Here is a 115343-nt window from a genome sequence, read left to right on the forward strand (position 1 = left end):
AACGACGCGATTTGTATCAGTCTACTTTTACAACGTCGCGTCGTTGTCTGCCGCGTATTATAGACATCTACGAAATCTTTGCAACTCCTTTTTGCAAAAAATTTCGTTTTTTTTAGTAATGGCCTAAAAAACCCACCAGCAAGTCTATTTTAACAGCAGAAATTAGCGAATTTTCAGCCTACCAATAGATCTTTCCACCTCTCTGCTTGAGATTTCTCGCATTCCTTGTATCTTCAACGCCTTATTTAACTTAATAATAGCAGCCTTTCTTTCCGTATCATTAAGTAGCAGCACATTTTTATTCAGTAGTGCTGCCGTTATATTCCAAAAAAATGACAAGTTTACTGAATAGCCCAACTTTCTTAGTTCTATGTAGCAATAATCTGCGCCAAAACGAACTAACGTATCAACATCAAATATGTTGATTTTGCTGAGTAGTTTTTCATGTTTTACCGAAAGATTAGGAAGCTCCTTTATACGATTTTTCTTTAATAGTGCCTGCTCAATTTGCTTATCTCTAACTTGCTTGATAGCACAAATTACTAAAAAGCGATATTCTATTTTATTAGAGATCACCGAGTTAGGTAGGCGATAATATTGGGACACTCTAAGATCAGGATTTTCGGCATCTGTAGCGTAAGGTGCTGCGCCCAGTTTGATTAAATGTTCAGCTAATGAACCAACTGCCCTTAAATAAAATCGAGCGTTTTGATATAAACCGAACATTATATTTCTATAAAAAATGCCATAGCCGGTAAATAAGCTTTTTGCTGTCACCTCTCCAACTAAACCTGAAAGCTCATTTCTGATTTCCAATGTAGCGTCATCTGTAATACTCATATCAATCTCCTTATTATTATTGGTAACAAAAAATAATGGGAAGCTTGAACGATCTTATACCTAGATTTTTTATACCATACTCAAACTGAAATATTTATAAAAATTTATAGTTTATTTTAGTTTTTGTGATTCAGATCGTAAAAAACAATTATTTTTAATTGAAAAATTAAAAAATAACGTCATATTTTTATAAAATATTCAATTTCATATAAATAACTCTATAAAAAAATCTATTTATTGCATAAAAACGTTTGCAATCCTATCTTTTTTTGTTGCATATTAATACCGAACCTATTAACAAAAGGTTCAGTTACTAAAAGAGGTTAAAAAACACTCAAATTTAGTAATAACATAACAATTTATTCATAAAGGAAACACACTATGCAAACATTTACATCATTAGAAGAATTCTTAGCTAAAGTTGAACAACGTGATGGACACCAACCAGAGTTTTTACAAGCTGTACGTGAAGTGTTCACATCAATTTGGCCATTTTTAGAAAAAAATCCACAATATCGCTCGCAAGCACTTTTAGAACGTCTTGTTGAACCTGAGCGTTTAATCCAATTCCGCGTAGCCTGGACTGATGACAAAGGGCAAGTGCAAGTAAACCGTGCTTTCCGTGTGCAATTCAGCAGTGCAATTGGACCATTTAAAGGTGGTATGCGTTTTCACCCTTCAGTAAACCAATCAATTTTAAAATTCTTAGGTTTTGAACAAATTTTCAAAAACGCCTTAACCACTCTACCTATGGGGGGCGGTAAAGGTGGTTCAGACTTCGATCCTAAAGGTAAATCAGACGGTGAAGTAATGCGTTTCTGCCAAGCCTTAGTTAGTGAGCTTTATCGCCACATTGGTCCAGATACGGATGTGCCAGCAGGCGATATTGGTGTAGGTGGTCGTGAAGTCGGCTATCTTGCTGGTATGATGAAAAAATTATCTAACCAAGCAGGTTGTGTGTTTACTGGTCGTGGCTTGTCATTCGGTGGTAGCTTAATTCGCCCAGAAGCAACTGGTTACGGCTTAGTTTATTTCGCACAAGCAATGCTTGAAGAAAAAGGCCAATCTTTCCAAGGTAAAACTGTAGTAGTTTCAGGTTCAGGCAACGTAGCACAATATGCAATTGAAAAAGCATTACAACTTGGTGCTAAAGTGGTAACCTGCTCTGATAGCTCTGGTTATGTTTATGATGAAGCTGGTTTTACGCCAGAAAAATTAGCGGCATTAATGGAAATCAAAAATGTGCAACGTGGTCGAGTAAAAGACTACGCAGAAAAATTTGGCTTACAATATGTTGCTGGCGAACGTCCGTGGAGCGTGAAAGCAGACATCGCCTTACCTTGTGCAACACAAAATGAATTAGACCTTTCTGATGCACAAAAATTAATTGCAAACGGCGTACAACTTGTGGCTGAAGGTGCAAATATGCCTACCACAATTGAGGCAACAGACGCATTACTTGAAGCGGGCGTATTATTCGGCCCAGGTAAAGCTGCGAACGCAGGTGGCGTAGCAACATCCGGTTTAGAAATGGCGCAAAGCTCACAACGTTTATACTGGACAGCAGAAGAAGTGGACGCGAAATTAAAACAAATTATGCTCGACATCCACGCAAACTGTAAAAAATACGGTACAGTAGAAGGGCAAGCGAACATCAATTATGTAACAGGTGCAAACATCGCAGGTTTCGTAAAAGTTGCAGATGCTATGTTAGCTCAAGGTGTTTACTAACAGCATTATTTTTCTAAGCACAAAAGCTATCCTAAAGTGGATAGCTTTTTTATTATACAAAACATTCGTTACTTTTAAGATTCTAGCACTCTCCAAGCACGATAACCATAAATCGCAATGGCAACAAAACAGATAAGTGGTAACACGAAAGATACATTTACCGCTGGCATTCCAAAAAGCTCTCCTCGATCAATGATAATGCCTTGTAATGGTGGCATTAAAGCACCACCAACAATAGCCATTACTAACCCTGCTGCTCCTAACGTGGCTTCTTCTTTTAAACCATAAAGGGCGATACCATAAATCGTTGGGAACATTAGAGACATAAAGGCTGAAGTGAGAATTAAGCAATACAAACCACCCACACCATCAATAAAGATTACGCCAAGGATACTGAAGAAACCACCTAATGCGAAAAGATACAACATTAATTCAGCTTTGAGATATTTCATAATGCTGGTGCTAATAAAGCGGCTCACGATAAAAATTCCCATTGCAATAATGTTGTAATTTTGTGCTTCTGCTTTGGTAAAACCCAAACGTTCTGCGTATTGAATGATGAAAGTCCAACACATAATTTGTACACCGACATAGAACACTTGTGCAATCACACCTTCACGATATTTTGCTTTTACAATTAATCGGTTAAAGGCCTCGCGAAAAGAAAGTTTGCCGCCTTGCTCAATTTTGGTTGTAGGCATTTTGTATAAGCCAATCATCAACATAATGACCACAACTACAAGCCCCACTACTAAATAAGGGTTGCGGATAATTTCCAAATCGTGGGTGCGCACCACAGCTTTTTCTGCTGCGGATAAGGTGTTAAAAATGAGATTACCTGCAGCATCACGTTTGTCAGACTCCAAATTCACTAACACGATTTGTGAGGCAACAAACATCCCTGTAATAGAACCGAGCGGATTAAAAGATTGTGCTAAATTTAAACGGCGGGTTGCAGTTTGTGGATCACCCATTGAAAGAATATAAGGGTTAGCTGTGGTTTCCAAAAATGCCAAACCAAAGGTCAAAATGTAAAGCGAGAATAAAAAGAAGGTAAATTGTTCATAGCGTGCCGCAGGATAGAACAAAAATGCCCCCACAGCATAGAGAGCCAAACCAAGTAATACCCCCGATTTATAGTTATAACGGCTAACAAATAATGCGGCAGGAATCGCCATTGTGCCGTAGCCACCGTAGAAAGCAAATTGCACTAATGCTGCTTCTGAGGCGGGAATTTCCATCACAGTTTGAAATACTGCAACCATTGGATTAGTAATATCATTGGCAAATCCCCATAGTGCAAATAGCGTGGTAATGAGGATAAATGGAACAACAAATTGCTTTTCAAGAATTTTTGCACTCATAATATTTCTCCTTGTTTGAGGGCAAACTCACCACGATTTCTCTTTGCAGTTATGAAATGAGTTTGCTTGGTCATCAACTTTTTTGAAGCAACTGCGCGATAAACTCGCTACTCCTCAATGCGTAATCCATAAGATTTGAATTTTTCTAACACCACTGCCATATCTTGTTCTGATAACAATGGGATAGGTTGTTGGGTTGAGAGTAATTGGATATACCATTTCGCTAGCACCTCCACTTCCTGTGCTAACCATAAGGCTTTATCTAAATTTTCTTCAGCTGCGATTAAACCGTGGTGAGCAAGTAAAATCGCCTTGCTTTGCTTAATGCCCTCACCTACATATTCGGCTAATTTTGCCGTGCCGAAAGTGGCATAAGGGACACAAGGAATATGATCGGTGCCGCCCACTGCAATCATATAGTGAATGGGCGGAATAGGTTTTTCCAAGATTGACACCGCAGCACAATAAGTTGCGTGGTTATGCACCACTGCATTCACATCGGGACGAGCCTGATAAACGGCTAAATGGAAATGCCACTCACTAGAAGGCAATTTACCTTCTTCGTGTTGCCCTTCTTGACTTACAAAAACAATGTCTTGCTCTGTCATTTTTTCATAAGGCATTCCTGTTGGGGTAATCAACATTCCATCTTGATAACGCACACTGATATTGCCTGCAGTGCCTTGATTTAAACCTAATCTTGTCATTTCGAGGCAAGTATCAATGATCTTGCGAGAAAGTTGTTGTCTGTTCATTTTAATCTTCTCCTTACTACAATTTTTTAGGGAACGACTGGGGTTACACCCTTTTTCAAAATAATGTTGCCGTATTTTGCACATTCGCCCGTTACCACCACGGCATAAGCTTTTTTCGCGCGATCATAAAAATCAAAACGGTCAATACGGGCTAATTTCGGTAAATTTTGCACCGCACTTTGGTTTTGTGCGGATTTATGTAATGCCGTTTCAATCGCTTTGAGATAACGCACTTCCACACTAAGGTCAAGGCTATCGCCTTGAACGGCTTTCATCATAATGAGTGGTGCTTCCACATAAGCATCAAATTCAAATAACGGCACAATTCCAGTAAGTAAGGTATCAACGCTAATTCCATCAGATCGAATAACACGATTATTCAATTGATGAGCTGGAAAATGAGCATCAGCTAATATAATCTCATCGCCGTGTCCCATTTCCGCAAGTACCTTCAATAATTCAGGGGAAAGTGCAGGATGAATTCCTTTTAACATTGTTTGTTCTCCATCAGTTGTTGATAAAGTGCGGTGTGATTAGAAGGGAAAATGCGCTGTTTAGCTGGCTGCATTTCACCTTGTGCTTGTTGTACATTGTCATAAACGCCAACGCCCGCAAAGGTAAACATTGCCGCACCTAACACGGTGCTTTCCGCCACATCCACAATATCTATAGGTAAATTGAGCACATCAGCACGAATTTGATTCCATAAGCTATTTTTAGAACCGCCGCCCACGCAAATTAAGCTCTCCGCTTTGAAATGGCTGACTTGTTGCAGAATATCTAAGCCTGCTTTAAGTTGATAAGCCATATATTCCAATGCTGCACGGTAAATTTGCCCACGAGAACTATGCATTGAAAGCCCAACAATTTGCCCGAAACCTTGTCCGTTATCTGCTGGATTAAACTTGCCACGGAAGCGAATACCCTGTGAACCCACAGGTGCTGCGGCACCTTCTGCGATCATTGTGGGGTAATACTGATCAGTGCCTTTTACATCGGCAAAGAAAGTTTTGCCCACCCATTCCATCACGCCCGAGCCAATCCATTGCACTGCAGGATTAAAGCAACGAGATTGTGCATCAAACTCAGTGGTTAAGCCTTGTGGCACAAACTCAATGTGTGGCTCAGCTTTTTCAGTGCGTGCCATTAAAATCTCCCAAGTGCCAGAACTTAGCACCGGTTGATTTAATCCTGCGCCTGAGCCAAAAACCGCAAATTGGGTATCGTGTCCGCAAGAAATCACAGGAATTGGGTTTAACCCTAGCTGCAGACAAAGTGCAGTAGATAAAACGCCAATTTTTTCACCCGCACTTACCATTGGTGGGAAATGCGTTTCTTGCAGCCCTAACACATTTAACACCGCCGTATCCCAAGTTTGACTTTGCAAATCGGTCATCATTGAGGTACCAGCCATTGTGCGATCGGTGCTAAAAACGCCCGTTAAACGTTGATTAAGCATTGATGAAATGAACACAAATTTATCCATTTTTTGCAAAATTTCAGGTTCATTTTCTTTTAGCCATAACAGTTTAAATAGGGTGTTAAAACTGTATTGCCCGATCCCGTTACGTTGATAAAGCGCATTCACATCAAGGTATTGCGCAAGATTTTCCATAATGGAAATGGTGCGAGGACATTGCCAAGAAATAATCGGGTAAAGCTGATTTCCAGCTTCATCGAAAGGTGCGCCATCCACCCCGAAGGTGGTTACGCCGATCCCCACAATGTCTTGCAATGAATGGGATTGTTTGAGCTGGGTTAAGGTTTTTTCGGCACAAATTAACAGCTTCTGCCAAATTTCTTCAATATCCCAAATATAAAAATGCGGATACTGCGTATCAGCTTGCGCACGGTTTGGCTGATGATGAGAGGCCAAAATCTTGCCCTTTTGATCAATAGCAATCGTGCGTAAATTGGTTGCGCCACAATCAAAAATCAGTGCAATTGCCATAAAACCTCCGAGAGTTCTATTTCAAAAGTGCGGTTAAAAAACACCGCACTTTTCCTTTAGCGATTATTTATAAAGTGGCCCAAAGTTTGCGCAAGCACGGTAATCTTGCCCTTCTTTGTCTTGACCAAAGCCATTCCACGCACTTGGGCGGAAAATGTCTTGTTCAGCCACATTGTGCATACACACAGGAATACGCAACATTGAAGCAAGGGTGATAAGATCCGCACCAATATGACCATAAGTGGCAACGCAGTGATTTGCTCCCCAGTTCGCCATAACAGAATACACATCAGTGAATGCACCTGTTCCTGTTAAGCGCGGTACGAACCAAGTGCAAGGCCAGGTTTCGTTAGTGCGTTTCATTAGCGTGTCGTGAACTTCAGCAGGTAAATCAATTGACCAACCTTCCGCAATTTGTAGTACAGGGCCAATGCCTCGAATAATATTTAAACGGTGCATCGTAAATGGCATTCCGCCTTTAGTGAGATATTGTGATGAGTAACCGCCGCCACGGAAATATTCATACACCGCAGGACACCAACGGGTGTTTTCCACACAACGTTTGCCATCTTCTTCCGTCACTTCCCAAGCAGGCTTAATGACAGGATTGCCTTTTTCATCCGTATGCTGACCTGTGCCGTCTAAGGCAGCAGAACCTGAGTTAATCAAATGGATAAAGCCGCTTTCTGGGCGGAAGCCAGTGGCACGTTCCACCGCATCAGGACTCCAATAGGTACGCACATCGGCAAAGATTTGCGCTTGCCCAGTAAGCTGATTACCAAACAACATACATACGCCATTGAGGGAGTCATTTTCCGTAGCAAGAATGTAAGGTGGTCGAACACCGCTCCAGTCGTAGGTGGAGTTAAGAATGGCTTCCATAAAATCGCCATTTGGCATATGGTCTGTCCAATGACGTTGTCCTTGAAAACCTGCTGCAATAGCATTATGTCCAAGGGCTTCTTCACCATAATTGAGCTGCGCTAATTTTTCATTACCCGCCATCAGGTCACGAGTGATGATTGCCATTTTCACCACATTTTCCCAAAGCTGCGCTTTTTGTTCTGGGCTATCTTGATGATCTGGGTGATTGACATCAACGCCTTCTTTGCAATAGGTTTTCACCCATTGAAGTGCCAATTCCACTTCTTCCTCATCATAAATTTTGCGGTCAAGACGGCGTTTAATTTCGCTCATATCCACATATTCATTGCGCATACCTAAATATTCTTGGAAGAATTTTTGATCCACGATAGATCCTGCAATTCCCATAGAAACAGAACCGATAGAAAGATAGGATTTGCCTCGAATGGTCGCCACAGTCAGGGCAGCACGAGCAAAGCGTAGGAGTTTTTCTTTGACATCTTCAGGAATACTGGTATCAGAAGCTTCTTGCACTTCTGTGCCATAAATAGAAAAGGCAGGTAAGCCCATTTGTGAATGGCCAGCTAATGCTGCTGCTAAATAAACTGCACCCGGGCGTTCTGTGCCATTGAATCCCCAAATGGCTTTTGGCATATGCGGATCCATATCAATGGTTTCTGAACCATAGCACCAGCAAGGGGTGACGGTAATCACTGCACCAACATTGGCAAGTTTAAATTTTTCTGCACAAGCAGCGGCTTCTGCCACACCACCAATACAAGTATCTGCGATAACACATTCCACAAATGAACCGTCCGTATGGCGAATATGGCTTTCTAATAAATTGGCAACAGATTTTGCCATATTCATCGTTTGATCTTCGAGCGATTCACGCACGCCCATACGGCGACCATCAATGGTTGGACGAATACCAATTCTAATTGGCGCTGATTTTAATACTGTCATTGTGTTTTCCCTCTATACTAAGCTGAGCTTTATTCCGAAATGGATATTATGTTGAATAAAACCAGCAAGATTTATTGAAAAAGTACGACTTGGGTAAAAATGAATTGCTTTCATCGTGCATACGGCAAGAATGGAACGGTGGAGCAATATCGTTATGCAATGTGTTGCATCAACTTTATTGTTCAATAAATCAAAAAAAGGGAATAGTTTTTTAGCAAATTTGTGTAATTTTTGCGGAATAGATCACAAAAAATGACCGTTTACAGCAAAACAAAATGCCCGATTTAACGCTTAATTATTAAATCGGGCATTTTTTCTCTAAAGAGCGGTCAAAAAGTGAGATGAATTTCTTGTTCTTTACAATAATTTTGTAAACTTTCATTCGGCGCTTGATCGGTGAATAAAATGTCTAACTGAGAAAGTTCTCCCAGTTTTATAAGATTTTTACGCTCAAATTTAGAGCTATCCAATAATAAGAATTTCTGCGCGGACGCATCAATTAATTTGCGTTTGATGGACGCATTCAGTTCATTAGATTCCCAAATTGCACCACTGCTATCCACCCCAGTACAAGAAAAAACACATAAATCAATATGCAAACGAAGCAAAAGCTGTTCAGAAAGCGGGCCATAAAAAGCGGCATATTTTGCCGAATAAACACCGCCGGTGGCAATGGTTGTAACATTAGGTTTATTAACTAATGCATTGATATTATGCATAGAATTGGTGACAACAGTGCAAGGAATATCAGGAATCAACTGCGCAAAATGCCAGCTACTGGAACTCGCATCTAAGCCGATTACCGCCCCCTCAAAGATATAATCCACCACCTGCTGTGCAATGTATTTTTTTGCTTCAGAATTTAAACGTTGTCTTGCTTGAAATGAGCGGCCAATATCCTTTGATTGGCTGCTCATTGCACCTCCATGTACACGATGTAACAAGCCTTTTTGATTTAGTGCTCGCAAATCTCGGCGAATGGTTTCCACTGACACACTAAACTGCTGAGCAAGCTCATTAACATTCACTTTCCCTACTGAATTGACAAGCTGTAAAATTTGCGACGTTCTTGTTGGCATAATCCCTCCAAACGGTCAAAACAGTCATTCGGGCATTATAGAAATTAATACCCATTCCCCTGCGCATCCATTCCTTTCACAATGGCAACGCCAGCGCTTACGCCTAAACGGGTTGCGCCAGCGTTGAGCATTGCCAGTGCGGTGGTGGTGTCGCGGATGCCGCCTGAGGCTTTTACTTCCACCTTGTCGCCTACGGTTTGTTTCATCAGGGCAACATCTTCAACCGTTGCGCCGCCAGTACTAAAGCCTGTGGAAGTTTTGACAAATGCCACCTTGAGTGCTTTGCAAATTTCACAAGCCTTGATGATTTCTTCTTTGGTTAGTAGGCAGGTTTCTAAAATCACTTTTAAGGTTTTGCCTTGGCAAGCCGCAAGCACGGCGGCAATATCTTGTTCCACCGCTTGCCATTGATGGGCTTTAGCAAGGCCAATGTTGATCACCATATCTATTTCATCCGCCCCTGCATTAATGGCTTGCGCCGCTTCAAAGGCTTTTACTTGGCTTAAATTTGCTCCTAAGGGAAAACCAACAACGGTGCAAATTTTCACCGCACTTTTCTCTTTGCCATTTTGCATGAGTGCCTGCTTAGCCAGTGGAATATAGGCGGAGTTTATGCACACGGAGCAAAATTGGTGTTCAATCGCTTCTTGGCATAAGTGAAGAATATCTTGTGGGGTTTTATCTGCGCCAAGGGCGGTGTGATCAATGTATTTAGCAATATCTTGTAGTTGCATTGTCTGTCCTTAATCTGGTCTGAATTTACGCTATATCATAACCCAAAAGAGGGGGTAAGCGCGAAATTTCTTTAGCCCTTATGCGCAAAATCCTTTAGAATAAACGGCAATATTGAAATCAAATGAGGATTGAAGAATGATTATTGTAACTGGCGGTGCAGGCTTTATTGGCAGTAACATCGTAAAAGCGTTAAACGAGATTGGACGCACAGATATTTTAGTGGTGGATGATTTAAAAGACGGCACAAAATTCGTCAATTTAGTGGATTTGGATATTGCGGATTATTACGATAAAGACGACTTTATTGCGTCCATTATGGCAGGCGATGATTTAGGCGATATTGATGTGATCTTCCACGAGGGCGCTTGCTCGGCCACCACCGAGTGGGACGGCAAATTTGTGATGGAAAACAATTATGAATATTCCAAAGAGCTATTACATTATTGTTTAGATCGCCAAATTCCGTTCTATTATGCGTCCAGTGCTGCCACCTATGGCGACAGCGATACCTTTATCGAAGCGCGTGAATTTGAAAAACCATTAAATGTATATGGTTATTCCAAATTCTTATTTGATGAATATGTGCGTAAAATCCTGCCAGAAGCGCAATCACCTGTGTGCGGCTTTAAATATTTCAACGTTTATGGCCCAAGAGAACAACACAAAGGCAGTATGGCGAGTGTGGCTTTCCACCTTAATAACCAAATTTTGAAAGGGGAAAATCCAAAATTATTCGCTGGCAGCGAACATTTCTTGCGTGATTTTGTCTATGTTGGCGATGTGGCAGCGGTAAATATTTGGTGCTGGCAACACGGCATTTCGGGCATCTACAACTGCGGAACGGGCAAAGCGGAAAGTTTCGAGGCCGTAGCGCAAGCGGTATTGAAATTCCACGGCAAAGGGCAAATTGAAACCATTCCCTTCCCAGAGCATTTAAAAAGCCGTTACCAAGAATACACCCAAGCGGATCTCACCAAACTGCGCGCCACAGGTTATGACAAACCATTCAAAAGCGTTGCCGAAGGTGTCAGCGAATATATGGCGTGGTTGAATAAATAACATAACTACGCAATTAAATCAGATGTAAGGGCGAACCTGCGTGTTCGCCCGAAATAACAGGATTAGTCGTAAAAAATTAGCAGAAATTTCACTGCACTTTTATTTTTAGCCAAATAGAAGAGCGGTGGGAAATTGGCGATTTTTGAGCGAGCATAACGTTTCCCCGACAATTGATATAATTCACAAATTAATGAGAACCGCAGAATGAACATCTTAATAATTGGCCCGTCTTGGGTTGGCGATATGATGATGTCGCACAGTTTATATCAATGCTTAAAACAGCAATATCCTGATTGCCAAATTGATGTGCTTGCACCAAATTGGTGTAAACCCTTGTTGGAAAGAATGCCAGAAGTAAGACGCGCGCTCACAATGCCAATTGGACACGGCACCTTTGGCTTGAAACAGCGCTATGAAATTGGGAAAAGCCTAAGAAATCAATATGATATGGCGATTGTATTGCCAAACTCACTGAAATCTGCGTTTATTCCTGCGTTTGCCAAAATTGCCCGCCGTCATGGTTGGAAAGGGGAAAGCCGTTATTTCTTTTTAAATGATTTACGCACCAATAAAAATGATTACCCAATGATGGTGCAGCGCTATGTAGCATTAGCTTATGAAAAAAACGCCGTGCCAACGGCAGCACAAATGGCCTTTCCTTACCCTTATTTACAGGTGAGCAGCCAACAAATTGAGCAAACCAAAAGCCATTTCCACGCACAACTTGCACAGGCAAAAAATCGCCCTGCGATTGGTTTTTGTCCGGGTGCGGAATTTGGCCCTGCCAAGCGCTGGCCGCATTATCATTATGCAGTGCTTGCTCAAATGCTGATTGAAAAAGGTTACAGCATTCGTCTGTTTGGTTCAGCAAAAGATGAACAAGTGGGCGATGAAATTCGTGCCAGTCTGCCAGAAAATTTACAGCCTTATTGCTTAAATTTAGCGGGACAAACCAGCCTTAATCAAGCAGTAGATTTAATCGCAGATTGCCAAGGTGTGGTTACCAACGATAGCGGATTAATGCACGTTGCGGCGGCGGTGCAGCGTCCACTGGTGGCGCTTTACGGCCCAACCAGCCCGCAATATACGCCACCATTATCCCATCAAGCGGTGATTATTCGCTTGCAAAAAGGTGGATTAGAAAAAATTCGTCAGGGCAAAGATAGTGTTGAAGGCTATCACCAAAGCCTTATCGACATCACGCCTGCGATGGTAGTGGAAAAATTAAGCGAAATTTTACCGCACTTTGATCAGACATAAATAAGGCAGAACGATGCGAATTTGCTTAGTAAAAACGTCTTCAATGGGCGATGTAATCCACACTTTGCCCGCATTGACCGATGCGCAAAAAGCCTTGCCTAATTTACAAGTGGATTGGGTGGTGGAGGAAAATTTCGCGGAAATACCTACTTGGCATTCAGCGGTGAAACAAGTTATCCCCGTTGCCATTCGCCGTTGGCGCAAACAGCTTTTACAACGCAAAACTTGGCAAGAATGGCAAGTCTATCGTCAATTATTACAACAAAATCAATATGATGCCGTGATTGATGCGCAAGGTTTAGTGAAAAGTGCATTGTTCGCCGTGCACTTAGCACAAGGAGCAAAGCACGGCTACGATAAACATTCTGCACGTGAGCCTTTGGCAACCTTATTTTATGATGAGCGCTATACCATTGATTATCAGCAACACGCCGTAGAACGCATTCGCCAGTTATTTGCGCAAGCCTTGGGTTATGCGCTTCCGAGCCAACAAGGGGATTATGGCATTGCACAGCATTTTCCCGTGCAACACAGCCTACCGCCTTATGTGTTGTTGATTCACGCCACCACGCGCGCGGATAAACATTGGTGTAGTCAAGAATGGAAAAAATTAGCGCAAAATCTCACCGCTCTTGGGGTTGCCGTGCATTTGCCTTGGGGAAATGAGAAAGAAAAACACACTGCGGAATGGATCGCACAAGGCATTGAAAATGCGGTTGTTTTGCCGAAAATGAATCTCACCGCATTAGCGCAACATATCGCCAATGCCCGGGCAGTAGTTTCCGTAGATACAGGGTTGGCGCATCTCACCGCCGCCTTAGATAAACCGAACATCACCCTTTATGGGGCAACCAACCCAGATTTAATCGGCACTTACGGCAAAAATCAATATCACTTACAAGCACCCACAATGGGGGAGATTTCTGCCGATGCGGTGTTGCAGTGCTTACGCCCTTTGCTCTAATTTAATTTTAACGCCCCTTGCAAGCGTCCTTGATTTTCTCGCAATAATTGTACCGCACTTGGATAATCCAGATCTGCCAGCAACATTAAGATGGCCACTTTTGCATTGTTGTGTGCAGCGTTAAGGGTTTGTTCTGCTTGTTCAGCGGTGCAATCTGTCGCCTGCATTACGATACGCACAGCGCGCGCCACTAATTTTTGATTGCTGGCTTGCACGTCCACCATTAAATTTTGGTAGCATTTCCCAATTAGCACCATACTGGCGGTGGTGAGCATATTCAGCACCAATTTTTGCGCCGTGCCAGATTTCAAACGGCTTGAGCCAGTTAGCACTTCCGCGCCTACCGTGGTAACGATGGCAATCTCTGCCACCTGTGCCATCGGCGAGTTGGCGTTGCTAGCAATGGCCACCGTGGTTGCGCCCAAGGATTTCGCATAATCCAAGCCGCCTAGCACATAAGGCGTGCGACCGCTGGCAGCAATGCCGACCAAAATATCTTTTTCATTAAAACCAATTTCTTGCAAATTTTCCACCGCACTTTGTGGATTGTCTTCTGCCCCCTCAATCGGGTGGCGCAACGCACGTTCTCCCCCAGCGATAATGCCTTTTACCATTTCATTGGAAACACCAAATGTAGGCGGACATTCTGATGCATCAAGCACGCCCAAGCGTCCACTTGTGCCAGCCCCGAGATACACCAAACGCCCTCCTTGCTGAAACGCCTGCACGATTTTTTCCACCGCCGCGGCAATTTGTGGTAAGCATTTTTCAATAGCCAACGGCACGTTCTTGTCTTCCGCATTCATTAATTGCACAATTTCCAATGCTGAAAGCTTGTCCAAATTCATTGAGTTTGGATTACGTTGTTCCGTGCTAAGTTGCGACAGTTGATTGAGTAATTGGTTATCTTTCATTTTTTGTCTCTTTGTTTTTTTGGGGAAATATAGAGTTTCCGATTTTCACCTTTATTTAATCATCCTTAGGATAAATCACCCCTAAACTCACCGCTTTTGTTGCGCCGGTAACGCTGGGTTGGTTGGAGGGTAAATTTTCCATTCGGCGGTAAGCTAGCCACGCAAAGGCGGCAGCTTCTAGGTAGTCCGCATCCAAGCCATAATCTGTGGTGGTGGCAATTTGCCAATCGGGTAATAAACATTGCAAGTGCGCCATAATAACAGGGTTTTTAGCTCCGCCGCCGCAGACTAATAATAAACAAGGAAGCGCGTTGTGTTGGCTTAAGTGTTGCAGATCTTGTGCGGTGCATTGTGCGGTAAATTCTGCCAGTGTTGCTTGCACATCTTGCGGGAGAAGTGCAGTGTGTTTTTGCAGAATTTTTTCTAACCAAGCTAAATTAAATAACTCTCGTCCTGTGCTTTTCGGGGCAGGCAAGGAAAAATAAGGATCTGCCAATAAATCTTGCAACAATGTAGGATTGCTTTGCCCAGACGCTGCCCATTCGCCATTTTTATCATAGCTTTTTCCCTGATGTTTGGCGATCCAACTATCTAGCAACGCATTGCCCACGCCTGTGTCGTAACCTAGCACGGGCTGGTTTGGGATCAGCACAGAAATATTGCTAATCCCACCAATATTCAGCACCACAGTATTTCGCGTAGGATCAGCAAACACATTGTGGTGGAAAGCAGGCACGAGTGGCGCACCCTGTCCGCCATAAGCCATATCTTTACGGCGAAAATCAGCGACGGTAGTAATGCCGGTGCGCGCAGCAATAATATTGGCATCGCCTAATTGCCAAGTAAAGGGCGATTGCCCTTGCGGTGCGTGCCAAATGGTTTGTCCGTGGCAGCCTACCGCCTGAATTTGTTCCGCGCGAAGAGAATGTTTCGCCAAAAATTGGTTGATGCTTTCTGCATAAAGTACGCCAAGTTGATGATCCAGTTCGCCAATTTGCTGTAACGTGCCTTGCCCTTGCTGGCAAAGTGCGGTGAGATTTTGGCGTAAATATTGCGGCATTGGCACAAAATCCGTGGCGACCACTTGCGCAGGCTGAGTGGAAAAATCCATTAGTGCGAGATCCACGCCATCAAGACTCGTGCCAGACATCACGCCAAGGTAATAATGGGGTTGCATAAACATTTCCATAGAAAATTTGAATTGCCGATATTCTATTATAAAATAGCGCAGATTTTTATCTTAAACCGACAGAACAAGGATTTTTATGAAAAATTTAAGCGTAGTGATTTTGGCCGCGGGCAAAGGCACAAGAATGTATTCGGACTTGCCAAAAGTGTTGCATAAAGTCGCAGGCAAAGCAATGGTGAAGCACGTTATTGATACAGCAAAACAGCTCAATGCCGATAATATTCATTTAATTTATGGACACGGTGCAGAATTATTACAACAACACCTTGCTGATGAAAAGGTAAACTGGGTACTACAACCCGTACAGCTTGGTACAGGACACGCAATGCAACAGGCTGCACCATTTTTTGCCGATGATGAAAATATCGTAATGCTGTATGGCGATGCTCCACTTATCACCGCGCAAACCTTGCAAAAACTGATTGATGCTAAACCAGAAAACGGCATTGCCTTATTAACCGCGCATTTAGAGGATCCGACAGGCTATGGACGGATTATTCGTCAAGACGGCAATGTGGTTGCCATTGTTGAGCAAAAAGATGCCACGCCAGAACAATTAGCCATTCAAGAAGTGAATACAGGTGTAATGGTTTCCAGTGGCGCGAGTTTTAGAAAATGGCTAGCAAAATTGGATAACAACAATGCACAAGGCGAATATTATATGACTGATGCGATTAAATTCGCCAACCAAGACAGCTGCAAAGTGGCTGCTGTGCAAGCGCAAGATTTAATGGAAGTCGAAGGCGCAAATAACCGCTTACAACTGGCTGAGCTTGAGCGTTATTATCAACGTAAACAAGCGGAAAAATTATTGCTAGCTGGCGTGAGTTTGCGCGATCCAAACCGTTTTGATTTGCGTGGCGAAATCACTCACGGTAAAGATGTGGAAATTGATGTGAATGTAATTATCGAAGGCACAGTAAAATTGGGTAATCGTGTCAAAATTGGTGCAGGTTGCGTGATCAAAAACTGCGTGATTGGTGATGATGTGGAAATCAAACCGTATTCTGTCTTTGAAGATGCGGTAATTGGTGAAGAAGCGAAAATTGGGCCTTTTGCCCGCCTTCGCCCCGGTACAGAACTTGCCGCACAAACCCATATCGGCAACTTTGTGGAAGTGAAAAAATCGCAAATTGGCAAAGGCTCTAAAGTGAACCACCTAAGCTATGTGGGTGATAGCGACATTGGCGCAAATTGTAATATCGGCGCAGGTACCATCACTTGTAATTATGATGGTGTAAACAAATTCAAAACTGTGATTGGTGATGATGTGTTCGTAGGGTCAGACAGCCAACTGGTTGCCCCAGTAACCATTGCCAAAGGGGCAACAATCGGCGCTGGCACAACAGTAACCAAAGATATTGCAGAAAACGAACTGGTGATCTCACGCGTTCCACAACGCAATATCCAAGGTTGGAAACGCCCAACTAAAAAATAACCATAAATCTGTGGTAAATTTTTTAACCACTTTTATAAGAACCAAAATAAAGGCTCAATTTTGATTGGGCCTTTTAAATTATTAATCTTCACTCAAAAAACCACCGCTTTGGTGGTGCCAGAGTTTGGCGTAAAGTCCATTTTGCGCGAGCAATTCATTATGCGAGCCTTGTTCTACGATATGACCTTTATCTAGCACGATTAAGCGATCCATTGCGGCAATAGTGGAAAGACGGTGGGCGATAGCAATCACGGTTTTGCCCTCCATCATTTTATCTAGGCTTTCTTGAATCGCCACTTCCACTTCTGAATCCAGCGCGCTGGTGGCTTCATCTAACAACAGAATTGGCGCATCTTTTAGCATCACACGGGCAATCGCGATACGCTGACGTTGTCCGCCAGAAAGTTTCACTCCGCGCTCACCCACGTGAGCATCATAGCCTGTTCTGCCTTCTGAGTCGCTCAAATAAGGAATAAATTCTGACGCTTCAGCACGCTGTGCAGCGGAGATCATTTCTTCATCGCTGGCAGTTGGGCGGCCGTAAATAATATTTTCGCGCACGGAACGGTGCAGCAATGAAGTATCTTGCGTCACTAAGCCAATTTGGCTGCGTAAACTTTCTTGAGTAACATCACACACGTTTTGTCCGTCAATGGTGATGTCGCCGTGATTTGCTTCGTAAAAACGTAATAACAAGTTTACAATGGTGGATTTTCCCGCTCCTGAACGACCGATCAAGCCCACTTTTTCTCCCGGTTTAATGGTTAGGTTAAAGTGGCTTAGCAGCGGTTTTTGTGGATCATAAGAAAAACTCACATCATTAAAACGAATTTCCCCTTTGCTCACTTTTAATGGCGAGGCTTGCGGTTTATCCACAATGGTATGCGGTTTGGTGAGCGTGTTCATTCCGTCATTTACCGTACCGATATTTTCAAATAAACGCGCTGATTCCCACATAATCCAACGGGAAATAACATTCACCCGCAATGCCATTGCAATGGCGGTGGCAACCGCCCCCACACCAACGCTACCTTGCTTCCATAGTACAATACCAAGGATCGCTGTGCTAAGTGTTAAGGTGATATTAGTGGCGTAAGTAATCGTATCTAAAGAGGTCGCCAAACGCATTTGGGCGTGTACGGTAACCATAAATTCTTCCATTGAATGCTTAGCATAACTGGCTTCTCTTGCACCGTGGGAAAATAATTTCACAGTGGCGATATTGGCGTAAGAATCTGTAATTCGCCCCGTCATTAAAGAGCGAGCGTCTGCTTGGCGTTCTGCAGTTTTGGCTAATTTTGGAATGATAATGCGTAAAATCGTGATAAACGCCACAATCCATAAGGCAAAAGGGAGCAAGAACCACGCATCTAATGCAGCAAGCACAATGCCTGAAGTGATAAAATATACCACCACATACACCATAATATCCGCAATGGTCAGCACGGTATCACGCACTGCAAGGGCGGTTTGCATAACTTTAGCCGACACGCGTCCAGCAAATTCATCTTGATAGAAACTTAAGCTTTGCCCCAGCATTAAACGATGGAAATTCCAACGTAAACGCATTGGAAACACCCCTTGCAAGGTTTGCAAGCGAACCGCAGACGCAGTAAATGACCAAAATATGCTGAACACTAACAAGGCTGCCATCGCTAAAAGCCAATGGCCTTTTTCTTGCCATAAGGTAGCTGGCGTGTACTTACCAAGCCAATCCACCACGATCCCCATAAACTGGAACAACACGGCTTCCATCACCCCTGTTCCCACGGTGAGCAACGCAAGTAGCAAAATCCAGCCACGCATTCCTTCCATATTCGACCAAATAAAGCGGATTAAACCTTTTTCGGGCGTTTTCGGTGATTGCTCTGGATACGCATTTAGGCGGCTTTCAAACCATTCAAAAATCTTATTAAACATCGTTTTTCCTAGAAATAAAAAGAAAGGTTCGCAAGGTAAAATAAAAGGATAAGCGCGGTAAAAAATTACAAAATTTTCCACCGCACTTTATTTTTGTCATTCGCGAACGCAAAAATCGGCGTATTATAGCGAATGCTTGGCTATTTTTTAACAGTTTTATTGAATAAAGCGCATCTGGCGCATTTTGTCTACTACATCTGCAACAGAAATTTGTGCCATTAAATCTTTGCCTTTCAATTTGGTTGCCCAAGGTAATTGGCTAGAAGGTTTGCTAAATTCTTGCAGGGCATTTTGTTCATACACGGAAACCACTTTGGGCAAATTGTTATAAGGCCCTGTGCGTAGCGGGTTATGGTAAGCGTACAAGCCAATCACTGGTGTGCCTTGAGCGGTGGCAATATGTACAGGGCCGCTGTCGGGAGCGAGCAGTAAATCCGCCATTCCGATTAAGGCACTTAATTCCAATAATGAGGTTTTGCCGCTCGCATTCACAGGCTGAAAATCACACAATGCGATGATTTTTTCGATCATTGCTTGCTCTCTTGGCGCAGGCGAGCCACATAAAATCACATTAATATTTTGACGATGGGTAATATTCGCAATTTCTGCATAGCGTTCAGCCAACCAATCTTTTTCTGATTTGCTTGAGCAAGGGGAAATAAGCAGATTTTTTCTTGTCGGATCAATAAATTGCCGAACGGCGGAAATTTCTTTTTCGCCAATGGCTAAATCCCATTTGGGGGCTTCCACAGGCAAGCCTAAATATTCCACGAATGCCCAAAATCCAGCCAAAACGTGCGGATTAGTTGGTTCATTAATTTTACGGTTGGTAAACAACCATTGCCCTTCTCGCGCACGATTTTTGCTAAAACCCACTTTATAAGTGGCTTTGATACCTAAAGAAATCATTGAAGCACGCAATGCCGTTTGCATATTTAATAGCACATCAAAATGCTCGCCACGCAAGGTTTTCCACAAAGCCAAAATGCCTTTCCAGCCGGTTTTTTTGTCATAAGGAATAAAGCGAATGCCTTTCACATTTTGTAATAACTGCATTTCGGTTTTGCCCACAATCCAAGTGATTTGGGTATCTTTCCAATAACGTTGAATTTGTTGTACCGCTGACAGCGCATTACACACATCACCAATGGCGGAAAGACGTAAAATACAAATGGATTTAGGGGGCGTGGAAAAAAGTGCCATAGATTTACCTTACTTTTTCTGCTTAATGTAGCATTCTTTTTTATTTTCAGTAGAATGTTTTCATTGATCTATTCTATAAGAAATCTCTCCAATATGCTTGAACTGCAACAGCAAAATCAATATTTTATTTTTAATCTGGAAACGCAACCAGCAGATCCCAGCGCCTATTTTGATCCGCAATTTTGGCGGCAACAACAGCGTATTCTTGGTTCAGCGAAAGGGCGGGGGACAACTTGGTTTGTGCAAAGTGCGGATGTTTTTGGTGTAAATTGTGCCTTACGCCATTATTATCGCGGTGGTTTATTCGGTAAGTTAAATAAAGATCGCTATTGGTTGAGCGATCTTCAGCACACGCGCAGTTTCGCCGAATTTCATCTGTTAAATAAATTGCATAAAGATGGTTTACCCGTGCCAAAACCCATTGGCGCAAGAGTGACTAAAGGCAAGGCAGGCATTTGTTATCAAGCGGATTTGCTTAGTGAAAAAATCGAAAATGCGCAAGATCTCACCGTACTTTTACAACACCATTCTTTATCCGCTGAAAATTGGCAGCAAATCGGCAGATTAATTCGTCAGTTACACGATAGACAAATCTACCACACTGATCTCAATGCCCATAATATTTTAGTGCAACATTTCGCCACACCAGAACAAAAATATTGGCTGATTGATTTTGACAAATGCGTAGAAAAATCAGGAAATAGCTGGAAAGCTAAAAACCTATCCAGATTACACCGCTCTTTTATGAAGGAAAAAGAGAAACTAGGTATTAAATTTAGTCAAGAAGATTGGCAATACATAATACTAGAATATATCAAGGAATAATAAACCATATGATATCTAGGTTTTTTATCAATCATTTGCGTAATATGTTAATACTCCTAACATAAGACTTTTTTCAGATTTTGCTAAAACCTCTATGTACTCGATTATTAAATGTTAAATATGTGATCTATCTCACAAATGTTTTATGATTTCTATCATACTTCATTTTTATACTTTTCTATAAACTGTTATTAACCATATATTAGTTGTGATTATCAATATAAGGAGGTAAATATGCAGTTTAATTGGAGCATAGATGGCAGTATTGTCGGACTTTATATTTTATTAAGCCTTGTTGTTGGCATAATTATCCGCAAATATGTTAAAAACGTAAACGATTTCTTAGTGGCTGGCAGAAATGTAGATTTGCACGTTGGGATTGCGTCTTTAGCGGCCACTGAATTTGGCATTATAACCTGTATGGCAGCGGCACAGCTTGGCTATAAATACGGTTTTGCGGGTGCAACGGTGGGGTTAATTATGACCATCGTAATGTTCACTGTAGGGAAAACGGGATTCTGTATTGAGCCTTTACGCAAAGCCGGTGTGGTAACCATTCCAGAGTTTTTCGAACATAAATTTGGTAAAAAAGTTCGTTGGGCAGCTGGTGTGGTAATTGTGCTTGGTGGTTTGCTTAATATGGGCGTTTTCTTACGCACAGGTGGGGAATTTTTAGTTGCTGTGGCAGGGCTTAAACCTGAATACTTAGAAATCACGATGACAATCTTATTGCTTGTTGTAGCCTTATACACCATTTTAGGGGGAATGCTCTCCGTTTTAGTTACAGATTATATGCAGTTTATTTTGATGAGTGTTGGCTTAGTGCTAACCACTTGTACGATTTTCTATCAAGTAGGGTGGGATACATTATTTGATACAGCAATTTCTCACTATGGTGCTGGTGGTATCAATCCTTTTGTTAATCCTAATCTTGGTTGGCAATATGTACTTTACACCGCTTTAGTGCTTACTGCGACGGTGCTAACCTGGCAAACAATGGTTTCCCGTGTGTTATCAGCAAAAGATGCCAATGTCGCGAAAAAAATGTACACAAGAACTAGTTTATTTTATATCGTACGTTCATTAATCCCTGTTATGTGGGGGGTTGCTGCATTAGCTTTTGTCAGTTTAGAAAGTGTGGGGGGAAAACCAATTCAAGCAATGCCAACAATGCTTTCCGTTGTTATTCCAACAGGGATTATTGGATTACTCGTTGCTGCAATGCTCGCTGCTGATATGTCAACAAACTCTTCTTATTTATTAGGTTGGGCAAGTGTAATTTATAACGATGTCTTAATTATTTTTCACAAAAATAAATGGTCAGAGCGTAAATCTATTGCTGTAAATCGTATATTGGTCGCACTAATCGGTGTTTTCTTATTATTCTACGGTTTATGGTATCCGTTAAAAAGCGATTTATGGATATATATGACGCTTACCGCTACGATTTATTCTGTTGCTGTTTCCACCCTATTAATTTCCGCTTGTTATTTCAAAAAAGCGAATAACTGGGGTGCTTATGCAACTATTGTCGTGGGCGCTTTAACGCCACTTTCTTACTTGGTGGCTCAACAAATTCCTTCACTTGAACCAATTGCAGTGAAAATTGGGCCTTATTATTCAGGTATTGCTGCCTTTGTATTTGCTTGGATTGCAATGATTGTTGGCTCATTATTAAAAAATGCGTTACGCAAATAAGGGGGAAATATGACAGATTTAATCATTCTCTTTTGGAAAGGACTCATCTTATTCGGGCTAAGTTGGTATATTTTTACTATTTTTATTGTTGGTTTTAAAGGTTTTAAAAATATCAAAACAATGCTAGGAGTGGGCGATAATGAAAAAAACTAACGTCGTTTTGATTGTTGCTGATGATTTAGGGTATTGGGCACTAGGTTGCTATGGCAATAAAGACGCAATTACGCCTAATATTGATAAATTAGCGCAACAAGGTAAAAAATTTAACGATTTCTTTTGTGTTTCTCCGGTTTGTTCCCCTGCGAGAGCCTCGATTTTTACCGGAAGAATTCCTTCTCAACACGGAATTCACGACTGGTTAGAAGAATGGGAAAATGGCGCGACCACAGAGCATTATCTAAAAGGACAATCGACTTTTGTGGATCGCTTAAAACAGCATAATTATCTCTGCGCAATGAGCGGCAAATGGCATTTAGGTATGGCTGACACGCCACAATGCGGTTTTGATTATTGGTATTCCCATCAGCGTGGCGGTGGCCCTTACTTTAATGCGCCAATGTACCGAGATGGCACATTAATTGAAGAACCCGACTACATTACGGATAAAATCACCGATTATGGATTAGACTTTATTGAGAAGGTGCATAATGCCGATCAGCCATTTTTTCTCAATTTAAGTTATACCGCGCCACATTCTCCTTGGGATCGAAAAAATCACCCACAAGAAATACTGGATCTTTATGCAGATTGTCAATTTGAATCTTGCCCACGAGATCCTTATCACCCTTGGAAAATTTATGAAACTTTTGAAGGTGATGAAGAAGAACGATTGGAAGTGCTAAGGGGATATTTCGCAGCCTTAACTGCAATGGATTTTAATATTGGAAGAATTATCACCGCACTTGAGGAAAAAGGCATTTTAGAAAACACGCTAATCATTTTCACCAGTGATAACGGTATGAATATGGGACACCACGGTATTTTTGGTAAAGGGAATGGCACAAGCCCTGTGAATATGTTCGACACGTCCGTAAAAGTGCCGTTTATTCTTTATCACAAAAATCATTTATCAACAGGTGAAGTAGATAACCTGCTGAGCCATTATGATTTGCGCCATACCTTATTGGAATATCTCAATATCAGTGATGAAAATCAGCCACAGGTGCGTTATCCAGGAAAAAGTTTCGCAGTTTTACTGAACCAAGATCCATCGGATTTACGAGAAGAAAATCATCTTGTGATCTTTGATGAATATGGCCCAACCCGAATGATCCGCAATCGTTCTTTTAAATATATTCATCGCTATCCTGATGGACCTTATGAATTTTATGATCTGAAAAACGATCCTGATGAACATCACAACCAAATTGATAATCCAGATTATCAACAGCAAATCGCCCAAATGCGCCGTGAGTTAAACCAGTGGTTTAATCAATATGTTAATAAAGAAATTGATGGTGCAACCTTGCCTGTTTACGGCGGCGGACAGCGTACGCTTGCGGGGGAATGGGGTGGCTATGAAGAAAACACGTTCAACAAATATACAAGCAATTTTGTTTTTTCTGCAGACGAAAAACTGCAGCAAAAATCTGATGTGAAAGTGAAAGAAAAAATTCAGTAACTTAGCAACATAAACGCGAAAAATAAAAAGTAGGAAACCATTTCCTACTTTTTTATTAGTAATGAAATTATTTTATCACTAACGCTGCAGCGCCTTTTACGCCAGCGGAATCAAGCAGTTGGCTTGATTTGATTTGCAGGTTTTGTAGGGATACGCCTAAGGCATAGTGCGGTAGGAATTTTTGTACTTTTTCGATGATGAAATCAGCAGATTTTGCGACCCCACCAGCCAATACAATAAGTTCAGGATTAAAAATATTAATCAACACGCCTAAGCCGTAAGCCAGATATTTTGCGAAACTATCCACTACTTGTAGCGCGAGATGATCGCCTTTTTTGGCATATTCAAAAATATGATGCGCTTGTAGGGAATCTAAATCCGTGGAAAAACGTTGGAAAAACGCACCGCACTTTTGTGTATCCTTATCAGGTGCGGTGAGAAGTTTTTTGGCTTCTCGCACCAATCCTGGGGCGGACGTATAGGTTTCCAAGCAACCTGTTAAACCACAACCGCATTTCATTCCTTGTTCATTCACCATAATATGGCCAAATTCACCGGCGCAACCACCCGAACCAGATAGCACCTTGCCATTTAACAAAATGCCTGAGGCAATGCCCGTACCAATTGGCACAACGATAAGATTTGCCACACCTTGCCCTGCACCGAATAAATGTTCGCCCAAGGTGATGGCCCGTACATCGTTTTCTACCACCACATTTTTATGAGAGATTTCTTCCATTAATTGCTTGGCATTGAAATCATTGCCCCAAGAAAAATTGGCTGCAATTTTAACAATCGCTTGATTCACCACTGGCCCCGGAATTCCCAAGCCTATGCCTTCTAATTGTGTTTCTGAAAGCTGATTTTGCGTAAGCAAATCCAAAATAGTCTGCCAAATACGAGAAAAAGTGGTTCTTGCCCCCTGTTGAGATAAAGTAGGAATGCTTTGTTCTGCGAGAATATTAAAATGGTTGTCTAAAATGCCAATTTTTGTGTTTGTGCCGCCAATGTCCACACCTGCGTAATATTTCATCATCAACTCCATTTATTTTAATAACCAGAAAATGCATTATTACCATATGCTATTTAAGTGGAAAAAACTATGATAAATATCATAGAGATAGCGTGATAGAGATCACAATTTTAAACGAAATAATACTTGTTGCACGGCTTGCGGCACAAGTTCACTTACATCGCCACCGTGTAGATGAATTTCTCGCACCATTGTGGAAGAAACAAAGGCCCATTTTTCGCTAGGTGGGAAAAATAAACTTTCCACGCCTTGCCCATTTTCATTTTTGGTTAATAAGCGGTTTAGGCTAGCGAGTTGTAGTTCGTATTCAAAATCGGTGGTGGTCCGCACGCCACGGATAATGGCGTGAATGTGTTTTTCTTGCACCACCTTAGCCAGTAAATCAGCAAAGCCAAACACTTCCACATTGGGTAAGTGAGCGACCGCTTGCTGTGCGATTTTCACTCTGGTGTCTAAATCAAACAAAGGCTTTTTGCTCGGGCTGGCGGCAATGGCGACAAAAACGTTGGAAAAAAGCACCGCACTTCGTTCGATAATATCTAAATGTCCGTTGGTGATGGGATCAAAGGTGCCGGGGTAAATTACGGTTGTCATTCTTTCTCCTTTATTTAAGTCTTGCTCTGGTATTCAGGCAAAATTCTATGTTTATGAGGATTTCAAATAAGGTTGAAGTAAATCAAGCAAACGTTGTAAAGCACCGCGATTTTCTAATAATACGCCATAGCCCGCCTTCCCTGTGCGCTCACGCAAAGCAGATGAATTTAGCAAAATTTCCACCGCTCTTGCGATAGCAGTGGCATTATTGTTCACTTCAACAAAGCCTTGAACTTCCATTAAATTGCGATAAACTTCGGGGAAATTGAAGGTATATTTACCGCTCACCACAGGAATTTGAAAAGCGATCGGTTCAAGGGGATTATGTCCGCCTCGTTTTACTAAACTGCCCCCTACAAAGGCGACATCTGCCAAGGCGTACATTAACATCAGCTCGCCCATTGTATCACCTAGCACCACTTGGGTATCAGCTTGTGGTGCACGATTCTCACTGCGGCGCACAACGGTGAAATGCTGTTTTTCAATTTGCTCCGCCACTTCATTAAAACGTTCTGGGTGGCGTGGCACGAGAATCAGCAATAAATCAGGAAAGGCTTGTAATAATAAACGGTGGCTTTCCAAAATTAGGCTTTCTTCCCCTTCGTGGGTGCTGGCGGCAACCCACACGGGGCGTTGTTGTTTCCATTGGGCTTTGAGCTTTTCGGCTTCAGTGAGTAAGCTTTCACTTAGCACTAAATCATATTTAATATTACCTGTGAGTTTGAGCTTTTCTGGATCGTAGCCCAGTTTGAGATAACGCTGTCCGCTGATGTTATCCTGCGGTGCAATCAGGCTGATTTTGCTTAAAATGGCTTGAATATAGCTTTCCAACCAGCCATAACGTTTTGCTGATCGGGCAGATAAACGGGCATTGGCGATAATAAATGGAATGTGCTGTTTGTGTAGCTGATAAATTAAATTTGGCCAAATCTCCGTTTCGATCACAATGCAGACTTTCGGTTGAATGAAACGAACAAAGCGTTTAATCGCCCTGGGTAAATCGTAAGGCAAATAAAAATGGCTGACTTGATCACCAAAAGCGGCTTTAACGCGCTCAGAGCCTGTTGGCGTGACGGTGGTCAAGGTAATGGATAATTCAGGGTAACGGCGTTGAATCGCTTTCACCAAAGGGGTAGCTGCAATCACTTCACCAACGGACGCCGCGTGGATTAGCACGCCATTCGGTTTTGGCGGGGATTGCGTGGCGCGATAAATGCCATAACGCTCCAAAATCCGCTGACGATAAGCCGGTGCCTTTAGACTACGCAATAAAATAAATAGCCAAATCAGCGGTTGAACAAGATACATTATGCAAGTGTAAAGTCTGTGCCACATAGCCCTTTCTTCATTAAGCCGAAAAAATTGAGAAATTTGATCCGCACTTTAATTCATACAAATGGGCAATATAAAGTGCGGTGAAATTTCGCGAAGTTTTTATTTTATTGATTGTTCAATAATGCCGCCGCCAAGGCAAATTTCCCCTTGGTAGAACACGGCAGATTGTCCTGGAGTTACTGCAATTTGCGGTTCATCAAAACGTACTTCGATGCTGTCATCATTAAGAGGAATGATTTGGCAAGGAATATCTGTTTGGCGATAACGGGTTTTCACCGTGCAACGCAGAGGTTCGCGAATCGGTTGGCGATCCACCCAGTGCAGCTGTTGTGCAATTAATCCGCTGGAGAGCAAGGCAGAATTATCCAAACCCTGAGCAACCACTAACACATTGTTAGTGAGATCTTTTCCCACCACATACCACGCATTTTCTGCTTTGCCTTTCACGCCGCCAATGCCTAAGCCTTTGCGTTGCCCTAAGGTGTGATACATCAAACCTTGGTGGCGACCGATTATTTCACCCTCGGTGGTTTTGATGTCCCCCGGTTGAGCGGGCAAATAACGCGCCAAGAAATCTTTGAATTTACGTTCGCCGATAAAACAAATGCCGGTGGAATCTTTTTTCTTTGCGGTAACCAAGCCTAACTCTTCTGCAATGGCGCGCACCACAGGTTTTTCAATATCCCCCACAGGAAACAGGCTTTGCGCCACTTGGCTTTCACTCAAGGTGTAAAGGAAATAGCTTTGGTCTTTGTTAGGATCTAAACCACGCAATAATTGCGCTTTGCCACTATGATCACGGGGATCACGGCGGCGCACATAATGCCCTGTGGCGATATAATCCGCCCCCAGATCTTCTGCGGCATATTCCAAAAAGGCTTTAAACTTGATTTCTTTGTTGCACAGAATATCAGGGTTTGGCGTGCGGCCGGCTTTGTATTCCGCTAAAAAATGTTCAAAAACGTTATCCCAATATTCTGCGGCAAAATTGATTTTATGTAATTTGATGCCGAGCTTGTCGCATACCGCTTGTGCGTCTGCCAAGTCTGCGGCGGCTGTGCAGTAATCGGTGTCATCATCTTCTTCCCAGTTTTTCATAAACAAGCCTTCCACTTGGTAGCCTTGTTGCTGAAGAATAAAGGCAGAAACAGAAGAATCCACCCCACCAGACATTCCACAAATCACTTTAATTTTGCTGTTTTCTGCACGTTGACTTTCGCTTAATGCAGGGAAATATTGTTCATACGTTTTTGATTTCATCATAATTTTTTCAAATTTTTGACCGCACTTTGTTTATTCGGAAATTATTTTACTTCGTAGAAATTTGTTTCGCTTTTGTTGAAGCGATCTAATTCTGATGCGTCCACTTCGCCTTTTTCCACTTTGGCTTTTAAGTTATCGCAAGGCTCATCGCAATCACATACTTTCTTCAAGCCGAGGGAAGAAATCCCCCCGCAGCTGCCTGCAATGGATTTGCGTTTGATAATATAGCCGATGGACATCGCTAAAATCACCGCAAGGAAAAAGCCAAAAGTAATAAAAAACAGTTCCATTTTTTCACCTTTATGGATTGATTAATTGTTTAAATGCGGAAGACATTTTCACCTCAAAACCACTTTCTGTTTTGATGATTAAATATACCGCTAATTTTTGCTGCTCCGCCACTTTGAGCGCTTCATCTTCACCAAGCACGAACAAGCCTGTGGATAAGCCGTCTGCCGTCATTGATGAGGGATCAAGCACGGTGATTGACGCCAAATGATGCTGAATTGGGCGACCTGTTTGCGGATTAATTTCGTGGGAATAACGCACCCCGTTTTCTTCAAAATAAATGCGGTAATCACCAGAAGTTGCCATCGCCAGATTGTGTAAACCGACCACTTGTTCCACGCTTCTTGAACCGTCCGTAGTGGGTTTTTCAATGGCAATTTGCCAAGGCTTGTTTTCGCTGTTGTTGCCTTTGGCACGAATTTCGCCGCCAATTTCCACCATATAGTTATCAATATGTAAACGTTCAAGATAGTCCGCCACTTGATCAACACCAAAGCCTTTGGCGATGGAAGATAAATCTACATAAAGTTCTGGCACGGCTTTTTCTAAGTAAAATTTACCCGCACTTTCGCTGAGTTTTAATTTTTCAATGCCTACCCACGCACGGCGTTCATCAAGCTGTTGCTGGCTTGGGGCTTTTTCCACGCGTTTTTCTGGGCCAAATCCCCATAGGTTCACCAATGGACCTACGGTAATATCTAATGCGCTTTGTGTAACCTTATTTAAGCGAATGGCTTCACCTATCACTTTGGCCAGATCCGCAGAAATTTCAATCGGGGTATTCATCGCGCGGTTTTGGTTAAAACGACTTAATTCAGAGGTAGGAATATAGGTGGACATTTTTTCATTCACGTCTTTTAAGATTTTTTCCACCCCTTCGTGAGTATCCGCTGCCGATTGGGTTGCTTCTGCGGTGATGTATTTAATGTGGTAAGTAGTTCCCATTGTTTTACCGCTTAAGGTAACAATTTCGGGATCTTTTTGGCAGGCAGTTAGGCTACTCACCAAGAGTAAGGCGATTGCCCAACCGTAAACCGTTTTGACTTTTCTTAACATAAATCTATCGCTAATTTTTCTGTGGCTAAAAATGGCTAAAGCGGTCAGAAATCTGACCGCTCTTTTTCTTTATTTAACAGCGTTATCAACCGCCAAAGTCATCTAATAAGATGTTTTCGTCTTCAACACCTAAGTCTTTGAGCATTTTGATTACTGCTGCGTTCATCACTGGAGGTCCACACATATAGTATTCACAGTCTTCTGGTGCTTCGTGATTTTTAAGATAGTTTTCATAAAGCACGTTGTGGATAAAGCCTGTGTAGCCGTCCCAATTATCTTCTGGCAATGGATCAGAAAGTGCCACGTGCCATTGGAAGTTGTCGTTTTCCGCTTGTAAGGTATCGAAATCCTCTACATAGAACATTTCACGTTTTGAACGAGCTCCGTACCAGAATGACATTTTACGTTTTGATTTCAAACGTTTTAATTGGTCGAAGATATGTGAACGCATTGGTGCCATACCTGCACCCCCACCGATAAATACCATTTCTGCATCAGTCTCTTTCGCGAAGAATTCACCGAATGGACCAGAAATAGTTACTTTATCACCCGGTTTTAATGACCAAATATAAGAAGACATTTGTCCCGGTGGTGCATCTGGGTTGCTTGGTGGTGGCGTTGCAATACGCACGTTAAGCATAATGATGCCTTTCTCTTCTGGGTATGAAGCCATTGAGTAAGCACGTACAATTGGTTCGTCCACTTTTGAAACATAACGCCATAGGTTATATTTATCCCAATCTTCGTGGTATTCTTGTGGAATATCGAAGTCTTTGTAAGAAACCGTATGTGGATCTGCTTCAATTTGGATATAACCACCCGCACGGAATGGCACTTCTTCCCCTTCAGGAATTTGTAATTTAAGCTCTTTGATGAAGGTTGCTTTATTGTCGTTAGAAATAACGGTACATTCCCATTTTTTCACGCCGAACACTTCTTCAGGTAATTCAATTTGCATATTGGTTTTTACATTTACCTGACAAGCAAGGCGATAACCTTCTTTCGCTTCACGTTTTGAAATGTGAGAAAGTTCAGTGGGTAGAATATCACCACCACCTTCAGCGACTTTCACCACACATTGACCACAAGAGCCGCCGCCACCACAAGCAGAAGAAACGAAAATCCCTTTGCTTGCTAACGCGCCTAATAATTTTCCACCTGCAGGCAAGTGAATGGCTTTGCTTGGATCGTGATTGATTTCAATAGTAATGTCCCCTGAGTTTACGAGTTTAGATTTAGCAAACAAGATAATTGCTGCTAAAGCTAAAACCACCACAGTGAACATTGCAATACCTAAAATAATTTCCATTTAGTATCCCCTTCTTATAACTGAATACCTGAAAATGACATAAAGCCAAGTGCCATTAGACCTACGGTGATAAAGGTGATCCCTAAACCACGCAAGCCTGCTGGAATATCAGCATATTTCATTTTTTCAGTTAAACCGGCAAGTGCCACGATAGCCAACATCCAACCTGTTCCTGCACCGATACCATAAACCACAGATTCAGCAAGGTTGTATTCACGTTGCACCATAAAAGATACCCCACCAAAAATCGCACAGTTTACGGTGATTAACGGTAAGAAGATCCCTAATGCGTTATAAAGTGCGGGGAAAAATTTGTCCAAAACCATTTCAAGGATTTGTACTAATGCCGCAATCACACCGATGAAAGTGATAAAGCGTAAGAAACTTAAATCTACGCCTTCTACTAACGCACCATCTTTTAAGATGTGAGTGTAAACAATTTGGTTTGCTGGCACGGCGATACCTAATACCACGATTACCGCGATCCCTAAACCAAAGGCTGTTGAAACTTTCTTTGAAACCGCAAGGAATGTACACATACCAAGGAAGAAAGAAAGTGCCATATTTTCAATAAAAATGGACTTAACAAATAGACTTAAATAGTGTTCCATCTTATTTCTCCACTTGCTCTGGTTTCCAAGTTCTTAAGCCCCAAATTAAGAAGCCAATGATAAAGAACGCACTTGGTGCGAGTAGGAATAAGCCGTTTGCTTGATACCAACCACCATCTTGGATGGTTTGTAACACGGTGATACCAAATACTTTTCCTGAACCAATTAATTCACGAAGGAAAGCAACGATAAGTAAAATAGCACCATAACCGATACCGTTACCTAGACCATCAACGAAACTTGCCAATGGAGGCTCTTTCATTGCGAATGCTTCAGCTCGTCCCATTACAATACAGTTGGTAATAATCAAACCAACGAATACCGAAAGCTGTTTAGATAACTCATAAGCAAAAGCCTGCAACACCTGATCCACAAGGGTTACTAATGATGCAATGATCGCCATTTGCACGATAATACGGATACTGTTTGGAATATAGTTACGGATACAAGAAATAAAGAAACTTGAAAATGCCGTTACTAAACTTACTGCGATTGCCATTACTACCGCAGTTTCTAATTTTGTCGTTACCGCAAGTGCTGAACAGATCCCCAAAATTTGCAATGCGATTGGGTTATTGTTCACGATTGGAGATAACAATAATTTTTTCATATTTGCATTAGCCATTAGTTAGCCTCCGCTCTAAGTTTGTCTAAATACGGGCCAAAACCATCGCGATCAAACCAGTAGTTAAAAGAACCTTGTACCCCTTTCGTGGTTAATGTAGCGCCTGATAAACCATCAATACCGTGTTCTTTATCTGCTGAAGCACCTTTACCAATTTTGATTGCGACTTGATTTTGTTCATTAAAAAGTTTTTTTCCTACAAAGTATTTCTGCCAGTTTGGATTAGCAATTTCCCCACCTAATCCAGCTGTTTCACCTTGTTCATAGTAGGTAATCCCTTTAATGGTATTCGCATCTGGCGCAACAGATACAAAGCCATACATCACAGACCACAATCCTGTACCATAAATTGGCAACACGATTTGTGAAGTTTTGCCTTGTGCATCTTTCACTAAATAAACCTCAGCATATTTCGCCCGCACTTTAATGCCAGCTTTATCTTCTTCAGGTTTAATTGCTACACTTTGTGCAGGATCTTTTACCGCAACACGCGCATCAAAGTTTTTGATGTCGCTCACATAATCACCCGTTGCAAGATCCACAATTTTCGGCTCAATGTTTTCTGCATAAAGGGCTTTGATTTCCGCACCTTTTGCTTTAGCTGGTAATAATCCTGCCACACTGAGAATGTTTTTCTGTTTATCTAATAATTTTTGCTCATTTTGCGTCGGTTTCAAACCTACTGCCGCACTTGCTACGATAATTGAGCAAACTAAGCTGACCAAAACAACAACAAGGATTGTTCCGCCAACACTATCTTTATTAAACTTAGCCATTGCGCGCTCTCCGACGTTTGATATTTGCTTGAACAACCAGATAGTCAAAAATTGGGGCAAATAAGTTAGCTAATAAGATGGCTAACATCATTCCTTCTGGATAAGCTGGATTAACCACACGAATAATCACCGCCATTGCACCAATTAATGCACCGTACCACCATTTACCTTTGTTTGTGAATGAGGCTGATACTGGGTCTGTTGCCATAAATAACATACCTAAAGCAAAACCACCCAATACTAAGTGCCAATGCCAAGGCATTGAGAATAATGGGTTAGTGTCTGAACCAATCACATTGAATAGAGTAGAAGTGGCAATCATACCGATCATCACACCGGCGATAATACGCCAAGAAGCAATACGTGCAAAAACAATCACCGCCGCACCAATTAATAATGCAAGGGTAGAAACTTCACCGATTGAACCTGGAATATTCCCTAAGAATGCGTCCATCCATTGAATTGGCTGACCTGTGGTAACTTGTTTTAATGCGCCTTGACCGCCCGTTGCCCATTGTGAAAGCGCTGTTGCGCCAGAGAAACCATCAGCCGCGATCCATACAGAATCCCCTGAGATTTGTGCTGGATAAGCAAAGAATAAAAACGCACGCCCTGCTAATGCTGGGTTCATAAAGTTTTTACCTACGCCACCAAATACCTCTTTCGCTACTACAACACCAAAGGTAGTCGCTAACGCCGCTTGCCATAATGGCAATGTTGGCGGAACGATAAGGGCTAATAAAATAGAGGTTACGAAGAAACCTTCGTTGATTTCGTGTTTACGCACTGTGGCAAATAACACTTCCCAGAAACCGCCCACAAGGAATACGGTTAAATAAATCGGTAGGAAGAAAATAGCACCTAATGCCATTTTGGCTAGCACACCTGCATCTTGTGAAACCAAACCTAGTGCGTTCGCTAAAGCAAAGTGCCAGTCATTTGCCACATTTTGTGCCAAGTTTTGTGCAAAATCGCCCACGTTTAATGCAAGAATAGATTGTGCGCCCACATTAAACATACCGTAGAACATTGCTGGAAATAATGCCAACCACACTAATACCATCATACGTTTAGAATCTAACGCATCACGGACGTGAGAAGCTTTCGCCGTTACCGTACCTGGTGTATATAAGAAAGTTGCTGTTGCTTCATAAAGCGCATACCACTTCTCATATTTACCACCCGGTAAAAAAGCAGGTTCCATTTTCTCTAAAAGATGTTTTAAACCCATTTTTAACCTTCCTTCTCGATCTTATCTAAAGCTGCACGCAGCATTGGACCGTAATCATTTTTACCTGGGCAAACGAACGTACAAAGAGCTAAATCTTCTTCGTCTAACTCTAAACAACCTAATGCTTGAGCGCTGTCCGTATCGCCTGCACTTAAATCACGCAATAATAATGTCGGGATAATATCTAATGGCATCACACGCTCATAAGCACCAATTGGCACCATTGCACGGTGTCCACCATTAAGTGCGGTGGTAAAATTGAATAATTTGTGTCCGAAATGACCTAACACTGTACGGGTAATAGAGTATTTGTTCGCCCCTGGCATAATCCAACCTAGGAACTCTTTCTCGCGACCTTCTGCAATTACAGAAACCTGTAACGCATAACGTCCTAAATAATCTACCGCACCTTCCGCTTTATGACCGCTTAACACTGAACCTGAGATAATACGGTTTTCACCTTCTTTTAACTCGCCTTTAGTTAATTGCGCTAAGTTAGCGCCAAGTTGAGTGCGAATTAAACGCGGATTTTTCACCTGCGGGCCAGCTAATGAGATCACTCGGCCATTATAAAGTTCACCGGTGGTAAATAGACGACCAAATGCGATCACATCTTGATAATTTAAATACCACACCGTTTTTGTTGCACTGACCGGATCGATAAAGTGAATATGCGTACCGCTTAAGCCCGCTGGGTGTGGGCCACTAAAATCGTGTACGACTAAATTTGGCAAATCCACCATTGAGATATTGCTATCATTCGCTTTACATAAATGTAATTTGCCGTCGTGTAAACGGCTTAACACGGTTAAACCATTGATAAAATCATCCCAATGTGCTTTTAAAACTACTTCAGGATCAGCCGCTAATGGATTGGTATCCATTGCATTGATAAAAATAGAAGATGGCACCGCATCAACAGCAGGCACCTTGCTAAATGGACGGGTACGAAGCGCTGTCCAAAGCCCTGAAGCTTGTAGGTTTTGACGAACTTGCTCGGAAGTTAAACTTTTAAGCTCATCGGCAGAATATTTGTTAAAGGTAACCTGATCATCACCTTCGATTTGAATCACGACTGATTGCAACACTCGCTTAGCACCACGATTAATCGCAGTTACAGTACCACTTGCAGGGGCAGTGAATAATACACCTGGGTTCTTTTTATCTTCAAAAAGCACCTGACCTTTTTTCACTACTTCACCTTCACGCACCTTCATTGAAGGACGCATTCCCACATACTCTTCGCCAAGCAAGGCTACTTCAGTAACGGCATTGCCGTTATGGATTACTTGTTCTGGCTTCCCAGCGATAGGAAGATCCAAGCCTTTTTTAATCGTAATCATATTGTATGCACTACTTTTCGTTAGATTAAAAATATAGCTATCGCAAGATAAAACTCAATGCGATAACCTCGTCTTGAGTAATGATTTTTGCTTAATTATCAACGATGAATGCAAAAACATCGCCATAATGTCCACTCCAACCACATAAATTTAAAACTCAAATTCTTTTTACATTTCATACTGCTAACAGGAATCAGCTAGCAATATACGTTAAAATTTTGATACAAGTCAGCTGGTTATTTTAACTAATTAATAACGTTCGTGCTACTTTGAAGGGCGGTTTTTCCAATATTTTAGGAAAAAAGACCAATGTTTTTGTAGAAAATCAATTTTTACTGAATATTATGAATGTATACTACCTTATATTAGGTATAAACTATTGTCCAACACCTAAACAATTTGGTGATTTTGGAAACTGCTGTTCCAACGCTTGCCATTCATCTAAGGTATAAGTATGTAACGCTAATGCGTGTATGCCATTTTTCAATTCTTCCCCCAATAACTTATACAACATTTGATGGCGCGCAACCTTTCTCACCCCATTAAATTCATCACTCACTAACACCACTTTAAAATGTGAATCCGCACCACGTCCAGAACTGTGCATATGGCTTTCATTTTCAATATGCAAAAAGTGCGGTGCAAATTTCTGCGAAATTTTTTGTTCTAAAATTTGTTGTACTGCCATAATCCTTTCCTTTTTCATAAACTAAATACAATGAAAACTTGCTTTTGCAAACACTATACATTCATAATAAATGTTTGCAAGAATACCTTTATCTTTTTATTGCGAGGACATAACTATGCTATTTGCCAGACGATCTATTCTCACTCTATTTTCAAGTGCCTTATTACTATCAGCTTGCCAAACTACTCCGCCAAACAACACCTTACGCTTTAGCCCTTCAAGTCCTGTTGTACAATTTAATACAACCAACCAAAAAGCCATACTAAATATCCTTACCCGTGATCTTCGTCAGCACAAAGCGATTTCCAGTTATGTTTATAATGGAAAAATTTTTAAATTAATGGCTCAACCTGAAGTGGCAGAACTTTTTGATCAGGTTATCAAACAAGATCTCAATGCAAAAGGGTTTAAAATCGCACAAACTCCTGCACAATCAAATACCAATGTAATTTTAACTATCACCCATTTTTATGCTGATGTAGATCAAGGTAATTTACGCTACAAAATCAGCGCGAATGTACAAATCAACGTTCAAGTGCAGGGGGCTAAAGGGCAATTTAGCAAAAATATTGGCTCAACTCAAAGCCAAGAGGGTGCATTCACAGCAAAAAATGAAAACATTCAAAATGTACTAGGCAAAACCTTTGAAGAAGTGGTGCAACGCATTTACCAAGATCAAGAAATTGCCAATGCAATCAACCGCTATGCAAACTAATTTGCCTTAAATAAAATTAAAATATGGAATCTAACGCACAAATTTTGAAAAATCTGATAAATTTCTCTTGATGCTGTATATAAATACAGTTATATTGTGCGGCAGTTTTAATAATGAATTTAAGAGGATAAGCAAAATGGCTAAAGAAGATAAAGCAAAAAAAAGCGAGAAAGTGCAAATAACCACTCAAGAAGAAAAACAAAAAGCGCTTGCTGCAGCCTTGGGTCAAATTGAAAAACAATTTGGTAAAGGTTCAATTATGAAATTAGGAGAAACCCAAGAATTAGATATTGAATCTATCTCTACTGGTTCGCTCGGTTTAGACATAGCCTTAGGTATCGGTGGTTTGCCAATGGGACGTATTGTAGAAATTTACGGACCAGAATCCTCAGGAAAAACTACATTAACACTCTCTGTTATTGCACAAGCACAAAAATCAGGCAAAACTTGTGCTTTTATTGATGCAGAACACGCCTTAGATCCCATTTATGCCGCAAAACTTGGTGTTGATGTAAAAGAATTGCTTGTTTCTCAGCCTGACAACGGTGAAGAAGCATTAGAAATTTGTGATGCCTTAGTACGTTCAGGGGCAATTGAAGTAGTAATTGTGGACTCTGTAGCGGCACTTACGCCAAAAGCAGAAATTGAAGGGGATATGGGCGATGCCCACGTTGGTTTACAAGCACGTTTAATGTCACAAGCCTTGCGTAAGCTCACTGGACAAATCAAAAACTCAAACTGTCTTGTTATATTCATCAACCAAATTCGTATGAAAATTGGTGTAATGTTTGGTAACCCAGAAACAACCACAGGTGGTAACGCATTGAAATTCTATTCTTCAGTGCGTTTAGATATTCGCCGTGTAGGTGCGGTGAAAAACGGCGATGAAATCATTGGTAACGAAACTCGCGTAAAAGTGGTGAAAAACAAAGTTGCGCCACCATTCCGTCAAGTTGATTTCCAAATTCTTTACGGTGAAGGCATTTCACGTAATGGTGAGTTAATTGAATTGGGTGTAAAACATAAATTGGTTGATAAATCAGGTGCGTGGTTCTCTTATAACGGTGAAAAAATTGGTCAAGGCAAAGCCAATGCAATGAAATGGTTATCTGAACACCCAGAACAAGCCGAAGAATTAGAAAATAAATTACGCGAAGAACTTTTAGCGAATCCAGATAAATCACTGATTGCCGATATTGAAGCGGATCAAAATGAAGATATTGTAGAAATGGATTCTGAATTTTAATCCCTTTGATTAAATCATCTTCAAAAAAGTGCGGTAATTTTTGACCGCACTTTTTCTAACAGCAATTTAGGAATCAATGAGAAAAAATGGCATCATTGGCATTAAATTATGTGGTGAACTTGCTCTCCCGCCGTGAATATAGTGAATATGAATTGCGTTGCAAAATGCAAGAAAAGGCCTTCACAGAAGCCGAAATTGAACAAGCTTTAGCGCTTTGTCAGGAAAAAAATTGGCAAAGTGATCGCCGTTTTACAGAAAACTATTTACATTACCGATCGCAAAAAGGCTATGGACTTAATCGAATTAAACAAGAGCTTTTTCAACTCAAAGGCATTCCTTCAGAGATCTTAGAAGATGTATTAGCAGAAATGGACATTGATTGGTTTGAGATTGCTCATTCCGTGTTACGTAAAAAATTCCCCCATTATGCACAAGAGCAAGATTTCAAAATGAAACAAAAAATCTGGCGCTATATGCTTTCACACGGCTTTCAAAGTGAAGAATTTGCCGATTTAGTCGGATCGGGCGAAAACGAGTTTTATTAAGACACAGCATTTACTACCCCATTCTTTATCTATACTTTAGATATGCTTTGCAAGGCTTTCCACAAAATATTGGCACAAATAGCCCTTTCTTCTTTGAGTGAACCCTACTCAATGATAAACTAACGCCAATTTTTTTCTTAAATTATTAATATAGGAAACAACAATGCGAGCGAGTCGATATTTATTTGCTACTTTAAAAGAAACCCCAAATGATGCACAGGTGGTGAGCCATCAATTAATGTTACGTGCTGGAATGGTGCGTCCTTTAGCGTCAGGGCTTTATAACTGGTTGCCAACCGGCTTACGCGTACTTAAAAAAGTGGAAAATATTGTGCGTGAAGAAATGAATAAAAGCGGTGCGATTGAAGTGGAAATGCCTGTTGTGCAACCAGCTGAATTATGGCAGGAATCACAACGCTGGGAACAATACGGCCCAGAATTATTACGCTTTCAAGATCGTGGACAACGTGATTTTGTGCTTGGCCCAACACACGAAGAAGTGATTACCGATTTAGTTCGCCGTGAAGTGAGTTCTTATAAGCAACTTCCACTCAATTTATACCAAATTCAAACAAAATTCCGTGATGAAGTGCGTCCACGTTTTGGGGTAATGCGTGGTCGTGAATTTTTAATGAAAGATGCTTACTCTTTCCACACCACAAAAGAAAGCTTGCAAGAAACTTATGACATAATGTATCAAACCTACAGCAATATTTTCACTCGTCTAGGTTTAGATTTCCGTGCTGTGCAGGCGGATACTGGCTCTATCGGCGGCAGTGCATCACACGAATTCCAAGTGTTAGCACAAAGTGGCGAAGATGATATTGTGTTCTCCACAGAATCTGATTTTGCGGCGAATATTGAACTCGCCGAAGCGGTGGCACAAGGCGAACGTAGTGCGCCAACTCAGTCAATGGAATTAGTGGATACACCAAATGCTAAAACCATTAATGAGTTGGTGGAGCAATTCAATATACCAGTAGAAAAAACCGTAAAAACCTTGATTGTAAAAGGCGCAAATGAAGAGCAACCACTAATTGCGTTAATTATTCGTGGCGATCACAATTTGAATGAAATCAAAGCACAAAAATTAGCGCAAGTGGCAGAACCGCTTGAATTTGCAGATGAAGCAGAAATCAAAGCAAAAATCGGTGCCGGTGTTGGCTCTCTTGGACCTGTTAATTTGCCGATTCCAGCCATTATTGATCGTAGCGTAGCATTAATGAGTGATTTTTCAGCAGGCGCAAACGTTGATGGAAAACATTATTTCAATATCAACTGGGAACGTGATGTCCCAATGCCAGAAATCGCGGATTTACGCAACGTGGTAGAAGGTGATCCAAGCCCTGACGGCAAAGGTTCATTGTTAATCAAACGGGGTATTGAAGTGGGACATATTTTCCAACTTGGTACAAAATATTCTGAAGCGATGAAAGCGACTGTACAAGGTGAAGATGGACGCCCACAAACAATGATTATGGGTTGTTATGGTATCGGAGTGAGCCGTGTGGTTGCGGCAGCAATTGAACAAAGCCACGATGAACGTGGGATTATCTGGCCAACCGATGCGATTGCACCATTTACTGTAGCAATCGTACCGATGAATATGCACAAATCTGAAACCGTGCAAGAATTTGCCGAAAATTTATACCGCACTTTAAGCGCTGAAGGAATTGAGGTGATTTTTGATGATCGCAAAGAGCGCCCAGGAGTAATGTTTGCGGATATGGAACTTATTGGTGTGCCACATATGTTGGTTATTGGTGAGAAAAACTTACAAAATGGTGAAATTGAATATAAAAATCGCCGAACAGGTGAAAAACAGATGATCGCCAAAGATCAGTTACTAGCATTTATTAAACAACAGATAAAACGCTAATATCACGATTAAAATATACAAATAAAAAATCCCCCTAACACATTAGATCTTAGGGGGATTTTATTATCAATAAACCAAAATATCTATTTATTAAGTAGAGCAAAATGTAAGAATTCTACAAAATGATCTGCCCAGTGGATTTCGTGATGAATTTCGTTTGCCATAATGCGTAAGCGAATATGATCGAGTGGATGTCCTGTTCGTAACAAAGCCTGATAATAACGCAGGGTACAATCAATATAAGCTTGATTCATATTAGAAATAAATTGTGAATCCATTTCATCGCCTTCATTGGTTCCAACTTGAATAAACACACGGCTTTTCGGTTGCAAAGAGTGATGATGAATAAAGTGTATAAAGGCCGATTCACTAAACCAAGAAGCAAGGGAAAATACACCTAAATGACCAAAAATATGCGGATAGGCCGCTCCCATATAAGCGGTAATAATGCCACCCATTGAACTACCTACAAGTAGGGTATTTTCTGCACTTGGCAAAGTGCGGTAAGTTTTATCAATAAATGTTTTAACCTCATTAACAACCCATTGTGCATATTCTGCACCACGCCCACCAACATTGCGCACTTCATCGTTATTGCCCACATCCGTTCGCCACGGAGCATATTCGTTCAAACGTTCTTGCCCTGCATTATCAATGCCAACAATGATGAGTTTTGGTAAATATTGATAATTTTTAATGGTTGGAATTATTTTCCACGAATGGCCTGAATAGGATTCTTTGCTATAAAACACATTTTGCCCATCATGCATATAAAGCACGGGATAATGTTGCCAAGGTTCGTTATGATAATCTTTCGGCAACAACACGCGCACACGGCGATGATGATGGTAATAAGGTACATAAATAAAATGCTCTTGCATTTCGAGATAAAGATTAAAAACGTTCATTGTTTTGATTTCTATAAAAAACGCTGGCAAGTCCAGCGTTTATCGCAACTATTTTCTCGCCAATGGTGGGACGAAAGTAATACCCATATCCCAAGGCTGTTCAATCCAAGTATTTTGTGGAATATCAATCACATAATCATCCACTAAGTCTGCACCTGCTGGTTTTGCAAAAACCGTCACAAAACGCGCATTTGGATAAAGCTCACGAATAGCGCGCGCAGTGTTACCAGTATCGACTAAATCATCTACCACAATAAAACCTTCACCGCCATTAGGCACTTGGGCTGCGTGTAGAACATTTAATTCACCTTGCTGATTATGGTCATAGCTTGCGATACATACTGTTTCAACATGGCGAATACTCAACTCACGCGCTAATACCGCCGCTGGAAACAATCCCCCACGACTCACCGCAATAATGCCTTTCCATTGTGATGCCGGTAATAAAGATTCAGATAATTTGCGTGCGTGCATATGGAACATATCCCAAGTCACAACATATTTTTCACTCATAACTCACCTTAACTAAGAAAGAGAGCGGAAACCGCCCAATAAATAAAATTAGGTTAGGATAACGTGAAACCGCTTTTTATGCTATTATTTTGCTAATTTTTTTTCATTTGAGGAAAAAACGATGTCTGAAATCCAACAACTTCAACCTACCTTACTATGGAAATGGTTCGATCAGATCTGTTCCATTCCACATCCTTCTTATCATGAAGAAGAATTAGCTAATTTCATCGTAAACTGGGCAAAAGAAAAACAATTTTTTGTCGAACGTGATGAAGTTGGCAATATTTTAATTCGTAAGCCTGCAAGCTCTGGTATGGAAAATCGCCCTACTGTGGTACTGCAAGCTCATCTTGATATGGTGCCACAAGCCAACGAAGACACCAAACACGATTTCCCAAAAGACCCTATTCAACCTTATATCGAAGGCGAATGGGTCACTGCAAAAGGTACAACCTTAGGGGCGGATAACGGGATTGGCCTTGCTTCTGCCCTTGCCGCATTAGAAGAGGAAAACCTTGCTCACCCAGAGTTAGAAGTCTTGCTCACAATGACCGAAGAGCAAGGAATGGAAGGGGCAATTGGTTTACGTCCAAACTGGTTGAAAAGCCAAATTATGATCAACACAGATACGGAAGAAAACGGCGAAATTTATATTGGCTGTGCAGGTGGGGTAAATGCAGATCTAAGTGTTCCTGTGCAAAAAACAGCCAACCCTTATGTGCATAGTTATGAGTTAGTATTAAAAGGCTTGCGTGGTGGGCATTCTGGCGTGGATATTCACACAGGACGCGTTAATGCAGTGAAAGTGCTGGTTCGTTTTCTTGCGCATCTCAAACAAGATCACCCACAAATTAATTTTGCCATTAACCAAATTAAGGGTGGATCAGTACGCAATGCCATTCCGCGTGAAGCCTTTGTAACCCTATGCTTTGATGGCGATCTTGCCCCATTACAAAGTGCGGTGGAAAAGTTTGAAATTTTATTAAAAACCGAATTAGCCATTGCCGAACCAAATCTTAGCTTGTTTTTACAAGCTGTTGAAAAGCCAACACATATATTTGATAATGATTCACAAAACAATATTATCAACCTGTTTAATGTACTACCAAACGGTGTTATTCGCTACAGTGATGTAGTAGAAAACGTGGTGGAAAGCTCACTCAGTTTAGGCGTGCTAAAAACCTCAGACAACCAAGTAAACGCCACAATTTTAATTCGTTCATTAATTGAAAGCGGTAAATATTATGTGCAAGAAATGCTGAAATCTTTAACCACCCTTTGCAATGCAAAGGTTGAGTTTTCTGGCGATTATCCAGGTTGGGAACCTCAACCAGATAGCAATATTTTAGCTTTAACCAGCCAAATTTATGCGGATATTTTAGGTCATCAGCCTGAAATAAAAGTGATTCACGCAGGATTAGAATGTGGCTTGCTGAAAAAAATCTACCCTAATTTAGACGTAGTTTCTATCGGCCCAACCATTATTAATGCCCATTCTCCTGATGAAAAAGTGCATATCCCCGCCGTACAAACCTACTGGCAATTACTCACCAGAATTTTAGCTGAAGTGAAGTAATTCATTAAAACATAAGTGCGGTGGAAAATTTGGATATTTTTCACCGCAGTTTTTATGTAAATTAGAAAAAACCACCCAAAGGTGGTTTTTTTAAATACAGTAAAGAAAGTGCAGTTAAATTAGCGTTTATTTTTGACTAATTTTTCTGTTAGTTCGTAAGCGCGTAGTTTGGCAAGCTCTTTAGAGAGTTTCGCTGCGAGCATTTCGTAGTTTGCATCTTTTGCATTTGCTACGATATTTTCTTCTGCACGGCGTTTCGCTTCTAAAATACGATCGCCATCAAGCTCTTTACCACGGATAGCGACATCCGCTAGGACGGTAACGACATTTGGTTGAACTTCTAAAAAACCACCTGAAACATAGATAACTTCTTCATTGCCATTTTCTAAGGTCAATTTGACGATACCCGGTTTGATTGCCGTTAATAATGGGGTGTGACCTGGTAAGATACCAAGCTCCCCTTCAATCCCTGTGGCTTGAATGCTTTTTACTTGACCGGTAAAAATGCTTTCTTCTGCACTTACAACCGTTAAATTTAATGTTGCCATTGTGATTCTCCTTCAAGTGTTTAATCAGGCTTGAAGTGATTACATATTTTTGGCTTTTTCTAGCACTTCATCAATAGAACCAACCATATAGAACGCTTGTTCTGGGATATGGTCATATTCACCTTCTAAAATACCTTTAAAACCGCGGATAGTCTCTTTTAATGAGACATATTTACCCGGTGAGCCAGTGAACACTTCTGCAACGAAAAACGGTTGTGATAAGAAACGTTCGATTTTACGCGCACGTGCTACCACAAGTTTATCTTCTTCAGAAAGCTCGTCCATACCAAGAATCGCGATGATGTCTTTCAATTCTTTGTAGCGTTGTAAGATACCTTGTACGCCACGTGCTACATCATAATGTTCTTGGCCAACTACTAATGGATCTAATTGGCGAGAAGTTGAATCAAGGGGATCTACCGCTGGGTAAATACCTAATGATGCAATTTGACGGCTTAATACAACGGTTGAATCTAAGTGCGCAAAAGTAGTTGCTGGCGATGGGTCAGTTAAGTCATCGGCTGGTACATAAACCGCTTGTACAGAGGTGATAGAACCTGTTTTGGTAGAAGTAATACGCTCTTGTAATGCCCCCATTTCTTCTGCAAGGGTTGGTTGGTAACCTACCGCAGATGGCATACGACCTAATAATGCTGATACTTCTGTCCCTGCTAGGGTATAACGATAAATATTATCCACGAAGAATAATACATCACGCCCTTCATCACGGAATTTTTCTGCCATGGTTAAACCTGTTAATGCAACACGCAGACGGTTACCTGGTGGCTCGTTCATTTGTCCATAAACAAGGGATACTTTGTCTAATACGTTAGATTCTGTCATTTCGTGATAGAAGTCGTTACCTTCACGGGTACGTTCACCAACGCCTGCAAATACTGAGTAACCAGAGTGTTCGATTGCAATATTACGGATTAATTCCATCATATTTACGGTTTTACCTACACCTGCACCACCGAACAAACCAACTTTACCCCCTTTCGCAAATGGGCAGATTAAGTCGATAACTTTGATCCCTGTTTCAAGCAATTCTGTGCTGTTTGCTTGATCTTCATAGCTTGGTGCTGGTCGGTGAATTGACCAAGTTTCTTCCGCACCAATTGGGCCTTGTTCGTCAATTGGTTCACCCAGTACGTTCATAATACGTCCTAGGGTTTTTGTTCCCACTGGAACAGAAATTGGTTTGCCTGTGTTAGACACGGATAAACCACGTTTTAAACCATCTGATGAACCCATTGCGATACAACGTACGATTCCACCGCCTAATTGTTGTTGAACTTCAAGCACGAGTCCTGTTTCAACATTTAAGGCATCATATACTTTTGGTACTGCATCTTGTGGAAATTCAACGTCAATAACCGCACCGATGATTTGTACAATTTTTCCAGTTGCCATTATCGATCCTCTTTACTTAAATTGCCGCTGCACCAGCAACAATTTCATTTAATTCATTTGTAATACTTGTTTGGCGAGCTTTGTTGTAAACTAATTGCAAGTCTTTAATTAAGTTTCCTGCATTATCAGTTGCCGCTTTCATCGCCACCATTCGTGCTGCCTGCTCAGAAGCCAAATTTTCAACTACCGCTTGATACACCTGAGATTCTAAATAGCGAACCAATAAACTATCCAATAACACTTTTGGATCAGGTTCGTAAATATAGTCCCAAGATTGAGCTTTTTCACCTAAATAATCATTATCTAATTCAGGCAAAGGAACAAGTTTTTCTAAAGTAGGCTTTTGCGACATCGTGTTGATAAACTTATTATAAGCAATATAGATAGCATCTAATTTACCTTCTTTATAAGCATCAAACATATGATTTGCTGTGCCTATCAATTCCTCAACAGAAGGTGTATCACCCATTCCTGAATTTTGTGTATCAATATTCAAGCCAAGAGATTGGAAAAAACCGATACTTTTAGCACCGATTAAGCCCAGTGAAACTTCCACTTGTTTTTCTTTCCAACCTTTGATTTCTTGAAGTGCGGTCTTAAATAAGTTGATATTTAAACCACCACATAATCCACGATCTGTTGAAACAAGTAGGATACCTACTTTTTTCACTTCTCGTTCCACTAAAAACGGATGTTTGTAACCAATACTGGCTTTTGACACGTGGCTAATCACGCGGCGTATGGCTTGAGCATACGGGCGTGAAGATGACATTCGATCCTGCGTTTTACGCATTTTCGATGCTGCAACCATTTCCATTGCCTTAGTAATTTTTTGCGTACTTTGAACACTGGAAATTTTGGTTCTTATCTCTTTTGCACCTGCCATTGATGTTCTCCGTTAATGTGAATTACCAAGCACTGTTTGCTTTGAAATTGTCTAAAATCGCTTGCAATGTTGCTTTGATTTCATCATTGTAATCGCCAGTTTTGGTTAATCCGTCCATAAAATCAGCATAGTTATGTGCTGCATATTCTAAAAGGGCAGATTCAAAAGAAGCGATACGATCTAATTCAACATCTTCTAAATAACCAAATTCAACGGCAAATAACACTAATGCTTGTTGCGCAACGCTTAATGGAGAATATTGTTTTTGTTTCAATAATTCTGTTACTTTCTGACCGTGAGAAAGTTGTTTGCGTGTTGCATCATCAAGATCTGAAGCAAATTGTGCGAATGCTGCTAATTCACGATATTGCGCAAGTGCGGTACGAATACCACCTGCTAATTTTTTGATAACTTTAGTTTGTGCTGCACCACCCACACGAGATACCGAAATACCTGGGTTTACCGCAGGACGAATACCTGAGTTAAATAGGTTAGATTCTAAGAAAATCTGACCATCGGTAATGGAAATTACGTTGGTTGGTACGAAAGCCGATACGTCACCTGCTTGAGTTTCAATAATTGGTAATGCAGTTAAAGAGCCTGTTTTACCTGTTACTTTACCTTGGGTGAAACGTTCTACATATTCTGCGTTAACACGAGATGCACGCTCAAGTAAGCGAGAATGTAAATAGAATACATCACCAGGGAAAGCTTCACGACCAGGTGGACGGCGTAATAACAATGAAATTTGACGATAAGCAACAGCTTGTTTAGATAAATCATCATAAACGATTAGTGCATCTTCACCACGATCACGGAAATATTCACCCATTGCACACCCTGAATAAGGCGCAAGATATTGTAATGCGGCAGATTCAGACGCAGATGCGACAACCACGATAGTGTTTTGTAATGCACCGTGTTCTTCTAATTTACGCACTACATTGGCAATGGTTGATGCTTTTTGACCAATCGCGACATAGATACATTTAATACCAGAATCTTTCTGGTTGATGATGGCATCGATAGCTAGTGCGGTTTTACCTGTTTGACGGTCGCCGATAATTAACTCACGCTGACCACGACCAATTGGTACCATTGAGTCCACCGCTTTATAACCGGTTTGAACAGGCTGATCAACGGATTTACGATCAATAACACCCGGTGCAATAACTTCTACTGGCGAATAACCATCATGTTCAATTTCTCCTTTGCCATCAATTGGCTGACCAAGGGTATTCACTACACGGCCTAATAAACCACGGCCTACTGGCACTTCAAGAATACGTCCTGTACATTGAACTTCCATACCTTCAGAAAGATCAGTATAAGGACCCATTACAACTGCACCTACCGAATCACGCTCTAGGTTAAGTGCCATTGCATAACGGTTGTCGGGTAATGCTATCATTTCCCCTTGCATTACATCGCTTAAACCGTGGATACGAATAACCCCATCGCTCACAGAAACAATGGTTCCCGTGTTTCGTGGTTCGCTTACCACGTTAAATTCGGCAATGCGTTTTTTAATTAATTCACTAATTTCAGTCGAATTTAGTTGCATCTTTTATTCCTCTTATAATTGCAACTCATTTGCAAGACGAGCCAGTTGCCCACGGCTACTTCCGTCAATGACAAAATCATCTGTACGAATAATAACACCGGCAATCAGTGCATTATCTACGCTGCAATTTAATTTAACTTTACGAGCAAGTTTCTTTTCCATTGCGGCTGCAATTTTAGCTTGTTGCTCTGCACTTAATGGTTGAGCTGATATAACTTCCACATCTGCAATTGCTTGGTGTTTACTCACATAATGCTGGAACAGTGCAAATACCGCTGGAAGTACAGTTAAACGCTTATTTTCAGCCATTAACCGAATCAAATTTTGCCCATATTGATCAAGTTGGTCGCCACAAATTGAAATCATAGTATCAGCAACTTTACTGGCAGATAAATCACCTGTTAGGAAATTTTGCATCTCTTCATTTTCAACAACTTGAGAAGCAAAACTTAGCATTTCTGCCCATTTTTCTACCGCACTATTGTTTTCCACTTGTTGCTCTACAGCAAAATCAAATGCTGCTTTTGCATAAGGGCGAGCTATGGTAGTTAATTCTGACATAAGCCCAACCTTCTTATAGTTCTGCAACTAATTTTTCAATAATGTCATTGTTTGCCGCTTCATCAACCGTACGGCCCACAATTTTCTCAGCACCAGCAAGTGCTAAAAACGCCACTTTCGCTCGTAATTCTTCTTGAACACGTTTACGCTCTGTTTCAATTTCAGCGTGGCCTTGTTCAATAATTCTTGCTTTTAATGCTTCCGCTTCTGCTTTCACTTCTTCTAAGATTTCGTTGCGACGTTTATTCGCTAAATCCACTATTTCTTGTGCTTGAAGTTTCGCTTGATTAATTTCTTGCTCCACCAACGTTTTGGTTTCAGCTTGCTCTTTTCGTGCGACTTCTGCTGCAGCTAAAGCATTAGCAATTGAGCTTTGACGCTCTTCAATTGCTTTAATAATTGGTGGCCAAACATATTTCATACAAAACCACACAAATAGTGCGAATGCAATAAGTTGACCAATTAATGTTGCATTTAAGTTCACAACGCTCTCCTCAATAAGGTCATCAATATTACCCCTTTAGGGTAAAGCTTGGTTGTACAAACAACATTGACAATTATTGTAATAATCCGATGAATGGGTTTGCGAAAATGAAAAGTAAACCTAAACCTACTGCAATCATTGCGATAGCATCTAAAAGACCAGCTACAATGAACATTTTTGTTTGAATTGAGTTTGCCAATTCAGGTTGACGAGCTGATGCTTCCAAAAATTTTCCTCCTAAAAGGCCAAAGCCAATAGCTGTTCCCATAGCAGCAAAAGCTAGAAGAATAGATGCACCAATAATCGTAGCTGAAATAACAGTTTCCATAGTTTTCTCCGTTAGATTTAAGAAAGTCAGCCTAATGGCTGGGTTAGTTAGTAAAAATAAATAGTTTGTTCTTAGTGTTCAGCTTTATTATAAGCAATACTTAAATAAACAATCGTTAACATCATAAAAATAAAGGCTTGTAAGGTGATAACCAAAATATGGAAAATCGCCCAAGCAAGATGTAATGGAATACCAAGAGAAGCAATCGCCATATTGGCACTATACATTACCGCAATCAAAATAAAGATCAGTTCGCCAGCATACATATTACCAAACAAACGGAAGCCCAATGAAATAGGTTTGGCTAATAATGTTACGGATTCAAGAATTAAATTTACAGGAATAAAAGCCCAGTGATTGAAAGGGTGAAGCGTATACTCTTTTACAAAACCTGTAAGACCTTTAGATTTCAAAGTGTAAAAAATAATGAGAAAAAATACACTAATAGCCATAGCAAGAGTAGCATTAATATCAGCGGTTGGTACAGCTCTTAAATAATGAATGCCAAATAAATTTGCTACTTGAGGTAAGAAGTCCACTGGTATCAAGTCAATTGAATTCATTATAAATACCCAGCAGAAAATAGTTAAACCTAGTGGAGCAATGACATGGCGGGGTCCATGGAAATTTTCTTTTACTATGCCATCAACCCATTCAACGATCATTTCTACAAGACATTGCATTTTGCCCGGTACGCCAGAAGTGGCTTTTTTACCTACTTTATAGAAAATAAAAAGGAAAATAACAGCAGATAGAGCTGAAAAGAAAAGCGTATCTAAATGAACATGCCAGAAAGAATCTCCCGTTTTAAGAAATTCTAAATGGTGTTGAATATACCCTGCAGTTGTAAGGTCAGACATAGTTAATCCCTTGAAATTTAAACTAAATTTTAAAAATCTTAGCTACCATTATAGGTAACAGGTTATTTAACAGCAATGCTAGAAAATATCCCATAAAGAATACAACATAATTAATTGTGGGGAAAGATTTAAACGCTACCACAATAAAAATGATCGTACATATAAACTTTATAGCACCACCACGATAAAATACCTTTAATTGATGTTTTTTTTCCCGTTTTTTAAAAAACATAAAAAAAACAAACATACAATAAGGAACAAAAATTGCCAATGATCCGAGCAAAAAAGAGACAGCTCTTATAGATTGTGATGCTGTTAATATTGCAAAAATGACAATAAAAATAAACAATTCTATGCTCAATGCAATCTTATATTTCTTTTTAACTTGTTTTATGATTGCAGACATTTGTTACTTTGTTTAAAAATCAAATTATAAAATAACCTATTAATTATATTTAAAACGGTTTAGATAACCATAAATATGGCCACAGAATACCGTTTTTATTCTATTATAAATTCAAAAAAGGTTCAAAAATTTTTAACCTTTATTTAATAAAACAAGGTTTCTTTCACCAATTAATTCTGGAACTGTTAAGTTGATCACATTTTTTATCGCAAAGTCTGGTGATAATTGCTCCACTTCTTCTTGATGATATTGTCCTTTTAGTGCATAAAAAATGCCATTTTGATCAACCAAGTGCTGACACCAATCCGTCATATCTTTTAATGACGCAAAAGCGCGACTTAATATCCCATCAAATAACACTTCTGGCTGATAATCTTCAACTCGACTTAATACTGGAATTACATTGGTAATGCCAAGCTCACGCAAGGCATTACGGATAAAACTAATTCGTTTACCTAAACTATCTAACAACACAAAGGTTTTATCAGGATTAATAATAGCTAAAGGCAAGCCTGGTAAGCCCGGTCCCGTTCCCACATCAATAAAGCGATCACCTTGTAAGTAAGGACTGACAACAAGACTATCCATAATATGTTTAACTAACATTTCCTGTGGATCACGCACAGAAGTAAGATTGTAAGCCTTGTTCCATTTATCCAACAACGCCACAAGCTTAACAAGCTGATCTTTTTGCTGATCGCTCACAGAAAGTGCGGTGCTTTTTAGCAGAAAATTTAATTTTTCTTTGAGTTGTTCAATGTTAGCCATTATTCACCACGCTTTAACATACCTTGTTTTTTCAGATTCACCAATAAAATGGAAATGGCCGCAGGTGTCACGCCAGAAATACGGCTTGCTTGTCCAATAGAGGTTGGACGATGTTGCATTAATTTTGAGCGCACTTCATTAGATAACCCAGATACCGTATCATAATCAAAATTATCGGGAATTTCGGTATTTTCATAACGTTTTTGGCGTGCGATTTCTTCCTGTTGATGTTCAATATAGCCTTGATATTTAATCGCAATTTCTACTTGCTCCGCCGCTTCTTTATCTTCTATCGCAGGCGAAAATGGGGTTAATTGAGTAAGAGATTGATAATTTACTTCTGGGCGACGTAATAAATCTTCACCACTTGCCTCACGCGTTAATGGGCTATTAAGCAACTCATTGGCTTCCGCTAAATATTCAGAACGAGGATGTAACCAAATACTACGCAAACGCTGGCGCTCTAATTCTATATTTTCCATTTTTTGATTAAAACGCACCCAACGTTTTTCATCAATTAAGCCAAGTTTATGCGCTGTTAGCGTTAAACGAATATCTGCATTATCTTCACGTAACAATAAACGATATTCTGCACGGGACGTAAACACGCGATAAGGTTCTTTTGTGCCTAAAGTACAAAGATCGTCCACCAATACGCCAATATAAGCTTGATCACGATGTGGATACCAACTGTCTTTATCTTGCACATAAAGCCCCGCATTAATCCCTGCCAATAATCCTTGCGCGGCCGCTTCTTCATAACCCGTGGTACCATTAATTTGGCCTGCAAAGAATAAACCTTTAATGGCTTTGGTTTCTAAGGTAGGTTTTAAATCACGGGGATCAAAATAATCATACTCAATAGCATAACCCGGTTTGATGATGCGCGCATTTTCTAATCCTTTCATTGAATTCACAATGCCCATTTGCACATCAAATGGCAAACTCGTAGAAATACCGTTTGGATAAACTTCATTGGACGTTAACCCTTCAGGCTCAAGATAAATTTGATGTGAATTACGTTCAGCAAAACGCATCACTTTATCTTCAATTGAAGGGCAATAACGTGGACCAATGCCTTCAATTACGCCCGCATACATTGGACTACGATCCAAATTATTACGGATCAATTCGTGCGTTTGTTCGTTGGTATGCGTGATATAACAAGGGATTTGACGTGGGTGTTGATCCACAGAACCCATAAAAGAAAAAACAGGCAATTTTTCATCACCGTGTTGTTTTGCTAATACATCAAAATTAATGGTTCTCGCATCAATACGCGGTGGTGTGCCTGTTTTTAAACGATCCACGCGTAAATTGAGATCGCGCAGCCTGTGAGCTAAACTCACAGATGCAGGATCGCCCGCACGACCACCAGCATAATTTTCCATACCAATATGGATCTTACCCGATAAAAATGTCCCAGCCGTTAAAATCACCGATTTAGATCGAAACTTTAATCCCATTTTAGTTTCTACACCCGCAACACGATCTTGTTCGATCAAAATATCTGTTACTTCTTGTTGGAAAATATCTAAATTCGGTTGATTTTCTAACGCGATCCTTACCGCTTGGCGGTATAACACTCGATCCGCTTGCGCACGAGTGGCGCGTACAGCAGGGCCTTTACTGCTATTTAAAGTACGAAATTGAATACCTGCTTGATCCGCAGCAATAGCCATCAAGCCACCCATTGCATCAATTTCTTTGACCAAATGACCTTTACCAATGCCACCAATGGCAGGGTTGCAAGACATTTGCCCTAATGTATCTACATTATGCGTTAATAATAATGTTTTTAATCCCATTCGTGCTGGGGCAAGAGCTGCTTCTGTACCTGCGTGTCCACCACCAATAACAATCACATCATAACTTTCCGTATAAAACATAATAACCTTAATTACGTGATAATTTGATCTTTATAAAAGTAACCGCGTATTCTACATCAAATTGATTGTTGCTTAAATCGAAGATTGAAGATCCAGTGAATTTTGTTTGTGAAGGTAAAGGATTAAGGAAAAGATCCTTGCCTTATTAATATAAGATCTCTTTTTATATATAAAGATCTTATTATGATGATTATTAGGATCGTTGATCCTTGTGAATAAGGGCAAATTTCACTTAAAAATAAAGGAGTTAGATCCTTTTTTAAGTTGTGTAGATCACCCTTTGATCTGACTGTATATATTGTGAGTAAAATTAAAAGTTATCCACAGGTAAGTTCTTTTATATTTTTATTTACAGAATAAATACAATGTTTAGACAAGTTTTTACTTAGTTATCCACAAGAGCAATAAGTAAGAGATCATAAAATGGAGAATAGCGATCTGATGAAATGATCATCAGATCTGAACGCTAAAGATGAGATAATAAAATTGGGATCCAATCTTCGGCATATTGTTCTTGATCGTCCACTGTAAGGACATCAATTTTTAAAGGATCACAAATTTGTACCGCTCTTTGCTGGATTAAACATTCTTGCACAATGTTTACCGCATTGCAGAAAGTATCATAATCGGAATTTCCTAACCCAATCACCGCAAAGCGCAAATGAGATAAATCTAGTTTTTGTGCGCTAATTTCATCAAACAACGGTTTAAGATTATCAGGCAATTCCCCTGCACCGTGGGTGGAAGTGATAACCAACCAAAGATTTTGATCAGCCACTTCAGCAAAATCAGGCCCGTGTAAAAGTGCGGTGGAAATTTGCTGAGTTTCTAATACTTGTTGTAAATGTTCAGCTACATATTCTGCTCCACCTAGGGTGCTGCCGCTGATTAAACATACTTTTTTAGTCATTTTTACTCCTAAAAATAAGGCTTAGATAATTACCTAAGCCTTTATTTTTATTCTGAAAATTAAACGTTATCAATACGACCTAATAAAGAGCGTAAACGTTCTTGCCAGTTTTGATGTTCGCTTTTAAGCTGTTCATTCTCATTGCGTAATGATTCATTTTGTTGTTGCGCTTGGCTATTTTTTTCTTTTAATTCTTCAACTTCTAATTGCAGTAACTCAATAGTCTCAACCGCTTGTTTAATTTTTGCTTCAAGTTGGTCTAAAATTTCTAACGACATAGTGGATTCCTTTTAAAAAAATGGTTAATGAACATAGATATGTGTTTATTCTACCTGAGTTTGTGTATTTCGCAAAAAATTTTATCTTTTTATAACGCAATCGTTTGCTAAAGTGATAGAATACGCCGATTTTTAAACAACCAAAGGATCAAAAAATGAATAGAGCATTAGCCATTGAATTTTCTCGAGTTACCGAAGCCGCTGCACTTGCGGGTTTTGCTTGGTTGGGACGTGGAAATAAAAATGCAGCCGATGATGCGGCGGTACAAGCGATGCGATTGATGTTAAATCAAATTGAAATGCGTGGCGAAGTGGTGATTGGTGAAGGTGAGATTGATGAAGCGCCAATGCTCTATATAGGTGAGAAAATTGGTACAGGCGCTGGCGAAGAAGTGTCTATTGCCGTTGATCCCATTGAAGGTACAAGAATGACCGCAATGGGGCAGCCAAATGCCCTTTCTGTGTTAGCCGCAGGGGGAAAAGACACTTTTTTACGTGCGCCTGATATGTATATGGAAAAATTGGTAGTTGGCCCTGAAGCCAAAGGAATGATCGACCTAAACTTACCGTTAGAACAAAACTTGCGCCGTGTGGCATCAAAAATGGGCAAGTTGCTTTCCCAATTAACGGTGATCACCTTGGATAAGCCGCGCCACGCAGAAGTGATCAAAAAAATGCAGCAGCTAGGTGTGAAAGTATTAGCCATTCCCGATGGGGATGTAGCGGCGTCAATTTTATGTTGTTTGCCTGATGGCGGTGCAGATATGCTCTATGGCATTGGTGGTGCACCTGAAGGCGTGGTAGCTGCTGCAGCGATTCGTGCTTTAGGGGGGGAAATGCAGGCGCGTTTAATTCCACGTCATCAAGTTAAAGGTAGTTCGCCAGAAAATCAATCCATTGCCGCTGATGAAATTCGTCGTTGCCAAGAAATGGGCATTGAAGTGAACCAAGTGTTGAAATTAGAAGATTTAGTGCGTGATGATAATCTTGTTTTTTCCGCCACAGGGATTACCAATGGGGATTTGCTCAAAGGTATTCACCGCCGTGGCAATCTTGCTACCACAGAAACCTTGCTCATTCGTGGTCGTTCACGTACCATTCGCCGTATTCAATCGGTGCATTATTTAGACAGAAAAGACACCGCTCTTTACCGTTTAATTGATGCTTAATTGTATTTTTATTTGTTTATGTCCATCTAGGCGGAAATTTTCCGCCTAAGGTTTTTATCACCAATTACCGCAGATCAAAGTGCGGTGCTTTTTTTTATTATTTTTTAATTTATTATTTCTCTCCCTATGCTTTGCTTAAGATTTTTGTGAAATTAGCCAAAAGCGCAAAAATTTGCTATAATCTGCCCAATTTTTTATCAATAAAAACAGAGAATTGTTATGTCGAATAATGTCCCAGAAAATTATGGTGCAAGTAGTATCAAAGTATTAAAAGGCCTTGATGCGGTGCGTAAACGCCCCGGTATGTACATTGGTGATACCGATGATGGAACAGGATTACATCATATGGTTTTTGAAGTGGTTGATAATGCCATTGATGAAGCCCTTGCAGGTTATTGCTCGGACATTAATGTGATTATTCATTCTGATAATTCCGTTTCAGTACAAGATGACGGGCGTGGTATTCCAGTGGACATTCACCCAGAAGAAGGGGTTTCTGCGGCGGAAGTGATCATGACTGTATTGCACGCGGGCGGTAAATTTGATGATAACTCTTATAAAGTGTCTGGTGGTTTGCACGGTGTAGGTGTGTCGGTGGTGAATGCGTTATCCGATAAATTACAGCTCACCATTCGCCGCCAAGGCCACGTTCACGAACAATTTTATAATTTAGGTGATCCGCAAGCGCCTTTAGCCATTATTGGTGAAACTAGTCAAACAGGAACCACCGTACGTTTCTGGCCAAGTCCAAGTATTTTTACTAATATTGAATTTGAATATGATATTTTAGCTAAACGCTTGCGAGAGCTTTCTTTTTTAAATTCTGGGGTATCAATTCGTTTGATTGATGAACGTGATGATAAACAGGATCATTTTCATTATGAAGGGGGAATTCAAGCCTTTGTAGAATATTTAAATAAAAATAAAAAACCGATTCATCAAAAACCATTTTATTTTTCGACTGAACGTGATGATATTGGGATTGAAGTAGCATTACAATGGAATGAAGGTTATCAATCAGAAAATATCCATTGTTTTACCAACAATATTCCGCAACGAGATGGAGGAACGCACTTAGCTGGTTTCCGTGCTGCCTTAACGCGTACCTTAAATGCCTATATGGAAAAATCAGGGCTGAATAAAAAAGGTAAAAGTGATAAAGTAGAAACTTCAGGTGATGATGCCAGAGAAGGTTTAGTCGCAATTATTTCAGTGAAAGTACCTGATCCAAAATTCTCTTCACAAACCAAAGATAAATTAGTTTCCTCCGAAGTAAAAGGTGCGGTGGAATCTGTAATGAATGACCGTTTGCAAGAATATTTGGAAGAAAATCCAAATGATGCCAAAATGATTGCAAGTAAAATCATAGATGCGGCACGCGCCCGTGAAGCTGCTCGCAAAGCTCGTGAAATGACACGCCGTAAAGGGGCGTTAGATATTGCGGGGCTTCCGGGTAAATTAGCTGACTGTCAAGAACGCGACCCTGCTTTATCTGAACTCTATCTTGTGGAGGGGGATTCTGCGGGTGGTTCAGCCAAACAAGGACGTAACCGTAAAAACCAAGCGATTTTGCCACTAAAAGGGAAAATCTTAAACGTGGAAAAAGCCCGTTTTGATAAAATGCTTTCTTCACAAGAAGTAGGAACATTAATCACCGCACTTGGCTGTGGCATAGGGCGTGATGAATATAATCCAGATAAATTGCGTTATCACAGCATTATCATTATGACCGATGCGGACGTGGATGGCGCGCATATTAGCACCTTATTGCTCACTTTCTTTTATCGTCAAATGCCAGAACTCATTGAGCGTGGGCATATTTATATAGCACAACCACCGCTTTATAAAGTGAAAAAAGGCAAACACGAAGAATATATCAAAGACGATGAAGCAATGGCGCAATATGAGCTTAATTTGGCTTTGGACGGTGCAGCCCTTTACACCACAAAAAATGCCCCACCAATGAGTGGTGTGGCATTAGAAAAATTGGTGGCTGAATATAATGGTGTGCAAAAAATGATCGCACGTTTAAGCCGTCATTATCCAGAAAGTGTTTTAAAAACATTGATTTATCAACCTGAATTAACTGTCGAATTAATGCAAAATGAAAAGGCGGTGGAATCTTGGGTGAAATCTTTGGTAGAAACTTTAATAGAAAAAGAAAGCAACGGTAATCATTACAGCTATAAATTGCATTTTAACAGCGAACGCCATTTGCACGAAGCGGTACTCACCGTACGCACTCACGGAGTAGATACCGAATATGTACTCGGTTTCCAATTTGCTAATGGTAATGATTATGCCCGCATTATCAAATTGGGTGCACAATTAAATGGCTTACTTGAGCCAGATGCTTATGTGGCACGTGGCGAACGCCAGTATACAGTGAGCTCTTTTGAACAAGCTGTGGAATGGCTGGTGAAAGAATCTCGTCGTGGTTTAATGGTTCAACGTTATAAAGGATTAGGTGAAATGAACCCAGAGCAACTTTGGGAAACCACAATGGATCCTGAGACTCGTACAATGTTGCAAGTCACAATTAAAGATGCTGTGGCGGCAGATCAACTCTTTACCACCTTAATGGGTGATGAAGTTGAGCCACGTCGTGAATTTATTGAATCCAATGCGTTGTATGCAAATCTAGATATTTAATTGACAGATAATAAAATAAAAACAACTCACTTATAGGATGGGTTGTTTTTATAAGTTTTACAAAAAAACACCGCACTTTTACTCTATTTTTTAGATAAAAATAGCCAGCAATTCTGCTGGCTTTCCATTAAAAAGACTTATCCTTGTGAAGAGATGCGTTTCATATCTGTCATATAACCACGCAATTCTTGACCAATTAGCTCAATTGGGTGATTACGGATTGCATCATTCACATCGCGTAAGGTGATGTTATCGATTTCCACCGTTGGCGTTGGCTCACCCAAATCACCGCGTTGTAAATGTGGTATTACGGTTTTGGCTAAAATTGGGGTTGCCACATTGGCAAATAAATAGTTACCATATTCTGCCGTATCTGAAATCACCACATTCATTTCGTATAAGCGTTTACGTGCAATGGTATTGGCGATTAATGGTAATTCGTGTAAGGATTCATAATAGGCAGATTCTTCAAAAATACCTGCTGAAACCATGGTATCGAACGCTAGTTCCACGCCTGCTTTTACCATTGCCACCATTAACACGCCGTTATCAAAATATTCTTGTTCGCTGATTTTGATCCCTTCCGCTTTTGGTGCATTTTCAAAGCCAGTTTTGCCTGTTTCTTCACGCCATTTTAATAGGTTTGCATCGCCGTTTGCCCAGTCTTCCATCATCACACGAGAAAACTCGCCGCTGATAATGTCGTCCATATGTTTTTTGAATAAGAAGTCTAATTCTTGCTTAATTTCTTCTGCAAGTTCAAAGGCACGCAATTTCGCGCTGTTAGATAAGCGATCCATCATTAAAGTGATACCGCCTTGTTTAAGGGCTTCGGTGATAGTTTCCCAACCAAATTGCACTAATTTTCCTGCATAAGCTGGGTCTTTGCCGTCTGCCACTAATTTGTCATAGCAAAGGATTGAACCTGCTTGCAACATACCACAAAGAATAGTTTGCTCACCCATTAAGTCAGATTTCACTTCTGCCACGAATGAAGACTCTAACACGCCAGCACGGTGTCCGCCTGTAGCTGCCGCCCAAGCCTTAGCTATTGCCATACCTTCGCCTTTCGGATCATTTTCAGGGTGAACGGCGATAAGGGTTGGTACACCAAAACCACGTTTATATTCTTCACGCACTTCTGTACCCGGACATTTTGGCGCAACCATAACAACCGTAATATCAGGACGAATTTGCTCACCCACTTCTACAATGTTCAAACCGTGTGAATAGCCTAACGCCGCCCCTTCTTTCATTAAATCCATTACATCAGCGATCACTTTGCTGTGCTGTTTATCTGGAGTGAGGTTAATCACTAAATCCGCAGTTGGGATTAATTCTTGATAAGTTCCCACTTTAAAACCATTTTCAGTGGCACGTTGGAAAGAAGCACGTTTTTCAGCAATGGCTTCAGGGCGTAAGGCATAGCTAATGTCTAAGCCTGAATCACGCATATTTAAACCTTGATTTAACCCTTGCGCACCACAACCTACGATAACAATTTTTTTGCCTTTTAAGAAATTTGCTTCATCAGAAAATTCTTCGCGATCCATAAAACGGCAGCGACCTAGTTGATCTAATTGTTGGCGTAAATTTAATGTATTGAAATAATTACTCATTTTTTATCCTTTTAGTTTGATTTATATATAATCATCAATAGATTATACCTTTCTAAAGATTGCGTAAATTGATATTATTGGTATTTAATATTGCATTTTTTGCAACAATAATATTTACTAATTCATTCTTATAAGAGAAAGCTAGCGAGATGGATATTAAAGAGCGGTTATTTTTTGTAAATTTTTGCAGATAAAGGCTTGCCTATCGATCAGTTTAATGAATGTATAATCTCTATCATTGGGTAAATATTTAGGTTGATCGCTACAAAAAAATTTTATCGGGAATATATTCAATGGAATTTCAGGATCTCAAGTTATTTATTGATTTAGCAGAAAACAAGAATTTTGCTAAAACTGCGGGGCAACATTATATGTCGCCTTCCACGCTTTCACGGCAAATTAAACGGCTTGAAGAAGAACTAGGTGAACCGTTGTTATTGCGTGATAACCGCAAAGTTTCTCTTACTTATGCAGGTGAATTATTTTTGCAATTTGCCTATCCACAATGGCAACAATGGCTATCCTTAAAACAGCAATTTCTTTCTAATCAACAAGAGTTACAAGGAGAGTTGCGACTTTTTTGCTCGGTAACAGCAGCATATAGCCATTTACCACAAATGTTAGAAAAATTCCGTTTACGTTATCCTAAAGTGGAAATTCAGCTCACAACAGGAGATCCTGCTATGGCATTAGAGATAATTCAAAGGCAGCAAGTGGATTTAGCGCTCGCAGGGCGGCCAGCTCACTTACCGCAAAATGTGATATTTCATCATATTGATGATATAACGCTTTCCCTTATCGCCCCAAGGGTTGCTTGTTTAACTACGCAATTATTACAAGAAACCCCCATTGATTGGCAAAAGATCCCCTTTATTTTGCCAGTAGAAGGACCAGCCAGACAGCGGATTGATCAATGGTTTCAGCAAAAAAAGATTAAACACCCGAAAATTTATGCCACTGTATCAGGACATGAGGGGATCGTATCAATGGTCGCTCTTGGTTGTGGTGTGGCATTATTGCCCGATATTGTAATCCAAAATAGCCCACTTAATTTGCAAGTTTCTAACTTAGAAATAGATACGCCTGTACAACCTTTTGATTTGGGTATTTGTGTTCAAAAGAACCTACTAAATTTGCCCTTAGTTAGTGCATTTTGGCAAATGTTGGAGTAAAGTGCGGTAAGAATTTTGAGTATTTTAGGTGAGTTATGTTAAAAGGTGTTGCTTTCTCTTTATTTGCCTCAATGCTATTTGGCTATATTTATTATTTTTCCACATTATTACTGCCATTAAGTGGCGAAGATATTTTTGGCTATCGTGTTGTTTTTACTGCACCTTTTGTGATTGCCGCAGTGTTTATTTTCCGCCAAAAATATATGTTGATCGCTCACCTAAAACGCATCAAAGCGCAGCCTTGGTTACTGTTGGTTTTTTTGTTTAACGGTAGCATTATGGGGTTCCAAATGTGGCTTTTTTTATGGGCGCCAAACAATGGTGGCGCATTGAGCGTTTCCCTTGGTTATTTGCTCCTACCCCTTGTTTTAGTAGCGGTAGGGCGAATTTTCTTTAAAGAACGCATTTCCCCACTAAAATTTCTTGCCATCATCATTGCTGCTATTGGTATCGCCTTTAACATTAGCGCAAAAGGTGGGCTTTCTTGGGAAAGCATTGCCGTTTGTACTTACGCTGTTTATTTTATGGTTCGCAAATGGTTTGGGTTTAATGATATCACCAGTTTTGCTATTGAAATGGTGTTGACTTTGCCTGTGTGTATCTATTTTGCCGCACAAGTGAATATCGCAGAAGTACGATTGCTTAATCCTAATATTTTATCGCTATTATTTCTGCTTGGCTTACTTAGCGGAATTGCCTTTAATGCTTACATCGTTGCTAGCAGCTTATTACCTATCAATGTGCTAGGATTACTCGGCTACGCTGAACCTATAATGATGCTCGCCGTTTCCTTACTCATTGGAGAAAATATTGACGCTGAAAATTACCCGCTCTTTTTATCTTTAATGGTAGGTATGGGGTTGATTATTATTGATGGGGTGTTGGGGATGAGGAGAAAGAAAATTTCCTAACGATCATCAATATTCTTTAACAAATAATTCCCTTGTTCATCGCATAGACTGCGGAAGCCTACGTTGGTGATTTTGAGTTTGGGATCACGGTTTATGTGTGTGTAATCAAAGTTTTCGTGGTGGTGCCCATGGAAAATATGAGTTGCGCCCATTTTTTTTGCCAGTTTGTTTAACACGGAAAAACCTAGTGGGTGTGGTCTAGGGGCTTCGTGAGAGATAAGAATATCTGCTTGTAGATTTTCTAGCTGTTCGAAATCAGAAGGAAAAATAGATGTTCTGTGGCGTAATGGCAAACCGCCGCGCCAGATTTTTTCTTGTGGGCAGTATTGGCAATAATGGATTGGATCGAAAAAAACCGGTTTATTCGGTGGCATCCAAATTTGTCCGCGGAATACGCCGCCTAATCCTGCAATACGCTTGTTTTGAATGGTTTGTACGCGTCCGTGCAGGTTTCGGTTTTTCCATTCTGTTCCCCAAATAGCTTCAAAGGCAGCAACAGTTTTGCTGTCGTGATTGCCGTGAATAAACCAGAGATCGCAATATTGTGCTAATTTATCCAGTTCTTCTATGGTGGAGAGTTGTAAATCCCCGAGTATGATAAGGGCGATACCCTTTTGTTTTTGTACAAAAGGGTAAAGATGGTCGTATCTTCCGTGTGGGTCGCCGACAAATAAAATCATAGGGGCTATTATTCCTCAAAAATGGATTTATCGTTATTCAGTTCGGGGAGTTCTTCTTCATTGAGAATTTTTTCTACAATGGATTTTACCTTATTATAACGCTCTAAATAGCTTGGCGATTCAATTTCAATATAAGGCACATTATATTTATCCAATAATTTTTTCAATAATTGTTGGAAACGTTGGCGCTGTTTATGGCTACCAAGGCTGCGCAGGCCGTCATCCACCCATTTGGTGTTGTTATTCAATAAAATTGTAATATCGAAAGGATATTCTTTGATCATTGAATCCAAAAATGGGTGTGCTTTGCCTTCGTATTGAATACAAAATGCTTGCGTGGTGATGAAGTCTGTATCCACAATCGCGACTTTATGGGCGTGGCGCACAGCGTAGTCAATATAACGTTGATGGCCTAGCGCCATTTGTGGGTAATCGGAATATTGCATCGCCTGCTCATCACCACCTAATTTTTCAAACACAAACTCACGCCCATATTCCCACGCAGATGTGGTGTTAAATACAGTAGCGAGTTTATTGACTAACACTGTTTTTCCGCTGCTTTCACCGCCTAAAATAGCAATCGTTTTGGCGAAAAATGGACGTACTTCTTTCGGGATAAATTTCCAATAATGGAAAGGATTGTTACGAATTTTGGTGGCGGAAACGTTAAAGAATTGACGTTGTGGATCAACCAATTCCACCTGTAAATTCAAATATTTTTCGTAAGGTGCTTTGTCTTGCGGTTCGCTACTAAATACTACGCTAGGATTAACCTGCTTTTCTTCAAAAAGCTGCTTAACCCGTTCTGCCCAAGCAGGCCAGCCGTTTGGATAGCTCGGTAAGCCGTCTTCCACCAAATGATGAATGAAAATTTGGTTTTTCTGATATTTAAAAATTTGTTGCATCCAACGTAGGCGATCTTGCACCGTTGGCATACGCTTCATTTTGCTATCATAAAATAATTTCAGATCGCGCTCTGTATCGCTACACACGACAACGTGGACTTCATCTACCTTACTAAACGCTTCATAAATCATATTGATATGACCTGTATGCACAGGATAAAACTTACCAAAAATCACCCCCACTTTTTTATCTTGTAGATCAGTGATTTGTAGTACTTTATGCAAGGCTGATAACTTGCTGGCGCTTGGGTTTTTGATTTTGCCACTCACCAGCTGATTAAAATAAGCACGGGTAATGTTGGCTTGCTCACAAACCTCGTTTACTTTTAGATTTAACTGCTTACGTTTTTGTTGTAGATAGGCGAAAGCGGACATCTTGAAATTCCTTATATTGCCAAATTTATTCAGAAAAAAGATCGCACTTTTAGCTTAATAAGCAAAGTGCGGTGAGATTTTAGCGAGTTTCTTGCTCTTGATTTTGACCTTGCAATAGTGCATCGACACGCTTTTCTAACTCGTTCAGTTTCTCACGAGTACGCATTAATACTTGGGTTTGCACATCAAACTCTTCACGGGTTACAACATCTAATTTAGCCAACTGAGCTTGCAAAACTTGCTTGAATTTTGCTTCTGCATCTTTGCCAAGTTCTTTCATTCCTTGCGGTAAAGAATTTTGCACTTGTTGTATAATTTGCTCTATTTTTTGTGGATTTAGCATAAAGACCTCACATTATTGTGTCAATGTGGCATATTGTATGCAATATCGGCGCAAAGAAAAACATTTTTTCTCTATTTAGATTGCGTTATACTATGCGAGCATTCTCAGGGCAGGGCGAAATTCCCTACCGGTGGTAAGTGCAGCGCGCATAAGCCCACGAGCGTTTACTTGAAAAAGTAAAGTCAGCAGATTTGGTGAAAATCCAAAGCCGACAGTCAAAGTCTGGATGAAAGAGAATAAACAGGTTTTACTCTAGGGCCTGTTGATAATTCATTTTACATTTGGGTTATCAACAGACGCTAGTAAAATCTGCCTTTGTTATTGGATTTTCTTATCTAATGAAAAGCCTTTCCTCATCAGCCCTGATTCAAGTACCCATTAATTTTTTAACAGGTTTTTTACTATGAATCAGTCAATTTTATCCGCATTTGGCACGCCACAAGAGCGTGTTGAAAAAGCCATTGAAGCTTTCAAACAAGGTAATGGCGTACTCGTTTTAGACGATGAAGATCGCGAAAATGAAGGGGATTTAATTTTCCCTGCGCAAACTATTGAACCTGCCCAAATGGCAAAACTTATTCGTTACGGCAGTGGTATTGTTTGTTTATGTTTAAGCGATGAAATTTGCCAGCAACTTGATTTGCCGCCAATGGTGCAAAATAACACAAGCGTTAATAAAACCGCATTTACGGTAACCATTGAAGCAGCAAAAGGGGTATCTACAGGCGTTTCCGCGGCAGATCGTGTAACCACTATTAAAGCTGCTGTTGCAGATAATGCGAAACCACAGGATTTACACCGACCAGGGCATATTTTCCCATTAAGAGCGGCGGAAGGTGGTGTATTAAAACGCCGTGGACATACCGAAGCATCAGTGGATCTTGCGATACTAGCAGGCTACAAACCTGCGGCGGTAATCTGTGAGATCACGAATGATGACGGCACAATGGCTCGTACACCTGAAATCATTAAATTTGCACAAGAATTTGGTTATCCAGTGGTGACGATTGAGGACTTGGTACAGTATCACTTAGCGTCTAGATAATTTTTAGTCCCAAGTTAACACTTGGGACTATTTATAGCTATTATAGCTAGCTCAAATTGGGCTAAGCTCATACGCAATTTACATTAGCGCTGAAATGTATTTTAGCATCACACCGGCTGCAATGGCGGATCCAATAACACCTGCGACATTTGGCCCCATTGCGTGCATTAGAAGGAAGTTTTGGTGATCGGCTTCTAAACCAATTTTATTGGCAACGCGTGCGGCCATTGGTACGGCAGAAACACCGGCAGCACCAATTAATGGGTTAATTGGATTTTTGCTAAAGCGGTTCATTAATTTTGCCATTAGCACGCCAGATGCTGTGCCGATAGCAAAGGCGATCATTCCTAATAATAAAATACCAAGAGTTTGTGGTTGGAGGAATTTATCCGCCACCAATTTCGCACCAACGGAAAGTCCTAGGAAAATGGTAACGATGTTAATCAGCGCATTTTGTGCGGTATCATTTAAGCGTTCCACCACGCCACTGACACGCATCAAATTACCAAAACAGAACATTCCCAATAATGGTGCAGCATCAGGTAAGAGCAAGGCTACTAGTACTAATAATACAATCGGGAACAGGATTTTTTCGCGGTTGCTTACGGTACGCATTTGCACCATTCGGATTTTGCGTTCTTGCTGTGAGGTGAGTGCTTTCATAATCGGTGGCTGAATTAATGGCACGAGTGCCATATAAGAATAAGCCGCGACGGCGATCGCACCTAATAACTCAGGGGCAAGTTTGCTCGCAAGGTAAATGGCGGTTGGACCGTCTGCACCACCAATAATGCCGATTGCGGCAGCCTGTGGCAGGGTGAAGTCGATAATACCAAGCCAGTTTAAGCCTAATGCACCTAATACCGTAGCAAAGATACCAAACTGCGCCGCTGCGCCTAATAAGAGCGTGCGTGGGTTGGCGAGCAATGGGCCGAAATCGGTCATTGCCCCTACGCCCATAAAGATAATTAACGGTGCAACACCATAGCCAATCGCCACTTTATAGAACAACGCCAACACGCCGGCGGAATAGCCCATATCCCCAGCCATTACTTCTAATTCATTTTGTACAGAAGGCAGTGCATTGTTAAGTGCGCTCTTAATTGACGCGGGATCAGCAATGGTACCGAGTTTGCTTGCTACAATAGCAAGTTGTTCGCTAGTGCCATTATGTAGAAGGTTATCCAATGCTGTCATTGCTAAGCCTGCTTCAGGGATATTAGAGAGCAATCCACCAAAACCTATGGGTAGCAATAACAGGGGTTCAAATTTGCGTGCAATGGCAAGCCACAAGAGTAGCAGGCTGACGGCAATCATTACCGCCTGTCCCCATTCTAGGTGCATAATGCCCATTCCACGCAGTAGAGACAAAATACTTTCCATTTTTACCCCGCACTTATGCTATTGTTAATAAGGTATCGCCCACAGCAACGGCATCACCAGCTTTTACGCTGATATTTTGGACCGTTCCCGCTTGCGAAGCACGGATTTCGGTTTCCATTTTCATTGCTTCAAGAATGAGCAATACATCCCCCTCAGCCACTTGTTGCCCCTCGGTTGCCACCACTTTCCAAATGGTGCCTGCCATTGGTGCATTCACTGGTGTGCCATTTGTTGCTTGTGGTGCAGCAACAGGCTGTGGAGCAGGTTGTGTTGCAGCTGGCGTGATTTGATTAATATCACCGCCTTCGCTCACTTTCACCACAAAGGCTTTGCCCTCTAATTCCACTGTATAAACTGCTGCGCCACCGGAAGATTGTTTTACAGGTGCGGTGGTTTTTTGTGGCGTTTTTTCTGGCGCTTGTTCCACACTTGGTGCAGGTTCAAAGGCATCAGGGTTGCCACGATTTTCAAGGAATTTTAGCCCCACTTGAGGGAATAATGCGACAATAAGCACATCATCAATTTCATTGTCAGACAGTTTGATGCCTTTCTCTTTGGCTTGCTGCTTGATCTCGAGTGTGAGTTTCTCCATTTCTGGTTCAAGGTGATCGGCTGGGCGTGAAGTGATTGGCTCTGCCCCCTCTAACACGCGTGCTTGCAATTCTGCGTTGACTGGCGCTGGCGTGCGGCCGTATTCGCCTTTTAAAATTCCTGCGGTTTCTTTAGCAATGGTTTTGTAGCGTTCCCCCATTAATACGTTGATCACCGCTTGCGTTCCAACAATTTGTGAAGTTGGTGTGACTAATGGAATATAGCCTAAATCTTCCCGCACTTTTGGAATTTCTTGCAGTACTAAATCTAATTTATCAGAAGCATTTTGCTGTTTTAATTGGCTTTCAAGGTTGGTGAGCATTCCACCCGGTACTTGTGCCACCAAAATACGGCTATCTACGCCTTTTAATTGGCCTTCAAATTTATGGTATTTTTTACGCACATTGCGGAAATAAGCAGCAATTTTCTCTAAGTTTTGAATGTCTAAGCCTGTGTCGTAAGGTGTGTCTTTTAAGGTGGCGACTAAGGCTTCTGTGGCAGGGTGTCCGTATGTACCACTCATTGAAGAAATGGCGGTATCTACGCCGTCCACGCCCGCTTCAATGGCTTTAAGCAACGCCATTTCTGCCATTCCCGTGGTGGCGTGGCAATGAAGATGAAGTTGCACATCAAAGCGTTTTTTGATTTCGCTAACTAAGTGATAGGCTTCATTTGGTGTGAGAATGCCCGACATATCTTTGATTACAAGGGAATCAATACCAATTTCTAACAGTTGTTCTGTGGTATCAAGCCAAGTTTGTAAAGTATGCACAGGGCTTGTGGTGTAACTTAATGTTCCTTGTGCGTGTCCACCATTTTTACGCACCGCCTTTAGTGCTTGTTGCATATTGCGCGGATCGTTCATTGCGTCAAACACACGGAATACGCTCATTCCATTATGCACGGCACGTTCCACAAAGCGATCTACTACGTCATCAGCATAATGACGATAGCCCAGCAAATTTTGTCCCCGTAATAACATTTGTAATGGGGTTTTTGGCATTGCTCTTTTAAGTTCATGCAAACGCACCCAAGGATCTTCCCCTAAAAAACGAATACAAGCATCAAAGGTTGCACCTCCCCAAGCTTCAAGCGACCAATAGCCAATTTCATCAAGTTCAGCTGCAATCGGTAACATATCATCAAGGCGTAAACGGGTCGCAAAAAGGGATTGGTGTGCATCACGCAACACGACATCAGTTACGGCAATTTTTTTCTTTTCAACAGTCATTGTATTTTCTCCAAATTAATCAATTTAAAGCCCTTGATTACGGCGATGATGAGCAATCGCCGCCACAATAATTGGGCGTAATCTTTCTAAATCATCTGTTTGAGTCGATTTTGCTTTTATCGGCGCAGGCGGGGTGAGAATTGGCTCAGGAAAAAAGCGATTTATCAGTTTCGACATTAATCCAATGGCAAAAATTAGGATTAATAAAAAAACCAGCACGAACCCCATTCCTGAAATCATCAAGTTTATGCCTTCTTGCATAAGTTGAGCGTTTGTCATTTTTATACCTCAAAGATGTAAAACAGCGTTTCGTATCATAGCCTGTTTCTCATTGAAAAAAATTGAACTAGATCACATTGTTGAAAAGGGTTTTTAAAAGTTTTCCAATAAAAAATTGGAATAGTTGGCAATTTTTATAAAAACGTGGAAAATAACCCTTTTGCTGATCAGAGATAAACCGAAATTTAATGATTTTATTTACCAACCTTTCGTTAAAACGTGGGCAAACGACCTTGCTAGAGAACGCCAATGCCACCATTAATCCTAAGCAAAAAGTGGGCTTAGTGGGTAAAAATGGCTGTGGCAAATCCTCCTTACTCGCCTTATTAAAAAACGAAATTAGTGCAGAAGGCGGGGAGCTGAGCTATCCGTCAAATTGGGCAATTTCTTGGGTGAACCAGGAAACACCAGCCCTTGCTATTTCTGCCTTAGATTATGTGATTTTAGGCGATCGCCAATATGTGGAATTACAGCAACAGTTAGAGCAAGCCAATCAAAACAATGATGGCAATGCCATTGCGCGCATTCACGAACAATTAGATACCATTGATGCGTGGACAATCCAAGCTCGCGCAGCTGCCTTGTTAAACGGATTGGGCTTTAGCCAAGAAGAACTTAGCCAGCCTGTAAGTGCGTTTTCTGGTGGGTGGCGTATGCGTCTTAATTTGGCACAAGCTTTGCTATGTCCTTCCGATTTACTACTGCTTGATGAACCTACCAACCACTTGGATTTAGATGCAGTGATCTGGCTTGAACGTTGGTTGCAACAATATCAAGGCACGTTGGTGCTGATTTCGCACGATCGTGATTTTCTTGATCCTGTGGTGGACAAAATTCTGCACATTGAAAATCAAAAAATGAATGAATACACCGGTGATTATTCTTCTTTTGAAAAGCAACGCGCGGAAAAATTAGCTCAACAAACAGCGTTATATCGTCAGCAACAGCAAAAAATCTCGCATTTACAAAAATATATTGATCGCTTTAAAGCCAAAGCGACCAAAGCAAAACAAGCACAAAGCCGAATGAAAGCCTTGGCGAAAATGGAACTTATCGCCCCTGCTTATGTGGATAACCCATTCACCTTTGAATTTCGTGAGCCGTTGGCATTGCCTAATCCATTGCTTTCAATGGAAAAAGTGAGTGCTGGTTATGAAAATAATGGACAAACCACGCAAATTCTTAAACAAATCAAATTAAATCTTGTCCCTGGTTCGCGTATTGGTTTGCTCGGTAAAAATGGTGCAGGAAAATCCACGCTGATAAAATTATTAGCTGCAGAAATCACCGCACTTTCTGGCAATATTCAGCTCGCAAAAGGCGTACAACTTGGTTATTTTGCACAACATCAGCTGGATACCTTACGCGCGGAAGAAAGTGCCCTTTGGCATATGCAGCAGCTCGCACCACAACAAACGGAGCAACAATTACGCACCTATCTTGGTAGCTTTGCCTTTCACGGCGATAAAGTGAATGAGCCTGTTGTCACCTTTTCAGGCGGTGAAAAAGCGCGTTTGGTGTTGGCATTAATCGTTTGGCAGCGACCAAATTTATTGTTATTAGATGAACCGACCAACCATTTAGATTTAGATATGCGCCAAGCGCTAACTGAAGCCTTGGTGGATTATCAAGGCTCATTAGTGATTGTTTCCCACGACCGCCATTTATTACGCAACACCGTTGATGAGTTTTACTTGGTTCACGATGGGCAAGTAGAAGAGTTTAAAGGCGATTTAGACGATTATCAAAAATGGCTAAACGAACAAAATAACCAAAGCCAACTCTCTGGCAAAATAGAAAGTAACAAAGAAAGCAGTGGCCAAAATCGTAAAGAGCAAAAACGCAAAGAAGCGGAACTCCGCCAACAGCTCGCGCCATTGCGAAAATTTCTTACGCAGTGGGAAAGTAAAATGGAAACCTTATCACATAAGCTGGCAGACATTGAACAACAACTCGCCAACGGTGAGTTGTATCAAGCAGAAATGAAAGAAAATCTCACCGCACTTTTAAAAGACCAAGCAGAATACAAAAAACAGCTAGAAGACGTAGAAATGGAATGGTTTGCCGTGCAGGAAAGAATTGAGGAAATATCCAAAACTTAAAAATTAAGGGTAGTGCTTTTATTTTTGTTTGATGGAATATATTAGTTGTCAGCGGATTGCTATATTTGGGGTTTTATAGTTATTCTAAACAATTAGAATAACTATAAATAAAAGGGCTCAATCTAGCTAACTAGCTAAAGCAAAATTGAGTCCTGTGAGACTTGCCTAATTTTAGACATAAAACGATGAATAACGCTATCCTAGATGTAACGGAATAAGTAACATAGTATAAATGACGATTATGCCAACACCAGCTAATAATGGGACAGATGTACGTTTCACAATTAACATTGGTGATAATTTAGCACTCCCTGATACTGCAACAACTACCCCAGATACAGGGGACATTGCTCGACCAGTATTTGACACTTGCATCATTGGTGCAATTAAGTAAGCAGGATTAATACCTAGTTGAGTAGCAAGGCGTGGGGCTAATTCAACAAAAGCAAAAAATGCAGCATTACCTGAACCAGAAGCAATGGCGACTAATAGGGTAATAATCACTAATGCGAACATCATTATTGTTGCGGCAGTTCCTAAATTTTGGACAACATTAATTAATCCTTCAGTAAATCCAATGCGACTTAACCCTTCGGCAAAAGCACCTGCCGCAATAATCAACATGACGACACTACTGAAGGCTTCTGCCATTCCGTTATAACATTGCTCTAACCCAGCAAAAACCTCTTTTACATTGCGTTTACGAATCAGTTCGATGACAACACTGAGTATGAGCGTTAAAATTAATAATCCACCTAATGAAATCTTTGGTAATCGTTGATCGTCAAAAATAAATAAACCAACAATAGGTAAAAATGGTAAAACAGCATAATAAAGTGGGGCATTGTTATTTAATATATTACTTGGATCAATATGTTGCAATGTGTTTTCTTGTTGTAAACCTTCTTGCCGATCACAATAACGTTGCCAAAAGAAATGTGTAATGCCAATAACGAACATAGTAAGTAAACTCATCGGCAAGATGATCTGAAAGGCGAAATGTTGTAGCGTATCACCTGCCTGCTCTGCGGCTAAAATTACATCAACAGAGGTTGGTGAAAGATTTACCACCGCCGTGCTTGCACAAATTGCTGCTGCACTTGGTGCTGAGATCCCTAATCTTGTTAAAATTGGGAATAATGTAGCCATTAAAAAGACACCGAGTGCCGTAGCAGAGGGTATGGCAAAAGAGATAAAAGATGCAACCCAAAATCCTCCTATTAATAAAATATATGGAGACTTAATATGGCGTAATGGCTTATAGAGAATTCGCACAATGACATCATTCGCACCGATATGGCTCATATACACAGAAAAGCCAATCAGTACCATAACAATCATTCCTAAACCGCCACCACGCTTTTCAAATAACGCATAGATATAATTACTAATATCTACAAAGAAAAGACCTGAACTATTTTTCGCAGGCGGAGCAATCGCTGCGGCAATCACTAATAATAAAATACCTATACTTAATAATAAGCTTTTTGCATTATGACCTTTAATTATAAAATAGCCGACTAAAATAATAGCCAATAGACCAATGATTAAACTAATCATTTTTACCACCTTCTGTCATTTTTAACTGTGAAAATTTATGTGCAATTCCTGCAACCACTGCAACAGCTTGATTCATTACATCAATAGAAATAAATTCAAATTTACCGTGAAAATTTTCACCACCAGTAAATAAATTAGGCGCTGGCAACCCCATAAATGATAATCTTGCCCCATCCGTTCCACCACGAATTGGCTCAATGCGTGGTGTAATGCCTAATTCTTTCATCACTTGTTCAGCTATCTCAATTAAATAACGATGAGGTTCAACTTTCTCTTTCATATTGCGATAGCGCTCATTTACCTCTAATTGAATAGTATTAATACCATACTCTTGTTGATACTGATTAACAGCCTCTTGCAGCAATTGACGACTTGCTGATAACCCTTGTTCTGTAAAATCGCGTACCGCATAATGCAATTTACAATGTTCCAAAGAACCGTCTATTTTACGCAGAAAAATAAATCCCTCATAGCCTTCGCTGGTTGCAGGTGTAAAGTGCGGTGGTAAATTTGTATGAAAGTGACAAGCTCGATCCCAAGCATTCACCATTTTGCCTTTTGCCGTACCCGGATGTACGGCTCGTCCAAATAGGTGAACCGTTATCTCATCAGCATTAAAATTTTCATATTGCAATTCACCTAAAACACTGCCATCTAAGGTATAAGCCACATCGGCTGCAAATTTTGCAACATCAAAATGATCCGCCCCTCGTGCAATTTCTTCATCAGGCGTAAAACCGATACGAATTTTTCCGTGTGGAATTTCTGGATGTTTTTGTAAAAACTCAATAGCAGACAAAATAATTGCAATTCCCGCTTTATCATCTGCACCTAATAGACTCGTTCCATCAGTGGTCATTAATGTATGCCCCACTAATTCTGTCAAATGAGGAAAATCATCAGGTGAAAGTACATCTCCTGAAGCTGCAAGAACAATAGGTTTACCGTCATAGTGCTGAATAAGCTGCGGCTGAACATTTTTACCATTAAAATCAGGTGCAGTATCTACATGAGCGAGTAATCCTAATACTGGAACATCTTGCTCAATGTTGGCAGGTAAACTAGCAAATAGATATCCCTTTTCATCTAATGAAATCTCACTCAACCCCATTGCTTTGAGTTCATCTTGCAAAAAATGTAATAAATCCCACTGCTGGGGCGTACTCGGTACGGTATTACTTTTGGCATCGGAAGTAGTGTGAATTTTTACATAATGGGTTAAACGCTCAATTAATGTATCTTTCATTGCTACATTAAAAGTAGAAGCATCAAATTCCAAAATAGACATAATTTCTCCAAATTAATTTATCATCTTACATAGCTTAGAGAAATTTAATAAGAAAAGATATGATCTAGGTAAAAATTAAAGCATATCGAATATTTATTTAAAAAGTTAATTTTTTATAACAAAAAGAAATATTTTGTATCAATTTATTATTGGAGGGATATAAATATGTCTCACATAATATCCAACCTTGATAGGAAAATTTATGGTTTGGACAATTATTTCGGGAGGTATTCTCGGCATTATTTTGGGATTTATCTTACAACGAACTCGTTTTTGTTTAACAGGCGGTTTTCGTGATATGTACATAGCAAAAAATAACAAAATGTTTTACGCACTTTTACTTGCAATTTTAATTCAAAGTATTGGGGGGCTGATATTAGTACAACTAGGTTATATTTCTTCACCTTATGAAGAATTTTCTTTAGTTGGCACAACATTTGGATCTTATCTTTTTGGTATCGGTATTGTCTTAGCCTGTGGTTGTGCTACGGAAACGGTTTAACATCGACAGCAGTGATGAGTTTTAAAGGCTGGATTGCCCTTGCTTTTACTATTCTTGGGGTATGGACAATGGCACACGTTTTATTTATTCGTCCGCGCAGATTGGCGTTAGCAAACGCTGCAGCATAAGATTTATTCACATAGAAGGAAATTAAGATGATCGTAAAATTAGAAACAGCGGTGCTGGTCTGCCCATTCCCATTAGAAGAAGCAAAAGCAGCAATGGCAAAATTAAACGCAGGTGATGGCATTGAAATTGAATTTGATTTCACACAAGCCACAGAAGCCATTCCCAACAGAGCGGCAGAAGAAGGCTATGAAGTTCCCCTTTTTGACCAAGTTGGCGATGTAAAATGAACAATCACGGTATTGAAATAGCCTTTCTTTTAAGTGCGGTGGAAAAAATCAGAATTTTTGTACCGCACTTTTTATCGCTTTCTTTTCCTACAGATCCCCTTGACGAACACCCTATTGAAGCGTAACATTCCGCACGATTTAGCAACAAGGGGACACACACTTTGGACAGTCATAGTCGATACCCAATTTATCTTTGATCTAAATCTCGTCTTCTACTTATCGGCGAGATTTCGCAGGTAAGTTTCATTATCTCAATTATTAGGTATCTTTAATTAAATAATCGAAAGTTTTACACCGCACTTTTGTGTTGATTATTTAGTTTTCTTTTGTTCATCGGGTTTGTTCATAATCCCTTAAGGAGTATGACAAAATGATTAATGCTTTTGCACTGGAAAAGGCACGTTTAATTAGGCTAGATGAAGGTGATGAAAATCTTAATGCTGCCATTTGGATTGATTTGCTTGAACCATCAAGCGAAGAACGTGAAATGTTGCAACAGGGCTTAGGGCAAAGTTTGGCATCTTTCTTAGAATTGGAAGATATTGAAGCGTCCGCACGTTTCTTTGAAGATGAAGACGGCTTGCATTTGCACTCTTTTTTCTATTGTGAAGATGAAAATGATTATGCCGATATTGCCAGCGTGGCGTTTACCTTGCGTGATGGCCGTTTGTTCACCTTGCGTGATCGTGAATTGCCAGCGTTTCGCCTTTATCGAATGCGTTCGCGCAGCCAACGATTGGTGGAATGTAATGCCTATGAAGTGCTGTTAGATTTATTTGAAACCAAAATCGAGCAATTAGCCGATGTGATCGAAAATGCTTACGCAGATTTGGAAAAATTAAGTCACGTTATTTTGGAAGGTAAGCAAGGCGAAGCTTTTGATAAAGCCCTTGCCACACTGACAGAACAAGAAGATGCCAGTTCCAAAGTGCGTTTATGTTTGATGGATACGCAGCGTGCATTGAGCTTTTTGGTGCGCAAAACACGTCTGCCAGCCAATCAGTTAGAGCAAGCGCGCGATATTTTACGCGATATTGAATCCCTGCAACCGCATAATGAATCCTTATTCCAAAAAGTGAATTTCTTAATGCAAGCGGCAATGGGTTATATCAATATTGAGCAGAATAAAATTATGAAATTTTTCTCCGTAGTGTCGGTGATGTTCCTGCCTGCAACTTTGGTGGCGTCCACTTACGGAATGAACTTTGAATTTATGCCTGAATTGCATTTAAAATATGGTTATCCTATGGCGATTGGTTTAATGATCATTGCGGCACTGACGCCTTATATTTATTTTAAACGCAAAGGCTGGTTGTAATTTTTAAGGAGAAAATAATGGGCTTAAATTCCCTTCAATTTTTAGTTTATACCCTGATTAATGTTTTTAGTTTCGTACTAATTTTGCGTGCGTGGTTTCAGTATAGTAGCGTGGATTTTTATAATCCCTTTTCGCAAACCTTAGTGAAATTCACCCAGCCCGTGCTTGCCCCGTTGCAAAAATTTTTACCCACGGTGAAAGGCTTAAATACCGCAGCATTGCTACTATGTGTGGCGTTAGGTGTGGTTAAATATCCGTTAATGGATTTATTGGGTTCAACTCAAGTAACGGTTAATCCATTGCTTTATCTTTATATTGGTTTATTGCATAGCTTACGCACCATTGGGGAATTGGTGATTTATGTGTTGTTTTTCCAAGCCATTTTAAGTTGGTTTAACCGTGGGCAAAATCCGTTGCAATATACTCTTTATCAGCTCACACAACCTTTGCTTAACCCAATTCGCCGTATTTTACCGAGCACGGGAATGATTGATTTTTCGCCAATGTTATTGGCATTTTTGTTATTTTATGCCAATCGAGTAATGTACGACATTGCACCTATCTTATGGCAATTTGCTTAATCAATGCTATCGAGCAAAACGCACAAGGACTTCGGTTGCGGATTTTTCTGCAACCGAAAGCCAGTAAAGATCAAATTGTTGGCTTACACGACAACGAGCTAAAAATCACCATCACCGCTCCACCCGTTGATGGCCAAGCCAACGCCCATTTGCTTAAATTCCTAAGCAAAACTTTCAAAGTGCCCAAAAGCAGTATTCTCATCGAAAAAGGCGAATTCAATCGCCATAAACAAATTTTTATTCCTGCACCGAAAGTGATTCCTGAACAGGTTTTAGAGTTGTTGTGATAAAAAATGCTCTCAATCAATGAGAGCATTTTGTTTTTTAGAATTGATAATTAAAGGTGGCTATCATCTTGCGTTCTTGACGATTGTTGGTCTGAACACTGAAATCAAAAGTGTAATTACCAATATTTTTGGCAATTCCCACTTTACCTATCCATTCTTGTTTTGAACGCTGGAGCTTGTGTTCTTGTCCATTTAATTGAAGGCGATATGGATCGTCTAAGTTCACTTTCCAAGTCGGTTCAAGATAAAGGGCTATACCACCAATATGATAGCTAAATTTACTTGATAGCTGCGTTTGGATAGCAAAATGATGAGCGAGTTTACCATTATCTGGTAGCTTGCTATCTAGCAGATAGGAACCTAGCACGCCAATGCGAGGCTGAATGGTAAATTGGTTAAAGGTAAAGGTTTTATCATAACCAAGGTAAAGGTCGAGATAATCTGCGTGTACTGCGTTATCAAAAACGTGGCGATAACGAACAAAGCTAGAAAAATCATACCATTTTGTATTAGCACCAATACCTAACTGGTGGATATCATTATAACGATATTCAGCAAATGCCCCGACTTTCTTATGATCATTTAAGGATTGGTTAAACCCTGTTTGGAATCTTCCACCTAATCCTTGTTTATTGCTTTCACTTAATGTGGCTGTGAAATAATGATCATAGTTGAAATTATCAATGATAGAAACATCTACATCAGTTATATTTCTTAGCGTTTTAGCATATTTATCAAGATAATCTTGGGTAAACGCCTCTTGTTCAGAGGAAGTTTGAGTGGTAAGATTTTCTTCTTCGTCATTAGATTCCACAGTTTCTTCTATGGCTACAGTGCGATTGCTACCCTCAGCTTGTGTTGCTTGAGTAGTTGACGTTGAACTGCTTTCGTCATTGTTATTTCCATTAGATTCAACCGCATTGTCTGATGTATCTACGCTTTTATCTGGTGTTACAGTTGGGCTATCTTCAGCATTTTCAGATGAGGTTTTTGTTGCTAGATTTTCTCCTGAATTATCTTCCTTGTGCTGACTTTCCTCAATAGCAGAGAAATATTTCTGATGCTCATCCAGTTTAAAGGTGAATTCTGTTTTTTCTCCTAAAATTGTGGCTGTTACATCGTTACCAACTTTTAAGATGTATTTACCAAGAACAGATAAATTAATTTCATCATCAAGCATCAGCGTTGGATCGGCGACATAAATATCTAAGTGTCCACTTGATTCCGTCTTAATTACGGAAAGAGGATGATTCACAGCCAAACCATTAACCTCTCCCGGTTCAAAGAAATTAACAAAAAGACTATTACCTACTTTTACTGCGTGTTGTTGGGCATTTTGTCGTAAAATTTGAATTGTATTTGTATCAAAATGATTCACTTCATCGGCACTATAACCTGGCATAATGAGATAAGCATAGCTTGCATCTTTAGGCTCTTTTCCATGATTTAACCAAATTTTAGCAAATTTCGTTAAGCCATCTTTTCCTTTTTCGATAGAAGTATGTGGTTGTTGACCGTCAAGGATTTTATAGCTGATAGTTTGTTGTGTGGTGGGATTAGAAAAATAAATCGTATCACCAATTTTAGATAAAATTTGTTTTCCATTGATCACCCTATTATCAATGGTCGTAAATACTTCGCCTTCATCTGTACTAGTAATATTTGATCCTAGTGCTAATACTACATCACCCAGCATCACCCAAGATTTTTTCGCTGTAGTTTTATCGTTATGAGATGTGAAATCCATTGCAATAATAGCTTTAGTGGCGTTGCCTTGTGAACCATCTTCCTTAATACCATTATCAACACCACCTACAAATGTTTTACTACTACGATCTTTTAAATGTCGACGTTGATTTGACCCATCTTTTCGAGTAGCGTTGCTTTCGGTAGTTCCTGGTAGCATGTAAGGATCAACGTTATGCCAGTAATTTGTAAATGAATCAGTACTCTGATTATCGTAAATATAGGTCATTCCATCACCAGTGTACCAGCCTTGAGGATTCTCACCATTCATACTTTCATAGGCAGCTGTACGATTTGAATGCATTGCAATAACAACTGTTCCCTTAGGATTTTTTTGTACAGCGCGATCCATAAAAGAAAAACGTTTTACACCAACGGTTTCTGTCGGCTTAATATTGGGGTTATCAAGAATATTTTTTAAAATATTCCGCACCGTATCATTTGGTGCATCATCAAGAGAATAATGTTGTTCAAGTAATGTGCGTTTTAATAGTCCTTGTAATTCAGGCTTGTATGTTGCAGGTGCACTATCAATTAATAAGGAAATATCACTAATAAATCGTTTCGCGCGAGTAACATCGCTACTATTTGGTCGAGTAATCGCTCGTCCATTTACTGAATCATTCATTCCACCATTTATTAGTAACCAGCTATACCCTTTGAGAATCGATTCATAAATATTATCTATTTTAGGATCACCAAAAACAAAGGTTGGAGAATCTTTCAACATATATGCGAAAAGTCCTAATCCTTCAATTAGGACTGAAGCATAAGTACCATTATAAGCTACGGAAGAATGTTGAATAAATGAGCCGTCTGTATAAAATCCATCGTTTGCAATTTCATCGTTTGTATTTCTGATACTATTTTTTAGTTCCCCAACATCATAAATAGCTTCAATAGCACGCTGGATTTCATCCTCATTATGAGTTAATAACCCTCTTACTAGTGAAACAGTCGAGGTATCCGTTCTATTCCCACCTGTACTTATTCTTGTATTTGGAGATGTAGAATATTGTGCAGCTTCGGGATTTCCACCACTGGTAGTTGGATCTGGTTGAAAGTAAAGCGTGGCATCAATTAGTTGATTTTTCAATGTATCAGGTAAATCATTACTCATCAAAATAAGTACTTGATTTAAGGACTTAGGAATACCTATTTCCCAATGCCACCAGTTACCATATTCTTTACCTCCTATTTTATAACCACCTTCGTGAATTTTTTCTAAAGATGAAATTATCAGCTGTTTAGCTTCTTGATTTTGATAAAATTGTGAACCAGGTTTATTATATCCTATAGCTAAGTCTCTGATTGTATTAACTGTTGAACGAATTTTTGCCCCAACTGTTTTAGGTTGACTAAAATCGAAAGTATCACTATCTAAAAGAGTTTGTTTAGCCTTATTTGCAATATTATTTGTGTTATCTAGTGATACACTAGTAAGGTGTATTTTCCAATTTTGTAGTATTTGATCATAAGCATTCTGTGTTTTGGCATGTTCAATAGTCATAACAGAATTTGCCACAGCATAGACGGGTAAAGTAAGAGAGCTGGTTAACATCACAGATGCCAGCATACACATCACTTTTGATAAACGAAATCGAGGCATTTTTTTCTCCTTAAATAATAATGATGATAATAATCCGTGTATGCTACGAGGATGAAAAAGACAATTCAATTTCCATGTTTCAAAAATATGAGCGAGATCACAATAAAAATAAAAAGGTGTTTTATTTTTATTGTGTGGCGTTTATATACTGAATTTATTGACGGATTAAAGCAAGAAGGGCTGGGCTTTGTTTACTAGACAAAAGTGCGGTATTTCCCACCGCACTTTCTACTTTTTATATAACCAAATCATCTAGTCAATAAGATTTTATTCTTTTTCAACCAGTTACTCTGTTATTTAGAATGATTGCTAGTTTATGGCTGCAACAGGGAAGGAAAATGAATTGGCAATATATTTTTGATAATGTTCCAAAATTTATTGATGCCAGTATTATTACATTACAATTATCTTTTTGGAGTATTGTAATTTCTCTCATCATAGGGCTTTTCTGTGCAGTGACGATCAGCTATAAAATTCGTATTCTTAATTCCTTAGTAAAAGTTTATATTGAACTTTCTCGTAACACGCCTTTGCTTATTCAGCTTTTCTTCCTTTATTTTGGTCTATCCAAACTGGGGATTAAATTAGATGGATTGAGTTGCGCAATTATTGGATTAAGTTTTCTGGGCGGGAGTTATATGGCGGAGGCTATTCGTGCAGGAATTGAAAGTGTATCAAAAAGCCAGATCGAGTCGGCTTTAAGTTTAGGATTAACGCCCACACAAGCTTTTATTTATGTGATTGCACCACAGGCATTGACTGTTTCCCTTCCAGCTATTGGTGCGAATTGTCTTTTTTTGATGAAAGAAACATCCATTGCGAGTGCGATTGCTATTGCAGAATTAATGTTTATGGCAAAAGAGTTAATTGGTTTAGATTATAAAACTAATGAGGCTTTATTTTTACTTATTGTCTTTTATTTGATTATTTTGCTACCTGTTTCATTGTTGATTCATTATTTGGAAAAACGTACTCGTTATGCCAAATATGGGAGGATTTAATGAGCTTAGCTATTTTATTAGAAGGCAATAATCTGCAACGTTTATTTAATGGTTTGCTTATTACCGCCCAAATTTCGTTGATTTCGGTCTTCTTTTCTTGTTTTTTTGGGGTGTTTTTCGGCATTGTGATGACAAGTCATCGCACTGTAGTGCGAGGTATTAGTCGTTTCTATTTAGAAACTATACGAATTATCCCCTTATTAGTTTGGTTGTTTGTTGCGTATTTTGGGATAGCGAAATGGTTCAATATTCATTTAGATGGTATGACAGTATGTATTGGTGTTTTTATCTTCTGGGGGACTGCTGAAATGGGCGATTTAATGCGCAGCGCATTACATTCCATTGAAAAACATCAACGAGAATCCGCGTATGCGTTGGGCTTGAACAACACACAAACTTTTTTGTATGTACTACTCCCCCAAAGCCTTAAACGAGTTACACCGAGCGCAATTAATTTATTTACCCGAATGATCAAAACAAGTTCCCTTGCAATGTTAATAGGTGTGCTAGAGGTGGTGAAAGTCGGACAACAAATTATTGAAACTTCACTGTTTACTGATCCTTCCGCAGCATTTTGGATTTATGGGCTTATCTTTATCTTGTATTTCGCAATTTGCTATCCCCTTTCCTTATTTTCTCGTTATATAGAAAATCGTTGGGAGTAATAAAAGGAAATTAAAATGGCATTATTAGAAATTAACCAACTGGTAAAAAAATACGAAAAAACCACCGCACTTCAGGGTATTGATTTAGCTATAAAAAAGGGCGAAGTGGTGGTGTTACTCGGGCCTTCAGGCTGCGGAAAAAGCACCTTATTGCGTTGCATTAATGGGCTGGAATCCATTCAAGGTGGTGAAATCGTCTTGCAAGATCAAGGTGTGTTAGGCAAGCAAGTGCCTTGGGTGCAAGCTCGCCAACATATTGGAATGGTTTTTCAAAGCTATGAATTATTTTCTCATCTTTCTGTGATTGATAATATTTTGCTCGGCCCAATGAAAGTGCAAAAGCGTTCCCGTGCGGAGGTGGAAAAGCAAGCTGATGAATTACTTAAGCGAGTGGGATTATTAGATCGCAAAAATGCCTATCCAAGAGAACTTTCTGGTGGGCAAAAACAACGCATTGCTATTGTACGATCTTTATGTATGAACCCAGAAATTATGCTGTTTGATGAAGTCACCGCCGCCCTAGATCCAGAAATGGTACGTGAAGTATTAGACGTGATTTTGGAATTAGCTAAAGAGGGAATGACAATGCTTATTGTCACTCACGAAATGGCGTTTGCGCGCCAAGTGGCTGATCGCATTATTTTTATGGACGCAGGAAAAATCGTGGAGGAAAACACGCCAGATTTATTTTTTACTAATCCGAATACAGATCGCGCAAAGAGCTTTTTAAACATCTTAAACTATGAACCGAGAGGAATCGACTATGAAGAAAACATTTAAGAAAATCACCGCACTTTTGGCCACAACCGTACTGGCAGTAAGTTTAAGTGCTTGTAATGATAAAGAAAATAATACATCACAAGCTCGTCTTGAGCAGTTACAAAAAGCGGACAGTGTGCGCATTGGTGTGTTTAGCGACAAGCCACCTTTTGGCTATGTGGACAACCAAGGAAAAAGCCAAGGTTTTGATGTGGAAATTGCCAAAGCAATTACTAAGGATCTGCTTGGTGACGAAAACAAGGTGGAATATGTGCTAGTAGAGGCTGCTAATCGTGTGGAATATTTACAATCTAATAAAGTAGATATTATTTTGGCGAATTTTACCGTTACGCCTGCACGTAAAGAAGTGGTCGATTTTGCTAAACCTTATATGCAGGTTGCTTTAGGTGTGGTATCTAAAGATGGTGCGGTTATCACAGACATCAGCCAATTAGAAGGCAAAACGTTGTTAGTAAATAAAGGAACCACCGCAGATGCGTATTTCAGTAAAAATTATCCTAATATCAAATTATTAAAATTTGAACAAAATACAGAAACCTTTGAGGCTTTACGAGATGGACGTGGTGATGCGTTAGCACACGATAATACATTACTCTTTGCTTGGGCAAAAGAAAATCCAGGTTTCATTGTGGGTATCAAAAATCTAGGCGATCAAGATTTTATTGCACCAGCAGTGAAAAAAGGCGACACAGCATTACTCAATTGGCTTAACAATGAAATTGAGAAGTTAGGCAAGGAAGGCATATTGAAGCAAGCTTACGATAAAACCTTATTGCCTGTCTATGGCGATACAATTAGCGAAAAAGATGTCTTAGTGGCTTATTAAGTTTAAATTGAAAAAATAAAAAGTGCGGTGAAAAAATTTAACAAATTTCCACCGCACTTTTCTTTTTAGAGCATTAACTTATTGAAGTTTAATGTTTAATTTATAGCTAGACGTGAGTTTTTTGATGGGTTGTGCTTTTGGCTGTAGCATGCACACTTCATAGCGCCCTGTTTTTAGCAGAATATATGGCGTGTTTGGTGCGAAATTCTCTTCGCTGTACATAATGGCTTCAGCTATCCCTTTGGCACTTAATTTCACGGTTAAGGTTTGTCCTTCTTGAGCATAAAACGCATAACGGCGACATTGCCAACCTTTAATTTTAGCGCTGTAATTGGCTGATGATGCACTTTTTTAAATTTTACGTTAGTTATTGCGAAATCTGCCACATAGCTTGGCACGCTAGCCAACACCGCTGATCCAACCACTAATACAGAAATAATGTGTTTTACTGATTTCATGGAGCTCCAAATTGGATTGTGATTAAACTGAAAATTAGATAAGTTGATTACAGCCTAAGCTCAAAAATCTGTTTTTCAGGATTAACTCTAAAGCCAGCCATTTCTAACAAGGATTGTTGATGCGGATCTTGTTCCACCACCAAACGCGTGGATTGCGTGTAACGCACAAATTCTTTGGCTTTGGCAATAAGTGCGGTGTAAATTTCAGTAGAATTTTGTTGTGGCAGCACAAAAATATCCGTCAGTTGCCAATAGCGTTGCAGTTGTAAGGAAGAAAGACGGGGATAAAGCTGAATAAAGCCGAGAGCTTGGTGTTGATCGTCCACTGCAAGGAAGAAAATACTTTCACTAAAACGAATACGGTTGGTGAGAAACGTTAAGGTGCGATCAGGATTTTCCGCCATACCTTGTGAAAGACGATATTGTTCAAAAAGGGGCAGTAATAGCTCTAAATTCCATTGTTCAGCTTTAAAAATTTTCATATTGATGATTTTTTGTGAAATTCATACAGTAGATTGTAGCTTTTTAATCCAGAATAATCACCTTTTCACAAAAAATTTTTTCAAATTTGCCTAAAATCAACGGAAGCATAGAAAAAATTTGATATAGTAATGCGGTTATTTTTTATTAATTACTATGGAGAAAAATTATGGCACGTCGTCCTTTAGTTATGGGTAACTGGAAGTTAAACGGTAGCAAAGCGTTTACCAAAGAGCTAATCGAAGGCTTAAAAGCAGAATTAGCAGGCGTAAACGGTTGTGATGTGGCGATCGCACCGCCAGTGATGTATTTAGCCGAAGCCGAAGCGGCACTTGCAGGCAGCCAAATTGCCTTAGGCGCGCAAAATGTTGATGTAAACGTGCAAGGTGCGTTCACCGGTGATATTTCAACTGCAATGTTAAAAGATTTTGGTGCGAAATACATCATCATCGGCCATTCTGAACGCCGTACTTACCACAAAGAAAGTGATGAATTTATTGCGAAAAAATTCGCCGCACTTAAAGAAGCTGGTTTAGTGCCGGTGTTATGTATTGGTGAATCTGAAGCGGAAAACGAAGCAGGCAAAACGGAAGAAGTGTGCGCACGCCAAATTGATGCCGTGATTAATGCATTAGGCGTAGAAGCATTCAATGGCGCGGTCATTGCCTATGAGCCAATTTGGGCAATCGGCACAGGCAAATCAGCAACTCCAGCGCAAGCACAAGCGGTTCACGCCTTTATTCGTGGTCATATCGCAGCGAAATCTCAAGCAGTGGCAGATCAAGTGATCATTCAATACGGCGGTTCAGTAAATGATGCCAACGCCGCAGAATTATTTACCCAGCCAGACATTGACGGTGCATTAGTAGGCGGTGCTTCATTAAAAGCTCCGGCCTTTGCCGTGATCGTGAAAGCCGCAGCTGCAGCGAAAAATTAATTTTTGATATTATCTAAAAATTGCCCCATGAATTTCTTTTTGAGGGGCAATTTTGTTATTTCTTTCCTTGATTTTTTGGCAAGAACAATCCTTTCTTGACAATCTTCTAATAAATCTCTATAAAAACGCCCTTATTTAGACAAAAGTCTTGCGAATTTACGTTCATACAACCATTAACTCGAAATTTTTAAGGATCGGTAAAATGTTATCTGGAAAAGATGTGGCAATATTGGGAATGATGATTTTTTCCCTGTTTTTAGGCGCAGGAAATATTATTTTCCCACCAATGGAAGGCTATCAAGCTGGGAATTTATGGTTTTGGGGCGCTTTAGGTTTTTTATTAACAGGTGTTTTAATGCCTTTTATCACGCTTATCGTCGTAACGCTAAAAGGGCGTGGTGAAGAATTATCGGTGGATTTGCCGAAATGGGCACATGTTACCTTTTGGACAATTTTATATTTAGTAATCGGTTCAACCTTTGCAATGCCAAGGGTCACTAACGTTGCTTATGAAATGGCGTGGCAACCGCTTAATTTAATTTCTGGTGAATATTCGCATATTATTTTTGCTGTCGTGTTTAACTTAGTTGGAATGAGCTTTATGCTTGGACGTAGCACAATGATTTCTAGTATTGGGAAATTTATGGCGCCAACCTTGCTAGTGTTATTAGCGATAGTAGCTTTCCAAGTGGTTAATACACCGCTTTCTCCTGTGGTTGAACCTAGCGCCGCGTATAAAGATCATTCAGCTGTAGCAACAGGATTAATTAGTGGTTATCAAACAATGGATGTGCTTTCAGCAATGGCATTTGGTGGCATTGTCGCACGAGCATTGGCAGTCAAAGGTGTGTCTGATAGCCGTGCAATTGTACGATATACACTTACTGCTGGTACGGTATCCGTTGTGTTATTGAGTTTACTATATTTCTGCCTATTCTATTTAGGGGCTACAGGCGAGCAAGTGGCCAAAACATCTAGTAATGGTGGCCAGCTTTTCGCTCAATATGTGAATGCCTTATTTGGTCGAGAAGGATCTTGGATAATGAGTGGTATTGTGTTATTGGCGAGTCTTACTACGCTTGTTGGGGTCACTAGCGCTTGTGCCGATTATTTTTCTAAATTCCATCCACGTCTAAATTATACGTTTTTTGTGGTGATATTTACTATTAGTACGATTATTATTTCAGAAACTGGGCTAAATACCTTACTACGCGTTACCATTCCAGCATTATTATTGATATATCCTATAGCTATTATGCTAGTTGCAATGCAATTATTGCGCAAAAAATTGCATATTAATCGTAAAGGGTTTACCTTGATTATTGGCATAACGGCCTTATTTAGTATTATGGATAGCTTAAAAAATATGGAATTATTACCGCACTTTATCCAAGCTGGTTTAGATAAAATTCCATTACATCAAGAAGGATTAACTTGGTTATTACCAACACTATTGGGTATGATTTTTAGTATTCTATTTAAGAAGAACGAATCATGATTAGTTAATATGGAGAATATTCCTATGGATTTTAATAAAATTTTGAATCAAGTTTTTAATGTTGCCAAAGATCAGTTTGGTAAAACAATCAATGGTAATTCAACTGCAGATAAGGTAACTAAAGCAGGAGGTGGGGTAGCTGCGATAGGGCTACTTTCAATGTTATTTGGACGAAATGGCGGTGCAAGCCTGACCAAATTAGGATCTTTAGCTGCATTGGGAAGTTTAGCCTATCAAGCTTACCAACAATACCAGCAAAAAAATACACAAAATTCAACCGCACTTGATCCAACTCTTAGCGAAGAAACCTTTGTAGATACCGCAGAAAAAGCCACATCAGGGCAATTAATTCTGCAAACAATGATCGCCGCGGCCGCCGCAGATGGTGCAATAAGTGATGAAGAAAAACAACTCATCATCACTGAAGCGGGTAATGATCCTGAAGTGTACAACTGGCTACAAAAACAACTTGAACAGCCTATTTCAATTGCTGAAATTGCTCAACAAGTAGGTAGTGATACGGCATTAGCATCTCAAGTTTATTTGGCAGCTCGCGTTGTATGTGGTGAGTTAGATCGAAAAGAAATTGTTTTTCTTGGTAACCTTGCGACAGCGCTTAATCTCGATGATGCGTTAGTAGAACAGTTAGAAAAACAAGCTGGTTTTTAAAGTTCTAAACGTCCTATCTGGTCAAAATGGTGTACTAAATAGTGCACCATTTTTGTATTTCGATTATTTTTTTATTCACTCAAAAACCACAGCTCTAATCACATACAACCCCTAAATAAATTAGTTTTTTCGGTGAAATTTGGGTATAGTTTTTTCATCTCTGATGAAATTGTGAGATGTGATTTTTACGGGAAATTATTTTTAAGGAACGAAAAATGAAGCAATTGGTGCTAGATGTTTGTAATGAAGTGAAAAATAACCGAATTTACGATGCTTCAAACCCTTTATCGCAGGTGATTATTTTGTCCGTGAGCGATGGTATGGTAAGAGCAAAGGTAAAGACATTATGGCTTGATATATCAGCTTTGAGTGCGGATGGATTAGCTGATAAGGTGCAAGCGAATATATCTTTGTTACAAAACAAATTTGAGCACCCAATCAAATATATCCGACTAGAATGGGTATTAAATGCTAATTTGACTGTATGGGATAAATTTAACAATAATTTATCTCGTTATAAACGTAATTATTTCCGTGCAGGAATTGCGTTTGAAGGTAAACGCGAACCTTGGTTGCTATTAACAGAAATGGAGTTAAATGCAAATGCTTGTTTATATTCAGGGGCGGAGGTTACTTCTGCTTGTGTAAATCAAGACAACTTAGTGCGTTATATTAAGGCTCGTCACGGAAGTAGCCAGATGCCTGATTTTGTGTCTGATGAAAAAGTGATTGTATTTCAAACAGCTGGCTTTTTCATTGATGTAGAAAATGCACAATACTATAGTTTAGATACGCAGCCTCGTTATCAAGGGCATCGTAAAGTTACTAATTTTGAGCTTCCACAAGTGGAGCAATTAATCCAGTTATCAACGCATTATTTATCTGAGCAAGTTAAAGAAAATGGTATGTATGAATATGGTTATTTTCCTTGCTTCGATCGCATTATTCCTACTTACAATACCTTGCGCCATGCGAGTAGTACTTATGCAATGCTAGAGGGTTATCAATCCTATTATCAACAAGCACTGAGTCGCGATCAGAATATTGATGAAAAATGCTTTGCAGATGTGAAAGTGCAAATAGATAAGGCATTAGATTATTTAATTACACAGTCAATTCGGGATTATGCAGATAAAGCTTATGTCATTGATATGGGGAATGAAATCAAATTAGGGGCAAATGCAGTTGCCATTTTGGCTTTGGTTAAGTATTTGACCGTATTCCCGACCACTTCGCGTAAGCAACAATATCTTGCGCTTTGTGAAAAATTAGCTTGTGGCATTTTGGCGATGCAGAAAGCTAACGGTGGGTTTGTGCATGTTCTCAATGCCGAGGATTTGTCAGTAAAAGAAGAAAATCGCATTATTTATTATGATGGAGAAGCGGCCTTTGGGTTAATGCGTCTTTATGGCATAGATAAAGATCCACGTTGGTTGGATTGTGTGGTTCAAGCATTTGATTATTTTATTGAAAATAAACATGAAAAAGCTCACGATCACTGGTTGTCCTACTGCTCCAATGAGCTAGTCAAATACTTACCAGAGAAAAAATATTTTGCGTTTGCGGTAAGAAATATTGATGGTTATGTGAGTTTTATTAATAATCGTATTACTACTTTCCCAACCTTGCTAGAACTTTCAGTCGCCTTTCACAAAATGTTATTAAAGCTCGATGAGTTTCCTGAATACAAAGATGAAGTTTTGGCAGATTTTGATGTATCCCTGTTCTATCAAGCTTTACATAATCGAGCAAAATATTTAATTAATGGTTTCTTCTATCCTGAAGTAGCGATGTTTTTCAAGAACCCACAAAGAATTTTGCATGGTTTTTTTATCCGTCATCACGCTTTCCGTGTGCGTATTGATGATGTAGAGCATTATTTATCTGGACTGGTTGGATATAGAGAAATTCTTTTAAGCGGAAAATATCCAACAAGCCAGGTAAAAGGATCCAGTACAGAAATACCCAATTTATTAAACAAAGTAACATTGCCTAGAATTACAAATGGCCGTTGGATTGTTGAACCAAAAGAAAGTTGGTTTGCGAGTGGGATTTGTGCTTGGCCAAAAAGTTTTAAACCGCATCATTTATTGGTTGAACGTGGTAAAGGAATGACGCAGGGATACTTACCTAGAGTGAGCATTAATTCATTATTAAGAAGAGAAGCAGCGGGAGTAATCACAGATGATGAGAATGCGATTTATACAACAGATGTGCCAGTATTATTGGTTAAAGATATTCGCCGTGCTGTACTAGATATTGGCTTGGCATCAAGAAACGCATTTAAAGGTAAGGTAATAGGTGTAACTGGAAGTGCGGGTAAAACAAGTACGGTTTTTATGCTTTCTCATACTTTAAACCAAATTGGAAAAGTAGAACAAACTTTATCTAGCGCTAACTTGCCAATAGGAATAGCTTGGAATATGGCATCAATGAATCAGCGCGATGATTTTTGGGTATTGGAGATGGCAATAGGCAATATGAGTCTTAATAGTCAGTTAGTACAGCCAGATGTTGCAATTATTACTAATATTGCACCGGCTCATCTTGAATATCATCATACAGTTGAAAATATCGCACTGAAAAAAGCACGTATTTTTGAGTCAATGAAAAAGGGACAATTGGCGGTTATCTGTCGTGATATTCCACAATTTGATTTAATTGCACCCTTAGCAGAAGCCAAAGGATTGAAGGTGTTAACTTATGGAGAGCATTCACAGGCAGATGTTAAGTTAATAACTTATAGTAAAAGAGTATCTGAAATTGTTTTCCCTGACGGCGCAACAGTTCAAGTGAAATTAGCCGTAAGTGGTAAGCATTTTGTGCTAAATGCGATGGCAATTTTGGCGATTGCTCATTATTTTCAGTTTGATATGAAAAAAATCCTTGCTGGATTATCTTCTTTTTCACCTGTATCAGGACGAAATGAACAATTTAAAACCCAATTCCACGGTTTTAATATTGAGGTGATTGATGATGCTTATAATGCCAATCCACTTTCAATGTGTGCAGCATTGGATAATTTTGCTGAAATTGCACAACCAATTAAGAACAAAGTACTTATTATTGGCGATATGTTGGAATTAGGCAAGGATAGCGATCATTATCATCACCAGTTGGGAGAGAGACTTAAAACCATCGAAGTGCGCCACATTATATTAGTAGGGAGTATTGTGGGTAGAGTGGTCGCACCTATTTTATCACAGGTAAAACAAAGCGTTTCTATATTTGATAATGTGAAGCAGTTAAAAATAGCATTACCAGACCTTATAAAAGAACATGACTTAATCTTGCTGAAAGGTTCCAACTCCATTGGATTAAGTGGATTATTTATTAGAGAAGCTTGATCTAAATCAAAGAGTTTTTCAATTATACCAAATAAGGGTGATGGAGTTTTGATCTATTCCATAATAAATTTCAATCACACCTTGTTCGTCTTTTGCACAGGTGGCTGTGTGGTCTTTACAGATTATGTTCAATAAAAAAGAAACTATTTAAGAAAAGTTTCAGTTTCTTTTTTATTCTAGGACTATTGATAATTTTTCCACTAATCAGTTTTAGATATCCATTTTATCATAATTGGACTCTTGGAGCTTGACAATTATCAATTTAATTCTGTAAGTAGGTCCTCTAAAAAATGCATATTAAACGTAAAACCTATTGGTTTTGCGAGTAGTATTTTCTTAAATATATTATTCATCATTAGTATACCGTCACAGGCTTAATAGAAAGCTTTTTGATGAGTTTTTATTAAGCCTGAAAATAAAATTTATTCCGATAGAGAATGAATTTCTTTATGTAATATTTTAACCAAGAGGAATCCAATTTTATGATATTAAAATATCAAAAACTTGCTTTGCTATTATTCCCTTTAGCGACCGTAGGATGTTCATCTCAAAACTTAACTTGGGTTGATACGGTCAGCGTGCCTTACACCAACTCCGTTCAAGAAGGATATGCTTCAGTTGTGATTTACCGTGAAGCTCATGCGATTGAAGGACCGACAGTTAATACTTATATCAATGGCGAATATTTGGCTTCTTTACAACCAAACGCCTACCGTCAAGAGATGGTTTGTGCCGAAAATCAACGTTTATATGCGGAGTTTACTCACCAAGACCCAGGTTATCGTGAAAAAGCAAAAGACGGTACTTATTATGATTTACCGGTCAATGCGGTGTCATTCTTTAAAGTGGTTTCCCACAATGGAAGACCAGCTTTACAAGCTGTCGCACCAGAACAAGCGAAAGAAGAATTAAAAGGGTTGCCAGAGCAAACCCATACCTTAGCCCGTGTGGACCACTTAAAATCTTGTCCTAAAGTGTTAAAAAAATACAATCTAGAGGCCTCTGCCCTATTTAAATTTAACCGTGCAGATTATCAAAATATGCTACCAAAAGGTAAACAAGAAATTGCCGAAGTGGCAGCAGACATTAAACAAAATCTAGATAAGATTGCAGATATTGTTGTTGTAGGCCATACCGACCCAGAAGGTAATGACGCATACAATCTAAAATTATCGACAAAACGTGCAGACACCGTGAAAAGAGCGCTTACTGCTGGTGGCATTGATGGTCGTCTAATTAAAGCGGAAGGGCGTGGAGAAACGGAATTACTTATTGCAAATTGCCGTGAATTACATCCGAAAAATGCCAAAGCACGCCAAATGTGTAACCAACCAAATCGTCGTGTAAGCATTGTTGTACACGGAACACAAGAATAATCGTGTTTAGATATATTATCTAAGAAATTTAAGAGTTTAAAGGTAAAAAAGTAATGACAAAACAAATCACATTAAAGATTAATGATGCGAAGCAAACGCGAGAAACAATTAATATTACAGCGGGCAAAAAGCAAGCGGTAGAAGTGAGCGCGAAAGGCAAAGTCAATTATCAGTTAATTGATGACCAAACAGGCTTTGGTCCTGAAAATATTATGATTAAACGTGATGGAAAAGATTTAAAAATCGCGTTTGAAGGTTCAGATATTGAAAGTCCAGATTTAATCATCAAAGATTATTATGATGAAAATGGCCAAGCAGCGGATACTAGCTTGCTTGTTGGTTTACATGAAAATGGCAACGTTTACCCTTATGTGCCAGAAAGCACCTTAAAAGCGGATGCAGTAACAGAGCTTTCAGATCAGGAATCAGCAGGGCAAGCATTAGGTGGCGAACCGATTGGCGCATTATGGGCATTTAGTCCGTGGTGGTTATTAGGTTTAATCCCGCTAGCACTGGGTGGGATTGCATTGGCACATGGTGGTAAAAGTAGTAAAGATACGACTCCACCAACAGCACCTGATGTTATTGCAAACGATGACGGTAGCGTAGTGATTAATCCACCGAGAGATGCAGATACGAAAAAAGTCACAACCGAATATGTTGATGAAAATGACCAATCACATACTATCGTGACAGAAAAAGGCAGTGATGGAAAATGGACGATTACTAACCCAAGTGATAATCCAGGTGTAACGATTGATCCAAATACTGGTGTGGTAACCATTCCTGCTGATAAAGTAAAAGACGGCAGCGATGTAGTCGGCAGGGCAACTGATGAAGCTGGCAACGAAGGACCAGAAGGGCGTGATACTGCGGGTAACAATCCTGATACGACTGCACCAGCTTCTCCTGATGTAGAAGCGCAAAATGATGGTTCAGTAAAAATTGCCCCACCAGCTGACGAAGACACAAAAAAAGTAGAAATCACTTATCCTGGTGAAGATGGTAGAGACCATACAGTCACCGTAGAAAAAGGTGAAGATGGTACTTGGATGATTACGAATCCAGATGAGAATCCAGGTGTAACAGTTGATCCAAAAACTGGCATTGTTACCATTCCAGAAGACAAAGTAAAAGACGGTGGCGAAGTAACTGCAACCGCAACAGACGAAGCTGGTAATACAAGTGAAGGCGATAGTGACGCAGCTAAGGCTCCACCAGTAAAAGCCCCTATCGTTGAGATTCTTGACGGCGGTGATGGCATCTTAAACGGCGAAGAAGTAAAAGACGGCGTTCAAGTGAAAATCACCCTACCAAAGGGAGCCAAAGAAGGTAATACGGTAGAAGTGGATACCGATGGTGACGGTGAGCCAGATGTAACTGTTACACTTACATCAAAAGACATCGAAAAAGGTGAAATCATTGTTGACGTACCAACAGAAGATGTACCAGCAACTGGCGGCACATTAACTGTATCAGCAACCATCACGAATAACGATGGTGCAGTAAGCCCTAAAGGCACTGATGAAGCCAAAGTTGACACTGCCGCACCAAAACCAGATGTTGATGCTAACCAAGATGGTTCAGTGACAGTTGACCCAGTTGACCCAGACACAACAGAAGTAAACATCACCTACCCAGGTGAAGACGATATCGATCATACCGTTGATGTGGTGAAAGACCCTGAAACGGGTAAATGGGAAATCACTAATCCAGATAAAAACCCAGGGGTAACTGTTGATCCAGATACAGGTATCGTAACCATCCCAGCAGATAAAGTGAAAGGTGGTGGCGAAGTAACTGTTACGACTACGGATGAAGCAGGTAACACTGGTACAGATAGCGACACTGCGAAAGAACCTATTGACTTAACTGACAAAGAACCACCGCGCGGTCAACCAGGTGTTGAAATTCTTGATGGCGGCGATGGTGTATTGAACGGCAAAGAAATTGAAGATGGCGTTCAAGTGAAAGTGACCCTACCAAACGATGCCAAAGAAGGTGACACCGTAGAAGTTGACACTGATGGTGATGGCCAACCAGATGTAACTAAAACGCTTACACCAGAAGACATTGCCAATGGTGAAATCATTGTTACTGTACCAGCAGACGATATCCCAGAAACAGGCGGTACACTAAAAGTCACTGCAAAAGTGGTGAATCCAGATGGCGTTGACAGCCCTAAAGGTCGCGATACCAGTACAGTTGACACAACTCCACCAGGTAAACCAGATGTAATAGCGCAGCCAGATGGCTCAATCACTGTTGTACCACCAGCGGATAAAGATACAAAAGAAGTAGAAGTAACTTATCCAGGTGAAGACGGTAAAGACCACACTGTAACGGTGGAAAAAGGTGATGACGGCACTTGGACGATCACTAACCCAGATGAAAACCCAGGTGTAACTGTAGATCCAGAAACTGGCGTAATCACTATTCCAGAAGATAAAGTGAAAGACGGCGGTGAAGTTACAGGTAAAGCAATAGACGAAGCAGGCAATACAGGCAAAGACGATACTGTAACTGCGGAAGAGAAACCAAATATTCCAAAAGATCCAATTGACACCGTTGCACCAAGTGCACCAGATGTGGATGCGAAAGATAATGGTTCAGTTGTTGTAACACCACCTACAGATAAAGATACCAAAGAAGTAGAAATCACCTACACTGATGAAGACGGTAATGATAAAACCGTAACCGTAGAGAAAGGTGATGATGACACTTGGAGAATCACTAACCCAGATGAAAACCCAGGTGTAGAAGTGGATCCAAATACCGGCGTTGTGACCATTCCTGCTGATAAAGTAAAAGACGGTAGCGAAGTAGTAGGTCGTGCAACTGATGAAACTGGTAATGTAGGTCCGGAGGATAGGGATACAGCGAAAGACGCCACTGCACCCACCTCTCCTGATGTAGAAGCACAAAACGACGGTTCTGTGAAAGTGGCGCCACCAGCTGATCCTGATACCAAAGAAGTGACCATTACATACACGGATGAGTCAGGTAACGAACATACCTCAACAGTAGAAAAAGGGGATGACGGTAAATGGACCACCAGCGATCCTAACCTAACGGTTGACCCCAACACTGGTATCGTGACTATTCCAGCTGACAAAGTGAAGGATGGTAGTGATGTAACCGCCACTGCCACAGATGATAGTGGCAATGTGAGCGAGCCTGATACGGATACGGCCAAAGAAGCACCGATTGGTGCACCGACTGTAACTATTTTGGACGGTGGCGATGGTATTTTGAATGCAGATGAAATTGAAAATGGTGTCAAAGTAGAAACTGGTCTACCTCAAGGTGCTAAACCTGGCGATACGGTAAATGTTGATGTCAATGGCGATGGTGTGCCAGATCAAAACATCATTCTTACCGAAGAAGACATTACCAAAGGTAAGATTGAAGTGGCCATTCCTACAGAAGACCTGCCAGAAACAGGAGGCACTTTAGAAGTGACGGCCACCATTACTAACAGCAGCGGAGCCGTTAGTCCAAAAGGCAATGACATTTCAACTATTGATACAGCTGCTCCTAAACCAGATGTTGATGCTAACCAAGATGGTTCAGTGACAGTTGACCCAGTTGATCCAGACACAACAGAAGTAAACATCACCTACCCAGGTGAAGACGATATCGATCATACCGTTGACGTGGTGAAAGACCCTGAAACGGGTAAATGGGAAATCACAAATCCAGACGAGAACCCTGGTGTAAGCATTGATCCTGACACTGGAGTGGTAACCATTCCAGCTGATAAAGTAAAAGATAACGGCACCGTAACTGCCACCGCAACAGACAAAGCAGGTAACACCGGTACAGATAGCGACACTGCGAAAGAACCTATTGACTTAACAGACAAAGAACCACCACGCGGTCAACCTGGTGTTGAAATTCTTGATGGCGGTGATGGCGTATTGAACAGCAAAGAAATTGAAGATGGCGTTCAAGTGAAAGTGACCCTACCAAACGATGCCAAAGAAGGTGACACCGTAGAAGTTGACACTGATGGTGATGGTCAACCAGATGTAACTAAAACGCTTACACCAGAAGACATCGCCAATGGTGAAATCATTGTTACTGTACCAGCAGACGATATCCCAGAAACAGGCGGTACACTAAAAGTAACCGCAAAAGTGGTGAATCCAGATGGTGTTGACAGCCCTAAAGGTCGCGATACCAGTACAGTTGACACAACGCCACCAGGTAAACCTGATGTGGTAGCCCAACCAGATGGTTCAGTGACCATAGAACCACCAGTTGATCCGGATACTAAAGAAGTGGACATCATCTATCCAGGTGAAGATGGCACTGATCACACTGTTGTGGTGGTGAGAGATCCTGAAACAGGTAAATGGGAAATTACCAATCCAGAAGATAATCCAGGAGTAACGGTTGATCCAAATACAGGAGTGGTGACTATTCCAGCGGATAAAGTGGCTGATGACAAACCTGTTAGCGCAACAGCAACAGACAAAGCAGGGAATACAGGTGATCCTGACAGCGATACCACTAACCCAGTGCCGAACATTCCAAAAGAGCCAGTAGACACGGTTTCTCCAGGTGCACCAGATGTGATAGCTCAACCAGATGGTTCAGTGACGATTGCACCGCCGACGGATCCGGACATTAAGGATGTAAACATCACTTACACAGATGAAGATGGTAACGATCACACAGTAACTGTAGAAAAAGGTATAGACGGTACTTGGACAATCCTCAACCCAGAAGAAAACCCAGGTGTAGAAGTGGATCAAAATACTGGTGTTGTGACTATTCCGGCAGATAAAGTACAAGATGGTTCAGAGGTTACGGCACGTGGAACAGACGATGCGGGTAATGTAGGTCCAGAGGATAGTGATACAGCAAAAGGCAATAATGAAAGCGATGCCGACGCTGATGCTGATGCGGACGCTGATGCCGATGCAGACGCTGATGCTGATGCGGACGCTGACGCCGATGCAGACGCTGACGCAGATGCGGATGCTGACGCCGATGCTGATGCTGATGCCGACGCTGATGCCGATGCAGACGCCGATGCCGATGCTGACGCAGATGCCGATGCTGACGCAGATGCCGATGCTGACGCAGATGCCGATGCTGATGCTGACGCCGATGCCGATGCGGACGCAGATGCCGATGCTGACGCCGATGCCGACGCCGACGCCGATGCAGACGCTGATGCCGACGCCGACGCGGATGCTGATGCCGATGCCGATGCCGATGCCGATGCTGACGCAGATGCCGATGCCGACGCGGATGCTGATGCTGACGCAGATGCCGATGCCGATGCTGACGCGGATGCTGATGCCGACGCTGATGCTGATGCCGATGCTGATGCCGATGCTGACGCAGATGCAGATGCCGATGCTGACGCTGATGCCGACGCCGATGCTGACGCTGATGCCGATGCTGATGCTGACGCAGATGCTGATGCGGATGCCGACGCTGATGCTGATGCTGATGCTGACGCTGATGCTGATGCTGACGCTGATGCTGATGCTGATGCTGACGCAGATGCTGATGCGGATGCCGACGCAGATGCGGATGCTGACGCCGATGCTGATAATGACCCACCAGTTGCAGAGAATGATAAAGGTGAAGGTTCATATGATAAACCTGCAACAGGTAATGTATTGAGCAATGACAGTGATCCTGATGACGACCCATTAACAGTTACTGAAGCAAAAGTGGATGTGGATGGTGATGGTGTACCAGATTCGTTGGTTTTAGGACAAGAGACAGCAATCACTAAAGATGGTCAAAACATTGCAAAGGTAACAGTGAATAGTGATGGTAGTTATACTGTAACGCCAGAAAAAGGATATACTGGTCCACTTCCAACCATTGAGTATACAGTCAGCGATGGTAAAGAGACGGCTACAGCTACATTGGAAGTGCAAAATAAAAACTTCTCAAAGGTTCAACCTACCATTGACATTGATACTTTCGCAGAGGATCACCAAGGCCCATTGGATAGAGATGGTTACGCAACCATTAATAGCCAAGAGAAAGCCAGTGGCTTTACGATTGAAGGTTCAACCACCAATGTTGAAGATGGCCAAACAGTTACTGTTAAAGTCATTGAAAATGGAGTAGTAGTGTTCGAAGGAACGCCTCAAGTACAAGGTGGTCGTTGGTCGGTATCAGTTGGACCAGATGCCGATTGGATTAAGGATGGCGTGAGCTATGTTATAGAAGCTACAGTGGCAAATAAAGCAGGGACAAGTGTGTTTGATATTGATACCACTAATCCAACTGATTTAGGTATCAATGTGATTGATGGCTTGAATCGCTTAACTGTGGATATGACTGAAACGACTGGTCCATCTAATGCAGGTACTGAGTGGGCGGGCAGTATTTCTCAACCGAGCTACCAAAAGAGTGTTGCGGATTCGACTTATAAATTTACTGCAGACTCTGATTTATTGGTCGTTAAGCAAACTATTGATGGAGGTCCTAATGATGCAGCGATTGAGATTAACAGTGGTGCTGGTAATGATATCATCAAAACAGGCTATATCATTGGTGGAGAAACCTTAGGACAAGTAGTCAATATTAATACTGGTGATGGTAACGACTATCTTAACTTGGATAATTCTACTGAAGCACGATTAAATAATGCTGTGGTCGATATGGGAAATGGTAATGATGAAATGTATGTCCTTAACCAAGGTATTAATGGTTCGACTATTATTGCTGGCTCAGGTGATGACTTACTACAAACAACCATTTTGGCAGGTAATAACCGCATTGATATGGGTGATGGGAATGATGTTGTTGTAATTAGTGGTCAGCCAAGTAATGGTAGTGGCTACAGTGGTTCAGATAACCAAATAGATTTTGGTACTGGTGATAAAGATTTGTTGATTATTGCCAGTCACCGTTATGATGATGATAACGACATCTATTCTTCTGACTTGCTTACCAACTTAGAGTACCTTGAGCTTGAAGGAGAGCACTACACCTTTAATTTCAGTCAATTCCAAGGTGATAATTTGCATGTATATGGCACAGCAAGTGCTAATAAATGGCAAACTGGTATTGATAGAGATACTAAAGGTCAGCAGGTAACATTTGAAACACCACAAGGTGAAACTGTGACAGGTTACACTTATAATACTTACTCAAATGGTACAGTGATAGTTGAAGAAGAACTGGCTCGTAGCTGGAATATTCTGTAATATCTATCCTATCAAATAGATGGTTGCTAAAAGCTCACTTCGGTGAGCTTTTTTTATAGAGGAAAGAACTTATTTTTATTTGCTTAAACATTAGCTAATGGAAGAAAAGTTACAGATTGCACCAGAAAAATAAATGCTTCAGAGCGAATTTATCATCTATAGGGGATTTAATGCGTTAATTAATCGAATTTCTTCATAGTCTACTAAATCGGTTAGGAATATAGTACGTTCGTTGATTTTATTTTGTTGCAATAATTTTGTGCGTTGTGTGCCAATTAATAATGGGCTGTCGGGGGTGAACCATTGTGAGCCTTGGCGCAATATGAGATTGCCGATAGTACAATCGGTGATTTTGCCTTGTTTAACGATAATGATTTCATCGCAATCACCTTTTTGTTTTAGCAATTCGTTGAAAATGGCACGGTTGCTATATTTTAGGTGGTAGTCAATGTCATCGCAAATCACCGGCTGGAAGCGTTGGTAACTTTTGCGTTGATAGGGAAAACAGTGCAGGCGATATTGCATGGCGTTGTAGTCGATACGGCAGCGGATAATCGGACTTTGAAGATTTGCCCAAAGTGCGGTGTTTTTTTGCAGAATTTTTGCGAGGGAAAAAATTTCATAAGATTGGTCTGCATAAAATTCACGCAAGCTATGTTCATAACGCTGTTGGTGTAGGGTAAGGTTTTGTACTTGTCCGTTTTCAATACATAGGGTTTCAAACAGGGGAAAATTCATTATTTTGTTCCTTGCTGAGATTTAAGTGGGACATAAATTTTCTCTAACAATTCTTTATATTCTTGCTCTACTTGGCTTTGAATGGTAATGCCGCCACCGCTGTGGAAAGTATAGTTTCCGTTTTGCTGAGAAATAAAGCGGATGGCTACTGCACTTTCTAGGCTTTCGCCGTTAAAAATACCAAACACGCCGGTGTAATAGCCCCGTGGTCCTAATTCTGCTTGTTGAATGGTGGCAACAGTTTTTTCTTTTGGGGCACCGCTGATCGATCCTGCAGGTAAAAGTTGGCTGAGCATTGTGCCGATTTTGGCTTGCCAGTTTTCCTTAAGATCGGCGCAAATCTCTGAACTTGTCTGCCATATCGCACCACGTTCGGTGAAAATCTTTTCTAAGTAACGAAAACGCTTTACTTGCACATTTTCCCCTACGATAGCCAGATCATTACGCATTAAATCCACAATAGTGTAATGTTCCCGTTGTTCTTTTTCGCAATTGAGTAATTGCTTCTCTGCATCAGGCAAGTTGGCATTAATCGTGCCTTTCATTGGGTAAGTGAAAATTTGGTTATGTGCGATTTTCACGAAAGGTTCAGGGGAAAAACAGACAAACTCGTTTTTAAACAAGAGTTTATATTTCGCTTGCGTGGCAGAAAAAAGCGTATTGAGATCGTAATTTATTGCAATCGGTGTGGCATAAGTCAGATTAAGTAAATAGGAATTTCCTTGCTGTAACGCGTTTTGCACAATCTCAAAACCTTGCTGATAAGTGGCAAAAGCAATGGGGAATTTTTCTAGTTTAAAGGGCTGATTTGGGCTGGCTTGTTGTGCCATTGAAAGATTATTTTGGCTTGCAAATTCAAACCAAATGCCTTGCTTTGCACATTCTGCAAGGGGGAAAATAATGGGCTTTTGCTGTTCAAAATCAATTAAAAAGAAAAAGGGCGTGCGCTGCGCACCTAAACGGTTGGCTTGTTGTACAAAGTGATTAAATGGCATAAGGGCGATGAATCAAGTAAGATAACAAACATTTTGGTCATTGTAGTGAATCCCTGAGATGAACACAAATTTATTAATTATCAATAATCACGATTCTTTTACCTATAATTTGGTGGATTTAATTCGTCAAATTAACGTGCCATTTTCCGTATTGAATGTGGAACAACTAAGCCTTGATGAAGTGGACAATTTCAGCCATATTTTGATTTCCCCCGGCCCTGATGTGCCAAGTGCTTATCCACAATTATTTGCCATGCTGGAACGCTATCAGCATAGCAAATCAATTTTGGGTGTTTGTCTTGGACATCAAACCCTGTGCCAGTTTTTTGGTGCGACTTTGTATAATTTGCCACAAGTGCGACACGGGCAGGCGAAACAAATCAAAGTGCGGTCAAATTCTGCTTTATTTTTAGGATTGCCAGCACAATTTCAAATTGGACTTTATCATTCTTGGGCGGTGTCCGCGGAGAATTTTCCATCAGAATTAGAAATTAGTGCTATTTGTGAAGACGATGTGATTATGGCAATGCAACATCGCTATTTGCCAATTTATGGCGTGCAATTTCACCCTGAATCCTATATTTCAGAACAGGGTAAAGCATTAATTGCCAACTGGTTGAAAACTTAAAGCTATCAAATATTTAATAATAAATAGTTTTAGACTATCAAATCTATTATTTATATCCATTTTCTTTTTAAGGGATTAATCCTTATGATGTCTATACCAAAAGAGAGGAGAACATACTATGGCAACAAATATTGGTTTAGACAAAGCAACTTCAGAAAAATTGGCACAAGAACTCAATAACTTACTTGCTACTTATCAAGTTTTTTATATGAATGTGCGTGGTTATCATTGGAACATTAAAGGGGTAAATTTCTTTGAATTACACGCAAAATTTGAAGAAATTTATGATGATTTGGTGGTGAAAGTTGATGAAATCGCAGAGCGTATTTTGACTTTAGGCTACACCCCAAGCAACGCGTTCAGCGAGTATTTAACCAAATCTTTAATCAAAGAACATACAGGCGTGAGTGCGGCGCAAGACTGTTTAAGTGGCACGTTAAGCGGTTTCAAAACCTTGTTAAAACAGCAGCGTGAAATCTTAGCGTTAGCTGCTGATGCCGATGATGAAGGCACGGCTTCACAAATGAGCGACTACATCAAAGAGCAAGAAAAATTAGTGTGGATGTTTACTGCCGCTTGTGAAAGCTGTAACAGTTAATTTTTCTAATAAAAAGTTAACAAAAAACCACCGCTCTTTTAAAGTGCGGTGGTTTTTTCATTGATTTTGCGGATCAATGCTGATTAACGCGGAATAGTGCCAATCAGCCTCATAGCTAATTAATATTGGCTTGGATCATAACCGTAATAAGCATTGGTTAAGATCACTTCCATATCTTCCACTAATGGCAAGCGTGGGTTCGCCGGTGAGCATTGGTCTTCAAAGGCAAGCAAGGCAATATCACGGCGTGCGTCAAGCCAAGTTTGTTCATCAATGCCTTGTTCTTTGAAGGACATTTGAATTCCCACTTTCATCGCTAAATCATAACAAGCTTGTGCGAAAGATTTCACGCCTTCTTCTGGGGTTGCGCAAGGCAAGCCGAGCATACGTGCGATTTCTTGGTATTTCACATCCGCTTTGTAATGATTGTATTTTGGCCAAGTTGCCACTTTTTGCGGACGTGTGCCGTTATAACGAATCACGTGCGGCATTAAAATCGCATTGGTGCGTCCGTGTGGGGTGTGGAAACGACCGCCAATTTTGTGTGCGAGTGAGTGGTTCATTCCTAAGAACGCATTGGCAAATGCCATTCCCGCCATTGTTGATGCATTGTGCATTTTTTCGCGCGCTTGCGGATCTTTTTCTTTCACTGAACGCTCAAGATTTTCAAACACTAATTTAATCGCTTGCAAGGCTAAGCCATCGGTGAAATCGTTGGCAAGTACTGAAACATAGGCTTCGGTGGCGTGTGTAAGTACATCTAAGCCGGTATCTGCGGCAACGTGAGCTGGCACAGTCATTACCAGCGCCGGATCAACAATGGCAACGGTTGGCGTGAGTGAGTAATCAGCGATTGGATATTTTTTATCCCCTTCGGTGATCACCGCAAATGGCGTAACTTCAGAACCTGTACCTGAAGTGGTAGGAATACCAATAAAGCGTGCTTTGCGTCCTAATTGTGGGAATTTGAACGCACGTTTACGAATATCCATAAATTTCTGTACGAGATCGCGGAAATCCACTTCAGGTTGCTCATAGAATAACCACATTACTTTCGCCGCGTCCATTGATGAGCCACCACCTAGGGCAATAATGGTGTCTGGTTTGTAGCTACGGATTAGCTCAACCCCACGGCGTACGGTTTCAATGCTTGGATCTGGCTCAACATCGGCGAATAATTGATAGGTAACGTGATTGCCGCGTGCGGTAATTTGTTTCGCAATTTTTTCTACAAAGCCTAAATCTACCATTGTGCGGTCGGTGATGATCACCACACGTTCCATTCCTTTCATTGATTGTAAATATTGGATTGAATCCCGTTCAAAATAGATTTTTGAAGGCACTTTAAACCATTGCATATTATTTCTCCGTCTGCCCACTCGTTTAATATTTAATAAATTCACCGCACTGACGTTGTTGCCTACGGAGTTTTTACCGTAAGAACCACAACCAAGGGTTAAAGATGGCAAGAAGGAGTTATAAACGTCCCCGATACCTCCGAAAGTGGACGGTGAATTCCAAATCACACGAATGGCTTTTACACGCTCACCAAATTCTTTGGCAAGGGCAGCGTCTTTGGTGTGAATGGCTGCAGAATGGCCTAAACCGTTAAATTCCACCATTTGCTCGGCAAGTTTCACCCCTTCTTCACGGGAATGGGATTTAAGCAAGGCTAGCACTGGGGAAAGTTTTTCACGGGTGAGTGGTTCTTTTGGCCCAACTTCTTTACATTCAGCTAAAAGAATATTGGTTTTTTCTGGCACGTCAAAACCTGCTTGTTGTGCGATCCAATGGGCGGGTTTACCCACTACGTTGGCGTTTAATTTTGCCCCTGCACAATTTGCACTGTTCGCTTTCGCGCCGAACATAAATGCTTCCAACATCGCTTTTTCTTTTTTATTTACTAGGTAAACGCCGTAAGATTTCATTTCTTTAATGAAATCGTCATAGATTTCTGCATCAACAATCGCCGCTTGTTCAGAAGCACAAATCATTCCGTTATCAAAGGCTTTGGACATTACAATATCGTGTACCGCTTGTTGAAGATCAGCGCTTTTTTCGACATAAGCTGGCACATTTCCTGCCCCTACACCTAAAGCAGGTTTACCGCAAGAATAAGCCGCCTCAACCATTGCGTTACCGCCTGTGGCTAAAATGGTTGCGATACCAGGGTGTTTCATTAAGGCAGCTGTGCCTTCCATTGATGGCGTTTCAATCCATTGAATACAATGTTTTGGTGCACCCGCTGCCACTGCGGCATCATAAACAATACGTGCCGCGTGAGCGGAAGATTGTTGCGCAGAAGGGTGGAAAGCAAAAATAATTGGGTTACGGGTTTTAAGGGCGATAAGGGCTTTGAAGATGGTGGTGGAGGTTGGGTTAGTGGTCGGTGTGATACCACAAATCACCCCGACTGGGTCGGCAATTTCAGTAATGCCTGTGACATCATCTTCACTAATCACCCCAACGGTTTTTAGATTTCGCATATTATTCACCACATATTCGCAGGCAAATAAATTTTTCGTTGCTTTATCTTCAAACACGCCGCGTCCAGTTTCTTCATAGGCATGCATTGCTAGCACACCGTGCTGATCGAGCGCCGCCACCGAGGCTTTCGCCACAATGTAATCAACCTGTTGTTGATTAAGTTGGCGGAATTCTTCTAAGGCAACCAAGCCTTTTTCCACCAAGGCGTTCACTTCTGCTTGAGCTGGGCTAATTGTGTTTTCAACCACGTTACTCATAATGATTTCTCCTAAAGTTTATAAATTGATAATTTTGTAATATGAAAATTATACCTATTTGGAGTACGTGAGGCTGAAACAATTTTGCATTAAAAAACTAAACGCTGATCTAGATCAAAGTTTATAAAATTCTTATTTTACAATTACTTAACCTTAATTTAACAACTTTTTAAGAGAGAAATGTCCTAGTGCAAGAAGCGTATTTCTGTGAAATGTTTAAGTGTATTTTAATACCTATTGAAATAGCGAAAAACTACCGTTCCCTATGCTCTTTAAATGCCACGTTAGAGGCACCTTTAGCTAACATTCTAAGTTGTAGAATTACCCGATCTTTAAGTTGGTCGCGCTCCTCTTTTGTCATGTCTAAGGCATTTGCGCCAGCGGCAAAAACGAGGGTTGCAATTCCTTCAGCTTGTACATAAGCAATATGGCGTGGATAATTATTTTTATCAGCAATATACTCAGTTAATTCATCAATAAAATGTTTAATCTCACGAGCTGTAGCCGTGCGGAATGCGTAGGATGTACCTGAGCTTTCACGTAGTAATAGTCGAAATACATTTGGGCTATGGGTAATAAATTCAAAGAATGTATTGATTGATATGACAATTACGCTACCACCATTTTCAAGGCGTTTACGGGCTTGGCGCATTAGTTGACGTAGCATTAACCCAGCCTCATCAACCATTTCTAGACCTAGTTCATCCATGTCTCGAAAGTGGCGATAAAACGATGTTGGTGCAATGCCCGCTTCTCTTGATACTTCTCTTAAGCTTAGATTGGAAAAACTTTTTTCTGCACTCAGTTGATTAAAGGCCGCATTAATTAAGGCTCGTCTTGTTTTCTCTTTTTGAATTGCTCGAATGCCTGCCATGTTATCTCCGGTTTTACTGAAGGATTGCTGTTATAATATGACTAATTTTGCTTGCAATACGTTCGTAACGCATTTTCAATGGTGAACCAGGTCGATAAGCCAAGGTAATAGAACGAGAAGGTTCTGGTTCACAAGGTAAATATTTGACTCCAGTTCGATTCCCTTCATTACGTACGGCTAATTCTGGCATTAAGGTCATTCCTGCATTTGCTGAAACCATATTGCGTAATGTTTCAAGGCTAGTAGCTTGAAAATGCGTATTTTCTTTTGCGCCAGCGGTAAAGCAATAGCCTAGAGCTTGATTGCGTAAGCAGTGACCATCATCTAACATTAACATTTCACAACCTTTGAGCTTTTCCATTTGCATATGTTTCCATTTAGCCCAAGGGTGCTCTTCAGAAATAGCAAGTAACATTTTTTCTTTAAAAAGTGGTACTTCAATAAATGCTTCTGTTTCGGGAACGCTAGCAAGAATAGCACAATCTAAACGACCATTTTCTAGTTGTTCTAAAAGTTGGTGAGTTTGCGCTTCATATAAAAATAGCTCTAAATCGGGAAAGGCTTGTTTTAACGCAGGCATAATATAAGGCAGTAGGTAAGGCCCGAGAGTTGGGATGATTCCAATATGCAATGGGCCGGTCATTTCTTTACCTTGATTGCTTGCCATTTCTTTGAGTATTTTTACTTCCCTTAGTATGGTACGAGCTTGTTCTACAAGACCTAGTCCCGATTGAGTAAAAAGAACTTTGCGGCTAGTTCGTTCTAATAAAATAATGCCCAGTTCATCTTCCAACTTGCGGATTTGCCCACTTAGGGTTGGTTGGCTAACGTGGCAGGCATCTGCGGCTCGGCGAAAATGTTTGTGTTCGGCGAGCGCCACTAAGTATTCTAAATCACGGATATTCATCGTTTCCTCTGCTTTCCTCATCATAGAAAGGAGCAATTAAAAGAATAGGTATTAATCGTTTGTAACTATATCACGATTTTCACTATAATTCACCCCGTCAATAAGAAATCATTATTTTAATCGTAATAGGAGAAAGATTATGACAGCAACAATGGAAGGAAAAAAAGTTCCTCAAGTAACATTCCATACTCGTCAAGGCGATCAATGGGTTGATGTAACCACTTCAGATTTATTTGATAACAAAACGGTCGTGTTATTTTCATTACCCGGTGCGTTTACCCCAACTTGTTCATCAACACACTTACCACGTTATAACGAATTAGCGTGTGAATTCAAAGCCTTAGGTGTGGACGATATTATTTGTTTATCTGTAAATGACACTTTCGTAATGAACGCGTGGAAAGCGGATCAAGAAGCAGAAAACATCACTGTAATCCCAGATGGTAACGGTGAATTCACTGATGGTATGGGTATGCTTGTTGATAAAGATGACCTTGGCTTTGGTAAACGTTCTTGGCGTTATTCAATGCTTGTGCGCAACGGCGTGGTGGAAAAAATGTTCATCGAGCCAAATGAGCCGGGTGATCCGTTCAAAGTGTCTGATGCAGATACAATGATCAAATACTTAAAACCTGATTGGCAAGCAAAACCTTCAGTGTCTATCTTCACTAAACCGGGCTGCCCATTCTGTGCGAAAGCAAAAGGTTTGTTAAAAGAGAAAGGTTACACCTTTGAAGAAATCGTATTAGGCCGCGATGCAAGCACCATCTCTGTGCGTGCGATTACGGGTAAAACCAGCGTGCCACAAGTATTCATCGGTGGGGAGTACATTGGTGGAAGCGATGATTTAGAAAAATACTTCGCGAACTAATAAACCATTGACTCCATAGCATAAATTAGAAACTTCTTATAAAAACCTTTGGCTAATTCTTGTGATTAGCCTTTTTTATACCTTTAATAGTGCGGCGGTGGGGTTTCTTCTGCTTGGCTTGCAATATTAGATGGCTGCAAATCTTTTAACTTCGCGGCTAAATGACGCAGCTGTAACTGCATTTTCTCAAGTATAAATTGTTGTTCTACCAAGGCTTGGTTTAATTCTTCAATGGCGTGTTCCTGAAACGCCACTTTTGTTTCTAATTCGGCAATTTGTTTTGCTTGCTCAAGTTGAATTTGCATAAATAATCCTTCGTGTTATGTTTAAAATGTATAATGAATTATCAACAGACCCATAAATAATGGTTGTTAAATTGCTCAATACAATTTAACCTATCAAACATTCTGACTCATTATAAAGGATGATAAACAATGTTAAAAATTCAAAAATTCTCTCTTATCACACTTGCATTAAGTGCGGTGGTTTCTGGCTCAGTTTTTGCCGATCAAGCAACGGACAAAAAATTCAATGATGAAGCCTCTTATGTGGTGGGTTATGCTACAGGAAAACAATTCCTTGAAACCTTAATCAACGATCAAAAAGATGTGATCAGCTATGACAAAGTCCGCGTATTACAAGGCGTGAAAGATGCGTTAGACGGTAAAGCTGATTTAACTGATCAACAAATCCAAGAAAAATTAAAAATGATTGGCGACAAAGTGTATGAAGCACGCCAAGCGAAAGTTCAAGCCGAAAATGAAAAATTTACCGCTGACTTTATGAAAAAAGATGGTGCGAAAAAAACTGCTTCAGGCTTAATGTATCGTATTGAAAAAGCTGGTGAAGGGGCGGCGCTCAAACCTGATGATATGGTAAAAGTGCATTACACAGGAAAATTAGCCGATGGCACTGTGTTTGACAGTTCCGTAGAACGTGGTCAGCCAGCAGAATTCAAATTAAATCAAGTCATTAAAGGCTGGACAGAAGGGCTTCAGTTAGTGAAAAAAGGCGGCAAAATTGCCCTGCTTATCCCAGCAGATTTAGCCTACGGAAAACAAGGTTCAGGCCCAATTCCACCTAACTCAACCCTTTATTTTGATGTGGAAGTATTAGACGTTACCCCTGAGAAAAAATAAAAAAAAACACCGCACTTTGTATCCATTGAAAGAAAAGTGCGGTGGATTTTTCCATTATTTTGAGATAAACCCAATGCTAACGGATAGACGCCCTTTTACTGATGAAGATCGTGCGATTTTAAATTCCTATGTGGCGGTGGTGGACGGCGTGAGTGCATTAATCGGCAGTCATTGCGAAATCGTGCTGCATTCTCTCGAAGATTTTGAACATTCTGCCATTTGCATTGCCAACGGGCATAACACCCACCGCAAAGTAGGATCACCGATCACCGATTTTGCCTTAAAATCGCTCAAAACAATGCAAACGGAGAATGTTTCTAAGCCTTACTTTACCCGTGCGAAAGGCACAGCGTTGATGAAATCCGTCACCATCGCCATTCGCAATCAAGAAAAACGTATTATTGGTTTGCTGTGCATTAATATTAATTTAGATGTGCCGATGACCCAATTTATCCAAGCACTTATGCCGCCTGCAGAGCAACAGTCAGCTTCTGAAGTGAATTTTGCCAGCTCGGTGGAGGAACTGGTTAGTCAAACCATCGAACAAACCGTAGAAGAGATCACCGCTGATCGTTTAGTGGCGAACAATAATAAAAATCGCCAAATTGTGCTTTCGCTCTATGAAAAAGGCATTTTTGACATCAAAGATGCCATCAATTTGGTGGCGGAGCGTTTGGATATTTCACGCCATACGGTGTATTTGTATATTCGCCAAATCAAGCAAGATGAGATGAAATAATGCGCTATGTGATCGCGGTAAAACAGGCTGTTTATGGCTCACAAGGGGCATTTTTAGCCTATCAACTTGCTCACGCCTTGCTTGAGAAAGGGCATCAAATCAGTCAAATCTTTTTTATGCAAAATGGCGTAAGTAACGGCAATGGTTTTGTGTATCCCGCCAATGATGAATTTCATTTACAACAGCATTGGCAAGCCTTGAGTGAGCAGTATCGTATCCCTTTGCATCTTTGCATTGCGGCTTCGCAACGCCGTGGTGTGGTGGACGTGTTAAGTAGCAAAGATAAACAGCAAGACAATCTGGCAGAAGGCTTTGTGTTAGCTGGACTAGGTGAATTTAGCCAAGCCGTGCTGCAAGCAGATCGAGTGATAACCCTATGATTAAATTGGCTTTTGTGTTTACCCAACCGCCTTACGGTACAGCCACTAGCCGAGAAGGCTTAGACGCACTCCTTGCCGCCACCGCCTTTTGTGATGAAAGTGAAATTGCGGTATTTTTTCTTGATGACGGGATTTTCAATCTCATCGCCAATCAACAAAGTGAAAAAATCTTACAGAAAAATGTCAGTCAACCTTTCAAATTACTGGAATTATACGACATCGAACAGCGTTACCTGTGTCAACAGTCCGTACAAGCCTTACATCTTGAAAAAGCAAATTGGCTACTGGATTGCGAAATATTGCCCCGTGCGGCGTTAATGGAAAAATTACAACAAGCAGAAAAAGTGTTGACCTTTTAATATGTTTTTCATTCTTTCTTTAAGGAATTATTATGCTTTATACTTTTGCCAAAGCCGATTACGATAGCCAAACCTTGGCTCGCTATTTTGCGCATTTTACTGAACAAGATTGCCTTATGTTATGGCAAGACGGCGTACTACTCCCTTTCAAGCATCGCGAACTTTTCTGCCAATTAGCTGTGCCTTGTTATGCACTAGAAAATGACATCTACGCTAGAAATCTCCAAAAAATCGCACCGCACTTTGTTAATCCAGATAAAAATAATGAAAGTAAAGTGAAATTGATTTCTTTGTTGGATTTTGTGGATGTGACGGAGAAATACTTTCCACAAATTGCAATTTAATAGATCAATAACAAAAAATAAGGCACACCCTGAAAATAAAAGCGTGCCTTTTATATTGTGAATATTTGTATTTAATAGTAAGAGTGCTCACCACGTTGGTGTTCGGTAATGTCTTTTGCCCCTTTTAATTCATTTGGGAATAGGCTGACCAGCTGTTTTTCAACGCCATCTTTTAGGGTTACATCGACCATTGAACAACCATTACAACCTCCACCAAATTGTAAAATTGCATAACCATCTTCTGTCAGATCAATTAAAGTGATATGCCCACCATGCCCCGCCAGTTGTGGGTTAATTTGGGTTTGAATGACATATTCTACGCGTTCAATTAAAGGCGCATCGTCTGCCACTTTACGCATTTTGGCATTAGGGGCTTTAAGGGTAAGCTGTGAGCCTAATTCTTCCGTGACATAATCAATTTCCGCGTCTTCCAGAAACGGTAAGCTTACTTCATCAACAAAGGCGGAGAACGTATCATATTTCATTTCGGTATCAGTGGCTTCCACGCTGTTTGGCGGGCAGTAAGATACCCCACATTCCGCACTTGGTGTACCGGGGTTAACTACAAAAATGCGGATATTTGTGCCTTCTTCTTGCTGATCTAATAAACGGCGAAAGTGAGTTTGTGCCGCTTCAGAAATAGTAATTTGTTGCATTATTTATTCCTCAGTAATACTTGAGTTAGATAGTCAGGCATAATACCGCTAGATAGACTTTTTTTCCACTTTTTCTTTTATTCGGTGTTTTCTATAATCAATGGATTGTTAAGTGTGGAAAGCCCGTGCTAATCCCCAAACTTGAATATTTTCCACCCCTAACTGACGAAAGTGTTTGGCGATTTCATTTAACGTTGAGCCTGTGGTGATCACATCATCGACCAATGCAATAGAACGATAATTTATCCTTTGGTTGGCAAACTTAAAGGCCTGCCTTAAATTTTGCTTGCGCGCCTTAGCGTTTAAACCAAGCTGAGGCGGTGTACGTTTTATCCGTTGAATAAATTGCGAATGGCAAGGAATATTCAGCCATTTAGCTAAATGTTTAGCTATTAAATGTGATTGGTTATAACCCCGTTTCCATTGACGGAAATGATGTAATGGAACTGGAATAACTATCTCTGGGATACGAATAAAGTGTTGTCGTTTAGCATCTATGACTGCAAGTAAGAGTAATCGTGCTAGGGTTTTATCAAGCCAGAATTGGTGCTGGAATTTGAAATTTTTTATTATTTCAGACAAAGGTGGTGTATAACGCCCAATCACGACCATTTGATCCCAATATGGTCTTGAGTTGAGACAACATCCACAGTGCAAAACGTAATTTGAGGTAGGCATTCCACAGCAACCACAATAAGTATAGCGTTCAATAGTACGACTGCATTTCGAACATAACCCTGCATTCTGTATTGATAAAATTTGATGGCATAATATGCATCTAAAAGCTAAAAAATTCATAAAATTTTTACCGCACTTTTACTTTAACAGGATTTAATTTAAGAGAGCGGCTCAACAAGTAAACTTTTTGCAATTAATTTTTCGATCTTGATCGCAATAATGGTAAACTTTGGTCTAAATTTTAGACAAAGAGAGTAAAGAAATGACAGAGAGTTATCCTCTTCAACATAATAATCACCAGCAAATCAAAGCGGTATTTTTTGATATTGATGATACCTTGTTTCGCAAACATAACGGATTTTTGCCTGAAACTGCCAGACTTGCTATTCAAAAATTGCAAGATAATGGTATTTTAGTTGGCATTGCCACTGGGCGTACACGTTGTGCTTTTCCTGAAAAAATCAATCAAATGATTGAGCAACAACACATCGATACCTTTGTAACAATGAATGGGCAATATGCTGTTCATCAAAATAACGTGATAGAAAAGCACCCACTGCAGCCTCATAAAGTGCGAAAATTAGTGAGTTTTTTTGATGCACATAAAATTGCTTATGCCTTTGTAGCAAGTGATAAAGTGTGTGTTTCTGAAATTACCCCAAGATTAAAAGAAGCGCTTGATCCGATCACCACAACTTACCAAGTGGATAAAACTTTTTTTGAACATAATGAAGTGTTTCAAGTGTTGGCTTTTTATGCTGATGATCAGGATGAATTGGTAGCCCAAGCACATATTTTAGATGATCTCAAAAGTGTGCGTTGGCACGAAAACTCGGTGGATATTTTCGATGCAGAAGGCTCAAAAGCCCGTGGTATTGCGGCTATTGCACGTCATTTAGGTTTTACTTTAGAAAATGTTATGGCTTTCGGCGATGGTTTAAATGATATTGAAATGCTAAAATCCGTTGGTATTGGCGTTGCAATGGGGAACGCCCACGAAGAATTGAAAAAAGTGGCGGATCAGGTCACTAGTGAATTAGAGCAAGACGGGATTTATCAAGGGCTACGGAATGCGGGGTTGATCGAATAATACACGATTAACCTTTAAGTTTTATGGTATAGCTCCTGCGATTATAAGGTTTGATTACGTTATTGGACAAATCAAACAATATAGTTTTGTATAAAAATGTAAGGACAATTATGGCTACTTTACAAAATGTTCTTGATGAACCAAACAAAAACACCATTTTTATGGTGTGGAATTTCCACGATGGTGTGGACGTAAAACCTGCGTTCCAACAACTTTGCGGATTAATTGGCAATCTTAATAATTCGGCGAAAACCCGTTTTCCCGATGCTAAAGCCAGCGTAGTAATGGGCATTGGATACGATGCGTGGCTGCGTCTTGATTTGCCAAAGCCATTGCCAAAAGAGCTTGCACCTTTTGAACCAATTAAAGGCGCAAAATATACTGCCGTGGCAACCCGTGGCGATTTGCATTTCCATATCCGTTGCGATCAACCAAGCTACTGCTTTGATATTGCACAAAATATCACTGATGTATTACACGATGTGGCGAAATGTGTGGTGGATATTCAAGGCTTCCGCTATTGGGACGGACGCAGTATTCTTGGCTTTGTGGACGGCACAGAAAACCCACACGATCCAGAAGACCGCATCTTATTCGGCACCGTAGGGGAAGAAGACCCAGCTTACCAAGGCGGTAGCTATTTGTTCGTACAAAAATATGTTCACGATATGCAAGCGTGGCGTGCGCTACCATTAAGCGAGCAAGAAAAAGTGTTTGGCCGCTCTAAAGCAGATGACATTGAAATGGACGATGATACCAAACCCGCTAACAGCCACAGCGCATTAGCTAACGTGGGTGATGATCGCAAAGTCATTCGAGACAATATGCCATTTTCTGCTAACGGCGAAGCGGGAACTTATTTCATTGCTTATGCCAACACTTTCAGCACCGTGCAAGCAATGTTAAACAATATGTTTATCGGCAACCCTGTAGGTAACTACGACCGCTTACTTGATTTCAGCCGCACTCACACAGGTTCGCTTTTCTTTGTACCAACCTTAGATATGTTGGATGAATTTGCGGAGTAATTGTCTCCAATAAATTAAGAGCCACATAATGTGGCTCTTAATCTTTAGGTTTAAAATTATCTGAATTTATCTAATACCCTGCTACTTTTCCAACCCTCATTAGTTAGGATCAAGACTGTACGTTGCTGCTTTTCAATTTTATCTAAACGTCGTTCAAATAATTTTTCTAATTCACTATCATTTGCCCAAGGCGCAACATTTTCATAATCTACTGTATAATTAACTCGCGAGATCTTTTCTCCTGAGTTAGTTTCACTTGGTTCAGTAAAAGTTCCTACGGAAGCCAGTTTTAATATGCCTGTACAAAATTCACCCCGAGAAAACATACTACCTGAATTAAAAAAAGCTTTACCTTGTTCTGTAACATTATAAACATTGACGTTAAGTACTTTTTTAGTTCCCCAATCTACTTTTTCAAATTTATCTGCTTTTTGGGTAAGTAATCCCAACTTAACAAGATAATTCGCTTTTTCAAGCGATTCTTGAGTGTGTTGATCTGGCTTATCAGTATTTAAAACTAATGTCGCAGTATGGAGCGGAGACTTTTCAGAAACATATTCACCAGAAGGTAAAGAAAGACAAATCGCGGGTTTATTCTGTAAGGAAAGTTGTTCTTCAATGGCTTTCGCAAAATTTTCTTTATTGGCAGCTTTTGGATCGCTACAAGCGGTTAAAAATAGACTTGCAAAAAGAGTGGGAAAAATTAGTTTATTGACGATTGACGATTGACGATTGACGATTGACGATTGACGATTGACGATTGACGATTAGGCATTTTATTCTCCTTACTTTAGTTGTAAATAATTCTTGTATAATAAATGCAAGAATTATTCTAGCAAACG

The 115343-nt window shown here is 40.4% G+C and carries 107 protein-coding genes, 1 pseudogene and 1 riboswitch; of the genes and pseudogenes, 46 read left to right on the forward strand and 62 right to left on the reverse strand.

Going from position 1 to position 115343, the window contains the following annotated elements:
- Nucleotides 1–162: 162 nt before the first annotated feature.
- Nucleotides 163–840 (reverse strand): TfoX/Sxy family DNA transformation protein, encoded by a 678-nt coding sequence (locus L5B71_RS07910; RefSeq protein ID WP_265757849.1) that lies wholly within the window; start codon nt 838–840, stop codon nt 163–165.
- 381 nt (nt 841–1221) lie between these two features.
- On the opposite strand from L5B71_RS07910, the gene gdhA reads away from it, so the two are divergent.
- On the forward strand, nt 1222–2571 hold the full coding sequence (gene gdhA, locus L5B71_RS07915) for an NADP-specific glutamate dehydrogenase (RefSeq protein ID WP_265757850.1): 1350 nt from the start codon (nt 1222–1224) through the stop codon (nt 2569–2571).
- A 74-nt stretch (nt 2572–2645) separates the two neighbouring features.
- Here the strand turns inward: gdhA and fucP are convergent, their stop codons facing one another.
- From fucP to deoC, 7 genes are all read right to left on the reverse strand, one after another.
- Nucleotides 2646–3935, reverse strand: coding sequence for an L-fucose:H+ symporter permease (gene fucP, locus L5B71_RS07920; protein ID WP_265757851.1), 1290 nt, complete (start codon nt 3933–3935; stop codon nt 2646–2648).
- A gap of 107 nt (nt 3936–4042) precedes the next feature.
- On the reverse strand, nt 4043–4690 hold the full coding sequence (fucA, locus tag L5B71_RS07925; protein WP_265757853.1) for an L-fuculose-phosphate aldolase: 648 nt from the start codon (nt 4688–4690) through the stop codon (nt 4043–4045).
- Nucleotides 4691–4716: 26 nt separating this feature from the next.
- The gene (gene fucU / locus L5B71_RS07930) at nt 4717–5184 is read right to left on the reverse strand and encodes an L-fucose mutarotase (RefSeq protein ID WP_265757854.1); all 468 of its coding nucleotides are present in this window, start codon (nt 5182–5184) and stop codon (nt 4717–4719) included.
- Entirely contained in the window at nt 5178–6641 is a 1464-nt protein-coding gene (fucK, locus tag L5B71_RS07935) for an L-fuculokinase (protein WP_265757855.1), read from the reverse strand. The genes fucU and fucK overlap by 7 nt, the downstream gene beginning before the upstream one ends.
- A 63-nt stretch (nt 6642–6704) precedes the next feature.
- Nucleotides 6705–8471, reverse strand: coding sequence for an L-fucose isomerase (gene fucI / locus L5B71_RS07940; RefSeq protein ID WP_265757856.1), 1767 nt, complete (start codon nt 8469–8471; stop codon nt 6705–6707).
- 329 nt (nt 8472–8800) lie between these two features.
- Entirely contained in the window at nt 8801–9550 is a 750-nt protein-coding gene (locus tag L5B71_RS07945; protein WP_265757857.1) for a DeoR/GlpR family DNA-binding transcription regulator, read from the reverse strand.
- A gap of 44 nt (nt 9551–9594) precedes the next feature.
- On the reverse strand, nt 9595–10284 hold the full coding sequence (deoC, locus tag L5B71_RS07950; RefSeq protein WP_265757858.1) for a deoxyribose-phosphate aldolase: 690 nt from the start codon (nt 10282–10284) through the stop codon (nt 9595–9597).
- A 136-nt stretch (nt 10285–10420) separates the two neighbouring features.
- On the opposite strand from deoC, the gene rfaD reads away from it, so the two are divergent.
- The 3 genes from rfaD to rfaC all read left to right on the forward strand — a co-directional run bounded on the left by rfaD (nt 10421) and on the right by rfaC (nt 13568).
- Complete coding sequence (gene rfaD, locus L5B71_RS07955) at nt 10421–11344, forward strand: ADP-glyceromanno-heptose 6-epimerase (RefSeq protein ID WP_265757859.1); 924 nt, start codon at nt 10421–10423, stop codon at nt 11342–11344.
- Between the two features lie 204 nt (nt 11345–11548).
- Nucleotides 11549–12604, forward strand: a complete 1056-nt coding sequence (waaF, locus tag L5B71_RS07960) for a lipopolysaccharide heptosyltransferase II (protein ID WP_265757860.1) — start codon at nt 11549–11551, stop codon at nt 12602–12604.
- 13 nt (nt 12605–12617) lie between these two features.
- Nucleotides 12618–13568: a lipopolysaccharide heptosyltransferase RfaC gene (gene rfaC / locus L5B71_RS07965; protein WP_265757861.1), complete on the forward strand. Its 951-nt coding sequence runs from the start codon at nt 12618–12620 to the stop codon at nt 13566–13568.
- On the opposite strand, the gene murQ is transcribed toward rfaC, so the two are convergent.
- Entirely contained in the window at nt 13565–14482 is a 918-nt protein-coding gene (murQ, locus tag L5B71_RS07970; protein ID WP_265757863.1) for an N-acetylmuramic acid 6-phosphate etherase, read from the reverse strand. The two genes, rfaC and murQ, sit on opposite strands and share 4 nt — an antisense overlap.
- A 55-nt stretch (nt 14483–14537) precedes the next feature.
- The gene (locus tag L5B71_RS07975) at nt 14538–15659 is read right to left on the reverse strand and encodes an anhydro-N-acetylmuramic acid kinase (protein ID WP_442780744.1); all 1122 of its coding nucleotides are present in this window, start codon (nt 15657–15659) and stop codon (nt 14538–14540) included.
- A gap of 88 nt (nt 15660–15747) precedes the next feature.
- Between L5B71_RS07975 and glmU the strand changes: the two genes are divergently transcribed.
- Nucleotides 15748–17109 carry a bifunctional UDP-N-acetylglucosamine diphosphorylase/glucosamine-1-phosphate N-acetyltransferase GlmU gene (gene glmU, locus L5B71_RS07980; RefSeq protein WP_265757865.1) on the forward strand — a complete coding sequence of 454 codons (1362 nt, stop codon included), beginning with the start codon at nt 15748–15750 and terminating at the stop codon, nt 17107–17109.
- An 81-nt stretch (nt 17110–17190) separates the two neighbouring features.
- Here glmU and L5B71_RS07985 read toward each other — a convergent pair whose 3' ends face one another.
- Nucleotides 17191–19029: an ABC transporter ATP-binding protein gene (locus L5B71_RS07985; protein WP_265757866.1), complete on the reverse strand. Its 1839-nt coding sequence runs from the start codon at nt 19027–19029 to the stop codon at nt 17191–17193.
- A gap of 156 nt (nt 19030–19185) precedes the next feature.
- A complete protein-coding gene (locus tag L5B71_RS07990) occupies nt 19186–20232 on the reverse strand; it encodes a glycosyltransferase family 9 protein (protein ID WP_265757868.1) in 1047 nt (348 codons plus the stop codon).
- Between the two features lie 93 nt (nt 20233–20325).
- Here L5B71_RS07990 and L5B71_RS07995 point away from each other — a divergent pair, with 93 nt between their 5' ends.
- The 4 genes from L5B71_RS07995 (at nt 20326) to L5B71_RS08010 (ending at nt 24376) form a co-directional block, all read left to right on the forward strand.
- The gene (locus tag L5B71_RS07995; RefSeq protein WP_265757869.1) at nt 20326–21057 is read left to right on the forward strand and encodes a 3-deoxy-D-manno-octulosonic acid kinase; all 732 of its coding nucleotides are present in this window, start codon (nt 20326–20328) and stop codon (nt 21055–21057) included.
- Between the two features lie 234 nt (nt 21058–21291).
- Nucleotides 21292–22755 carry a sodium:solute symporter family protein gene (locus tag L5B71_RS08000; RefSeq protein ID WP_265757870.1) on the forward strand — a complete coding sequence of 488 codons (1464 nt, stop codon included), beginning with the start codon at nt 21292–21294 and terminating at the stop codon, nt 22753–22755.
- Nucleotides 22756–22764: 9 nt separating this feature from the next.
- The gene (locus L5B71_RS08005) at nt 22765–22908 is read left to right on the forward strand and encodes a hypothetical protein (RefSeq protein ID WP_265757871.1); all 144 of its coding nucleotides are present in this window, start codon (nt 22765–22767) and stop codon (nt 22906–22908) included.
- On the forward strand, nt 22895–24376 hold the full coding sequence (locus L5B71_RS08010) for a sulfatase-like hydrolase/transferase (protein ID WP_265757872.1): 1482 nt from the start codon (nt 22895–22897) through the stop codon (nt 24374–24376). Before L5B71_RS08005 ends, L5B71_RS08010 begins: the two co-directional genes overlap by 14 nt.
- A gap of 67 nt (nt 24377–24443) precedes the next feature.
- On the opposite strand, the gene L5B71_RS08015 is transcribed toward L5B71_RS08010, so the two are convergent.
- From L5B71_RS08015 to L5B71_RS08075, 13 genes are all read right to left on the reverse strand, one after another.
- On the reverse strand, nt 24444–25409 hold the full coding sequence (locus L5B71_RS08015; protein ID WP_265757873.1) for an ROK family protein: 966 nt from the start codon (nt 25407–25409) through the stop codon (nt 24444–24446).
- Nucleotides 25410–25511: 102 nt separating this feature from the next.
- Nucleotides 25512–26003 (reverse strand): pantetheine-phosphate adenylyltransferase, encoded by a 492-nt coding sequence (gene coaD / locus L5B71_RS08020; protein ID WP_265757874.1) that lies wholly within the window; start codon nt 26001–26003, stop codon nt 25512–25514.
- A gap of 51 nt (nt 26004–26054) precedes the next feature.
- A complete protein-coding gene (gene waaA / locus L5B71_RS08025) occupies nt 26055–27338 on the reverse strand; it encodes a lipid IV(A) 3-deoxy-D-manno-octulosonic acid transferase (RefSeq protein ID WP_265757875.1) in 1284 nt (427 codons plus the stop codon).
- A 99-nt stretch (nt 27339–27437) separates the two neighbouring features.
- Nucleotides 27438–28598 carry a tRNA 2-thiouridine(34) synthase MnmA gene (gene mnmA, locus L5B71_RS08030; RefSeq protein WP_265758344.1) on the reverse strand — a complete coding sequence of 387 codons (1161 nt, stop codon included), beginning with the start codon at nt 28596–28598 and terminating at the stop codon, nt 27438–27440.
- 44 nt (nt 28599–28642) lie between these two features.
- Nucleotides 28643–28891 (reverse strand): (Na+)-NQR maturation NqrM, encoded by a 249-nt coding sequence (gene nqrM / locus L5B71_RS08035; protein ID WP_103854402.1) that lies wholly within the window; start codon nt 28889–28891, stop codon nt 28643–28645.
- A gap of 10 nt (nt 28892–28901) precedes the next feature.
- Nucleotides 28902–29945 (reverse strand): FAD:protein FMN transferase, encoded by a 1044-nt coding sequence (locus L5B71_RS08040; RefSeq protein WP_265757876.1) that lies wholly within the window; start codon nt 29943–29945, stop codon nt 28902–28904.
- A gap of 85 nt (nt 29946–30030) precedes the next feature.
- Entirely contained in the window at nt 30031–31254 is a 1224-nt protein-coding gene (gene nqrF, locus L5B71_RS08045) for an NADH:ubiquinone reductase (Na(+)-transporting) subunit F (protein ID WP_265757877.1), read from the reverse strand.
- Nucleotides 31255–31268: 14 nt separating this feature from the next.
- Nucleotides 31269–31865, reverse strand: coding sequence for an NADH:ubiquinone reductase (Na(+)-transporting) subunit E (nqrE, locus tag L5B71_RS08050; protein WP_013745915.1), 597 nt, complete (start codon nt 31863–31865; stop codon nt 31269–31271).
- A 1-nt stretch (nt 31866) separates the two neighbouring features.
- A complete protein-coding gene (locus tag L5B71_RS08055; protein WP_265757878.1) occupies nt 31867–32490 on the reverse strand; it encodes an NADH:ubiquinone reductase (Na(+)-transporting) subunit D in 624 nt (207 codons plus the stop codon).
- On the reverse strand, nt 32490–33266 hold the full coding sequence (locus tag L5B71_RS08060) for a Na(+)-translocating NADH-quinone reductase subunit C (RefSeq protein ID WP_265757879.1): 777 nt from the start codon (nt 33264–33266) through the stop codon (nt 32490–32492). Before L5B71_RS08060 ends, L5B71_RS08055 begins: the two co-directional genes overlap by 1 nt.
- Nucleotides 33259–34497 carry an NADH:ubiquinone reductase (Na(+)-transporting) subunit B gene (locus tag L5B71_RS08065; protein ID WP_265757880.1) on the reverse strand — a complete coding sequence of 413 codons (1239 nt, stop codon included), beginning with the start codon at nt 34495–34497 and terminating at the stop codon, nt 33259–33261. Before L5B71_RS08065 ends, L5B71_RS08060 begins: the two co-directional genes overlap by 8 nt.
- 2 nt (nt 34498–34499) lie before the next feature.
- Nucleotides 34500–35840, reverse strand: coding sequence for a Na(+)-translocating NADH-quinone reductase subunit A (locus L5B71_RS08070; protein WP_265757881.1), 1341 nt, complete (start codon nt 35838–35840; stop codon nt 34500–34502).
- A gap of 376 nt (nt 35841–36216) precedes the next feature.
- Nucleotides 36217–36528, reverse strand: a complete 312-nt coding sequence (locus tag L5B71_RS08075) for a BolA family protein (protein ID WP_265757882.1) — start codon at nt 36526–36528, stop codon at nt 36217–36219.
- Between the two features lie 115 nt (nt 36529–36643).
- Here L5B71_RS08075 and L5B71_RS08080 point away from each other — a divergent pair, with 115 nt between their 5' ends.
- The 4 genes from L5B71_RS08080 (at nt 36644) to proS (ending at nt 40913) form a co-directional block, all read left to right on the forward strand.
- Nucleotides 36644–37243 carry a YajG family lipoprotein gene (locus L5B71_RS08080; protein ID WP_265757883.1) on the forward strand — a complete coding sequence of 200 codons (600 nt, stop codon included), beginning with the start codon at nt 36644–36646 and terminating at the stop codon, nt 37241–37243.
- Between the two features lie 178 nt (nt 37244–37421).
- Complete coding sequence (gene recA / locus L5B71_RS08085) at nt 37422–38489, forward strand: recombinase RecA (protein WP_265758345.1); 1068 nt, start codon at nt 37422–37424, stop codon at nt 38487–38489.
- Nucleotides 38490–38575: 86 nt separating this feature from the next.
- Complete coding sequence (recX, locus tag L5B71_RS08090; protein ID WP_265757884.1) at nt 38576–39034, forward strand: recombination regulator RecX; 459 nt, start codon at nt 38576–38578, stop codon at nt 39032–39034.
- A 163-nt stretch (nt 39035–39197) separates the two neighbouring features.
- Nucleotides 39198–40913: a proline--tRNA ligase gene (proS, locus tag L5B71_RS08095; protein WP_265757885.1), complete on the forward strand. Its 1716-nt coding sequence runs from the start codon at nt 39198–39200 to the stop codon at nt 40911–40913.
- A gap of 83 nt (nt 40914–40996) precedes the next feature.
- Here proS and L5B71_RS08100 read toward each other — a convergent pair whose 3' ends face one another.
- Together L5B71_RS08100 and gpt are read right to left on the reverse strand one after the other, a co-directional pair.
- A complete protein-coding gene (locus L5B71_RS08100) occupies nt 40997–41821 on the reverse strand; it encodes an alpha/beta hydrolase (protein ID WP_265757886.1) in 825 nt (274 codons plus the stop codon).
- A 48-nt stretch (nt 41822–41869) separates the two neighbouring features.
- Nucleotides 41870–42334, reverse strand: a complete 465-nt coding sequence (gene gpt, locus L5B71_RS08105) for a xanthine phosphoribosyltransferase (protein WP_265757887.1) — start codon at nt 42332–42334, stop codon at nt 41870–41872.
- 121 nt (nt 42335–42455) lie between these two features.
- On the opposite strand from gpt, the gene L5B71_RS08110 reads away from it, so the two are divergent.
- Entirely contained in the window at nt 42456–43910 is a 1455-nt protein-coding gene (locus tag L5B71_RS08110) for an aminoacyl-histidine dipeptidase (RefSeq protein WP_265757888.1), read from the forward strand.
- A 119-nt stretch (nt 43911–44029) separates the two neighbouring features.
- On the opposite strand, the gene L5B71_RS08115 is transcribed toward L5B71_RS08110, so the two are convergent.
- The 13 genes from L5B71_RS08115 to L5B71_RS08175 form a co-directional block, all read right to left on the reverse strand.
- Nucleotides 44030–44458, reverse strand: coding sequence for a F0F1 ATP synthase subunit epsilon (locus L5B71_RS08115; protein WP_265757889.1), 429 nt, complete (start codon nt 44456–44458; stop codon nt 44030–44032).
- Nucleotides 44459–44497: 39 nt separating this feature from the next.
- The gene (gene atpD / locus L5B71_RS08120; RefSeq protein WP_103855669.1) at nt 44498–45871 is read right to left on the reverse strand and encodes a F0F1 ATP synthase subunit beta; all 1374 of its coding nucleotides are present in this window, start codon (nt 45869–45871) and stop codon (nt 44498–44500) included.
- A gap of 16 nt (nt 45872–45887) precedes the next feature.
- Nucleotides 45888–46757, reverse strand: a complete 870-nt coding sequence (gene atpG / locus L5B71_RS08125; RefSeq protein WP_265757890.1) for a F0F1 ATP synthase subunit gamma — start codon at nt 46755–46757, stop codon at nt 45888–45890.
- A 22-nt stretch (nt 46758–46779) separates the two neighbouring features.
- Complete coding sequence (gene atpA / locus L5B71_RS08130) at nt 46780–48321, reverse strand: F0F1 ATP synthase subunit alpha (RefSeq protein ID WP_265757891.1); 1542 nt, start codon at nt 48319–48321, stop codon at nt 46780–46782.
- A gap of 12 nt (nt 48322–48333) precedes the next feature.
- A complete protein-coding gene (gene atpH, locus L5B71_RS08135; RefSeq protein ID WP_265757893.1) occupies nt 48334–48882 on the reverse strand; it encodes a F0F1 ATP synthase subunit delta in 549 nt (182 codons plus the stop codon).
- A gap of 13 nt (nt 48883–48895) precedes the next feature.
- Complete coding sequence (atpF, locus tag L5B71_RS08140) at nt 48896–49366, reverse strand: F0F1 ATP synthase subunit B (protein WP_265757894.1); 471 nt, start codon at nt 49364–49366, stop codon at nt 48896–48898.
- A gap of 73 nt (nt 49367–49439) precedes the next feature.
- Nucleotides 49440–49694: a F0F1 ATP synthase subunit C gene (gene atpE / locus L5B71_RS08145; protein WP_265757895.1), complete on the reverse strand. Its 255-nt coding sequence runs from the start codon at nt 49692–49694 to the stop codon at nt 49440–49442.
- A gap of 71 nt (nt 49695–49765) precedes the next feature.
- Entirely contained in the window at nt 49766–50554 is a 789-nt protein-coding gene (gene atpB / locus L5B71_RS08150; RefSeq protein ID WP_265757896.1) for a F0F1 ATP synthase subunit A, read from the reverse strand.
- Nucleotides 50555–50576: 22 nt separating this feature from the next.
- Entirely contained in the window at nt 50577–50960 is a 384-nt protein-coding gene (locus L5B71_RS08155; protein ID WP_265757897.1) for an ATP synthase subunit I, read from the reverse strand.
- Nucleotides 50961–51092: 132 nt separating this feature from the next.
- Nucleotides 51093–51728 (reverse strand): 16S rRNA (guanine(527)-N(7))-methyltransferase RsmG, encoded by a 636-nt coding sequence (gene rsmG / locus L5B71_RS08160; protein ID WP_265757898.1) that lies wholly within the window; start codon nt 51726–51728, stop codon nt 51093–51095.
- Nucleotides 51728–53617, reverse strand: coding sequence for a tRNA uridine-5-carboxymethylaminomethyl(34) synthesis enzyme MnmG (mnmG, locus tag L5B71_RS08165; RefSeq protein WP_265757899.1), 1890 nt, complete (start codon nt 53615–53617; stop codon nt 51728–51730). Before mnmG ends, rsmG begins: the two co-directional genes overlap by 1 nt.
- Nucleotides 53618–54083: 466 nt before the next feature.
- Nucleotides 54084–54527: an FMN-binding protein MioC gene (gene mioC / locus L5B71_RS08170; protein ID WP_265757900.1), complete on the reverse strand. Its 444-nt coding sequence runs from the start codon at nt 54525–54527 to the stop codon at nt 54084–54086.
- A gap of 59 nt (nt 54528–54586) precedes the next feature.
- Entirely contained in the window at nt 54587–54805 is a 219-nt protein-coding gene (locus L5B71_RS08175) for a cell division protein ZapB (protein WP_103854316.1), read from the reverse strand.
- Between the two features lie 155 nt (nt 54806–54960).
- Between L5B71_RS08175 and glpX the strand changes: the two genes are divergently transcribed.
- Together glpX and gyrB are read left to right on the forward strand one after the other, a co-directional pair.
- Nucleotides 54961–55974 carry a class II fructose-bisphosphatase gene (glpX, locus tag L5B71_RS08180; RefSeq protein WP_265757901.1) on the forward strand — a complete coding sequence of 338 codons (1014 nt, stop codon included), beginning with the start codon at nt 54961–54963 and terminating at the stop codon, nt 55972–55974.
- A gap of 219 nt (nt 55975–56193) precedes the next feature.
- Entirely contained in the window at nt 56194–58626 is a 2433-nt protein-coding gene (gyrB, locus tag L5B71_RS08185; RefSeq protein ID WP_265757902.1) for a DNA topoisomerase (ATP-hydrolyzing) subunit B, read from the forward strand.
- 137 nt (nt 58627–58763) lie between these two features.
- Here gyrB and ilvC read toward each other — a convergent pair whose 3' ends face one another.
- A complete protein-coding gene (ilvC, locus tag L5B71_RS08190) occupies nt 58764–60245 on the reverse strand; it encodes a ketol-acid reductoisomerase (RefSeq protein ID WP_265757903.1) in 1482 nt (493 codons plus the stop codon).
- A 293-nt stretch (nt 60246–60538) separates the two neighbouring features.
- Here ilvC and ilvY point away from each other — a divergent pair, with 293 nt between their 5' ends.
- Nucleotides 60539–61417: an HTH-type transcriptional activator IlvY gene (ilvY, locus tag L5B71_RS08195; protein WP_265757904.1), complete on the forward strand. Its 879-nt coding sequence runs from the start codon at nt 60539–60541 to the stop codon at nt 61415–61417.
- 35 nt (nt 61418–61452) lie between these two features.
- The gene (gene rarD, locus L5B71_RS08200) at nt 61453–62328 is read left to right on the forward strand and encodes an EamA family transporter RarD (protein ID WP_265757905.1); all 876 of its coding nucleotides are present in this window, start codon (nt 61453–61455) and stop codon (nt 62326–62328) included.
- On the opposite strand, the gene L5B71_RS08205 is transcribed toward rarD, so the two are convergent.
- The 3 genes from L5B71_RS08205 to ubiK form a co-directional block, all read right to left on the reverse strand.
- Nucleotides 62325–63008, reverse strand: coding sequence for a metallophosphoesterase family protein (locus L5B71_RS08205; protein WP_265757906.1), 684 nt, complete (start codon nt 63006–63008; stop codon nt 62325–62327). The two genes, rarD and L5B71_RS08205, sit on opposite strands and share 4 nt — an antisense overlap.
- A gap of 8 nt (nt 63009–63016) precedes the next feature.
- Nucleotides 63017–64288, reverse strand: a complete 1272-nt coding sequence (gene nadR, locus L5B71_RS08210) for a multifunctional transcriptional regulator/nicotinamide-nucleotide adenylyltransferase/ribosylnicotinamide kinase NadR (RefSeq protein WP_265757907.1) — start codon at nt 64286–64288, stop codon at nt 63017–63019.
- 79 nt (nt 64289–64367) lie between these two features.
- On the reverse strand, nt 64368–64631 hold the full coding sequence (ubiK, locus tag L5B71_RS08215) for a ubiquinone biosynthesis accessory factor UbiK (protein ID WP_265757908.1): 264 nt from the start codon (nt 64629–64631) through the stop codon (nt 64368–64370).
- 96 nt (nt 64632–64727) lie between these two features.
- Nucleotides 64728–64873: riboswitch (FMN riboswitch) on the forward strand.
- 161 nt (nt 64874–65034) lie between these two features.
- On the opposite strand from ubiK, the gene ribB reads away from it, so the two are divergent.
- Entirely contained in the window at nt 65035–65676 is a 642-nt protein-coding gene (gene ribB / locus L5B71_RS08220) for a 3,4-dihydroxy-2-butanone-4-phosphate synthase (RefSeq protein WP_265757909.1), read from the forward strand.
- Nucleotides 65677–65754: 78 nt separating this feature from the next.
- On the opposite strand, the gene L5B71_RS08225 is transcribed toward ribB, so the two are convergent.
- From L5B71_RS08225 to L5B71_RS08235, 3 genes are read right to left on the reverse strand one after another with little or no spacing between them, the layout of a single operon-like run.
- On the reverse strand, nt 65755–67059 hold the full coding sequence (locus L5B71_RS08225) for a sodium ion-translocating decarboxylase subunit beta (protein ID WP_265757910.1): 1305 nt from the start codon (nt 67057–67059) through the stop codon (nt 65755–65757).
- Nucleotides 67060–67072: 13 nt separating this feature from the next.
- The gene (oadA, locus tag L5B71_RS08230) at nt 67073–68881 is read right to left on the reverse strand and encodes a sodium-extruding oxaloacetate decarboxylase subunit alpha (RefSeq protein ID WP_265757911.1); all 1809 of its coding nucleotides are present in this window, start codon (nt 68879–68881) and stop codon (nt 67073–67075) included.
- Nucleotides 68882–68905: 24 nt separating this feature from the next.
- Nucleotides 68906–69160 (reverse strand): oxaloacetate decarboxylase subunit gamma, encoded by a 255-nt coding sequence (locus L5B71_RS08235; protein WP_265757912.1) that lies wholly within the window; start codon nt 69158–69160, stop codon nt 68906–68908.
- Between the two features lie 188 nt (nt 69161–69348).
- Here L5B71_RS08235 and L5B71_RS08240 point away from each other — a divergent pair, with 188 nt between their 5' ends.
- Complete coding sequence (locus L5B71_RS08240) at nt 69349–71262, forward strand: ABC transporter ATP-binding protein (RefSeq protein WP_265757913.1); 1914 nt, start codon at nt 69349–69351, stop codon at nt 71260–71262.
- Nucleotides 71263–71457: 195 nt separating this feature from the next.
- Here the strand turns inward: L5B71_RS08240 and dcuC are convergent, their stop codons facing one another.
- Nucleotides 71458–72819, reverse strand: a complete 1362-nt coding sequence (gene dcuC / locus L5B71_RS08245) for an anaerobic C4-dicarboxylate transporter DcuC (protein WP_265758346.1) — start codon at nt 72817–72819, stop codon at nt 71458–71460.
- The gene (gene pepT, locus L5B71_RS08250) at nt 72815–74110 is read right to left on the reverse strand and encodes a peptidase T (RefSeq protein ID WP_265757914.1); all 1296 of its coding nucleotides are present in this window, start codon (nt 74108–74110) and stop codon (nt 72815–72817) included. The genes dcuC and pepT overlap by 5 nt, the downstream gene beginning before the upstream one ends.
- A gap of 202 nt (nt 74111–74312) precedes the next feature.
- Between pepT and L5B71_RS08255 the strand changes: the two are divergent.
- The 6 genes and pseudogenes from L5B71_RS08255 to yggU form a co-directional block, all read left to right on the forward strand.
- Nucleotides 74313–74606, forward strand: a pseudogene (locus L5B71_RS08255) (YeeE/YedE thiosulfate transporter family protein); the annotation flags it as partial.
- A gap of 161 nt (nt 74607–74767) precedes the next feature.
- A complete protein-coding gene (locus L5B71_RS08260) occupies nt 74768–74968 on the forward strand; it encodes a sulfurtransferase TusA family protein (protein ID WP_265757916.1) in 201 nt (66 codons plus the stop codon).
- On the forward strand, nt 74965–75093 hold the full coding sequence (locus tag L5B71_RS08265; protein ID WP_265757917.1) for a hypothetical protein: 129 nt from the start codon (nt 74965–74967) through the stop codon (nt 75091–75093). The genes L5B71_RS08260 and L5B71_RS08265 overlap by 4 nt, the downstream gene beginning before the upstream one ends.
- Before the next feature lie 245 nt (nt 75094–75338).
- Nucleotides 75339–76286, forward strand: a complete 948-nt coding sequence (gene corA, locus L5B71_RS08270; RefSeq protein WP_265757918.1) for a magnesium/cobalt transporter CorA — start codon at nt 75339–75341, stop codon at nt 76284–76286.
- A gap of 17 nt (nt 76287–76303) precedes the next feature.
- Nucleotides 76304–76867 (forward strand): YggT family protein, encoded by a 564-nt coding sequence (locus L5B71_RS08275; protein ID WP_265757919.1) that lies wholly within the window; start codon nt 76304–76306, stop codon nt 76865–76867.
- On the forward strand, nt 76852–77154 hold the full coding sequence (gene yggU, locus L5B71_RS08280; protein WP_268741562.1) for a DUF167 family protein YggU: 303 nt from the start codon (nt 76852–76854) through the stop codon (nt 77152–77154). Before L5B71_RS08275 ends, yggU begins: the two co-directional genes overlap by 16 nt.
- Nucleotides 77155–77191: 37 nt before the next feature.
- Here yggU and L5B71_RS08285 read toward each other — a convergent pair whose 3' ends face one another.
- Entirely contained in the window at nt 77192–80509 is a 3318-nt protein-coding gene (locus tag L5B71_RS08285; protein WP_265757920.1) for a polysaccharide lyase 8 family protein, read from the reverse strand.
- 338 nt (nt 80510–80847) lie between these two features.
- On the opposite strand from L5B71_RS08285, the gene L5B71_RS08290 reads away from it, so the two are divergent.
- The 4 genes from L5B71_RS08290 to L5B71_RS08305 are packed head-to-tail and all read left to right on the forward strand — an operon-like array spanning nt 80848 to nt 83781.
- Nucleotides 80848–81510 carry an amino acid ABC transporter permease gene (locus L5B71_RS08290; RefSeq protein ID WP_265757921.1) on the forward strand — a complete coding sequence of 221 codons (663 nt, stop codon included), beginning with the start codon at nt 80848–80850 and terminating at the stop codon, nt 81508–81510.
- A complete protein-coding gene (locus tag L5B71_RS08295) occupies nt 81510–82175 on the forward strand; it encodes an amino acid ABC transporter permease (protein WP_265757922.1) in 666 nt (221 codons plus the stop codon). The genes L5B71_RS08290 and L5B71_RS08295 overlap by 1 nt, the downstream gene beginning before the upstream one ends.
- Nucleotides 82176–82190: 15 nt before the next feature.
- Nucleotides 82191–82955, forward strand: coding sequence for an amino acid ABC transporter ATP-binding protein (locus L5B71_RS08300; protein WP_265757923.1), 765 nt, complete (start codon nt 82191–82193; stop codon nt 82953–82955).
- The gene (locus L5B71_RS08305) at nt 82939–83781 is read left to right on the forward strand and encodes a cysteine ABC transporter substrate-binding protein (protein ID WP_265757924.1); all 843 of its coding nucleotides are present in this window, start codon (nt 82939–82941) and stop codon (nt 83779–83781) included. The genes L5B71_RS08300 and L5B71_RS08305 overlap by 17 nt, the downstream gene beginning before the upstream one ends.
- Nucleotides 83782–83859: 78 nt before the next feature.
- On the opposite strand, the gene L5B71_RS08310 is transcribed toward L5B71_RS08305, so the two are convergent.
- From L5B71_RS08310 to L5B71_RS08320, 3 genes are read right to left on the reverse strand one after another with little or no spacing between them, the layout of a single operon-like run.
- On the reverse strand, nt 83860–84039 hold the full coding sequence (locus tag L5B71_RS08310; protein WP_265757925.1) for a hypothetical protein: 180 nt from the start codon (nt 84037–84039) through the stop codon (nt 83860–83862).
- 2 nt (nt 84040–84041) lie between these two features.
- Complete coding sequence (locus tag L5B71_RS08315) at nt 84042–84239, reverse strand: hypothetical protein (protein WP_265757926.1); 198 nt, start codon at nt 84237–84239, stop codon at nt 84042–84044.
- Between the two features lie 47 nt (nt 84240–84286).
- Nucleotides 84287–84721: a GNAT family N-acetyltransferase gene (locus L5B71_RS08320; protein ID WP_265757927.1), complete on the reverse strand. Its 435-nt coding sequence runs from the start codon at nt 84719–84721 to the stop codon at nt 84287–84289.
- Nucleotides 84722–84888: 167 nt separating this feature from the next.
- On the opposite strand from L5B71_RS08320, the gene tpiA reads away from it, so the two are divergent.
- From tpiA to L5B71_RS08350, 6 genes are all read left to right on the forward strand, one after another.
- Nucleotides 84889–85656, forward strand: a complete 768-nt coding sequence (tpiA, locus tag L5B71_RS08325) for a triose-phosphate isomerase (protein WP_017805179.1) — start codon at nt 84889–84891, stop codon at nt 85654–85656.
- A 202-nt stretch (nt 85657–85858) separates the two neighbouring features.
- Nucleotides 85859–87154: a branched-chain amino acid transport system II carrier protein gene (gene brnQ / locus L5B71_RS08330; RefSeq protein WP_265757928.1), complete on the forward strand. Its 1296-nt coding sequence runs from the start codon at nt 85859–85861 to the stop codon at nt 87152–87154.
- Nucleotides 87155–87178: 24 nt separating this feature from the next.
- Entirely contained in the window at nt 87179–87823 is a 645-nt protein-coding gene (locus L5B71_RS08335; RefSeq protein WP_265757929.1) for a tellurite resistance TerB family protein, read from the forward strand.
- A gap of 215 nt (nt 87824–88038) precedes the next feature.
- Nucleotides 88039–91170: a UDP-N-acetylmuramoyl-tripeptide--D-alanyl-D-alanine ligase gene (locus L5B71_RS08340; protein WP_265757930.1), complete on the forward strand. Its 3132-nt coding sequence runs from the start codon at nt 88039–88041 to the stop codon at nt 91168–91170.
- Nucleotides 91171–91652: 482 nt separating this feature from the next.
- Entirely contained in the window at nt 91653–92546 is an 894-nt protein-coding gene (locus tag L5B71_RS08345; protein ID WP_265757931.1) for an OmpA family protein, read from the forward strand.
- A gap of 53 nt (nt 92547–92599) precedes the next feature.
- Entirely contained in the window at nt 92600–99733 is a 7134-nt protein-coding gene (locus L5B71_RS08350; protein ID WP_265757932.1) for an Ig-like domain-containing protein, read from the forward strand.
- 156 nt (nt 99734–99889) lie between these two features.
- Here the strand turns inward: L5B71_RS08350 and L5B71_RS08355 are convergent, their stop codons facing one another.
- Complete coding sequence (locus L5B71_RS08355; protein ID WP_265757933.1) at nt 99890–100471, reverse strand: aminotransferase class IV family protein; 582 nt, start codon at nt 100469–100471, stop codon at nt 99890–99892.
- Nucleotides 100471–101466, reverse strand: a complete 996-nt coding sequence (locus L5B71_RS08360) for an aminodeoxychorismate synthase component I (protein WP_265757934.1) — start codon at nt 101464–101466, stop codon at nt 100471–100473. Before L5B71_RS08360 ends, L5B71_RS08355 begins: the two co-directional genes overlap by 1 nt.
- Before the next feature lie 58 nt (nt 101467–101524).
- Here L5B71_RS08360 and L5B71_RS08365 point away from each other — a divergent pair, with 58 nt between their 5' ends.
- Nucleotides 101525–102094, forward strand: coding sequence for an anthranilate synthase component II (locus L5B71_RS08365; RefSeq protein WP_265757935.1), 570 nt, complete (start codon nt 101525–101527; stop codon nt 102092–102094).
- A gap of 118 nt (nt 102095–102212) precedes the next feature.
- Nucleotides 102213–102692: a Dps family protein gene (locus L5B71_RS08370; protein WP_103853920.1), complete on the forward strand. Its 480-nt coding sequence runs from the start codon at nt 102213–102215 to the stop codon at nt 102690–102692.
- A 119-nt stretch (nt 102693–102811) separates the two neighbouring features.
- Here L5B71_RS08370 and adhE read toward each other — a convergent pair whose 3' ends face one another.
- The 3 genes from adhE to oxyR form a co-directional block, all read right to left on the reverse strand.
- Nucleotides 102812–105436: a bifunctional acetaldehyde-CoA/alcohol dehydrogenase gene (adhE, locus tag L5B71_RS08375; protein ID WP_265757936.1), complete on the reverse strand. Its 2625-nt coding sequence runs from the start codon at nt 105434–105436 to the stop codon at nt 102812–102814.
- A 253-nt stretch (nt 105437–105689) separates the two neighbouring features.
- The gene (gene fabR / locus L5B71_RS08380) at nt 105690–106310 is read right to left on the reverse strand and encodes an HTH-type transcriptional repressor FabR (protein WP_265757937.1); all 621 of its coding nucleotides are present in this window, start codon (nt 106308–106310) and stop codon (nt 105690–105692) included.
- A gap of 13 nt (nt 106311–106323) precedes the next feature.
- Nucleotides 106324–107217 carry a DNA-binding transcriptional regulator OxyR gene (gene oxyR / locus L5B71_RS08385; RefSeq protein WP_265757938.1) on the reverse strand — a complete coding sequence of 298 codons (894 nt, stop codon included), beginning with the start codon at nt 107215–107217 and terminating at the stop codon, nt 106324–106326.
- A 139-nt stretch (nt 107218–107356) separates the two neighbouring features.
- Between oxyR and L5B71_RS08390 the strand changes: the two genes are divergently transcribed.
- Nucleotides 107357–108088, forward strand: coding sequence for a glutathione peroxidase (locus L5B71_RS08390; protein ID WP_265757939.1), 732 nt, complete (start codon nt 107357–107359; stop codon nt 108086–108088).
- An 83-nt stretch (nt 108089–108171) separates the two neighbouring features.
- Here the strand turns inward: L5B71_RS08390 and L5B71_RS08395 are convergent, their stop codons facing one another.
- Nucleotides 108172–108393 (reverse strand): SlyX family protein, encoded by a 222-nt coding sequence (locus L5B71_RS08395; RefSeq protein ID WP_265757940.1) that lies wholly within the window; start codon nt 108391–108393, stop codon nt 108172–108174.
- A gap of 129 nt (nt 108394–108522) precedes the next feature.
- Between L5B71_RS08395 and L5B71_RS08400 the strand changes: the two genes are divergently transcribed.
- The 5 genes from L5B71_RS08400 to L5B71_RS08420 all read left to right on the forward strand — a co-directional run bounded on the left by L5B71_RS08400 (nt 108523) and on the right by L5B71_RS08420 (nt 111049).
- Entirely contained in the window at nt 108523–109227 is a 705-nt protein-coding gene (locus L5B71_RS08400; protein WP_265757941.1) for an FKBP-type peptidyl-prolyl cis-trans isomerase, read from the forward strand.
- Nucleotides 109228–109300: 73 nt separating this feature from the next.
- The gene (locus tag L5B71_RS08405; RefSeq protein ID WP_265757942.1) at nt 109301–109966 is read left to right on the forward strand and encodes a helix-turn-helix transcriptional regulator; all 666 of its coding nucleotides are present in this window, start codon (nt 109301–109303) and stop codon (nt 109964–109966) included.
- Entirely contained in the window at nt 109966–110346 is a 381-nt protein-coding gene (gene tusD, locus L5B71_RS08410) for a sulfurtransferase complex subunit TusD (protein WP_265757943.1), read from the forward strand. Before L5B71_RS08405 ends, tusD begins: the two co-directional genes overlap by 1 nt.
- On the forward strand, nt 110343–110705 hold the full coding sequence (gene tusC / locus L5B71_RS08415; RefSeq protein ID WP_265757944.1) for a sulfurtransferase complex subunit TusC: 363 nt from the start codon (nt 110343–110345) through the stop codon (nt 110703–110705). Before tusD ends, tusC begins: the two co-directional genes overlap by 4 nt.
- 32 nt (nt 110706–110737) lie before the next feature.
- Nucleotides 110738–111049, forward strand: coding sequence for a DsrH/TusB family sulfur relay protein (locus L5B71_RS08420; RefSeq protein WP_265757945.1), 312 nt, complete (start codon nt 110738–110740; stop codon nt 111047–111049).
- 71 nt (nt 111050–111120) lie between these two features.
- Here L5B71_RS08420 and nfuA read toward each other — a convergent pair whose 3' ends face one another.
- Nucleotides 111121–111705, reverse strand: a complete 585-nt coding sequence (gene nfuA / locus L5B71_RS08425; protein WP_265757946.1) for a Fe-S biogenesis protein NfuA — start codon at nt 111703–111705, stop codon at nt 111121–111123.
- A 108-nt stretch (nt 111706–111813) separates the two neighbouring features.
- Nucleotides 111814–112503, reverse strand: a complete 690-nt coding sequence (locus L5B71_RS08430) for an amidophosphoribosyltransferase (protein ID WP_265757947.1) — start codon at nt 112501–112503, stop codon at nt 111814–111816.
- A gap of 142 nt (nt 112504–112645) precedes the next feature.
- Here L5B71_RS08430 and L5B71_RS08435 point away from each other — a divergent pair, with 142 nt between their 5' ends.
- Together L5B71_RS08435 and L5B71_RS08440 are read left to right on the forward strand one after the other, a co-directional pair.
- Nucleotides 112646–113473: a Cof-type HAD-IIB family hydrolase gene (locus L5B71_RS08435; protein WP_265757948.1), complete on the forward strand. Its 828-nt coding sequence runs from the start codon at nt 112646–112648 to the stop codon at nt 113471–113473.
- Nucleotides 113474–113583: 110 nt separating this feature from the next.
- Nucleotides 113584–114501: a Dyp-type peroxidase gene (locus L5B71_RS08440; RefSeq protein ID WP_265757949.1), complete on the forward strand. Its 918-nt coding sequence runs from the start codon at nt 113584–113586 to the stop codon at nt 114499–114501.
- 56 nt (nt 114502–114557) lie between these two features.
- Here the strand turns inward: L5B71_RS08440 and L5B71_RS08445 are convergent, their stop codons facing one another.
- Nucleotides 114558–114950 (reverse strand): hypothetical protein, encoded by a 393-nt coding sequence (locus L5B71_RS08445; protein ID WP_265757951.1) that lies wholly within the window; start codon nt 114948–114950, stop codon nt 114558–114560.
- Nucleotides 114951–115343 lie beyond the last annotated feature (393 nt).

The sequence above is a fragment of the Avibacterium sp. 21-586 genome, assembly GCF_026226775.1.
In the GTDB taxonomy this organism is placed as follows: Bacteria; Pseudomonadota; Gammaproteobacteria; order Enterobacterales; family Pasteurellaceae; genus Avibacterium.

Coding starts and splice junctions, on each gene's coding strand:
- L5B71_RS07910 (WP_265757849.1), bottom strand. CDS start 840: ATGAGTATTACAGATGACGCTACATTGGAAATCAGAAATGAGCTTTCA.
- gdhA (WP_265757850.1), top strand. CDS start 1,222: ATGCAAACATTTACATCATTAGAAGAATTCTTAGCTAAAGTTGAACAA.
- fucP (WP_265757851.1), bottom strand. CDS start 3,935: ATGAGTGCAAAAATTCTTGAAAAGCAATTTGTTGTTCCATTTATCCTC.
- fucA (WP_265757853.1), bottom strand. CDS start 4,690: ATGAACAGACAACAACTTTCTCGCAAGATCATTGATACTTGCCTCGAA.
- fucU (WP_265757854.1), bottom strand. CDS start 5,184: ATGTTAAAAGGAATTCATCCTGCACTTTCCCCTGAATTATTGAAGGTA.
- fucK (WP_265757855.1), bottom strand. CDS start 6,641: ATGGCAATTGCACTGATTTTTGATTGTGGCGCAACCAATTTACGCACG.
- fucI (WP_265757856.1), bottom strand. CDS start 8,471: ATGACAGTATTAAAATCAGCGCCAATTAGAATTGGTATTCGTCCAACC.
- L5B71_RS07945 (WP_265757857.1), bottom strand. CDS start 9,550: ATGCCAACAAGAACGTCGCAAATTTTACAGCTTGTCAATTCAGTAGGG.
- deoC (WP_265757858.1), bottom strand. CDS start 10,284: ATGCAACTACAAGATATTGCTAAATACATTGATCACACCGCCCTTGGC.
- rfaD (WP_265757859.1), top strand. CDS start 10,421: ATGATTATTGTAACTGGCGGTGCAGGCTTTATTGGCAGTAACATCGTA.
- waaF (WP_265757860.1), top strand. CDS start 11,549: ATGAACATCTTAATAATTGGCCCGTCTTGGGTTGGCGATATGATGATG.
- rfaC (WP_265757861.1), top strand. CDS start 12,618: ATGCGAATTTGCTTAGTAAAAACGTCTTCAATGGGCGATGTAATCCAC.
- murQ (WP_265757863.1), bottom strand. CDS start 14,482: ATGAAAGATAACCAATTACTCAATCAACTGTCGCAACTTAGCACGGAA.
- L5B71_RS07975 (WP_442780744.1), bottom strand. CDS start 15,659: ATGCAACCCCATTATTACCTTGGCGTGATGTCTGGCACGAGTCTTGAT.
- glmU (WP_265757865.1), top strand. CDS start 15,748: ATGAAAAATTTAAGCGTAGTGATTTTGGCCGCGGGCAAAGGCACAAGA.
- L5B71_RS07985 (WP_265757866.1), bottom strand. CDS start 19,029: ATGTTTAATAAGATTTTTGAATGGTTTGAAAGCCGCCTAAATGCGTAT.
- L5B71_RS07990 (WP_265757868.1), bottom strand. CDS start 20,232: ATGGCACTTTTTTCCACGCCCCCTAAATCCATTTGTATTTTACGTCTT.
- L5B71_RS07995 (WP_265757869.1), top strand. CDS start 20,326: ATGCTTGAACTGCAACAGCAAAATCAATATTTTATTTTTAATCTGGAA.
- L5B71_RS08000 (WP_265757870.1), top strand. CDS start 21,292: ATGCAGTTTAATTGGAGCATAGATGGCAGTATTGTCGGACTTTATATT.
- L5B71_RS08005 (WP_265757871.1), top strand. CDS start 22,765: ATGACAGATTTAATCATTCTCTTTTGGAAAGGACTCATCTTATTCGGG.
- L5B71_RS08010 (WP_265757872.1), top strand. CDS start 22,895: ATGAAAAAAACTAACGTCGTTTTGATTGTTGCTGATGATTTAGGGTAT.
- L5B71_RS08015 (WP_265757873.1), bottom strand. CDS start 25,409: ATGAAATATTACGCAGGTGTGGACATTGGCGGCACAAACACAAAAATT.
- coaD (WP_265757874.1), bottom strand. CDS start 26,003: ATGACAACCGTAATTTACCCCGGCACCTTTGATCCCATCACCAACGGA.
- waaA (WP_265757875.1), bottom strand. CDS start 27,338: ATGTGGCACAGACTTTACACTTGCATAATGTATCTTGTTCAACCGCTG.
- mnmA (WP_265758344.1), bottom strand. CDS start 28,598: ATGAAATCAAAAACGTATGAACAATATTTCCCTGCATTAAGCGAAAGT.
- nqrM (WP_103854402.1), bottom strand. CDS start 28,891: ATGGAACTGTTTTTTATTACTTTTGGCTTTTTCCTTGCGGTGATTTTA.
- L5B71_RS08040 (WP_265757876.1), bottom strand. CDS start 29,945: ATGTTAAGAAAAGTCAAAACGGTTTACGGTTGGGCAATCGCCTTACTC.
- nqrF (WP_265757877.1), bottom strand. CDS start 31,254: ATGGAAATTATTTTAGGTATTGCAATGTTCACTGTGGTGGTTTTAGCT.
- nqrE (WP_013745915.1), bottom strand. CDS start 31,865: ATGGAACACTATTTAAGTCTATTTGTTAAGTCCATTTTTATTGAAAAT.
- L5B71_RS08055 (WP_265757878.1), bottom strand. CDS start 32,490: ATGGCTAATGCAAATATGAAAAAATTATTGTTATCTCCAATCGTGAAC.
- L5B71_RS08060 (WP_265757879.1), bottom strand. CDS start 33,266: ATGGCTAAGTTTAATAAAGATAGTGTTGGCGGAACAATCCTTGTTGTT.
- L5B71_RS08065 (WP_265757880.1), bottom strand. CDS start 34,497: ATGGGTTTAAAACATCTTTTAGAGAAAATGGAACCTGCTTTTTTACCG.
- L5B71_RS08070 (WP_265757881.1), bottom strand. CDS start 35,840: ATGATTACGATTAAAAAAGGCTTGGATCTTCCTATCGCTGGGAAGCCA.
- L5B71_RS08075 (WP_265757882.1), bottom strand. CDS start 36,528: ATGGCAGTACAACAAATTTTAGAACAAAAAATTTCGCAGAAATTTGCA.
- L5B71_RS08080 (WP_265757883.1), top strand. CDS start 36,644: ATGCTATTTGCCAGACGATCTATTCTCACTCTATTTTCAAGTGCCTTA.
- recX (WP_265757884.1), top strand. CDS start 38,576: ATGGCATCATTGGCATTAAATTATGTGGTGAACTTGCTCTCCCGCCGT.
- proS (WP_265757885.1), top strand. CDS start 39,198: ATGCGAGCGAGTCGATATTTATTTGCTACTTTAAAAGAAACCCCAAAT.
- L5B71_RS08100 (WP_265757886.1), bottom strand. CDS start 41,821: ATGAACGTTTTTAATCTTTATCTCGAAATGCAAGAGCATTTTATTTAT.
- gpt (WP_265757887.1), bottom strand. CDS start 42,334: ATGAGTGAAAAATATGTTGTGACTTGGGATATGTTCCATATGCACGCA.
- L5B71_RS08110 (WP_265757888.1), top strand. CDS start 42,456: ATGTCTGAAATCCAACAACTTCAACCTACCTTACTATGGAAATGGTTC.
- L5B71_RS08115 (WP_265757889.1), bottom strand. CDS start 44,458: ATGGCAACATTAAATTTAACGGTTGTAAGTGCAGAAGAAAGCATTTTT.
- atpD (WP_103855669.1), bottom strand. CDS start 45,871: ATGGCAACTGGAAAAATTGTACAAATCATCGGTGCGGTTATTGACGTT.
- atpG (WP_265757890.1), bottom strand. CDS start 46,757: ATGGCAGGTGCAAAAGAGATAAGAACCAAAATTTCCAGTGTTCAAAGT.
- atpA (WP_265757891.1), bottom strand. CDS start 48,321: ATGCAACTAAATTCGACTGAAATTAGTGAATTAATTAAAAAACGCATT.
- atpH (WP_265757893.1), bottom strand. CDS start 48,882: ATGTCAGAATTAACTACCATAGCTCGCCCTTATGCAAAAGCAGCATTT.
- atpE (WP_265757895.1), bottom strand. CDS start 49,694: ATGGAAACTGTTATTTCAGCTACGATTATTGGTGCATCTATTCTTCTA.
- atpB (WP_265757896.1), bottom strand. CDS start 50,554: ATGTCTGACCTTACAACTGCAGGGTATATTCAACACCATTTAGAATTT.
- L5B71_RS08155 (WP_265757897.1), bottom strand. CDS start 50,960: ATGTCTGCAATCATAAAACAAGTTAAAAAGAAATATAAGATTGCATTG.
- rsmG (WP_265757898.1), bottom strand. CDS start 51,728: ATGGCTAACATTGAACAACTCAAAGAAAAATTAAATTTTCTGCTAAAA.
- mnmG (WP_265757899.1), bottom strand. CDS start 53,617: ATGTTTTATACGGAAAGTTATGATGTGATTGTTATTGGTGGTGGACAC.
- mioC (WP_265757900.1), bottom strand. CDS start 54,527: ATGACTAAAAAAGTATGTTTAATCAGCGGCAGCACCCTAGGTGGAGCA.
- L5B71_RS08175 (WP_103854316.1), bottom strand. CDS start 54,805: ATGTCGTTAGAAATTTTAGACCAACTTGAAGCAAAAATTAAACAAGCG.
- glpX (WP_265757901.1), top strand. CDS start 54,961: ATGAATAGAGCATTAGCCATTGAATTTTCTCGAGTTACCGAAGCCGCT.
- gyrB (WP_265757902.1), top strand. CDS start 56,194: ATGTCGAATAATGTCCCAGAAAATTATGGTGCAAGTAGTATCAAAGTA.
- ilvC (WP_265757903.1), bottom strand. CDS start 60,245: ATGAGTAATTATTTCAATACATTAAATTTACGCCAACAATTAGATCAA.
- ilvY (WP_265757904.1), top strand. CDS start 60,539: ATGGAATTTCAGGATCTCAAGTTATTTATTGATTTAGCAGAAAACAAG.
- rarD (WP_265757905.1), top strand. CDS start 61,453: ATGTTAAAAGGTGTTGCTTTCTCTTTATTTGCCTCAATGCTATTTGGC.
- L5B71_RS08205 (WP_265757906.1), bottom strand. CDS start 63,008: ATGATTTTATTTGTCGGCGACCCACACGGAAGATACGACCATCTTTAC.
- nadR (WP_265757907.1), bottom strand. CDS start 64,288: ATGTCCGCTTTCGCCTATCTACAACAAAAACGTAAGCAGTTAAATCTA.
- ubiK (WP_265757908.1), bottom strand. CDS start 64,631: ATGCTAAATCCACAAAAAATAGAGCAAATTATACAACAAGTGCAAAAT.
- ribB (WP_265757909.1), top strand. CDS start 65,035: ATGAATCAGTCAATTTTATCCGCATTTGGCACGCCACAAGAGCGTGTT.
- L5B71_RS08225 (WP_265757910.1), bottom strand. CDS start 67,059: ATGGAAAGTATTTTGTCTCTACTGCGTGGAATGGGCATTATGCACCTA.
- oadA (WP_265757911.1), bottom strand. CDS start 68,881: ATGACTGTTGAAAAGAAAAAAATTGCCGTAACTGATGTCGTGTTGCGT.
- L5B71_RS08235 (WP_265757912.1), bottom strand. CDS start 69,160: ATGACAAACGCTCAACTTATGCAAGAAGGCATAAACTTGATGATTTCA.
- L5B71_RS08240 (WP_265757913.1), top strand. CDS start 69,349: ATGATTTTATTTACCAACCTTTCGTTAAAACGTGGGCAAACGACCTTG.
- pepT (WP_265757914.1), bottom strand. CDS start 74,110: ATGTCTATTTTGGAATTTGATGCTTCTACTTTTAATGTAGCAATGAAA.
- L5B71_RS08260 (WP_265757916.1), top strand. CDS start 74,768: ATGATCGTAAAATTAGAAACAGCGGTGCTGGTCTGCCCATTCCCATTA.
- L5B71_RS08265 (WP_265757917.1), top strand. CDS start 74,965: ATGAACAATCACGGTATTGAAATAGCCTTTCTTTTAAGTGCGGTGGAA.
- corA (WP_265757918.1), top strand. CDS start 75,339: ATGATTAATGCTTTTGCACTGGAAAAGGCACGTTTAATTAGGCTAGAT.
- L5B71_RS08275 (WP_265757919.1), top strand. CDS start 76,304: ATGGGCTTAAATTCCCTTCAATTTTTAGTTTATACCCTGATTAATGTT.
- yggU (WP_268741562.1), top strand. CDS start 76,852: ATGGCAATTTGCTTAATCAATGCTATCGAGCAAAACGCACAAGGACTT.
- L5B71_RS08285 (WP_265757920.1), bottom strand. CDS start 80,509: ATGCCTCGATTTCGTTTATCAAAAGTGATGTGTATGCTGGCATCTGTG.
- L5B71_RS08290 (WP_265757921.1), top strand. CDS start 80,848: ATGAATTGGCAATATATTTTTGATAATGTTCCAAAATTTATTGATGCC.
- L5B71_RS08295 (WP_265757922.1), top strand. CDS start 81,510: ATGAGCTTAGCTATTTTATTAGAAGGCAATAATCTGCAACGTTTATTT.
- L5B71_RS08300 (WP_265757923.1), top strand. CDS start 82,191: ATGGCATTATTAGAAATTAACCAACTGGTAAAAAAATACGAAAAAACC.
- L5B71_RS08305 (WP_265757924.1), top strand. CDS start 82,939: ATGAAGAAAACATTTAAGAAAATCACCGCACTTTTGGCCACAACCGTA.
- L5B71_RS08315 (WP_265757926.1), bottom strand. CDS start 84,239: ATGAAATCAGTAAAACACATTATTTCTGTATTAGTGGTTGGATCAGCG.
- L5B71_RS08320 (WP_265757927.1), bottom strand. CDS start 84,721: ATGAAAATTTTTAAAGCTGAACAATGGAATTTAGAGCTATTACTGCCC.
- tpiA (WP_017805179.1), top strand. CDS start 84,889: ATGGCACGTCGTCCTTTAGTTATGGGTAACTGGAAGTTAAACGGTAGC.
- brnQ (WP_265757928.1), top strand. CDS start 85,859: ATGTTATCTGGAAAAGATGTGGCAATATTGGGAATGATGATTTTTTCC.
- L5B71_RS08335 (WP_265757929.1), top strand. CDS start 87,179: ATGGATTTTAATAAAATTTTGAATCAAGTTTTTAATGTTGCCAAAGAT.
- L5B71_RS08340 (WP_265757930.1), top strand. CDS start 88,039: ATGAAGCAATTGGTGCTAGATGTTTGTAATGAAGTGAAAAATAACCGA.
- L5B71_RS08345 (WP_265757931.1), top strand. CDS start 91,653: ATGATATTAAAATATCAAAAACTTGCTTTGCTATTATTCCCTTTAGCG.
- L5B71_RS08350 (WP_265757932.1), top strand. CDS start 92,600: ATGACAAAACAAATCACATTAAAGATTAATGATGCGAAGCAAACGCGA.
- L5B71_RS08355 (WP_265757933.1), bottom strand. CDS start 100,471: ATGAATTTTCCCCTGTTTGAAACCCTATGTATTGAAAACGGACAAGTA.
- L5B71_RS08360 (WP_265757934.1), bottom strand. CDS start 101,466: ATGCCATTTAATCACTTTGTACAACAAGCCAACCGTTTAGGTGCGCAG.
- L5B71_RS08365 (WP_265757935.1), top strand. CDS start 101,525: ATGAACACAAATTTATTAATTATCAATAATCACGATTCTTTTACCTAT.
- L5B71_RS08370 (WP_103853920.1), top strand. CDS start 102,213: ATGGCAACAAATATTGGTTTAGACAAAGCAACTTCAGAAAAATTGGCA.
- adhE (WP_265757936.1), bottom strand. CDS start 105,436: ATGAGTAACGTGGTTGAAAACACAATTAGCCCAGCTCAAGCAGAAGTG.
- fabR (WP_265757937.1), bottom strand. CDS start 106,310: ATGGCAGGCATTCGAGCAATTCAAAAAGAGAAAACAAGACGAGCCTTA.
- oxyR (WP_265757938.1), bottom strand. CDS start 107,217: ATGAATATCCGTGATTTAGAATACTTAGTGGCGCTCGCCGAACACAAA.
- L5B71_RS08390 (WP_265757939.1), top strand. CDS start 107,357: ATGACAGCAACAATGGAAGGAAAAAAAGTTCCTCAAGTAACATTCCAT.
- L5B71_RS08395 (WP_265757940.1), bottom strand. CDS start 108,393: ATGCAAATTCAACTTGAGCAAGCAAAACAAATTGCCGAATTAGAAACA.
- L5B71_RS08400 (WP_265757941.1), top strand. CDS start 108,523: ATGTTAAAAATTCAAAAATTCTCTCTTATCACACTTGCATTAAGTGCG.
- L5B71_RS08405 (WP_265757942.1), top strand. CDS start 109,301: ATGCTAACGGATAGACGCCCTTTTACTGATGAAGATCGTGCGATTTTA.
- tusD (WP_265757943.1), top strand. CDS start 109,966: ATGCGCTATGTGATCGCGGTAAAACAGGCTGTTTATGGCTCACAAGGG.
- tusC (WP_265757944.1), top strand. CDS start 110,343: ATGATTAAATTGGCTTTTGTGTTTACCCAACCGCCTTACGGTACAGCC.
- L5B71_RS08420 (WP_265757945.1), top strand. CDS start 110,738: ATGCTTTATACTTTTGCCAAAGCCGATTACGATAGCCAAACCTTGGCT.
- nfuA (WP_265757946.1), bottom strand. CDS start 111,705: ATGCAACAAATTACTATTTCTGAAGCGGCACAAACTCACTTTCGCCGT.
- L5B71_RS08430 (WP_265757947.1), bottom strand. CDS start 112,503: ATGAATTTTTTAGCTTTTAGATGCATATTATGCCATCAAATTTTATCA.
- L5B71_RS08435 (WP_265757948.1), top strand. CDS start 112,646: ATGACAGAGAGTTATCCTCTTCAACATAATAATCACCAGCAAATCAAA.
- L5B71_RS08440 (WP_265757949.1), top strand. CDS start 113,584: ATGGCTACTTTACAAAATGTTCTTGATGAACCAAACAAAAACACCATT.